Source organism: Paenibacillus sp. SJS-P3, from assembly GCF_056711585.1.
Genome location: NZ_CM160043.1, coordinates 2,696,179 through 2,811,521 on the forward strand (window position 1 = coordinate 2,696,179; position 115,343 = coordinate 2,811,521).

At 58.0% G+C, this 115,343-nt stretch carries 109 protein-coding genes and 2 pseudogenes (2 of these 111 only partly in view); 3 read left to right on the forward strand and 108 right to left on the reverse strand.

What is annotated here, in order from left to right; all coding sequences use genetic code 11:
• Positions 1–135, forward strand: the 3' portion of a protein-coding gene (locus AC06G8_RS12405; protein WP_480283021.1) for an MASE4 domain-containing protein. It extends 1,299 nt beyond the left edge of the window; only the last 135 of its 1,434 coding nucleotides appear in the window; the start codon falls outside the window, past its left edge; it ends in the stop codon at positions 133–135.
• A 56-nt stretch (positions 136–191) separates the two neighbouring features.
• Here AC06G8_RS12405 and AC06G8_RS12410 read toward each other — a convergent pair whose 3' ends face one another.
• The 11 genes from AC06G8_RS12410 to AC06G8_RS12460 all read right to left on the reverse strand — a co-directional run bounded on the left by AC06G8_RS12410 (position 192) and on the right by AC06G8_RS12460 (position 13,255).
• Positions 192–500, reverse strand: coding sequence for a rhodanese-like domain-containing protein (locus AC06G8_RS12410; RefSeq protein ID WP_480283022.1), 309 nt, complete (start codon positions 498–500; stop codon positions 192–194).
• Positions 490–882 carry a DnaJ family domain-containing protein gene (locus AC06G8_RS12415; RefSeq protein ID WP_480283023.1) on the reverse strand — a complete coding sequence of 131 codons (393 nt, stop codon included), beginning with the start codon at positions 880–882 and terminating at the stop codon, positions 490–492. The genes AC06G8_RS12410 and AC06G8_RS12415 overlap by 11 nt, the downstream gene beginning before the upstream one ends.
• The gene (locus AC06G8_RS12420; protein WP_447661094.1) at positions 879–1,193 is read right to left on the reverse strand and encodes a YbjQ family protein; all 315 of its coding nucleotides are present in this window, start codon (positions 1,191–1,193) and stop codon (positions 879–881) included. Before AC06G8_RS12420 ends, AC06G8_RS12415 begins: the two co-directional genes overlap by 4 nt.
• A 39-nt stretch (positions 1,194–1,232) precedes the next feature.
• On the reverse strand, positions 1,233–1,463 hold the full coding sequence (locus AC06G8_RS12425) for a hypothetical protein (RefSeq protein ID WP_480283024.1): 231 nt from the start codon (positions 1,461–1,463) through the stop codon (positions 1,233–1,235).
• Positions 1,464–1,517: 54 nt separating this feature from the next.
• On the reverse strand, positions 1,518–4,712 hold the full coding sequence (locus AC06G8_RS12430) for an efflux RND transporter permease subunit (RefSeq protein ID WP_480283025.1): 3,195 nt from the start codon (positions 4,710–4,712) through the stop codon (positions 1,518–1,520).
• 62 nt (positions 4,713–4,774) lie between these two features.
• Positions 4,775–5,467 carry a response regulator transcription factor gene (locus tag AC06G8_RS12435; protein WP_480283026.1) on the reverse strand — a complete coding sequence of 231 codons (693 nt, stop codon included), beginning with the start codon at positions 5,465–5,467 and terminating at the stop codon, positions 4,775–4,777.
• Entirely contained in the window at positions 5,464–6,924 is a 1,461-nt protein-coding gene (locus AC06G8_RS12440) for a sensor histidine kinase (RefSeq protein WP_480283027.1), read from the reverse strand. Before AC06G8_RS12440 ends, AC06G8_RS12435 begins: the two co-directional genes overlap by 4 nt.
• 256 nt (positions 6,925–7,180) lie before the next feature.
• Positions 7,181–8,200 carry a DUF4184 family protein gene (locus AC06G8_RS12445; protein WP_480283028.1) on the reverse strand — a complete coding sequence of 340 codons (1,020 nt, stop codon included), beginning with the start codon at positions 8,198–8,200 and terminating at the stop codon, positions 7,181–7,183.
• A 42-nt stretch (positions 8,201–8,242) separates the two neighbouring features.
• Complete coding sequence (lepB, locus tag AC06G8_RS12450; RefSeq protein WP_447661100.1) at positions 8,243–8,800, reverse strand: signal peptidase I; 558 nt, start codon at positions 8,798–8,800, stop codon at positions 8,243–8,245.
• Between the two features lie 266 nt (positions 8,801–9,066).
• On the reverse strand, positions 9,067–10,281 hold the full coding sequence (locus AC06G8_RS12455; RefSeq protein WP_480283029.1) for an MFS transporter: 1,215 nt from the start codon (positions 10,279–10,281) through the stop codon (positions 9,067–9,069).
• Positions 10,282–10,435: 154 nt separating this feature from the next.
• Positions 10,436–13,255, reverse strand: a complete 2,820-nt coding sequence (locus AC06G8_RS12460) for an ATP-binding cassette domain-containing protein (RefSeq protein WP_480283030.1) — start codon at positions 13,253–13,255, stop codon at positions 10,436–10,438.
• A 133-nt stretch (positions 13,256–13,388) separates the two neighbouring features.
• On the opposite strand from AC06G8_RS12460, the gene AC06G8_RS12465 reads away from it, so the two are divergent.
• A complete protein-coding gene (locus tag AC06G8_RS12465) occupies positions 13,389–14,000 on the forward strand; it encodes a biotin transporter BioY (protein WP_480283031.1) in 612 nt (203 codons plus the stop codon).
• A gap of 88 nt (positions 14,001–14,088) precedes the next feature.
• Here AC06G8_RS12465 and AC06G8_RS12470 read toward each other — a convergent pair whose 3' ends face one another.
• From AC06G8_RS12470 to sucC, 97 genes and pseudogenes are all read right to left on the reverse strand, one after another.
• Positions 14,089–15,252: an iron-containing alcohol dehydrogenase gene (locus AC06G8_RS12470; protein WP_480283032.1), complete on the reverse strand. Its 1,164-nt coding sequence runs from the start codon at positions 15,250–15,252 to the stop codon at positions 14,089–14,091.
• A 17-nt stretch (positions 15,253–15,269) separates the two neighbouring features.
• Positions 15,270–15,770 (reverse strand): YlbF/YmcA family competence regulator, encoded by a 501-nt coding sequence (locus AC06G8_RS12475; protein WP_447661105.1) that lies wholly within the window; start codon positions 15,768–15,770, stop codon positions 15,270–15,272.
• A 135-nt stretch (positions 15,771–15,905) separates the two neighbouring features.
• Positions 15,906–16,478, reverse strand: coding sequence for a phosphate propanoyltransferase (gene pduL / locus AC06G8_RS12480; protein WP_480283033.1), 573 nt, complete (start codon positions 16,476–16,478; stop codon positions 15,906–15,908).
• Between the two features lie 338 nt (positions 16,479–16,816).
• Positions 16,817–17,689 (reverse strand): 2-oxoacid:ferredoxin oxidoreductase subunit beta, encoded by an 873-nt coding sequence (locus tag AC06G8_RS12485; protein ID WP_447661107.1) that lies wholly within the window; start codon positions 17,687–17,689, stop codon positions 16,817–16,819.
• Entirely contained in the window at positions 17,676–19,427 is a 1,752-nt protein-coding gene (locus AC06G8_RS12490) for a 2-oxoacid:acceptor oxidoreductase subunit alpha (protein ID WP_447661108.1), read from the reverse strand. The genes AC06G8_RS12485 and AC06G8_RS12490 overlap by 14 nt, the downstream gene beginning before the upstream one ends.
• Positions 19,428–19,580: 153 nt before the next feature.
• A complete protein-coding gene (locus tag AC06G8_RS12495) occupies positions 19,581–20,549 on the reverse strand; it encodes a dipeptidase (protein WP_480283034.1) in 969 nt (322 codons plus the stop codon).
• 111 nt (positions 20,550–20,660) lie between these two features.
• Positions 20,661–20,921, reverse strand: a complete 261-nt coding sequence (locus AC06G8_RS12500; RefSeq protein ID WP_447661110.1) for a stage V sporulation protein S — start codon at positions 20,919–20,921, stop codon at positions 20,661–20,663.
• A 126-nt stretch (positions 20,922–21,047) separates the two neighbouring features.
• On the reverse strand, positions 21,048–21,842 hold the full coding sequence (locus AC06G8_RS12505) for a TIGR00282 family metallophosphoesterase (protein WP_480285433.1): 795 nt from the start codon (positions 21,840–21,842) through the stop codon (positions 21,048–21,050).
• 64 nt (positions 21,843–21,906) lie between these two features.
• Positions 21,907–23,448: a ribonuclease Y gene (gene rny / locus AC06G8_RS12510; RefSeq protein WP_447661111.1), complete on the reverse strand. Its 1,542-nt coding sequence runs from the start codon at positions 23,446–23,448 to the stop codon at positions 21,907–21,909.
• Between the two features lie 187 nt (positions 23,449–23,635).
• Positions 23,636–24,316: a RecX family transcriptional regulator gene (locus AC06G8_RS12515; RefSeq protein WP_076355422.1), complete on the reverse strand. Its 681-nt coding sequence runs from the start codon at positions 24,314–24,316 to the stop codon at positions 23,636–23,638.
• 126 nt (positions 24,317–24,442) lie between these two features.
• Positions 24,443–25,507, reverse strand: coding sequence for a recombinase RecA (gene recA / locus AC06G8_RS12520; RefSeq protein ID WP_076355420.1), 1,065 nt, complete (start codon positions 25,505–25,507; stop codon positions 24,443–24,445).
• 289 nt (positions 25,508–25,796) lie between these two features.
• On the reverse strand, positions 25,797–27,047 hold the full coding sequence (locus AC06G8_RS12525) for a competence/damage-inducible protein A (RefSeq protein ID WP_447661112.1): 1,251 nt from the start codon (positions 27,045–27,047) through the stop codon (positions 25,797–25,799).
• Between the two features lie 199 nt (positions 27,048–27,246).
• Positions 27,247–27,822 (reverse strand): CDP-diacylglycerol--glycerol-3-phosphate 3-phosphatidyltransferase, encoded by a 576-nt coding sequence (pgsA, locus tag AC06G8_RS12530; protein ID WP_447661113.1) that lies wholly within the window; start codon positions 27,820–27,822, stop codon positions 27,247–27,249.
• Between the two features lie 134 nt (positions 27,823–27,956).
• On the reverse strand, positions 27,957–28,448 hold the full coding sequence (locus AC06G8_RS12535; protein WP_447661114.1) for a YajQ family cyclic di-GMP-binding protein: 492 nt from the start codon (positions 28,446–28,448) through the stop codon (positions 27,957–27,959).
• A gap of 252 nt (positions 28,449–28,700) precedes the next feature.
• Entirely contained in the window at positions 28,701–29,624 is a 924-nt protein-coding gene (locus AC06G8_RS12540; protein WP_480283035.1) for a helix-turn-helix domain-containing protein, read from the reverse strand.
• 23 nt (positions 29,625–29,647) lie between these two features.
• On the reverse strand, positions 29,648–30,412 hold the full coding sequence (locus AC06G8_RS12545) for a DUF3388 domain-containing protein (RefSeq protein WP_048750012.1): 765 nt from the start codon (positions 30,410–30,412) through the stop codon (positions 29,648–29,650).
• Between the two features lie 180 nt (positions 30,413–30,592).
• The gene (locus AC06G8_RS12550; RefSeq protein WP_447661116.1) at positions 30,593–30,844 is read right to left on the reverse strand and encodes a DUF3243 domain-containing protein; all 252 of its coding nucleotides are present in this window, start codon (positions 30,842–30,844) and stop codon (positions 30,593–30,595) included.
• Positions 30,845–30,959: 115 nt separating this feature from the next.
• Positions 30,960–31,691, reverse strand: coding sequence for an elongation factor P 5-aminopentanone reductase (gene ymfI, locus AC06G8_RS12555; RefSeq protein WP_480285434.1), 732 nt, complete (start codon positions 31,689–31,691; stop codon positions 30,960–30,962).
• Between the two features lie 14 nt (positions 31,692–31,705).
• Complete coding sequence (yfmH, locus tag AC06G8_RS12560; RefSeq protein WP_480283036.1) at positions 31,706–32,995, reverse strand: EF-P 5-aminopentanol modification-associated protein YfmH; 1,290 nt, start codon at positions 32,993–32,995, stop codon at positions 31,706–31,708.
• Between the two features lie 4 nt (positions 32,996–32,999).
• Positions 33,000–34,271 carry an EF-P 5-aminopentanol modification-associated protein YfmF gene (gene yfmF, locus AC06G8_RS12565; protein WP_447661118.1) on the reverse strand — a complete coding sequence of 424 codons (1,272 nt, stop codon included), beginning with the start codon at positions 34,269–34,271 and terminating at the stop codon, positions 33,000–33,002.
• A gap of 136 nt (positions 34,272–34,407) precedes the next feature.
• Positions 34,408–35,190: a spore cortex-lytic enzyme gene (gene sleB / locus AC06G8_RS12570; RefSeq protein ID WP_447661119.1), complete on the reverse strand. Its 783-nt coding sequence runs from the start codon at positions 35,188–35,190 to the stop codon at positions 34,408–34,410.
• 109 nt (positions 35,191–35,299) lie between these two features.
• Positions 35,300–37,954: an FtsK/SpoIIIE family DNA translocase gene (locus tag AC06G8_RS12575; RefSeq protein WP_480283037.1), complete on the reverse strand. Its 2,655-nt coding sequence runs from the start codon at positions 37,952–37,954 to the stop codon at positions 35,300–35,302.
• 111 nt (positions 37,955–38,065) lie between these two features.
• Entirely contained in the window at positions 38,066–38,290 is a 225-nt protein-coding gene (locus tag AC06G8_RS12580; protein ID WP_480283038.1) for a YlzJ-like family protein, read from the reverse strand.
• Positions 38,287–39,096 carry a ClpP family protease gene (locus AC06G8_RS12585; protein WP_480283039.1) on the reverse strand — a complete coding sequence of 270 codons (810 nt, stop codon included), beginning with the start codon at positions 39,094–39,096 and terminating at the stop codon, positions 38,287–38,289. The genes AC06G8_RS12580 and AC06G8_RS12585 overlap by 4 nt, the downstream gene beginning before the upstream one ends.
• 243 nt (positions 39,097–39,339) lie before the next feature.
• On the reverse strand, positions 39,340–41,019 hold the full coding sequence (locus tag AC06G8_RS12590; RefSeq protein ID WP_447661123.1) for a ribonuclease J: 1,680 nt from the start codon (positions 41,017–41,019) through the stop codon (positions 39,340–39,342).
• A 344-nt stretch (positions 41,020–41,363) separates the two neighbouring features.
• Positions 41,364–42,233: a 4-hydroxy-tetrahydrodipicolinate synthase gene (gene dapA, locus AC06G8_RS12595; RefSeq protein ID WP_480285435.1), complete on the reverse strand. Its 870-nt coding sequence runs from the start codon at positions 42,231–42,233 to the stop codon at positions 41,364–41,366.
• A 111-nt stretch (positions 42,234–42,344) separates the two neighbouring features.
• Positions 42,345–43,562, reverse strand: coding sequence for an aspartate kinase (gene dapG / locus AC06G8_RS12600; protein WP_480283040.1), 1,218 nt, complete (start codon positions 43,560–43,562; stop codon positions 42,345–42,347).
• 311 nt (positions 43,563–43,873) lie between these two features.
• Entirely contained in the window at positions 43,874–44,461 is a 588-nt protein-coding gene (locus tag AC06G8_RS12605; protein WP_447661655.1) for a dipicolinate synthase subunit B, read from the reverse strand.
• Positions 44,461–45,357 carry a dipicolinate synthase subunit DpsA gene (dpsA, locus tag AC06G8_RS12610; protein WP_447661125.1) on the reverse strand — a complete coding sequence of 299 codons (897 nt, stop codon included), beginning with the start codon at positions 45,355–45,357 and terminating at the stop codon, positions 44,461–44,463. The genes AC06G8_RS12605 and dpsA overlap by 1 nt, the downstream gene beginning before the upstream one ends.
• Before the next feature lie 346 nt (positions 45,358–45,703).
• Positions 45,704–46,147: a dUTP diphosphatase gene (gene dut, locus AC06G8_RS12615; protein ID WP_447661126.1), complete on the reverse strand. Its 444-nt coding sequence runs from the start codon at positions 46,145–46,147 to the stop codon at positions 45,704–45,706.
• Complete coding sequence (locus AC06G8_RS12620) at positions 46,128–47,393, reverse strand: M16 family metallopeptidase (RefSeq protein ID WP_480283041.1); 1,266 nt, start codon at positions 47,391–47,393, stop codon at positions 46,128–46,130. Before AC06G8_RS12620 ends, dut begins: the two co-directional genes overlap by 20 nt.
• 39 nt (positions 47,394–47,432) lie before the next feature.
• Positions 47,433–48,416, reverse strand: a complete 984-nt coding sequence (locus AC06G8_RS12625) for a polysaccharide deacetylase family protein (RefSeq protein ID WP_447661128.1) — start codon at positions 48,414–48,416, stop codon at positions 47,433–47,435.
• A 191-nt stretch (positions 48,417–48,607) separates the two neighbouring features.
• Entirely contained in the window at positions 48,608–50,707 is a 2,100-nt protein-coding gene (gene pnp / locus AC06G8_RS12630; RefSeq protein WP_447661129.1) for a polyribonucleotide nucleotidyltransferase, read from the reverse strand.
• Positions 50,708–50,905: 198 nt separating this feature from the next.
• Positions 50,906–51,175, reverse strand: coding sequence for a 30S ribosomal protein S15 (gene rpsO / locus AC06G8_RS12635; protein ID WP_021878678.1), 270 nt, complete (start codon positions 51,173–51,175; stop codon positions 50,906–50,908).
• Positions 51,176–51,365: 190 nt separating this feature from the next.
• A complete protein-coding gene (locus AC06G8_RS12640) occupies positions 51,366–52,337 on the reverse strand; it encodes a bifunctional riboflavin kinase/FAD synthetase (RefSeq protein WP_447661130.1) in 972 nt (323 codons plus the stop codon).
• 81 nt (positions 52,338–52,418) lie between these two features.
• The gene (gene truB / locus AC06G8_RS12645) at positions 52,419–53,336 is read right to left on the reverse strand and encodes a tRNA pseudouridine(55) synthase TruB (protein WP_447661131.1); all 918 of its coding nucleotides are present in this window, start codon (positions 53,334–53,336) and stop codon (positions 52,419–52,421) included.
• On the reverse strand, positions 53,336–54,322 hold the full coding sequence (locus AC06G8_RS12650) for a DHH family phosphoesterase (protein ID WP_447661132.1): 987 nt from the start codon (positions 54,320–54,322) through the stop codon (positions 53,336–53,338). The genes truB and AC06G8_RS12650 overlap by 1 nt, the downstream gene beginning before the upstream one ends.
• On the reverse strand, positions 54,319–54,675 hold the full coding sequence (rbfA, locus tag AC06G8_RS12655) for a 30S ribosome-binding factor RbfA (protein ID WP_447661133.1): 357 nt from the start codon (positions 54,673–54,675) through the stop codon (positions 54,319–54,321). The genes AC06G8_RS12650 and rbfA overlap by 4 nt, the downstream gene beginning before the upstream one ends.
• Positions 54,676–54,689: 14 nt before the next feature.
• On the reverse strand, positions 54,690–57,467 hold the full coding sequence (gene infB / locus AC06G8_RS12660; protein ID WP_447661134.1) for a translation initiation factor IF-2: 2,778 nt from the start codon (positions 57,465–57,467) through the stop codon (positions 54,690–54,692).
• Complete coding sequence (locus AC06G8_RS12665) at positions 57,460–57,786, reverse strand: YlxQ family RNA-binding protein (protein WP_021879640.1); 327 nt, start codon at positions 57,784–57,786, stop codon at positions 57,460–57,462. The genes infB and AC06G8_RS12665 overlap by 8 nt, the downstream gene beginning before the upstream one ends.
• Positions 57,776–58,093: an RNase P modulator RnpM gene (rnpM, locus tag AC06G8_RS12670; protein WP_076355374.1), complete on the reverse strand. Its 318-nt coding sequence runs from the start codon at positions 58,091–58,093 to the stop codon at positions 57,776–57,778. Before rnpM ends, AC06G8_RS12665 begins: the two co-directional genes overlap by 11 nt.
• A 65-nt stretch (positions 58,094–58,158) precedes the next feature.
• A pseudogene (gene nusA, locus AC06G8_RS12675) lies at positions 58,159–59,255 on the reverse strand (transcription termination factor NusA).
• A gap of 27 nt (positions 59,256–59,282) precedes the next feature.
• On the reverse strand, positions 59,283–59,744 hold the full coding sequence (gene rimP / locus AC06G8_RS12680; RefSeq protein ID WP_447661136.1) for a ribosome maturation factor RimP: 462 nt from the start codon (positions 59,742–59,744) through the stop codon (positions 59,283–59,285).
• 186 nt (positions 59,745–59,930) lie between these two features.
• Positions 59,931–64,232 carry a PolC-type DNA polymerase III gene (locus AC06G8_RS12685; protein ID WP_447661137.1) on the reverse strand — a complete coding sequence of 1,434 codons (4,302 nt, stop codon included), beginning with the start codon at positions 64,230–64,232 and terminating at the stop codon, positions 59,931–59,933.
• 357 nt (positions 64,233–64,589) lie between these two features.
• On the reverse strand, positions 64,590–66,038 hold the full coding sequence (proS, locus tag AC06G8_RS12690; RefSeq protein ID WP_447661138.1) for a proline--tRNA ligase: 1,449 nt from the start codon (positions 66,036–66,038) through the stop codon (positions 64,590–64,592).
• 12 nt (positions 66,039–66,050) lie between these two features.
• Positions 66,051–67,325: an RIP metalloprotease RseP gene (gene rseP / locus AC06G8_RS12695; protein WP_447661139.1), complete on the reverse strand. Its 1,275-nt coding sequence runs from the start codon at positions 67,323–67,325 to the stop codon at positions 66,051–66,053.
• A 195-nt stretch (positions 67,326–67,520) separates the two neighbouring features.
• Positions 67,521–68,663 (reverse strand): 1-deoxy-D-xylulose-5-phosphate reductoisomerase, encoded by a 1,143-nt coding sequence (locus AC06G8_RS12700; protein WP_447661140.1) that lies wholly within the window; start codon positions 68,661–68,663, stop codon positions 67,521–67,523.
• A 37-nt stretch (positions 68,664–68,700) separates the two neighbouring features.
• A complete protein-coding gene (locus AC06G8_RS12705; RefSeq protein ID WP_447661141.1) occupies positions 68,701–69,495 on the reverse strand; it encodes a phosphatidate cytidylyltransferase in 795 nt (264 codons plus the stop codon).
• A 29-nt stretch (positions 69,496–69,524) separates the two neighbouring features.
• On the reverse strand, positions 69,525–70,289 hold the full coding sequence (locus tag AC06G8_RS12710; protein WP_447661142.1) for an isoprenyl transferase: 765 nt from the start codon (positions 70,287–70,289) through the stop codon (positions 69,525–69,527).
• A gap of 118 nt (positions 70,290–70,407) precedes the next feature.
• Positions 70,408–70,962, reverse strand: a complete 555-nt coding sequence (frr, locus tag AC06G8_RS12715; protein WP_447661143.1) for a ribosome recycling factor — start codon at positions 70,960–70,962, stop codon at positions 70,408–70,410.
• 1 nt (position 70,963) lies between these two features.
• On the reverse strand, positions 70,964–71,692 hold the full coding sequence (pyrH, locus tag AC06G8_RS12720; protein ID WP_048747540.1) for a UMP kinase: 729 nt from the start codon (positions 71,690–71,692) through the stop codon (positions 70,964–70,966).
• Positions 71,693–71,838: 146 nt separating this feature from the next.
• Positions 71,839–72,489, reverse strand: a complete 651-nt coding sequence (gene tsf, locus AC06G8_RS12725; RefSeq protein ID WP_076355354.1) for a translation elongation factor Ts — start codon at positions 72,487–72,489, stop codon at positions 71,839–71,841.
• Between the two features lie 142 nt (positions 72,490–72,631).
• Positions 72,632–73,330 (reverse strand): 30S ribosomal protein S2, encoded by a 699-nt coding sequence (rpsB, locus tag AC06G8_RS12730; RefSeq protein WP_048747535.1) that lies wholly within the window; start codon positions 73,328–73,330, stop codon positions 72,632–72,634.
• 191 nt (positions 73,331–73,521) lie between these two features.
• Complete coding sequence (locus AC06G8_RS12735; protein ID WP_447661144.1) at positions 73,522–74,187, reverse strand: hypothetical protein; 666 nt, start codon at positions 74,185–74,187, stop codon at positions 73,522–73,524.
• A complete protein-coding gene (locus AC06G8_RS12740; RefSeq protein WP_447661145.1) occupies positions 74,177–74,716 on the reverse strand; it encodes a hypothetical protein in 540 nt (179 codons plus the stop codon). Before AC06G8_RS12740 ends, AC06G8_RS12735 begins: the two co-directional genes overlap by 11 nt.
• A gap of 33 nt (positions 74,717–74,749) precedes the next feature.
• Positions 74,750–75,067, reverse strand: a complete 318-nt coding sequence (locus AC06G8_RS12745) for a hypothetical protein (RefSeq protein ID WP_447661146.1) — start codon at positions 75,065–75,067, stop codon at positions 74,750–74,752.
• A gap of 9 nt (positions 75,068–75,076) precedes the next feature.
• Positions 75,077–76,480, reverse strand: a complete 1,404-nt coding sequence (locus AC06G8_RS12750) for a DUF342 domain-containing protein (RefSeq protein WP_447661147.1) — start codon at positions 76,478–76,480, stop codon at positions 75,077–75,079.
• A 13-nt stretch (positions 76,481–76,493) separates the two neighbouring features.
• Complete coding sequence (locus AC06G8_RS12755) at positions 76,494–77,282, reverse strand: FliA/WhiG family RNA polymerase sigma factor (RefSeq protein WP_447661148.1); 789 nt, start codon at positions 77,280–77,282, stop codon at positions 76,494–76,496.
• A 72-nt stretch (positions 77,283–77,354) separates the two neighbouring features.
• Positions 77,355–77,816 (reverse strand): hypothetical protein, encoded by a 462-nt coding sequence (locus AC06G8_RS12760; RefSeq protein ID WP_447661149.1) that lies wholly within the window; start codon positions 77,814–77,816, stop codon positions 77,355–77,357.
• A 2-nt stretch (positions 77,817–77,818) separates the two neighbouring features.
• On the reverse strand, positions 77,819–78,313 hold the full coding sequence (locus AC06G8_RS12765; RefSeq protein ID WP_447661150.1) for a chemotaxis protein CheD: 495 nt from the start codon (positions 78,311–78,313) through the stop codon (positions 77,819–77,821).
• On the reverse strand, positions 78,310–78,930 hold the full coding sequence (locus tag AC06G8_RS12770; protein ID WP_447661151.1) for a chemotaxis protein CheC: 621 nt from the start codon (positions 78,928–78,930) through the stop codon (positions 78,310–78,312). Before AC06G8_RS12770 ends, AC06G8_RS12765 begins: the two co-directional genes overlap by 4 nt.
• A 5-nt stretch (positions 78,931–78,935) precedes the next feature.
• Positions 78,936–79,397, reverse strand: a complete 462-nt coding sequence (locus AC06G8_RS12775) for a chemotaxis protein CheW (RefSeq protein WP_447661152.1) — start codon at positions 79,395–79,397, stop codon at positions 78,936–78,938.
• A gap of 23 nt (positions 79,398–79,420) precedes the next feature.
• A complete protein-coding gene (locus AC06G8_RS12780) occupies positions 79,421–81,475 on the reverse strand; it encodes a chemotaxis protein CheW (protein ID WP_480283042.1) in 2,055 nt (684 codons plus the stop codon).
• A gap of 38 nt (positions 81,476–81,513) precedes the next feature.
• Complete coding sequence (locus tag AC06G8_RS12785; protein ID WP_480283043.1) at positions 81,514–82,839, reverse strand: protein-glutamate methylesterase/protein-glutamine glutaminase; 1,326 nt, start codon at positions 82,837–82,839, stop codon at positions 81,514–81,516.
• 30 nt (positions 82,840–82,869) lie between these two features.
• On the reverse strand, positions 82,870–83,739 hold the full coding sequence (locus AC06G8_RS12790) for a MinD/ParA family protein (protein ID WP_480283044.1): 870 nt from the start codon (positions 83,737–83,739) through the stop codon (positions 82,870–82,872).
• Complete coding sequence (gene flhF, locus AC06G8_RS12795) at positions 83,732–85,099, reverse strand: flagellar biosynthesis GTPase FlhF (RefSeq protein ID WP_480283045.1); 1,368 nt, start codon at positions 85,097–85,099, stop codon at positions 83,732–83,734. The genes AC06G8_RS12790 and flhF overlap by 8 nt, the downstream gene beginning before the upstream one ends.
• Complete coding sequence (gene flhA, locus AC06G8_RS12800; protein WP_480283046.1) at positions 85,096–87,129, reverse strand: flagellar biosynthesis protein FlhA; 2,034 nt, start codon at positions 87,127–87,129, stop codon at positions 85,096–85,098. The genes flhF and flhA overlap by 4 nt, the downstream gene beginning before the upstream one ends.
• Before the next feature lie 23 nt (positions 87,130–87,152).
• Positions 87,153–88,247 carry a flagellar biosynthesis protein FlhB gene (gene flhB, locus AC06G8_RS12805; RefSeq protein WP_447661158.1) on the reverse strand — a complete coding sequence of 365 codons (1,095 nt, stop codon included), beginning with the start codon at positions 88,245–88,247 and terminating at the stop codon, positions 87,153–87,155.
• Positions 88,248–88,261: 14 nt separating this feature from the next.
• Positions 88,262–89,059 carry a flagellar biosynthetic protein FliR gene (fliR, locus tag AC06G8_RS12810; RefSeq protein ID WP_480283047.1) on the reverse strand — a complete coding sequence of 266 codons (798 nt, stop codon included), beginning with the start codon at positions 89,057–89,059 and terminating at the stop codon, positions 88,262–88,264.
• Between the two features lie 10 nt (positions 89,060–89,069).
• The gene (gene fliQ, locus AC06G8_RS12815; RefSeq protein WP_021879160.1) at positions 89,070–89,339 is read right to left on the reverse strand and encodes a flagellar biosynthesis protein FliQ; all 270 of its coding nucleotides are present in this window, start codon (positions 89,337–89,339) and stop codon (positions 89,070–89,072) included.
• A 24-nt stretch (positions 89,340–89,363) separates the two neighbouring features.
• Entirely contained in the window at positions 89,364–90,089 is a 726-nt protein-coding gene (gene fliP / locus AC06G8_RS12820) for a flagellar type III secretion system pore protein FliP (RefSeq protein WP_480285436.1), read from the reverse strand.
• A gap of 23 nt (positions 90,090–90,112) precedes the next feature.
• Positions 90,113–90,745 carry a FliO/MopB family protein gene (locus AC06G8_RS12825; protein ID WP_480283048.1) on the reverse strand — a complete coding sequence of 211 codons (633 nt, stop codon included), beginning with the start codon at positions 90,743–90,745 and terminating at the stop codon, positions 90,113–90,115.
• Positions 90,746–90,751: 6 nt separating this feature from the next.
• Positions 90,752–91,114, reverse strand: coding sequence for a response regulator (locus tag AC06G8_RS12830; RefSeq protein WP_447661161.1), 363 nt, complete (start codon positions 91,112–91,114; stop codon positions 90,752–90,754).
• Between the two features lie 24 nt (positions 91,115–91,138).
• A complete protein-coding gene (fliY, locus tag AC06G8_RS12835) occupies positions 91,139–92,404 on the reverse strand; it encodes a flagellar motor switch phosphatase FliY (protein ID WP_480283049.1) in 1,266 nt (421 codons plus the stop codon).
• A complete protein-coding gene (gene fliM, locus AC06G8_RS12840) occupies positions 92,394–93,395 on the reverse strand; it encodes a flagellar motor switch protein FliM (protein ID WP_447661163.1) in 1,002 nt (333 codons plus the stop codon). Before fliM ends, fliY begins: the two co-directional genes overlap by 11 nt.
• 36 nt (positions 93,396–93,431) lie before the next feature.
• Complete coding sequence (locus AC06G8_RS12845; RefSeq protein ID WP_480283050.1) at positions 93,432–93,914, reverse strand: flagellar basal body-associated FliL family protein; 483 nt, start codon at positions 93,912–93,914, stop codon at positions 93,432–93,434.
• Positions 93,915–93,919: 5 nt separating this feature from the next.
• Positions 93,920–94,138, reverse strand: coding sequence for a flagellar FlbD family protein (locus AC06G8_RS12850; RefSeq protein WP_021879168.1), 219 nt, complete (start codon positions 94,136–94,138; stop codon positions 93,920–93,922).
• Between the two features lie 89 nt (positions 94,139–94,227).
• Positions 94,228–95,043 carry a flagellar basal body rod protein FlgG gene (gene flgG / locus AC06G8_RS12855; protein ID WP_447661165.1) on the reverse strand — a complete coding sequence of 272 codons (816 nt, stop codon included), beginning with the start codon at positions 95,041–95,043 and terminating at the stop codon, positions 94,228–94,230.
• Between the two features lie 37 nt (positions 95,044–95,080).
• Positions 95,081–95,578, reverse strand: coding sequence for a flagellar hook capping FlgD N-terminal domain-containing protein (locus AC06G8_RS12860; RefSeq protein WP_447661166.1), 498 nt, complete (start codon positions 95,576–95,578; stop codon positions 95,081–95,083).
• Positions 95,579–95,601: 23 nt separating this feature from the next.
• Positions 95,602–97,185, reverse strand: a complete 1,584-nt coding sequence (locus AC06G8_RS12865; RefSeq protein WP_480283051.1) for a flagellar hook-length control protein FliK — start codon at positions 97,183–97,185, stop codon at positions 95,602–95,604.
• 15 nt (positions 97,186–97,200) lie between these two features.
• The gene (locus AC06G8_RS12870; protein WP_447661168.1) at positions 97,201–98,100 is read right to left on the reverse strand and encodes a MotE family protein; all 900 of its coding nucleotides are present in this window, start codon (positions 98,098–98,100) and stop codon (positions 97,201–97,203) included.
• 53 nt (positions 98,101–98,153) lie between these two features.
• On the reverse strand, positions 98,154–98,600 hold the full coding sequence (fliJ, locus tag AC06G8_RS12875; RefSeq protein WP_447661169.1) for a flagellar export protein FliJ: 447 nt from the start codon (positions 98,598–98,600) through the stop codon (positions 98,154–98,156).
• 8 nt (positions 98,601–98,608) lie between these two features.
• Complete coding sequence (gene fliI, locus AC06G8_RS12880; protein WP_447661170.1) at positions 98,609–99,934, reverse strand: flagellar protein export ATPase FliI; 1,326 nt, start codon at positions 99,932–99,934, stop codon at positions 98,609–98,611.
• The gene (locus AC06G8_RS12885) at positions 99,931–100,767 is read right to left on the reverse strand and encodes a FliH/SctL family protein (protein ID WP_447661171.1); all 837 of its coding nucleotides are present in this window, start codon (positions 100,765–100,767) and stop codon (positions 99,931–99,933) included. The genes fliI and AC06G8_RS12885 overlap by 4 nt, the downstream gene beginning before the upstream one ends.
• Positions 100,760–101,773 (reverse strand): flagellar motor switch protein FliG, encoded by a 1,014-nt coding sequence (fliG, locus tag AC06G8_RS12890; RefSeq protein ID WP_447661172.1) that lies wholly within the window; start codon positions 101,771–101,773, stop codon positions 100,760–100,762. The genes AC06G8_RS12885 and fliG overlap by 8 nt, the downstream gene beginning before the upstream one ends.
• A gap of 12 nt (positions 101,774–101,785) precedes the next feature.
• A complete protein-coding gene (fliF, locus tag AC06G8_RS12895; protein ID WP_480283052.1) occupies positions 101,786–103,351 on the reverse strand; it encodes a flagellar basal-body MS-ring/collar protein FliF in 1,566 nt (521 codons plus the stop codon).
• A gap of 39 nt (positions 103,352–103,390) precedes the next feature.
• Entirely contained in the window at positions 103,391–103,699 is a 309-nt protein-coding gene (gene fliE, locus AC06G8_RS12900; protein WP_021881387.1) for a flagellar hook-basal body complex protein FliE, read from the reverse strand.
• 21 nt (positions 103,700–103,720) lie between these two features.
• Complete coding sequence (flgC, locus tag AC06G8_RS12905) at positions 103,721–104,167, reverse strand: flagellar basal body rod protein FlgC (RefSeq protein WP_021881388.1); 447 nt, start codon at positions 104,165–104,167, stop codon at positions 103,721–103,723.
• Between the two features lie 3 nt (positions 104,168–104,170).
• Positions 104,171–104,539, reverse strand: coding sequence for a flagellar basal body rod protein FlgB (flgB, locus tag AC06G8_RS12910; RefSeq protein WP_447661657.1), 369 nt, complete (start codon positions 104,537–104,539; stop codon positions 104,171–104,173).
• 262 nt (positions 104,540–104,801) lie between these two features.
• A complete protein-coding gene (codY, locus tag AC06G8_RS12915; RefSeq protein WP_447661174.1) occupies positions 104,802–105,575 on the reverse strand; it encodes a GTP-sensing pleiotropic transcriptional regulator CodY in 774 nt (257 codons plus the stop codon).
• A gap of 25 nt (positions 105,576–105,600) precedes the next feature.
• A complete protein-coding gene (hslU, locus tag AC06G8_RS12920) occupies positions 105,601–106,995 on the reverse strand; it encodes an ATP-dependent protease ATPase subunit HslU (protein WP_447661175.1) in 1,395 nt (464 codons plus the stop codon).
• 54 nt (positions 106,996–107,049) lie between these two features.
• Complete coding sequence (hslV, locus tag AC06G8_RS12925; protein WP_447661176.1) at positions 107,050–107,592, reverse strand: ATP-dependent protease subunit HslV; 543 nt, start codon at positions 107,590–107,592, stop codon at positions 107,050–107,052.
• 27 nt (positions 107,593–107,619) lie between these two features.
• Positions 107,620–108,954: an FADH(2)-oxidizing methylenetetrahydrofolate--tRNA-(uracil(54)-C(5))-methyltransferase TrmFO gene (gene trmFO, locus AC06G8_RS12930; RefSeq protein WP_447661177.1), complete on the reverse strand. Its 1,335-nt coding sequence runs from the start codon at positions 108,952–108,954 to the stop codon at positions 107,620–107,622.
• A gap of 96 nt (positions 108,955–109,050) precedes the next feature.
• Positions 109,051–111,150 carry a type I DNA topoisomerase gene (gene topA / locus AC06G8_RS12935; RefSeq protein WP_447661178.1) on the reverse strand — a complete coding sequence of 700 codons (2,100 nt, stop codon included), beginning with the start codon at positions 111,148–111,150 and terminating at the stop codon, positions 109,051–109,053.
• 27 nt (positions 111,151–111,177) lie between these two features.
• The gene (dprA, locus tag AC06G8_RS12940; RefSeq protein WP_447661179.1) at positions 111,178–112,287 is read right to left on the reverse strand and encodes a DNA-processing protein DprA; all 1,110 of its coding nucleotides are present in this window, start codon (positions 112,285–112,287) and stop codon (positions 111,178–111,180) included.
• A gap of 171 nt (positions 112,288–112,458) precedes the next feature.
• Positions 112,459–113,389: pseudogene (sucD, locus tag AC06G8_RS12945) on the reverse strand (succinate--CoA ligase subunit alpha).
• Between the two features lie 49 nt (positions 113,390–113,438).
• Positions 113,439–114,599, reverse strand: coding sequence for an ADP-forming succinate--CoA ligase subunit beta (gene sucC / locus AC06G8_RS12950; protein ID WP_021879141.1), 1,161 nt, complete (start codon positions 114,597–114,599; stop codon positions 113,439–113,441).
• Between the two features lie 269 nt (positions 114,600–114,868).
• Here sucC and AC06G8_RS12955 point away from each other — a divergent pair, with 269 nt between their 5' ends.
• Positions 114,869–115,343, forward strand: partial view of a YifB family Mg chelatase-like AAA ATPase gene (locus AC06G8_RS12955; RefSeq protein ID WP_447661180.1) — the beginning only. 1,076 nt of this gene lie beyond the right edge of the window; only the first 475 of its 1,551 coding nucleotides appear in the window; its start codon is at positions 114,869–114,871; its stop codon lies beyond the right edge, outside the window.

A 115,343-nucleotide genomic window follows, 5' to 3' on the forward strand; every position in this document is an offset into this window, starting at 1 on the left:
GCAAGCATCGGATGCTGCACGAGCAATCGCGGAGAAGCTTGGAGCCGCGAGGAAATGATCTCGCGTGCGGACAGCGCCCTCTACAAGTCCAAGGCCGAAGGCCGCAATCGGGCAACCGCTGCGGAAGAGGAATAATATCATGAAATAAGGCCTTTCCCGATCGCCCAGGAAAGGCCTTTTCCGATTGACTCCTATTCGCCTTCGACGATGCTTCCGTTCCAGGCCAGCATCCCGCCCTGCACGTTGACGACATCGTAGCCGAGCGCCTGCAAGTATTCGCATGCCCGGCTGCTGCGGCCGCCGCTGCGGCAAATCAGCAGCAGCGGGCCTTCGCCGTCAAGCTCCCCGAGGCTCTCCGGCAGACGGGAGAGCGCGACATGCCGCGCTTGCGGAATATGTCCCGCTTCCCATTCGTCATCCTCGCGCACATCGAACAGGCGCGGGGTTTCTCCCGTCTCCAATAAATGCTGCAGTTCCTCCGTCGTGATCTCAGCGCTCATGCCGCTGTTCCCCTTCCAGTCTCGCTTGAATTTTGTCCTTGTAGTCGGCATATGCCTGCAGATGGTCCCATCCCCTCGACCCCGTGAGCGATTGCAGCCGCAGCCTCTTGGCGGACAGCTCCTTCTGCAGGCTCGTCCGCTCCTCGTCGCTGCCGCACATCGCAAGCAGGCTGCCGAGTGTCGCGATATCCTTGTTCAGCTGCACCTCTTCGGGCACGATTCCGGCATTTTTCAATACCCGATATGCGGCTCTGAGCTCTTCCGGAATGTGGGAGAGGTCATCCAGATCGAGAGGCTTGCCAAGCCCCTTGAGGTCGTCGAATTCGCCGTCCTTGATGGCTAGCTTGATCTTCTCGTCGGCCAGCCAGTGCAGGAAGCTCAAGGGATCCTTACGGCAGTTCCGCTGCAGGTGACCATCAGCATGCCGTCGCGGACGACTTCATAGTCGAGATCGACTCCGACGATGGCATTGGCTCCGAGTCTGGCCGCCTGCTGCCGCATCTCCTCGATGGCGATGTCGCGGGCCTGCTTCAGCTTGCCCTCGTAAGCGCCGGAGCGCCCTCCTACCACATCCGTGATGGATGCGAGAAAATCACGGACGACGTTCGCTCCCATGATCGCTTCTCCATTCACGATTCCGGAATACTCCTGAATCGGCCTTCCTTCAATCGTCGGTGTCGTCGTGATCAGCATATCGGCATCCCCTTTTCGGATTATTTGCTGCAAGCTGGCTCATAAGCCGGTCTCTTCCCATTTTACCCCTGCGAGGCGATCGCCGGCAACCGTTACCGACACCCGGACGGCTGCAGGCAAGCCGGGACGAGGCTGCAGGACAAGCTTGAAGCGGTAATCCTCCAGCTCCCCTTCCAGCTCGTAATGGCCTTCATTGATTTCCCTTGCATGGATTTCCTCCTTGTGCGTCCGATGGAAAGTCCCTCCCCGTAGTGTCGCCGCCGCCTGCACGCGATATCCAACAAAAAGAATCCTGCCCTCGAGAGGCAGGATTCGGGAGAAGCTTTATTCGGCCGCCGTCTCCAGCGAGCCGCTGCGCTGGCGCTTGGCGCGCCTGCGGTTCAGGAACTCGTAGACGACCGGAACGATGATCAGCGTCAGCAGCGTGGAGCTTGTCAAGCCGCCGATGACGGTGACGCCAAGCCCTTTGGAGATCAGCGCGCCGGATTCGAAGCCGAACGCCAGCGGGAGCAAAGCCCCGACCGTAGCGATAGCGGTCATCAGAATCGGACGCAGCCTTGTTCCGCCTGCTTCAAGCAGCGCGTCGCGGACGCTCATTCCTTCGCGTTCCATGTGGATGACGCGGTCGATCAGCACGATCGCGTTGGTGACGACGATGCCGATCAGCATGAGCATGCCGATAAGCGCGGTGACGCTGATCGTTTCCTTGGCGATGAGCAGGCCCACCAAGGCGCCGATGACGGTGAACGGAAGCGAGAACAGAATCGTCAGCGGCGTCAGCGCGCCGCCGAATGTAATGACGAGGACGAGGTAGACGACGGCGATCGCAACGGCGATCGCGAGTCCGAGCTGCTTGAAGGATTCTCCGATATCCTCGGTCACTCCGCCCATCTCGACGTCGACATTGGAAGGAAGCTTGAGCTCGTCAATGACCTTTTGCACGTCCTTGGAAGCTTTGCTGATGTCGGAAGAGGTGACATCGGCCGTCACGCTGGCATAAATGCGGTCGCCTTTGCGGGTGACCGTATTCGGCGTGGTGCCTTCCTCGATCGTCGCGACGTCGCTGAGCTTGACGGTGCCGCCGAGCGGAGTCGGAATCAAGGCGTTTTCAAGGGCTGCTTTGTCCGCGTAGGTTTTGACCTCGGTTTTGACATGCACGTTCAGCTTCTCGCCATCCTTCTCGATGGTCGTCAAGACGGGCTGCTCGCGCACCGGACTAAGCGCCATCGCAAGCTGGCCGGCGGACAGGCCGTGCTGGCTCAGCTTCTTGGTATCGGCGGCAATGCGGTACTGCTCATACGTTTTCGATAGGCTCGTGTCCACGTTCGACAGGTTGGCGACCGACTTCAGCTTGCCGCTGATCTCGGACACGACCGGCTCCAGCTCCTTCATGTCCGGTCCGTAGGCCGTGACAGTCAGGCTGCTGCCGCCGAGGCCGCCGCCTCCGAAGTCCTGCTGCTTCCACTCGCCTTTGCTCGTGTTTTTCTGCAGCAGCTCGACGACGGCTTTCTTCTCGTCCTCAAAATGCTTGAAGTCGCTGTTGTAGCGGATATTGAACAGCGCTTGCTTGGAAGCGCCCGGACTGAACGGGTTGCTGCCGCCGATAGAATATTGGACGATCTCGACGCCTTCGCGGCCCATGATCTCCTTCTCCGCAGTCGTCGCATACCCTTCCACATCTTCGGCCGTCTCTCCCGGAGCCGGATTGTAGGTAATGATCATGGAGTTGTCTCCGCCGCTCGAGATGAAGCTGACTCCGATTAGCGGCGTCAGGAACAAGCTGCCTACGAGAAGCAATACGGCAGCGCCGAACGACAGTCCTTTATGGTCGAGGCACCAGCGCAGGACACGCTTGTATCCGTTGGCCAGACGGCTCGGCTTGTCCTCATGCTTCGTACCCTTGAGACCATTGCGGAACATCATATGGGCCAGCATCGGAACGACCGTCACCGCGACGACCAGGGAAGCGAGCAGGGAGAATACCATCGTAAGGGCGAACGGCAGGAAAATCTCGCCGATCATGCCCGATACGAATCCTAGCGGGAGGAATACGGCGATCGTAACGATCGTGGACGCCGCGATCGGGACGAACATTTCCCTGGTCGCAGAGATGATCAGCTCCCGGCCGGTCAGCTTCTCGCTGGACATCGCCATCCGCCGGTATATATTTTCGATGACGACGATGGAATCGTCCACGACCCGCCCGATCGCCACCGTCATGGCGCCGAGAGTCATGATGTTCAGCGTGATGTCGAACTCCTGCAGCACGAGCACGGCGATCAGCAGTGACAGCGGAATCGAGACGACCGAGATGATCGTCGAACGGATGTCGCGCAGGAAGAGCAGGATGATGAGGATCGCGAATGCCGCGCCGAGAATGGCTTTCGTGAGCATCGTCTCCACCGAGTCCTTGATCGGCTTGCCCTGGTCGAGCGTTATCGTGGAAGTAATTCCGTCGTATTTGGCCGTCAGTTCATCCATCTTGGATTTGACGGCATCCGTGACGTCGACCGTATTGGCGTCGGCCGCTTTGACGATGGACACGCCGATGCTGTCCTTGCCGTTCGTCCGGGAAATGGAGTCGGCCTTGCCCGTAACGGCAACGTCGGCCACCTGGCTCAGCTTGACGGTCGGCAGCGTGATGCCGCCCGGCGCAGCCGCTCCGCCTTGGGAAGCTGCAGCTCCTTGGCCCTGCGCTGCTTGGCCCTGCGCAGCTTGGCCAGCGCCGCCGGCTCCGGCACCTGCTCCGGCGCCCGCACCTGCGCCTGCTGCCGAAGGAATCAACGGAATTTCGATGTTCAGGAGATCGTCCGCCGTCATGATCTGGCCGTCGACGACGATCGATTTCTCCGAGCTGCCGAAGGTGAAGATGCCGAGCGGAACGTTCACGGCAGCCGCTTTGACCGCATTCTGGACCGATTCCGGCGTCAGGCCGTATTTGGCCAGCTCATCCGCTTTATAGCTGAGCTCCGCGTCTTCGACATGCTGGCCGGAGATTTGGATCGATGCGACGCCTTCCAAGCCTTTGAGCTCCGGAACAATATCGTTCTCGACCGTTTTGGTCAGCGCGGCCAGATTCTCTTTGCTGCTCGAGATGCTGAGGGATGTCACCGGGAATGCATTGAGGCTCAGCCTCGATACGGATGGATCTTGGACGCCATCCTTGAGCTTCAGGCTGCTCAGAGCCTCGCTCACTTCCTGCTGCGCCTTCTCCATGTCTTTGCCGAAGCCGTACTCGATGACGATGGAAGAAGCGTTCTCGTAGGAAGTGGAGCTGACCTCCTTCACTCCATCCAGATTGCGGGTCGCCTGCTCGACCGGTTTCGTGACGGATTCAAGCACTTCCTCCGGCGAGGCGCCCGGATAGACCGTCGTGACGGTGACGATCGGCACCGTAATGTCGGGCAGCGTCTCCATCTTCATGTTGGTCCCGGCGTAGACCCCGCCGAACACCACGATCAGCGTCATCAGCCACAACGCGAATTTGTTGTTGATCGAAAATCGGATTATGCTCTTCAACCTGGCTTCACTCCTCTATTCGTATGATTTCTCTCTATGCGGTGCAGCGGCAGCCAGCCGCGTTACGCCCTCAGCCTGTACCCGATGCCCCACACCGTCTCGATGAATTTGGGCTCGGAGGGGACTTCCTCGATCTTCTCCCGCAGCCTGCGGACATGCACCGTTACGGTGGCGATGTCCCCGATGGAGTCAAGTCCCCACACTCTCTCGAACAGCTCCTCCTTGCCGAATACCCGGCCCGGATGGGAGGCGAGCAGCAGGAGCAGCTCGTACTCCTTGTTCGTCAGAGCGGCCTCGTCCCCATTGACGAACACCTGGCGGGCGGACTTGTCGATGAGCAGCCCGCGGATGCGCAGCCTCTCTCCTTCGGCGGCCGTCGCCTTGCCGGTCAGCCGGTCGTAGCGGGACAGATGGGCTTGCACCCTCGCCACCATTTCGCCGGGGCTGAACGGCTTGGTCATATAATCGTCCGCTCCGAGCCCGAGGCCGCGGATTTTATCGATATCCTCTTTTTTGGCGGAAATCATGAGGATCGGGACATCCTTTTCCTTTCGCAGCTTGCGGCAAATCTCGAATCCGTCCGCGAAAGGCAGCATCAGATCCAAGATGACGAGATCGTAGGGATGCTGGAGCGCGCGTGCGAGACCGGTGTCTCCCCGCTGCTCGATATCCGCCTCGAATCCGTGGCTCTCCAGATAATCGCGCTGCAATTCCGCTATGGAGCTTTCGTCTTCGATGATCAACACGCGTTTCATGGTTTCGCCTCCTTGGAACCGGCCGTTTCCAGAGGCAGCCGCATCATGAACGCCGCGCCCCCCTCCGCCCTGTTGCGCGCCGTGACGGCGCCTCCGTGTCCTTCCGCGATCTGCCTGACGATAGCGAGCCCGAGGCCGCTGCCGCCGGTTTCCGGATTGCGGGACATCTCCGCCCGGTAAAAGCGGTCGAACACGAAGGGCAGCGCCTCCTCGTCGATGCCTGGCCCGGTGTCCTCGATGATGATATCGGCAGCCTCTGCTGCCGCTTCAAGTCTCAAGACGACCTTCCGTTCATCCGAGCTGGCGAGCGACATGTACTTGGCGCTGTTGTCCAGCATGTTGTCCAGCGCTCTCCCGAGCTTTTCCGGATCGGCCATGACATGCATCGGACTGTGCTCATCGCCGATATGCGCCGAGAGCAGGATGCCCGATTTCTCGAGCTCGAAGCTTTTCTCCTCCAGGTAATGCCGCAGGAAAGCCTTGAGATCGATTCGCCGGAACAGGAATTCCTCTTTGTGCAGATCCAGCTTGGAATAGAGGAACAGCTCGTCGATCAGCCTGTCCATATCCTTCGCTTTGCGGAATACGGTCCGGAGATATCTCTCCTGCTTCTCCGGCGTGTCGGCGACTCCGTCCAGCAAGCCCTCCACATAGCCTCGGACTGCCGTAATCGGAGTCTTGAGATCATGGGAGATGTGGGACAGCAGCATCTTGCGGTTCTCCTCGTACTGCTGCATCTGCTGAATCGTCAGCTTCAGGCGGCTGCGCATCTCCTCGAAAGCCGTTCCTACCTGGCCGATCTCGTTGTTGCCTGCCGGAAGCGGAACGGGCTCCAGATTGCCCTCCTTGAGGGAGAGAGCCGCATTTTTGAGGCGCGAAAGAGGCCGGGTGATGGAACGGGAGACGATCAGCGCCATGAGAGCGCTCATCAGGCCGACGGCCAGCAGCAGCAGCATCGTGATCAGCGGCCGCCAAAATACCGGTATGGCCTCGCTCAGCCTGAACATCGCCGCCTTGCCCGGAGTTCCGTCCGGATAAGTGAATCCTGCATGGAACACCTCGTAGCTGTACGAGCCGATCGTCAACGGATCATGCTTATCCCCGTTCTGACGGAGAAGCTTCTCCGGCTGTCCGCTCTCCAAGGCCAGCGACGAGGAATAGGCGATCGCTCCGTCCTTCTGCAAAACGAAGCCGCTCAGGACCTCGTTCATCCGGCCGTCGAGCTGCTTGAGATAGCCATCGTCCAGCAGCTTGCCGGAATCATGCTGAAGCACGTACCACAGCTCGCCGAACTGGACGGCTTGCCCGTACTCCTTGTCCCTGTTTTTTTCAAAGAAATCGCGCAAATCCTGATAACCCATCATATAAAGCATGAACGACATGACCGCAGTCATCAGCACGAGAGGAACGGCAGCCATGGCAATGTAGGACAGCATCAGCTTGAAACGGATCGACATGGAGATCCTCCTTCCCGGCGCCGGCTGCGGCAGCTTCAATGTTCATTCTAACGGATAGATCTAAACCATTAGGGTGCCATTTCTTACAAAATTATTAACTCTCGCTTGAATACATCCCGTTATGGAGTTTTCCGAGCTGAATTTCCTGCGGGCTTTGAAAGAATGGATGGATGGCGAGAGCCTTTTCAAAACGAGCACAATAGAAAATGGAAGCGGCAAAAAGCCGGGAGCAGCTCCCGGCGAATACATTCATGGACTATCGGGACATGCGGATGCCGCCTCTGTGTTCGGCGCGGACCATGCCGCTCCCTCCGATTCGGGACAGCAGCCATACCCCCAGGGAGAACAGCCATATGTACAGCAGCCAAGCGGCCGTGCCTTGCCCTTGGATGCCCGGATTCAGATCCGCGGCCATCCGATAGCCCTTGAAGGCGGCAATCACGACAGCGAGCAGCAGCAGCCCCATCATGGCGGCAGGCAGGCGCTTGCTCTCCGCTCCGGAAGACAGCACTCCCGCGACGAACAAGCCGAATAGCGCCGAGGAACAGCCGGCTACGAGCCACAGGACGATATTGTCCGCCCTCGGCTCGAAGAGGATCTTGCCTGCCATCAGCAGGAATCCGGCGGCTGCGGCCGCCGCTGTCGCCCCCCATTTCGGAGCCGGCTTGCTTCTCTTGAGGGGGCGGCCTACCTTCATGTACCAGCGGATGTAATCCACGAGCACCCAAAGGCCGGGCAGCAGCAAGCCGAGGAATGAAAGCCCGTACTGCAGCCATTTATACAATGGGAGTCCCGCTTCGATCCGGTAAAGCGAGTGCTGCCTCGTAACCAGCCATCCGCTCGTATGCGTCATCCCGTCGACGAAGAGATGCGACCAGAAGCCGATGAACAGGGACAGAAGAAAGAGTGCCCAGCCCGCGGCGCTTCCCGGCGTGCCATTCCGGCGTCCAAGCAGCGTTTCGGCATATCGGTCGACGCCGCCCAAGGACGGCAGAAGCTTCGGCAGGACAGGCTTCAGGATGTTCTGCCAAGCCGATAAGAAAGCTAGGCTCAATGGTATGCCCATCAATACAAATCCTGTCAGCGAATGTCCGATGCTCCGATAGGAGTTCATCGCGATGAAATATTCCATGTCCGGGATCATGCTGCCAAGAACGAGCCCGCTCAAGCTCAAGGCGGGTACAAGCCGGCGCAGCGGCGCGGCGTAGAGCGGATGGGAAAAAGTGAACGGCATGAGCGCCTCCCTTCGGTGATAGCGAATGAACAGGATTTCCATTGCTCCTCTTTCCTTTCGACAAGAGCCTTCTCGGCTCAGGCTTCAGTCCAAAGGTCCAGCCTTGCCGAGCGGCCACAGCCGGAATACGATCTTGCCCTCCAGGCTGCTCCTGCGGATCGGCCCCAGATCCCTGCTGTCCTCGCTATGCTCGCGATTGTCTCCCATGACGAATACCGTCCCTTCCGGCACCGTGTACGGAAGCCTCAATCCTTCCGGGAAAGTCGCCCCCTTGGCGTAAGGCTCCGTCAGCACGGCCTCGTTGAGATACACGGATCCATCCCGGAAATCCAGACGGTCGCCGGGCAGTCCGATCACCCTCTTCACCAGCCTGAGCGGGCTTTCCGGTCCATGGATGATGACGATATCCCCTCGCTGGGGATTCCCGAAGCGATAGGCCAGCTTGTTCTCGACCAGCCTCTCGCCTTCCGTAAGAGTCGTCTGCATGCTGATGTTGCGCACTTCCGTCTGCGCGAAAGCGAACTGCTGAAGCAGCAGCGAGGCAAGAGCTGCGACCAGGAGCGTAAGGAACATCTCTGCCAAGCGCCGGCGCTTGCCGGGCGGCTGCAGATCGCCCTGAGGGATGGACGGAACGTCAGGCATATCAGTTCTCCTTCCGGGCTTGCCGTCATGCCCATAGGTCGACGGCAAGCGATAGGATCTGATTCATTGACGACAGGGCGGCTCCGAAAGTTTCTTGGATCAGGACGGCCGTCCTCCCCGGCCTCTGGATGATTAAGGTCATTGATCGAGAAAAAGATGGCCGTCTGAGGAAATCGGGCCGTTATCCCGGATAAAAAAAAGCCGCGTCAGCGCGCGGCGGAACAATCCGGATGAAGCGGTCAAGCGCCCTTGAAGCCGTCCGCAACTCAACCGCGGAGGCTTGCGGATAGCGGCAAATCCGGCCCGGCCTTGTCGCGGCTGCCGGCAAAGAAGAGCAGCGTGCCGATCCATCCGCAGGCGGATGCGATCAGCAGCATGAGCGTGAGCTGGCCCGAGAAAGCAGTGCCGAGCAGCGGTCCGATCGACCCCCGGATGCCGAACAGCATGAGATGGAGGCCGAATACGGTTCCTTCGCGACCGGGAGCCAGACGAAACACGAAAGCGAGAATGCCGATATCCCATATCGCTTCCCCGACTCCTTGCACGGCGTTGCCGACGATGACGGCCTCGTATGTACCCCATAAGCCGTAAAGCATCGGGACGACCGCGTAAGCGCATATGCCGCATAACAGCGTATGGCGGATATCGAATCGGTCCAGCACCCTGCCGGCGATCAAATACGTGAGCAGCAGCGCTGCAAAATAGGCGACCCGCGCATAGCCCGCTTCCGTGCTCGTCAGATTCAGCACCTGCACCTGCACGATCTGGTACAGCGGATTGGCCAGCATGTTGCCGAAGCCGGCAAAAGTCGTCGCGAGGAGGAACACGGCCAGCGGACGGTTCGAGCGCACGAGCTCCCACTGGGACCGGAAGCTGAAGCGCGCCGGCGGCACCGCTCGCGGCGGCTGCTTGCGGAGCTTCATCTTATTGAAGAGCAGAATGGACGATATGCCCATGACGGAAGCGGCCATAAGCGGGCCGGATGGCCCTGACGCATCCGCCCAGATGCCGACGAGATAGGCCAGCGGGATGGTGACCGCCCCTGCAGCCATCCTGACGTACCCCATCAGCCGGCCTCTCAGCTCGGAAGGATAGACCTGCGAGATGAGGGAGGCGTAGGCCGGCGCCTGGATGCCCATGAGCAGTTGGAAGATCACAGCTGCCGCGACGTATACGCCCGGCTCCGGGAACAAGGCAGGAAGAAACAGCAGCAGCCTGCCGATCAGGTTGGGCAGCACGACGAAAGGCATCGGCCGGCCGCTCCTCTCGACGAGGGAGGCCCATAACGGGGATAACACAAGGCCGATCGCCGGAGCGGCAGCCAGCAAGCCGGCTTGAAGATCGGATGCTCCCTGCTTGAGGGCGAACAGCAGGTAAAACTGGTTCATGACGACATTGAACAGGCTGAACAGGCAGGCTGCGGCAAGGTCGATCCTGGCATTCAGCCAGACGCGCGGACTCATGACCATGCCGAACTTCAATAGGCGGGCTCTTGAACTTCGCCCTCTTTCTTCCACTATGAACACCTTCGCTTCTCTCTCGGATGCCGGACGGAGGCCTTGATGGGCCTCTGCCATTATGCTCCATTATCCGCGATCTCAGGTCGGGTGTATACCCCTTTTAAACGCGTTTTTCCTATATCCGGGCGAGTATATGGAGTCCTCCCCACAGGATGGCGCCAGCCGCCATCACCAGTCCGTCCCGCATCGACAGCCGCAGCTTGAATGCGGATTTTTTGACGCCGTCTCCCGCCCCGAACCCTTTGGCTTCAAGCGCATCAGCAGCCCTGTCCCCAAGCCTGAGGATCGACAGCATGTACGGCACAGCTGCCCGGTACAGCATGGAAGGAGGCACGCGGCCGGGACGGCTCGCGAACTTCCCTCTGGCAGCCCCGATCATCGCATAACGCTGCCATTCCTCGGCCAGCATGGGAATGAAACGGAACAGCAGGCTGATCGGAAGGGTGATGCGGGTAACAGGCAACCCGGCTTTGGCCAGCGGAGCCAGCAGCTGGTCCGCTGCCTTTTGCAGCCGGAACGGCTGCAGCAGGGCGAGCAGCGGCAAGCCGATCAGCATGACCAGCATGAGCCGCAGCATCCTCAGCAGCATGTCTGCCGCAGGCTCCCATTGGAATTGAAGCGGCGCGAGGCTGAGGCCCGCAACGGCTGCCAGCGTCAGCACGAATACGCCGTAGCCCTTCACGGCTCCTGCGTAGATTTGGAGAGAGGAACGCAGCGGAACGAGGATGGCCAGCGCCAATGCCAAGGAAACCCCGATTCCAAGCCAGCTTTTCTGGGAAAGGACGCCTGCGGCGACCATCAGATACGCGGCGATAAGAGCGCGCGGATCGATCGTACTCCCTTTGTCTTTACTTTCCCTCTCTTTCCGATCCGCTTCTCGAATCTCTGTTCGAGCCTTTTTCCCGGACTGTTCCAGAGTGTTAGTTCGAGCCCCTTGCCCGGACTGTTCCACATCGTCGGTACGTCTCGCTGCCTGATCTTCGGCTTGATCTTCCCGAGTGTCTGCAAAATCTGTTCCTTGCATGTTCTCTCTCTTCCCCTTGGAAGCTCTCTCCGGAGAAACTGCCGGGTTCTGGAAAGCAAGCCGTCCAGCCAGCTCTGACGGGCTGAGCCACGGGATGGAGTCGGCTTCCAGCAGCCCGAAACAGGCGGCAGCCTGCAAAGCCTGCGGAGCTCCTGCTTCCCAGGCGATCGACCGGGCATAGCGGGATGCCGCCATGACCTCGCGGACAACGCCGCCTTCCATGATGGCGACCTCGTCCGCGATCGGCAGCAGCGCGTCGAGGCTGTGGGCGGCAACGACGGCGCCGCCCCCCGCAGCGCGGTGCGCCTGCAGAATGGAGCATAGCCGCTCCGTGCCTTCGGCATCCAGCCCGGCCGAAGGCTCGTCCAGCAGCAGCCACTCCGGCCTCCCCATAACGATGCATGCGAGCGCCAGCCTCCGCTGCTGCCCGCCGCTGAGAGTCCAAGGATCCCTTTCCAGCAGCTCCGCGTCCAGACCGGCAGCTTCCATCGCTTCGCCGATCCTCCGGCTCCTCTCCTCTCCGGCGAGCCTGTAAGGCTTCGCGGAATAATAAAGCTCCTCCTTCACGCTTTTGGAGAACCACTGCGTCTCGGCTTGCTGCAGAGCAATACCCAGCGACAGCAGGACGTCGCGGTTCGGACGCCGGCCGCTCCAGAGCGGCTCTTCTCCGAGCCGAATCAACCCTGACGCCAGCGGCCGGACACCTCCGGCAGTTTCCAGCAGCGTCGATTTTCCCGATCCGTTGCTTCCGACGAGCAGCGTCAGCCTGCCCCCGCGAAAGCATGCGGAGAAGCTGCGGCTTCCGTCCGCTCCGGAAATTTTCGGAACGGCTTCGCTGAGAATCAAGTCCCGGGGAACGGACCGCGGCTTCAGCATTTCCAATAATGGCAAACTCCCCGGGACGACGGCAGAGGGAGCAGCCCGGAAGGCATGGGAAGCCGAAGCCGTTCCATGCGCGCTCCATGCTTCCGCGAGCTCGTCTGCGTTCAACGGCATGGCGATCATGCCGAAGCCGAGCGCGTTCAATTCCATGGCCGTCCGCGCGGCGAAAGGGGCTTCCAGACCCGCAAGACGACAAGGCGATTTTCCGGAAGCCAGCGGGCTGAAAAAGCATTCCGAGCTCCCTTTCCATACCATTCTTCCGTCTTTGAGTGCAAAAACCCGGTCTCCGGCTTCAAGCTCGTCCATATTCTGCGTCACCCATACGATCGCGATGCCTCGTCTCTGCATGGCGCGGGCATGCCTCATCAGCAGGCGGGCCGAATCGTTGTCCAGCATCGACGCCGCTTCGTCGAACAGCATGGCCGGAGAGCCGGCTGCAAGCGCTCCGGCTGCCGCGAGCAGCTGCTTCTGCCCTCCCGAGAGGGTGGATACGGGAGCGTGCATCAAGGCGGACAGGCCAAGCTCGGCCAGCGCCTCCTCCGCCTTCGGAATGATATCCGCTCCGTTCATCCCTGCATATTCCAAAGCCATGACGAGGTCTTCCCAAGGCGTTGACCCCGTTATGGCGGCCTCAGGCTGCTGGAGGACGACTGGCAGCGGCCTGACATCAAAAGGCGAAGGCAGCATGCGGGTAATGCTCATCTCCGCTTGCGGGTTTCTGCCGAGGCCGGCCAGGCTCCGCAGCAGGGTTGATTTTCCGCTTCCGTTGGCCCCTACGATATGAACCCATTCCCCCTGCCTGATCTGCATCGTAATGCCTTGAAGAAGCGGTTCCAACTGCTCAGGATCCTCGGGGTAGACGACGAGGCCGGCGACAGACAGGAGCGTACTTCCTTCTGCGCCCTGGAACGTTCCGCTCCGTTCATCGCCTTGTCCCGGCGATCCGGCTGTTTCCTCTCGATGAACCCGCTTTGGATCCCATTTGCCAGCCTCTGCCGTCTCGGCTTTTTCTTCGGATGCCTTGCTCATATCTTCCCGCCTTCCCAAATTTCCCTTCCCAACGAAGGCAAGCTGTGCTAAAATCCGTTTTGTTAACCAAACATCATTCATTATCGGTTAACATTATAACTTGATTCCACTGATTTGAGGAGTGAAATTTATCATGTCGTCATCCCAATCGCTGCGCAGGGCCGTGTTCATTGCCTTGTTCGGAGCCCTGTTCGTCGTGTTCAATTCCATCACCATCAGCACCGGGCTGTCCTCGCTCGTTCCGTTCACCCTGCAGACGATGGCCGTCGCCCTTATCGGCGCGTTCCTCGGAGGCAAGGACGGATTTCTGAGCATCCTGCTCGTCAACCTGCTCGCCCTGGCCGGCTTGCCTCTGTACCGGGGAGGAGGACTGGCGCATATGACCGGACCTACCGGCGGCTTCATCTGGTTCTTTCCGATCTCGGCGCTTATTATCGGCCTGCTCGTGACGGCCATTCTTCGCAGCAAGGCGGGGCGCCATCCTGTCGCAGCGTTCGCGCTCATTCTCGTCGTCATGGAAACGTTCGGCTCGCTGTTCGTCTATGTAGGCGGCATCCCATGGATGATGCATGTCACGGGCTTGTCGTTCGACAAGGCGATGGCGGTCGGCTGCTACCCTTTCCTGCTGCCCGATCTGCTTAAAAATGTCGCCGCGGCCGCCATCACCGTCGCGCTGCGCTCCTATTTGCCCGTCATGCGGCTGAAGTCCCGCTCTCGCGCCTTTCCAGCCGGCAAAGCGGCCTGACGCCTGGCCTGACACATCCCGCAGCACGATCCGGACCTGAACAACAGCAAAGAGCCGCGCATCCAGCGCGGCTCTTTGCTTTGTCTGCTTAAAGGGACATACGGTAAATATTCAGGACATCCTGACTGTCCAGCTTGCGGAAGTTGCCGATCTGGCGGCCTGGCGCCGCCTTGGCCGCCATCTCCTCCAGACGCTCTTCTCCGATGCCGTAATCGGCCAGCCTGGACGGGGCTCCGAGGGAAGTCCAGAACTCCCGCAGCCTGCGGATGCCTTCTTCCGCAATCTCTTTGTCGCTCTTGCCATCCGGCTCGACGCCGAATACATGAACGGCGAACTGACGGAATCTGCCGACATTGTCGTCCAGCACATAGGTCATCCAGTTCGGGAACAAAATCGCAAGCCCGCCGCCATGAGGAATGTCATATACCGCGGACAGCGCATGCTCCATGTCATGGTTCGCCCAGTCTCCCAGCGTTCCCATGCCGAGCACGCCGTTCAGGGCCATCGTGCCGCTGTATAGAATCGTAGCCCGATGCTCCAGGTTGCCGAGATCTCCGACCAGCTTGGGAGCCGTTCCCACGACGGCGCGCAGCACCGATTCGCAGAAGCCGTCCTGGACTGGCGTGAGCGGATCGTGATGGAAATACTGCTCGAACACATGGGACATCATGTCTACGATGCCGTATACGGTGTGGTCCTTGGGAGCCGTCGCCGTGTAGGCCGGATCCAGCACGGAGAAGCGAGGGAACACATGCGGGCTGCCCCAGCCATGCTTCTCCTCGGTTTCCTCGTTCGTAATGACGGACCCGCTGTTCATTTCCGAGCCGGTAGCGGCAAGCGTCAGAACCGTGCCGAGCGGCAGCGCGTCCTGCACTTGAGCCTTGCGGCTGACGATATCCCAGAAGCTGCCGTCGTATTTGGCCGCGGCCGCGATGGCCTTGCCGCAATCCAGCGTGCTGCCTCCGCCGGCCGCAAGCACCCAGTCGATGCCGTTCGCCCGGCATAGCTCGGCACCGCGGTGGACGGTCGACAGCCTCGGGTTCGGCTCGACGCCGGCAAGCTCGGTGACCTTGCAGCCGGCATCGCCGAGCACGGTCATGATCTCGTCGTACAGGCCGTTTTTCTTGATGCTGCCGCCGCCGTACACGAGAAGCACGTTGGAGCCCAATTGAGCCGCTTCCTTGGACAGCTGCTGGAGCTGCCCTTCCCCGAAGTACAGTCTGGTGGGGTTATGATAGACAAAATTCCTCATCTAAATCGTCTCCTTTTCTACTCGTCGCAGCTTTCGGGATCCTCGGGCTTCGCGCCGTCGAGGGCAATCTTGTCGGCAACCGTATCCTGAATGATCGATACGACCATCTGAAGCAAGTAGTTGATATCGGCCTGGCTTTGCTGGAATTCGCCGACAATCGGAATTCCGTCCAGCTCATCCTGCAACTGATCCATTTCGGTTTCGATCTTCTGCACCATCGTCGAGTTTTTGAACGTCTGCTCGAAGGCGACGAGCTCCTTCTGCTTCTTCTTGAGGCCGGCCATCAGAGACTGGACGCGGTCGTTGCCCTGAATCTGCTTCTCCGCGCGGCGGAACACCTGGACTTCCTCCGAGGAATAAATCAATCCCGCCAGCTCGCGGGCTTTGGTCATGATATCGTCCCGTACGAGCAAATCCCGGGTATTGTACACTTCAACCGGACAATTCGGCCCGTGATCGTGAATGCTGGAATGCTTGAGTCCCGCCATCGAAGGCGAGGTGCTGCTCTGCTCTGCCATTGCCAATCGCTCCTGTCTCATCCGCCTTGCGGCCAGAGAATTATGGTCCCCCGTGCAGGTTATTCCAAGGTTTCATTATACCAAAGTCGGAAACAAAAAACGACTGCCCTCATGGGCAGCCGCAGCTTCTTCCTTCTAGCCGATGATTTCGGCTGTGTCTCCGGTCTGGGCGCCGCTTGCGTTCGCTTCATCCGTATCGATATGCATGTCCAGCGCGAAACTCGGAGATACACGGGCGATCACGTTTTCGAACACGAGTCCGCGCTCTCCTCCTACCCGCACCTTCAGCTGCTGCTGGTCCTGAATGCCCCATTTCTCGGCGTCGTCGGTATGGAAGTGAATGTGGCGCGCCGCCACGATGACGCCTTCCTCGATCGTCACTTCCCCGGCAGGACCGGTGATCGTAACGCCGGCGGAGCCGCTGATGTTGCCGGACTCGCGCACGGGAGCCTTGATTCCCGTCGCGAAAGCATCCGTGCGGGAAATTTCCAGCTGGGTCGCCTTGCGGGCAGGTCCCAGAATGCGGACTTTGGGAAAGGAGCCTTTGGGACCGCTCACCGCGACCGTTTCATTCGCGGCAAATTGGCCGGGCTGCGACAGCGGCTTGAATTCGGTGAGCTGGTAGCCTTGGCCGAACAAGGCCTCGACATGCTCCTGGGATAAGTGGATATGGCGCGCGGAGACGCCTACAGGTACGGTTTTGTTCATGATCGTCTCATCCTTTCCGGCGGTTCTCTATATAGGGCGTTACCTCTCATGGGGCAAGCTCAAGCGAAAAAGCATACGGCTCATGGAGGAGCGTATGCCTGGCGTCGCTGATTCCATTATACTAACCGGCGGAAGTCATGTCGAATCGCCATTGTTGACGTTTTTCGGTCTATTTGGGTTGAATGGCCAGGATGTCATGCGTCCATGCGAATACAGGAGTATGACGTCAAATATGGAGATTGTACAGAGGCTCCGCTCCGGATCACAATCAAGGGACCGGAAAAGCCGAAAAAAGCCCGGCTGCTCCCATAAGGAAGGCGGCCGGGCCGGCGAAGCTTCTAGACAAAATCCTTCAATAGTTTGTCGAACTCGTCGCGGGAAAGCTTGAGATCCTGGTTCGCAAGACCCTGCTCCGCAAATCCATTGACGAGATTTTCGTACGAGCGGCGCTTCGTATCCTGGTAGACGAGGCCGGTAACCAGTCCGTTCGTCTCCATGATCTTCGTCATGGCGGCGAGGCGGTTCGACGGATCGTAGCCTTCTCCGGCTTCGCCGTCGAGGTTGACGATGTTCTCCTTGAACCAGTCGTAGGTATTGACCTTGTTGAAGGTTACACACGGGCTGAATACGTTGATTAGCGAGAAGCCTTCATGCTTGATGCCGGCTTCGATCAGCGCGGTCAGCTGCTTGAGATCGCTGGAGAACGATTGGGCGACGAACGTCGCGCCTGCCGACAGAGCGATTTCGAGCGGCGACAGCACGGATTCGATGGAGCCTTCCGGCGTCGACTTCGTCTTGAAGCCTTCGGCGCTGCGGGGCGACGTCTGCCCCTTCGTCAAGCCGTAGATCTGGTTGTCCATGACGATATACGTCATATTGACATTGCGGCGGATCGCATGGACCGTATGGCCCATGCCGATCGCGAAGCCGTCGCCGTCGCCGCCCGAGGCGATGACGGTCAGCTCGCGGTTGGCCAGCTTGACGCCTTGCGCGATCGGGAGCGCCCGGCCATGGATACCGTGCAGGCCATAGGCGTTGATGTAGCCCGAGATCCGGCCGGAGCAGCCGATCCCGGAAATGACGGCAAGCTGCTCCGGCTCCAGGCCGACGTTGGCGGCAGCGCGCTGGATCGCCGCCTGGATGGAGAAGTCGCCGCAGCCCGGGCACCAGTTCGGCTTGACGTTGTTGCGGAACTCTTTAAATGTTGCCAACGGGGGTCAACTCCTTTTTGGATGCTTCGTACACTTCGGATGGAAGGAACGGATTGCCGTCGTATTTGAGCACGCTGCGGATTTTGTCCGCGTATCCGCAGTGCAGCTTGATTTGCGAAGCCAGCTGGGCCGTTGCGTTGTTCTCCAGGACGATGACCTGCGCAGCCTGGTCCAGATAAGGAGCCAGCTGCTCCGTCGGGAACGGATGGATCTGGCGCACCTGCACATGGTTGGACGTGATGCCGTCCTTCTCCAGGCGCGAGCGGGCCTCATCGATCGTTCCGCCCGTGGACCCCATGCCGATGATCAGCAGGCTCGGCTTCTCATGAGGGGCGTCGACGCGGATCGCCTCCGGAATCTGCAGGGAGGCCAGCTTGCCCAGACGTTTGTCCATCATGCTCTTGCGGTTCGCGGCGCTCTCCGACGGCCTTCCCGTCTCGTCATGCTCGACGCCGGTCACATGATGCAGGCCGCCCTTGTCGCCAGGCAGCGAGCGCGGGGAAACCCCGTCCCCGGTAAGCTCGTAACGCTTGAACAGCTGATGCTGCTCCAGCTCCGGCAGCTCGCGCTGCAGCTTGCCGCGGCGGATCTCGATGCGGTCGTAATCGATCGGCTCGCAGCTTTGCTTGCCGAGGGACAGCTGCAGATCCGTCATGACGATGACCGGCACCTGGTATTCCTCCGAGATGTTGAATGCCTCCACCATGTCGTAGAAGCAGTCCTCGATGGATGCCGGCGCGATGACGACCTTCGGAATCTCGCCATGCGTGCCGTAGACCATCGCGTTGAGGTCGGATTGCTCCTGCTTCGTCGGCAGTCCGGTCGAAGGGCCTCCGCGCTGCGTATCCACGATGACGAGCGGCTGCTCGGTCATTCCGGCGAGACCGATCGCCTCCATCATGAGGGACAAGCCAGGCCCGGCGGATGCCGTCATCGTGCGCACGCCGGCATAATTCGCGCCGATCGCCATCGTCACAGCCGCGATCTCGTCTTCCGTCTGGACAACCGTGCCGCCGAACTTAGGCAGCTTCTTGATCAAGTATTCCATGATCTCGGATGCAGGCGTGATCGGATATGCGCTCATGAGCCTGCAGCCCGCCGCGACCGAGCCGAGGCCGATCGCTTCATTGCCGATCATGAACAGCTTCTGCTTGCCGTCGGCCGGTTCGAGGGCGAACTCCTCGAGCGGACCTCCCGCCTGCTCCAGCACGAATTCGGCGCCGCGCTTCACGGCTTCGACGTTCTTCTCGACGATTGCCGGGCCTTTGCGGCCGAATTCCTCTTCGACCGCTTTGTTGAACACTTCGAGCGGAAGGCCGAGCAGCGCCCAGGATGCGCCGGAAGCGACCATGTTTTTCATGAGCGATGTGCCGAGATCCTCGGCGATCGACGTGATCGGCACAGCGAACAGCCGCGCATCGCTTCCTTCCGGCAAGGCAGGATTGAATTTCGCGTCCGCTACGACAACGCCGCCGGGGCGAAGCTCGGGCGCGTTGAGATCGATGCTTTCCTGGTCGAACGCGACAAGAATATCGAGATCATCCGAGATGGCCCGGATGGGAGATGTGCTGATGCGAATTTTGTTATTGGTATGTCCGCCCTTGATCCTCGAGGAGAAATGACGGTACCCGTATAAATAATAGCCGAGGCGGTTGAGAGCGGTGGAGAAAATCCGGTCGGTGCTCTCCACGCCTTCGCCCTGCTGGCCTCCTATTTTCCAAGACAGCTGACTGATCACTTGCGTCCAACTCCTCATCTGCGTATGAGACCTTTTTCACAATCTCCATAAATTTTATGCCCCAACCTTTAAAAATGCAAGGCATTATCGAGAAAAGCTCTCATACAGGAATCCGATGGAACCTATAACAGATACTGATAGTTGCCTGATGTCTCATTCCGCCGGCAGCTCGCTCAGAAGGAAGGAAACCGCGTTTCCGTTCAAAAAAGCTGCGGCTTGCCGCGCTCCGAACTCGCTTACGAGAGCGGAGCGCAGCGAGCGGACGTCGCCGGGATGCCGAAGGCCTTCCACATACTGCTCGATGCCGTCGAAGTCGGACCCGAGCATGATGTGCTTCTCTCCTCCCAAGGCGCATATATGCTCGATATGGCGAAGGATGTCGCTGATATGCACCTGCTCCGCGCTGCTGACGAAATAAGGCACGTAGGTCATGCCGATCCTTCCCCCCAGCGCAATGAGAGCCCGAATCTGATCGTCGGTCAGATTTCTCGGATGGGCACAGACTGACTTCGCGTTGGAATGCGATGCGATGAACGGCCTCTCTGTCCGATCCGCCAGTTCCCAGAACCCTTTTTCCGTCAAATGCGACACATCCAAAATGATGCCGAGCTCGTTGCAATGCCGGACCAGCTGCCGACCCTTCTCCGTGAGTCCGCCTTGACGTTCTTCCATGACCCCGTCGGCTGCCCAGTTCCCATAGTTCCAGGTCAGGCCAAGCATCCGGACTCCCAGCCTGCGCGCAATGCGCAGCATCGCGAAGTCGCCTTCCAGCCCGTCCGCTCCTTCCAGCGTCAAGAGGGCGGCGATCCGGCGATCGGCAAGGCTGCGCTCAAGATCCCGCCTGTTTCCCACGAACCGGTAGGCATCATTGGAGACGATCTTTTCGTAGAAAAGGTCGATGCTTCTGAGAACGGCGTCGAATGTCTTCGGCCTGCTCTCCGTCAAATAAATCGCGTAGGCCTGAAGCATATAACCTGCTGCCAGCTGACGGTCAAGCGTCACGTCGAGCTGCCGGCTGTCGGAGCCGCCAGCGGCTTGGCAGACGTCGAGCTCCGGATTTCTCAGCAGCTTGCTGAGCACGTCGCAATGCAGATCCGCGACTCCGAGTACAGGGTGTTTCATGGCCTGCAGCCTCCTGTTCCGTTTTGCATGATATGAATCCATAGCCTCAAATGGACGCAAAAAAACCTGCTTACACCGTAAACAGGTCGAATGGGATAAATTGTCCGGTCGTCAGCGCGGCTCTACGATCAGCTTGATGGCTGTGCGGTCTTCGCCGTCGATGACGATATCGGTGAAGGCGGGGATGCAGATGAGGTCTACCCCGCTCGGAGCGACGAAACCTCGGGCGATGGCTACAGCCTTGATCGCCTGATTGATGGCTCCAGCCCCGATGGCTTGCAGCTCAGCAGCTCCACGTTCCCTTAGAACTCCAGCCAGTGCCCCTGCGACGGAATTTGGATTGGACTTAGCGGAAACTTTTAATACTTCCATGGAAAGTACCTCCTCGGGAATGATGGGTAGCTGCGGCTCTACACTACTTTCATACCTATTCTAGAGAGGACAAAAAATTCCTTCTTCCATTCCGATACCCGTCTCCAGGGCTCGCCAAAGTTCTTATCAGTACATCGCTAGAGAGGTCTCGGTCAATCGTATTTTCTCGAGCTTCGCAGACTGTCCAGTCGTTTCGTCCATATGGACGAGGAGTCCGTGCAGATGCCAGTCGCCTTCATCCACGACAAATCTCGACGGAAGGCCGGTCAGGAACTTGTGCAGCACGGCGTTCCGCTCCATTCCGAGGATGCCGTCCATCGGCCCGGTCATGCCTACATCCGTCAGATAGGCGGTCCCGCCCGGAAGGATCCGGTCGTCGTTCGTCTGCACATGGGTATGCGTGCCGACGACAAGACTCGCCCTGCCGTCAAGATACCAGCCCATCGCGATCTTCTCGGATGTCGCTTCCGCATGGAAGTCGACCATGATGCAGCGGGTTTCTTCTTGCAGCAGCTCCAGCTGCTCATCCGCCACGCGGAACGGATCGTCATTCGGCGGCAGGAATGTCCTGCCCTGCAGGTTCAGGATGCCGAGCTTCTTGCCGTTCACCTTGATGACCGCAGCTCCGCGGCCTGGCGATTGAGACGAGAAGTTGGCCGGGCGGACGATCCTCTCCTCATCGTCGATCCACTCGAAGATGTCCCGGTTGTCCCAGGTGTGGTTGCCCATTGTAATGCCGTTGACTCCCCAGTCAAAAAACTCTTTGGCGATCGCGGCCGTAATTCCCCTGCCCGCCGCTGCATTCTCGCCGTTCACGATGATGATGTCGGGATTATATTTGGACCGGAGAGCGGGCAGCGCCTTGCGCAGCGCCGTGCGGCCGACGTTGCCGACGATATCTCCGATGAACATGACTTTCAACATGACTTGCCTCCTTCGGATTGCAAAGAAAATCCCGCTCCGGAGAGCGGGATGATCCACGGTATTACTTGGCGTATTCGACCGCGCGGGTTTCTCGAATGACCGTGACCTTGATATGTCCCGGATAATCGAGCTCGCCTTCGATCTTTTTCGTGATGTCTCTGGCAAGGCGGAAAGCCTCGGTATCGTCGACTTTCTCCGGCTGCACCATGACGCGAACTTCGCGTCCGGCCTGGATAGCGTACGATTTCTCGACGCCGTCGAACGATTCGGAGATGGCCTCCAGCTTCTCCAGACGCTTGATGTACGTCTCCAGCGTCTCGCGGCGTGCGCCTGGGCGCGCTGCAGACAAGGCGTCTGCCGCTCCGACCAGCATCGCGATGACGGAAGTGGCTTCGCAGTCGCCATGATGGGACGCGATGCTGTTGATGACGACCGGATGCTCCTTGTACTTGCGGGCCAGCTCGACGCCGATCTCGACGTGTGAGCCTTCCACTTCATGGTCAAGAGCCTTGCCGATGTCATGCAGCAGTCCGGCGCGCTTGGCCAGCGTAATGTCCTCGCCAAGCTCGGCGGCCATCAGCCCGGTCAGATAAGCGACTTCCATGGAGTGCTTGAGCACGTTCTGGCCGTAGCTCGTCCGGTACTTCAGGCGGCCGAGAATCTTGATGAGATCCGGATGGATGGCGTGCACGCCGACTTCGAAAGTTGCCTGCTCCCCATACTCGCGGATACGCTCGTCCACCTCGCGGCGGGATTTCTCCACCATCTCTTCAATTCGAGCCGGGTGAATCCGTCCGTCCGCAACGAGCTTCTCAAGTGCGGTGCGGGCGATTTCACGCCGAATAGGATCGAAGCCGGACAAGATGACCGCTTCCGGCGTATCGTCGATGATAAGATCGATACCCGTCAAAGTTTCCAGCGCGCGGATGTTGCGGCCTTCGCGGCCGATGATTCTGCCCTTCATTTCTTCGTTCGGCAGCGTGACGACCGATACGGTCGTCTCCGCCACATGGTCGGCGGCGCAACGCTGGATAGCCAGCGATATGATGTCGCGCGCCTTCTTGTCCGCCTCTTCCTTTGCCTGCTGCTCGATTTCCTTGATCATCTGGGCAGTTTCGTGGCGGACTTCCTGTTCCACATTGGTGAAGATGATGCTCTTCGCATCCTCTGTGGTCAGGCCGGAGATCCGTTCGAGCTCGCTCTGTTGCTGCCTGTAGATGGAGTCGATCTGATCTTGTGTTTCTTCGATTCGTTTCTCCTTGTTGGCTACCAATTCTTCTTTGCGTTCGAGTGCTTCTAGTTTTTTATCCAGTGACTCCTCTTTTTGCAGCAGCCGTCTTTCGAGACGCTGATTCTCGTTGCGTCTCTCCCGAATGTCTTTATCCGCTTCAGAACGGAGTTTATGGATTTCGTCTTTCGCTTCCAGCACGGTTTCCTTCTTCAGGGCATCCGCTTCCTTCTTCGCCTGCTCGACGATCTGGACGGCAGCCTGCTCTGCACTGGAAATCTTAGCCTCGGCGATCGACTTTCGGACGAAGTAACCAATCCCAAAGGTAATCGCGCCAACAACGAGAACGATCAAGACCACCCAAATGGCGTTCATCTTGTTCACCTCCTCGTTGCATTCACCAAGGCTGAAAAAAAGCCGGGAATGATATTCAGTTGTTGCGATTCGGTTCCAAACCGTGTCTAAGACTGTAGAATGGAGACTAATAATCTTGAACCCATTTACGAAAGGAAATACATCCCTTTCACTCGCGGATGCACTATTATTGTAGCTTTACGCAATTTCAATTGTCAAGCCAGAGCCCTTCGGTCTCCAGTTCCTCCCCTTCCGACACATGCCGCACGGCCTCCCGGACCAGATCGCCCTGGAAACCGCGGCGCAGCAAAAATCCTGTCAGCTTCAGCCGCTTATCGCGATCCTCGCCTTTGAGGCTCCGCCATTTCTTGGCCGCGGCCTTGAATGCCGCATCCCGTTCGGCCCCGACATCGAGCGCTTCGATCGTCTCGCCGGCGGTCAGCTTCGACACCCCGCGCTGTTCCAGCTCCTGACGGATCAGCCGGCGCCCCTTCTGGCTGCTCTTCACCTTCTGGGCGGCGTACATTCTCGCGTAATCGCGGTCATCGATGACCTTCTCCTGCTGCAGCCGTTCGACCGCATAGCGGATATCTGGCTCCGTATATTCCTTGCGCTTCAGATAGTCCGCCATTTCCTTGGCCGTCCTCATTTTGAATCCGGCATAATACAGAGCTGAGGCATAAGCCTTATACCGGTCTCCCTCCGATTGGATTCCCTCCAGCTCCTCGCTGCTGAGAACGCTCCCTTTGAGCAGCCTATACTTGACGAGTATATCCTCATGGACGGAAAACTCCGGCTCCTCATTCCCGTCCAGGCAGATCCAGTAATAGGAACGTTTGCGGGAGTCAGGCTCTACCTTGGTCACGACTTTCTCGCTGCTGTCCTGCATAGTGCCTCCTTCCTGATCCACGATCGGATAGCTTGAGCAAAAAAGCACCTCTGAACGATTCAGAGGTGCTTCCCTGTCAGGCCGGTCTATTCCGTGCAAGAACTCCTGGAATGCTTGCAGGACGGCTTAAACGTCCAGCTCCAGCTCGTCCAGCTCGTCTTCCTCTACAGGAGGATTGATACCCGCGGCTGCCCGCTCGGCGGCAGCGTTGAGGTTATGCGCCTCGCGAATTTTGGTATCGATCGTATCCGCTACGGCAGGGTTGTCCTTGAGGAACTGCTTGGCATTCTCGCGGCCTTGACCAAGACGGTCGCCGTTGTAGCTGAACCAAGCGCCGCTCTTGTTGACGATGTCCATCTCGACGCCGATGTCGATGATGCTGCCTTGACGGGAAATGCCTTCTCCGTACATGATGTCGATCTCCGCCTGCTTGAACGGAGGCGCCACCTTGTTCTTCACGACTTTGATCCGTGTGCGGTTGCCCACGACGTCGTTGCCTTGCTTGATGCTCTCGATGCGGCGCACGTCGAGACGAACGCTGGAGTAGAACTTCAGGGCGCGGCCGCCGGGAGTCGTCTCCGGATTGCCGAACATGACGCCGACCTTCTCCCGAAGCTGGTTGATGAAGATCGCGATCGTCTTCGACTTGCTGATGGCGCCGGACAGCTTGCGCAGCGCCTGCGACATGAGGCGCGCCTGAAGGCCGACGTGGGAATCGCCCATCTCGCCTTCGATCTCGGCCTTCGGCACGAGAGCGGCGACAGAGTCGATGACGATGACGTCTACCGCGCCGCTGCGCACGAGCGCCTCGGCGATCTCGAGAGCCTGCTCGCCGGTATCCGGCTGCGACAGCAGCAGCTCGTCGATGTTGACGCCGAGCTTGCTCGCATAAAGCGGATCAAGCGCATGCTCCGCATCGATGAAGGCGGCTTGTCCGCCCGTGCGCTGCACTTCCGCGATCGCGTGGAGAGCGACCGTCGTCTTGCCGGAGGATTCCGGACCGTATACTTCGATGACGCGGCCTCGCGGGAATCCGCCGATGCCGAGTGCGATATCTAATGCGAGGGAACCGCTGGAAACCGTCTCAACGGTCATATGCGTGGACTCGCCTAGTTTCATAATGGAGCCTTTTCCGAATTGTTTCTCAATCTGGCGGAGAGCCATATCTAAAGCTGCGCGGCGATCTGACAAGAGATCCACATCCTTCATTCATCATTTTATAGTTCTATCATAGCCTGTTTGCATTACTTTGCCAAGCTTTTTTTCGAACATACATTCGCTTTTCTTGTCCGCGGCGCCACCTCCGTATCCGCTGCGGCATCTCGACAAAAAAAAGAACCGCAGCTGCGCATGCAAGCTACGGTTCTTCCGTTAACTGTCTCCATTGTAGCCCATTCCCGATGTCCATACAAGAGAACCCGGAACATAGCCGGAGCCGGGCCGACTGCCGCCGCCGGCGCATTCCTCCGGAATCGGCGGCTCAGGATTCCTTCAGCAACGTCCACAGCCGGTACAAGGCGTGCTTGGCTGCGCGCATCCGCACCATGTCCCGGCTGCCGCCGGCTTGCAGCGTGTATACGGAAGCCTCCATGCCCTTGCGCGAGATGCCGATGTAGACAAGTCCGACCGGCTTGCCCTCGGACTCTCCCGGACCCGCTACGCCCGTTATGGATACGCCCCAGTCGCTGCCGGTCGTCTCGGACACCCGCTGGGCCATCAAGGCTGCCGTCGCCTCGCTTACCGCCCCCGGCGCTCCCGCGCCCTCCAGCATCTCCATCGGAATGCCGAGCAGCCGATGCTTGAGCACATTGGTGTACGTGACGACGCCTCCCAGGAACTCTCCGCTGCTGCCAGGCCTCGAGGTGATCAGCTCGGCGAGCAGCCCGCCGGTGCAGCTCTCGGCGCTGCTGAGCCTGTGCCGGCGGTCGCGCAGAAGCCGCAGGACCGCTTCCTCCAGCGGGATGTCCTCCTGCGCATACAGGTAGCTGCCGACCCTCGACTGGATCGTCGCGGCCATATCGTCGATCCGCTTCAGAGCTTCCGCTTCATTCGGCGATTTGGACGACAGGCGGATCGTCACCTCTCCCTCCTTGGCGTAAGGAGCGATCGTCGGATCGGTCTGGGCTTCGATAAGATCGATCAGCTCATGCTCCAGCTTGGATTCGCCGATGCCGGCAAATCTGAGAATGCGGGAGTGAAGCGCCGCTCCACGGCCGTATTCCTGAAGGATCCAGCTTGTCGCGGGACCTTCGAACATCGGCTTCATCTCCATCGGCGGTCCGGGCAGCAGAATATATCGGATGCCGTCTTGTTCAAGGGCATTGCCGACGGCGAGTCCCGCTTCGTTGTCCAGTGCGGCGCTTCCTTCGATCGAGTTCGCCTGCCTGATGTTGCTCTCCACCATATGGGCGCCGCGGCTCGCGAAGAAGGCTTCCATTCTCGCCAGGGAAGGCTCGTGGACAACCAGCTTGCGACCGAGCATGTCGGCAAGCACGTCCTTGGTCAAATCGTCCATCGTCGGCCCCAGGCCTCCCGTGAAGACGAGCAGATCAGCCCGGGAAGAAGCGATTGAGATCGCTTCTTTCAGCCGGGAGGCATTGTCTCCGACGACCGTCTGAAAATACACGTCGATGCCCAGGCCTGCCAGCTCTTGTGACAAGTAACGCGCGTTGGTGTTGACGATTTGGCCAAGCAGCAGTTCGGTTCCGACCGCAATGATTTCGGCTTTCATGATGGCATTTCTCCTCCAGGATTGGGTTTGTTGCGATGATTAATGACTAGACCATCGGCGGAACGCCATCCGTGCACAGGTTCCTCGATGCCAGCCAAGCGTTCCCAAACAAAATGAAGGATGCAGCCGGCGGCGCCATCCTCAAGCGTACAAGAAAGGCCCCCGATCCCGGCGGGGATCGATGGCCTTTTCCAGCCGGTTATTCAACCGGGATAAGATTGCGGTTTTTGATGAAGTAGTCGATGCCCGACCATACCGTAATCAATGCGGCAGCCCAGCTCAGGATCAGATCCAGAGGCAGGTCCAGGAATGCTCCCGGGAAATTGTTGAGCAGCAGCACGATGATCATGGCGATCTGGACGCCGGTCTTCCACTTGCCCCAAGTGCTTGCAGCGAGTACGGAGCCTTCCAGCAGAGCGATCTGCCGGAGGCCGGTCACTGCGAATTCGCGGCTGATGATGACGATAGCGAACAAAGCGCTCAGCTTATCCATCTCGACCAGAGAAATAAGCACGGCCGCGACGAGAAGCTTGTCGGCGAGCGGATCGAGCAGCTTGCCGAGATTGGTCACCATCTTGTTCTTGCGGGCCAAATATCCGTCCAGGCCATCCGTGCTGGCCGCGATAATGAATATCAGCGTGGCGATCATCTGCGTGTACGTAATTTGATAGTCCCCGAACTTTATGGATCCCAGATCAAGACGGATCAGCAAAAAGAACATGATTACAGGCACGAGAAAAATACGCGCAAGCGTGATCTTGTTGGCCAAATTCACGCGGGTTCCCCTCCCTGACAAAACTCTAACCTAAAGTATGTACGCAACCCGGGAGGCCATTCTCAAAAGAACAGACATAGCCGGTCCCTATACGATAAAAGTATAAACGAACCGAAAACCCGCTGTCAAAATTGTTACCGGTAATTCGTATACTGCAGGTCCAACTCCAGATTTGCGCCGCGGAGCAAAGCCATGACAGCCTGCAGATCGTCGCGGCTCTTGCCGGTTACGCGCAGCTGGTCTCCCTGGATCTGGCTTTTCACTTTCAGCTTGGAGTCGCGGATAAGGATATTGATTTTCCTGGCGTCGTCCTGGCCGATCCCCTGCTTCAGCTTGATGCGCTGGCGCACGGTCCCGAGCGAGGCGGCTTCAATCTTGCCGAAGTCCATGTTCTTGATCGGGACGTTCCTCTTGATCATCTTGGTCTGGAGAATGTCGATGACGCTCTTGAGCTTGTACTCGTCGTCCGACAGGACGACCAGCTCTTCCTTCTCCAGCTTGATGCTGCTCTTGCTTCCTTTAAAATCAAAGCGGTTCTCGATTTCCTTCTCCGCTTGGACAATTGCGTTGTTCAGCTCCTGCAGATCGACCTTCGATACGATATCAAACGAATTTTCGGAACTCATGGCAAATCCTCCTTACTTGGCGTTCCTCTTATTATAAAACATCCGGCTGCGAAAGTATAACCGGCGGGGACGCCTTTGCATTTCCGAGGAATATGACTTGCAGTTCTGCCGCATCCTTCCCCTTTGGACCGAAGACGTACAGGATGCCGCGCTCCATCGGCTTCCTTACAGCTCTTTATCTTTCCGTTCCAGCCTCATTTTCAATCGCGAAATACAAAAAGACATCCCGCGCAGGGATGCCTTGTCATGTCGTTACTGGCTGTTTTCGGCATCTGAGCCGCTCGTGCCATCGGTTGTTCCGGCCGAATCGGCATCGCCGCCGGATGCCGGCTCGAACTGGATCTTCTTCGAGCTTGGACGGTCTCCGTCGTCGATCAGCTGGCCCCCGACCGTAATCTCGGTATTGTCCGCGCGTCCGGTATTGAGGTAAATGATGTCATCCACCGGTACGGACAGGGTGTCGCCAGCTTCAGCAGCCTTGTTGTACAGGAATTCGCCTTTGGGACCGCCTTTGCGGACCTCGATCCATGCGGTGCCGGTAAAGCTCAGTTCAATGGTGACGGCGCCGTTGGTCTTATAATAATCAATCTTGCCCGACTTGCGGTCGAACGTCACGGCCCCATCCGGGGTTGGCGTCGGGGTCGGCGTCGGCGTCGGCGTCAGGCTGGGCGACGGGCTGGCTCCTCCAGCAGCAACTCCCGGAGACGGCGATTGTCCAGGTCCGGGCGTATTCGTCGTGATCGGCGTTTCGTCTGCCGTCGGCGTTTGCCGATCCGGCTTGATGACGAAAATCCAGATCAAGACGACGATAAGCGCCAGAAAAGCCCACATCAGCACGGAAAATCCCAGCTTGCCGACCCGTTCGGAGGTCGCCCTCGAAGTCGATGCCTTACGCGGCGGCTGCGGGACAGTCGCCGGTTCTACAGCCGAGGCCGCCGGAGCCGCTGGAAGCTCGTTCTTGTAGTAGTTCAGAAGCTCGTCGGCATTGAGACCGACCGCCTCTGCGTAGTTCTTGACGAATGCACGGGCATAAAAGCTGCCTGGAAGCGCGGCGTAATTGCCTTCTTCGATCGCGGTCAGGTAATGCTTGCGGATCTTGGTCATCTCCTGCACCTGGTCCAGGGACAGTCCCATTTCTTCCCTTGCCGTGCGCAGGGTTTGGCCCAATTCAGACATGGTTGGCCATGCCTCCTCTCAAATTAAAAATCGTTATAATTGACGGTGAAGGAATCATAGGAGATTTCTTCGTCAGGCGTATTGCGAAGCTCGATAATAGTCGTAAAAGTGCTGTAATCATAATTGGATTCACGGATAAAGATGTCCGGATGCTCGATGACCTTGGTCGAAGGCATCTCCATGATTTCCTGGAGAAGGGCGTGATGGCGCTCATTGGAGCGGATCGTGCTGACGATGCCGTCGATGATGAAGATGTTGTCCGGATTCATTTCCTCGCTCGACAGCTGGCTGCGGACCGTCTGGCGGAGCAGCGTGGAGGAAACGAACGTCCAGCGCTTGTTGGAGCAGACGCTTCCGGCGATGATGGATTCCGTCTTGCCGACCCTCGGCATGCCGCGCAGTCCGATGACCTGATTGCCGTCCCGCTTGAAGATTTCGCCGAGGAAATCGACCAGCAGTCCGAGCTCGTCCCGCGTGAAGCGGAAGGTTTTGCGATCATCCGAATCCCGTTCGATATAACGTCCGTGACGCACCGCGAGCCGATCCACCAGGCTCGGGGGACGCAGCTTATTGACGGTTATGTTCTCGACCTTGGCAAGCATCTTGCCGAGAATCTCGATTTTCTCGTCGTCATTGGTCTGAAGCAGCATGCCGCGGGTGCGGTCCTCCACCCCGTTGATCGTAATGATGTTGACGTTGAGCATGCCGAGCAGGGATGCGATATCCCCAAGCAGGCCAGGTCGGTTCTTATGTATTTTGTACTCCATATACCACTGTTTGGATTCCATTAATCACACCGTCCTGAGGGAATGAGCTGTCTTTATGCCCTTCATTATAAGCCTACATTCTACATGATTCGGCAAGAATCCGCAATGATCATTCCGACGGTTTTTCGATATCGGAATCTTGATGTCCAGAGCCAAGTAGAAAAGCCCCCGAATGGGAGCTCTCCGCCGAAAGTCGATGATTCAACCGTGATTGACCAGCTTCACCATGAGGCGGGCAATCGTCTTGCGCTCTTCCTCGTCTCCGACGTCCCAGATCTCCTTCAGCACACGCTGCTCTTCGTTTTTCGGATCGACCTTCTCATCGAGAAAAGACCCGATCTCATAAGCGAGGTTTCCGAGAGTCTCCTCGGTAAGCCCCATCTTTTTGCCCTGCTCAACGCGGTTGGACAGGAATTCCTTCCATCCTTCAAAGCTCGAAAGTACAGTAGACATGCTTCGTCGCCTCCTTGGTCGAATTGAGAAAGAAATCATCAACGACCCTATTGTGTGCGGAGGCCATCTTCCCTATACGACGACCAGGGATGAAAAAAAGTTGCAGCCGGACCACTCATGTGATCCAGCCGCCGTTCGGACTGATGACTTGTCCGGTTATGTAGGATGATTCCGGCAAGGAAAGGAAATAGACCAGCGAAGCGATTTCATCCGGATGGGCCAGCCTTCCGGCCGGAATTTCCTCTTCCAGCGCCTGAAGCTCGCCTTGATCCAGATGACTGTTCATTTCCGTGTCGACCGCTCCGGGAGCGACTGCGTTGACCGTTACTCCAGACGGCGCGAGCTCCTTGGCCAGCGATTTCGTGAAGGCGTTGACCCCGCCTTTGGTCGCGGAATACAGCACCTCGCAGGATGCGCCGGAGATGCCCCACACGGAGGATACATTGATGATCCTTCCCCAGCGCGCGCTGACCATCCGAGGCATGAACAGCTGCGTGCAGAGAAACAATCCCTTGAGATTGACCGCGGTCACGTCGTCCCATTCCTGCTCGGTGAGGTCCGCCAGCATCCCGTAATGCGAAATGCCCGCGTTGTTGACGAGAATATCCGGAAGCAGCCCTGCCGCTTCCAGCTTCTCCTTCATTCTGGCCAAGCTCTCCCGAGATCGAACGTCGGCGGAGACCGTCATGACCCTGCCGCCGCCGAGAGCGAGGCATTCCCGGGCCGTTTCATTGGCGCGTTCATGCGAATTCAAATAATGGATGACCACATTCATCCCTTCCGCGGAAAAGCGCCGCGCGATGGCGGCGCCTATGCCCCGGCTTCCCCCGGTGATGAGGACGGTCATCTCCTGCAAGCTTTTCAAGCTTCCGCCGAAGGCAGCACGACGGACACGGCCAGCTGGCCGAAGTCGAAATGCTCTCTCAGCCGGGCATTGGCTTCGTCGAGCGTGATGCTCTCATAAGCCGGCAGCAGCTCGAACAGATCCTGTCCGCGGAATTTGTAGCGGGTGAATTCGCCTGCGATCGACTCGGGGGAATTGAGCATCCTCAGGTAGCTCCCGATGCGTTTGCGCTTCGTTCTCTCAAAAGCTTCGGCATCAAGCCCGCTCTGCTGCATGGACGTTACCGCTTCCTTGACTCGCGCGACGAGAGCATCCGGGTCCTTGGTATCGCCTCCGATGATAGAGAAGCCGTAATCGGTGCTGCAGTTGTATTCATATCCGAACGAATCGGAGATCAGATTATCGTCGTACAGCTGCTGATAGGTCGGGGAGCTGGATCCAAGGAGGGTTTCCAGCATCAGCTTGGTCGTAACGTCCCGGCGCAGCAGCGCAGCGCTGTCCAAGCCGTTGGCTTTTTCCTTGAAGCCGAACAGGCACTTCGGCAGCGAGACCTGCAGCTGGATCGCTTTGCGCGGCGTATTCACGCCTTGCGGCTCGGGCTCGAAGAAACGCTTTATCTCGCCGAGAGGCTCATACGTTTTGGCGGCCTGGTTGGACCGCACCAGCTCGAATACCTTCTCCGCGTCGACGCCGCCGACGATGAAGAGCAGCATGTTGGAGGGGTGGTAGAAGGTCTCGTAGCAGCGGTACAGCATTTCCTTGTCGATCTTGTAGATCGATTCCACCGTTCCGGCAATGTCGATATGGACCGGATGCACTTGATACAGCGCCTCGATCAAGCCATAGTAGACGCGCCAGTCCGGATTGTCGCTGTACATATTGATTTCCTGCGCGATGATCCCTTTTTCCTTGTCGACGTTCTGGTCCGTGAAGTACGGATTCTGGACAAAGTTGATGAGCGTTGTCAGATTAGCCTCGATCTGCTCCGTCGCCGAGAACAGGTAGACCGTCCGGTCGAAGCTCGTAAAGGCATTGGCGGAAGCGCCTTGCGAGGCAAATATGGCGAAAATGTCCCCGGTCGGCTCCTCGAACATTTTGTGCTCGAGAAAATGGGCGATTCCGTCCGGCACGCGGGCGAGCGGTCCGTCGCCGATGCCGAAATGATTGTCTACCGAGCCGTAGCGGGTGGAAAAGGTCGCATACGTTTTCTGGAATCCTTCCTTGGGCAGCACATAGACCTGCAGCCCGTTCGGCAGCTGTTCGTGATAAAGCGTTTCTTCGACGCCCGGATAACTGAGCTTCTGCATGTTGTCAGGCCTCCTTCTTGTCGCGCAGGAAATAGATCGTATCCAGCTTGACGCCTTCCGCAACCCGCACGATGTCTTCAGGTGTCACGGCGCGCACGTCCTCCAGCAGCTCGCCCGCCGTCCTCTCCTTGCCGGACAGAACGCTGTTGAAATCGTAAGCGATCATCTCGTAGGCGGAGTCCTGGAGCTCCCGCAAGGAATTCGTCAGCATGGCTTTGGTCTGGCTGATCTCCAGCTCCGACAGCTCGCCGCGCTTCATGCTCTCCAGCTGCTCCTGGATGATGGCGACCGCTTTGTCGTAATTGGCGATTTCAATGCCGGACTGGATCGTGCACAGCCCTTTATGGCCGTCCAGCCTCGAGGACGCATAGTAAGCCAGGCTTTCTTTTTCCCTTACGTTCATGAACAGCTTGGAATGCGGATAGCCGCCTAGAATGCCGTTGTACATCAATGCGGCGGCATAGTCGTCATCGCCGTAGGCGACTCCCGTGCGGAGGCCAAGATTCAGCTTTCCTTGGGCCACTTCAAGCCGTTCGACGACATTCTTCACTCCGTCTTGCGGGAAACGGATATCCGGGCTTCCATACTTCGAGGGAGCCGTATCCGGAAGCTTGAACGAAGCCGCTGCGAGTTCCTTCACTTCCTCAAGCGTCGTGTCGCCGACGACATAAAGGTCGAAAACGGCCGTCTCCAGCCAGCGACGGTAAGAATCGTACAGCGATCGCGGAGTGATGGCACCCACATCGGCGATGCGGCCGAGAGCATGCAGCCGGTAGGGCTCGTCGGCGCACATGATTTCCATGCAGCGTTCCGCCGCATAGCGGATTTTATCGTTGATGATGCTCTCCAGCTTTTTGGTGAGCGTAACCTTTTCGCTGTCGACATACTTGCTCCGGAAGGCTCCATTGTCCAGGGCCGGCTGAGTGACGGCTTCTCCAAGCAGCTTCATGGAAGCGGCGAGCAGCGACTGCTCCGCGGCGACGAAGCGGTCGTTGATGACATCCATCCGGAACTGCACGATCTGGGAATTGCCCCGCTTGTAAATATCGAAGCCGAAGCCGGCTCCGTACAAGTTGTCCAGCTGCTCCCGGAACTGGATCGTCTCCGGATGCGAGGCCGTGCCGCGCCGCAGCACGAACGGAGCGAGCGCGGTCGCCGTGACGGTGGATTCTTGCAGCGGAATGCCCGCGAATAAAGAGACGGCGAAGGTTTTGAACCTTTTGGTCGGCAGCACATGCAGCCGGATGCGGCCGTGGCTTCCTTGCTGAAACGCCATATCCGAACCCCTTTCCGCGCCATGTTGGCGATAGGTAATCTATTCCATAATATATGCCATTCCATTCTATCTCAGCCTAAACAGAAGAAGCAACCGGGGTCAGGCTTGCCCTGGCCGGCTGCTTCCAAGCTTTCGCTTACATGCAGAAAATATGCTTGCCGATCGTCTTCACTTGTTGACGCGACCAGATCCATTTGGAGGTGGCGGTTTCCGGATTGAAGTAATACAGGCAGCCGTCCGAAGGATCCCATCCGTTGATGGCGTCCTCAACGGCCTGCTTGGCCCGTTCGTTCGGCGTCAGCCAGATCTGGCCGTCCGCGACAGCGGTGAAAGCGAGGCTCTGGAAGATGACGCCGGATATCGAGTTCGGGAATTCGGGCGACTTGAGACGGTTCAGGATAACCGCGGCTACAGCGACCTGGCCTTCATAAGGTTCGCCTCGGGATTCCCCGTATACGGCATTGGCCATGATTTTGATGTCGTTGGCCGACAGGTTGAGCTTGTTCGACTTGCCGATGCCTGCGTTTTCGGTTTTCCCAGCGCGGCCGCCAGCGGCAGCGCCGGATTCTCCGCCCGGAAAATCGGCGGCCGTCGGCTTCCAGTTTTTCGTCGCTTCCCAAAGCTTGAGCTTTGTCTTCGCTCCGACGACTCCGTCGGACTTCATGCCGAACTTCCATTGGAACCAGGTGACGGAGTTTTTCGTCTTCGGTCCGAAGCTTCCGTCGATCTTGCCCTCGTAATAGCCTAGATATCGGAGACGTCCTTGAAGCTCCACGACATCCTTGCCCGATGAGCCCTGACGGATGGTGGCGCTGCTGAACGTTTCGCTTGACCTGCCGGGCAGCTCGTCCTTGAGCGTATAAAGGCTGAGCACCAGCAGCATGGCCGCGATCGTCATGACGATCAAACGTATCTTCATAGTCGGGATCTGCCTTTCTCTAGCGGGATGCGCCTTACGCGATGCACGGCTTTGCGGCCGCTTCGCCAAAGCGTTTGACATTCCCTAGTATGAGAAAGCAGGTCTCCTTCTATGCATGTTTCTGGCTCGCCTGGAACTGGTCCGCGGTCATCAGCACCTCGCGCGGCTTGCTGCCCTCGTATGGGCCGACGACACCCTTGGCTTCAAGCTGGTCCACAAGCCTGGCGGCCCGTGTATAGCCCACCCGCATGCGCCTCTGCAGGAGCGATACGGAAGCTTGCTGGGCATCGACGACGATCTGCATCGCCTGGTCGAACAGCTCGTCCAGCATTTCTCCGTCTCCCGCAGCGCCGCTGTCGTCCAGCTCCGGCACAAGGTCTTCCTTGTATTCCGCCGTGGCCTGGGATCTCGCGTAATCGACGACGGCTTCAACTTCGGAATCGGACAGGAACGCCCCTTGAACCCGGATCGGCTTGGACATGCCGACAGGCAGGAAGAGCATGTCCCCGCGTCCCAGCAGCTTCTCCGCTCCGACCATGTCGAGAATCGTCCGGGAATCGACCTGCGACGAGACGCCGAAAGCGATCCGGGAAGGAATATTGGCCTTGATCACGCCTGTGATGACGTCCACGGACGGACGCTGGGTAGCGATGATGAGATGGATGCCGGCTGCCCTCGCCATCTGCGCCAGGCGAGTGATCGAATCCTCGACATCCTTGGCTGCGACCATCATCAGATCCGCAAGCTCGTCGACGATGACTACGATGTAAGGCAGCACGGCAGCAGGGTTGTCCTTCATCAGTCCGTTGTAGCCTTCTATGTTGCGGGTGCCCGACTTCGAGAACAGCTCGTATCGCTTCTCCATCTCCACGACGATCTTCTTGAGCGCCAGCGAAGCGCGCCTCGGATCGGTGACGACGGGAGCGAGCAGATGCGGAATGCCGTTGTACATGTTCAGCTCGACCATTTTGGGATCGATCATCATGAATTTCACTTCGTCCGGAGCGGCTTTGTACAAGATGCTCGTGATGATGCCGTTGATGCAGACCGATTTGCCCGATCCGGTAGCTCCGGCGACAAGCAGATGGGGCATCTTGGCCAGATTGCCGACGATGGACTGACCGGCGATGTCCCGTCCGAAAGCGATCGACAGCTTGGACGCCGCGCTGGAGAACGTCGGCGTCTCCATGACTTCGCGCATGGTCACGATCGCGACTTCGGCATTCGGAACCTCGATTCCAATGGCGGATTTGCCCGGAATCGGCGCTTCCATGCGGATATCCTTGGCAGCCAGCGCGAGCGCGATGTCATCGGTAAGGCTGACAATCCGGCTTACCTTGACCCCTGTCGCCGGCTGGACCTCGTATCTCGTGACCGCCGGTCCAGGCACGACATCAAGCACCTTGGCCCGGACCCCGAAGCTCTCCAGCGTCGCCTCGAGCTTGCGGCGCGAGTCGTTCAGATCGCCGGTATCGGCGCCTCTGCCCGAGTTGGCGGGCTTAGCCAGCAAGGAAAGCGACGGCAGACGGTAAGGCTTGGCTTCGCGTACAGCAGCAGAGGCAGCAGCCGAGGGCTCCCCATCCCCCTCCGGACCTGCCAATGCCTCCGATATCTCGGCAGGATGGCGGGAAGGCGCCGGAGCGGGGAAGTCGTCTTCTGCCAGCCATTCGCCGGAGTCCGTTCCATCGGCTTCTGCATCCAGACTAGCGGTCTGACCGCCTCGAACCGGATCGGCAGGAACGGCATTCCCCTGGAAGGATGCATCCTCCCAATCCTCTCCTTCTTCGTCCTGATCGTCCCATGGAGCCGGGTCTGCTGCAGGCAGCATCCGTTCTTTCGTTTCCCTGGCTTTGAGAGAGACGGACGGAGCGCCGGAAGGCTTGCCGGCCGGCTCTTCGTCGATCATCCATTCCCCTTCCGCATCAGCCTCTTGCTTGTCCTGGTTTTGACCGCCCCAGCTGAAGAAGAGAGAGCGTCCTTTGCGAGGCGACGGAGACACGGTCGTGCTTCCATAGTCATCGTCATCGCCGCCGTTCAGCCCGTAAGCGAGATGATCGGCAGCCGCAGTCCTGCCGCTCGTTGAGGCCGAAGGCTGCGCAGCCGCGGCAGGAGGCCTCGGCTTGCGCGGCCTCGCCGATGCTTTGGCCTGCAGCAGCTTGATCATATGAACAGCCCTGATGCGGATAATGCGGCCGATATCCACATAGGAGCGTCCCGTTATGAGCATCAAGGATATCGCGAACATGACGATGAGGAGCAGCTTGGCTCCAAAGTAGCCGAACAGCGTATAAAGCAAGGAATATTGAATCGCTCCGAGGTAGCCGCCGCTTATCGATCCCGCAGCGGGAGCCGCCGCTGATCCGCTCGTACTTAGCACGCCCTCCCTAATATCCTGGCCGAGCTGCTGCATGATGGCCGATCCGCTGATGAGGTCCCCTGGACCGAGCTTGCGGTCGATCTCCGACATCGAGCTCATGAGCGTAAACGCGAACACGAGCAGAAGTATCCCCGTCCTGCGGTAAGTCCAGCCGGTCGGCCAGGAACGGGTCACCATCACGTACAGTCCGACTGCTATCCCGACAAGCGCAAGCACAAAATAAAACTTGCCCAACAACAGCTCGAACAGCTTGGACAGCGATCTGCCGACCGTAGCTTCGCCGGATAAGGCGATTACCGAAACCGTGATGAGCAATATTCCATAAACTTCATATTTTAAATTTTCGCCGAAAGTGCGTCTTTTGCGCCGACGTTTCTTGGCCAACATCCCTCACCTCTGGTTCACTATTATACCATAGGAGGTGAAATGTTCCTATCGCGCGAGACGCTTGGGATGATATCGACAGGCAATTGTTCTCTATGGAAATGGAAGCCTTTTTTATTTGCTCCCGGAGCCGTAATAAATCAGAGTGCCTGGACTGTAACCCGGATCCAGATAACGTTCCAGATCCGCCTGAACGATCCGGATCAGCTTTCCTGCGCCCGGAGCGATCGGCTCGACTTGCAGCAGCATGCCTTCATGCTGGATTTCAAGCGATGGAGCCCGCTCCTCCTGCATACCTTCCAGCACTTGCTCCAGCGGCATGATCGTATACAAGGTCATTGGGGCAATCCTCCCCCTGCTCCGATATCCGCTGCTCGGGAAGCTTCCATGATGGCGCTGTCTGCCGCCGCGATCGGCAACGGAAATGCCGCAGCCGGTTTCGCTTCTTGAATCAAGCGGTTCAGCTCTCGCAGAGCTTGCCCAAGACCTCCGACTTCGTCGATCAGGCCATGCTTGACGGCATCTTCTCCGATAACGGTCGTGCCGATGTCGCGAGTCAATTCGCCTGTCTTGAACATCAGCTGCTTGAACGTCTCCTCCTTCACGTTGGAATGGGAAGTGACGAAGCGGACGACCCGCTCCTGCATTTTTTCCAAATACTCGAACGTTTGCGGAACGCCGATGACGAGCCCGTTCATCCGGATGGGATGAATCGTCATCGTAGCCGTCTCCGCGATGAAGCTGCGGTTGCCGGCGACAGCGATCGGCACGCCGATGGAATGCCCGCCGCCAAGCACGAGCGTAACCGACGGCTTGCTGAGGGAACTGATCATTTCCGCGATGGCCAGCCCCGCTTCGACGTCGCCGCCGACGGTATTGAGGACGATGAGGATTCCCTCGATTTTGTTGCTTTGCTCAGCGGCCACGAGCTGAGGAATCAGATGCTCGTATTTCGTCGTTTTGTTCTGGGGGGGCAGAACCATATGCCCCTCGACCTGGCCGATGATCGTCATGCAGAATATGTTGGATGGATCGGCGGCAGGAACAGACATCTGCCCCAGCTGCTGGATCGCCTCCAGCTTGGCTTTGTCCGCCGCGCTCGGCTCCGCCTGCTCCGAGGCGACCGCTTCCTGGTACTCGTTCAAATTAACCCCTCCTGATTGCCGGAATAGCTGCCATCGTAGTATGGGGTGCAGCCCTTTATCCCATTCAACTTAAGGGAAATACGGATATTCAGCCGACTTCAAGCGGGACTAAGAAGAGGACTCGGGGAGGATTACGGAAAGGGGGTGCGGAGAGATTGCAGTTAGAGTTGCGGAAAAACAGACAGCACTGTGGACAAAAGAAAAAACCTGCCTCCGTTATCGGAGGCAGGTTGATGAGTTGGATCAGACTTCCATGATGATCGGAAGGATCATCGGACGACGGCGCGTCTGCTCGTAGAGGAAACGACCAAGAGCATCCTTGACGTTCGTCTTGAGCGAGGCCCATTCGTTGACCTTGTCGTTCATCAGCTTGTTGAGGGTCGTCGTTACGATCCGGTTCGCCTCGTCCAGCAATCCTTCGGATTCACGGACATAGACGAAACCGCGGGAAATGATGTCCGGGCCAGCCTTGATCGTGCCGTCCTGCTTGCTCAGCGTGACGACGACAACGAGTATGCCGTCTTGGGACAGCAGCTTGCGGTCGCGCAGAACGATGTTGCCTACGTCGCCCACTCCCAGGCCGTCGATGAGCACGTTGCCGGACGGAACTTTGGAGCCCTTGCGGCCTTCGCCGTTCTGGAACTCGATCGTGTCGCCGATATCGATCAGGAAGATGTTGTCCGGTTCGACGCCGACAGCTTCGCCAAGCTTGGCATGCTGGCGCAGCATCCGGTACTCGCCGTGGATCGGAATGAAGTACTTCGGCTTGATCAGGTTGAGCATCAGCTTCAGCTCTTCCTGGCTGCCGTGGCCGGATACGTGGACGCCGGATACCGAGCCCGGTCCATAGATGACGTTGGCGCCCAGACGGAACAGCTCGTCCACCGTGCGGCCTACATCCTTCTCGTTGCCCGGAATCGGAGTAGCTGCGATGATGACCGTGTCGCCCGGCAAGATGTCGATCTTGCGATGCGTCGAGCGCGCCATGCGGGTCAGAGCCGACATTGGCTCGCCTTGGCTGCCTGTGCAGAGGACGACAACGCGGTCTGCAGCCATCTTGTTCACTTCTTCGGGCTCGATGATCATGCCTTCAGGCACGATCAGGTACCCGAGCTCAACGGCAATCGTGACGACATTGACCATGCTGCGGCCGACGATGGCGACCTTGCGCTTCGTAGCCATCGCGGCGTTGAACACCTGCTGGATCCGGTGCACGTTGGATGCGAAGGTAGCGACGACGACGCGCTGTTGGGACTTGCGGAAAATTTCCGTCAGCTCCACGCCGACGTTGCTCTCCGAAGGCGTCATGCCCGGACGCTCAGCGTTCGTGCTGTCCGACAGCAGGGCAAGCACGCCGCGCTTGCCGATCTCGGCGATGCGCTGCAGGTCGGCGAACTGGTCGTTGACCGGCGTGAAGTCGAACTTGAAGTCGCCCGTATGGACGACAGTGCCTTCCGGCGTCTCGAGGCATACGCCGACCGAATCCGGAATGCTGTGGTTCGTCTTGAAGAACGTCGTGCGGATCTCGCCGAGCTCTAGCTCCGAGTCGGCATTGATGAGGATCCGCTTCGTCTCTCCGAGCAGGCCCGCTTCCTTCAGCTTGCTCTCGATCAGGCCGAGCGTCAGCTTCGTTCCATATACCGGAACGTTCAGATGGCGGAGCACGTACGGAAGGCCGCCGATGTGGTCTTCGTGTCCGTGGGTGATGACGATGCCGCGGACTTTGTCGCGGTTATCGGTCAGATACGTGATGTCCGGGATGACGATGTCAATTCCGAGCATGTCCTCTTCCGGGAACTTGAGGCCTGAGTCAACGACTACGATGTCATTGCCGTATTGGATGACATACATATTCTTGCCGATCTCGCCGACGCCGCCGAGGGCGAAGATGAGCAGCTTGTCCTGGGTATTCTTTTTTGACAAGGGATTTCTTACCTCCTATGTGATGTGAAGATAGAATGAGATCTATGGTTAAGAAAAAACTCTTCCATGAGATGCACGGACTCCACCCGCAATGCCGCCACGCGGCCGGGCTTGACTCGATATTCACTTTGCCGCACCATTCACTTAGGAATATTATACATGATGCAAAAGATGGAACACAAGCCGATTGGAAATTCCAGCCGCAATAATTGTCTATGCCGCAAAATCTTCGTCCAAAGCTGAGAGCGCAAGCTCACATGAGAAGGGAGACATGGATGCGCCCGATCAATCGGACAAAAAAAACCGATGCGCATCTACGCGCATCGGTTGCAGAGAATGTTCTTCTAAAGGCCTAGCAGCTGGATCAAGGCGGAAGTTTCGGCTTCGTCCGCTTCAACTAGCGGCAGCCGGACGCCGCCGACAGGCAGTCCCTTCAGCTCCAGCGCCTTCTTCACGAGAACGGGATTCGGGGCCTTGAACAATCCGTTGAACACGGGAAGCAGCTTCCGGTGCGACGCGGCAGCTTCGGCCGTCCGGCCGGCCAAATAAGCTTCGATCATCGCCTTCATCTCGGATCCGACGATATGGCTGGCCACGCTGACGACTCCGTAGGCGCCGACCGCCATCGCCGGCAGCGTAGCGCTGTCATCGCCCGTATAGACACGGAATTCGGCAGGAGCTCCGGATATGATCTCCGATACATGATCCAGCGAATGGCATTCCTTGGTCGCGACGATATTGGCCGCATCGCGAGCGAGCCTGACCGTCGTCCGCGCATCCATGCTCGCCACGGTCCGACCCGGCACATTGTACAGCATGACCGGAAGCGAGGTCGCTTCGGCGATCGTCATGAAGTGGCGGTACATGCCCTCCTGGCTTGGCCGGTTGTAATAAGGAACGACCAGCAGAATGCCGTCCACTCCCGCTTGCTCGGCCAGCTTGGTCATGTGGACGGAATGGGCCGTATCATTGCTGCCGGTGCCGGCTATGATGCGGGCGCGGCCGGCCGCATGCTTGACTGCGAAGCGGAACAGCTCCAGCTTTTCCGCTTCGGCAAGCGTCGGAGACTCGCCCGTCGTGCCGCTGACGACGACGGAATCGCTTCCCTGCGCTTCGATAAGATGGTCGATGAGCAGCCCCGTCGTCTTCCAGTCGATGCTGCCGTCATTGTCGAACGGAGTTACCATTGCCGTAATCAATCTGCCATAATCCATCTCTGTTCCTCCCCTGTTCCAGCGGACAACCATGACGGCCAGACCCGCTGCATCTGTCTCGCTCTCATAAGCGGCCGGCAGGCGGATGCCGCCTGCCCGCATAATTCCATCCTATAAATGAAGCTCGAACTTCGCATGCAGGGCGCGCAAGGCGTTGCCCATATGCTCCTCCCGGACGAGCACCCAGATCGTCGTATTGGAATCCGCCGACTGGAGAATCGGTATGCCTTGCTCCGTCAGCGCCTCGACGATGCGCGCCATGACGCCGGGAACGCCGTTCATTCCGCCGCCGATGACGGATACTTTGGCGCAGCCGTTCACCGTCTCCGGCTCGAATCCGAGCTCTTGCAGAACTTGAACCGCCTTATCCGCGTCACGGTCGAATACCGTATAGAGAGCTCCCGCAGGCGTCACGTTGATGAAGTCGACGCTGATCCCGCTGCGGGCCATCGATTGGAACACCTGGAGCTGCATATCCGCTATGCCTTCAACCGTCCGGACGGATATCTGCGTGACGCCCTGGACATGCGCGATTCCCGTCACATGGCGGTCGCGCAGCGGCGATGCGATGCTCAGAGCAGTCGGCATATCCGTCACGAGCGTCCCCTCGTCATCCGAAAATGTAGAGCGGACACGGAGCGGTATTCTTGCCTGCTGGGCTATCTCGACCGCCCGGGGATGAATGACCTTGGCCCCTTGACGCGCCATATTGCATATCTCTGCATAGCCGACTACGGTAAGCGGCTTGGCGTCTTTTACAATTCTTGGATCCGCTGTAAGAATCCCGTTCACGTCGGTATAGATATCGACGATCTCGGCATTCAGCGCCGCCCCTAGCGCCGTAGCAGACGTATCGCTGCCTCCGCGGCCAAGCGTCGTCAGGTCACCCTGTCCGTTCTGTCCCTGGAAGCCTGTCACAATGACCACTTCTCCCCGGTCCAGATGACCGATAATGCGGTCGGTGCGGATCTCCTCGATGCGGGCTTCGCCGAACTGGCTGCCTGTCACCACTCCGGCTTGGCCCCCAGTCAAGGCGACGCAGGGAATTTCCCTGGATGCCAGAGCCGTGCTCAGAACGACTGCCGAGATGATTTCTCCGCAGCCCATGAGCAGATCGCGTTCGCGCGCCGGAATTTCTCCGCCCTCTTCACTGGCAATAGACAGCAGCGTATCCGTCGCATACGGATCCCCGCTGCGCCCCATTGCCGATACGACTACGACAAGACGATGGCCTTCGCCCAGCTCGCGCTGGATATGACGGACGACCAGCTCCCTGGTCTGCTTGGTCGCCACCGAAGTACCGCCGAATTTTAAAACCCGTACCCCCATGGATGACATCCCTTCGCTGAAGCGGCTTCTTCATTGAGGCCGCTCCTCTCCCTGATAGCATGCAGCTGAAAGCCTTTATGGCTGAATCATAGAAAAGCCGCCAGCGGCAGCATGCTGCCGGCTGGCGTTCTCTTGTTCCGAGCCGCAGAGCGGCTGGAGGATTCCCCGACAGCTATTGAAAGCCGGTTCTCCGTAACTGTCTTTGTTGAAACCGGCTCCTGTGTGGAGGAGCCGGCATGATGATGATTATTAACAACCTTATGCATTCGCCGCAGCCGCGATGTCTCAATCGGCCGGCAGAGGCGCCATGCCTATCTTCTCTCGATCAGGACGGGCTGCATCTGCTTGCCTTGCAAGGCATGCTCGCATGCCTCCATGGCAAGGTCCATCTGGGCGACGAGCGAATTCGGCTTGTTCACCGGATCATCCTGGCCGAACGGCACGAAGTAGATGCTCTTCGACGCCATCAGCTTCGCGATGTTCGCCATGTTCAGCCCAAGTCCGTCATTGGTCGAGATCCCGATGACGACCGGCCTGCCGTTGCGCATCTGCGCCTTGGCCGCCATCAGCACGGCGCTGTCGGTCAGAGCGTTCGCAAGCTTGCTCGTCGTATTGCCCGTGCATGGCGCGATCAGCAGCACGTCGATCAGCTTGGAAGGCCCGAGCGGCTCGGCCTGGACGATCGTCGAGATGATCTCTTTGCCGGTAATCTCATACAGCTTGGTCTTCCAATCCTGGGCTGTACCGAAGCGGGTATCCGTCGTCATCAGGCTCTGCGTGACGATCGGCACGACGTTGGCGCCGGCATCGACGAAACGTTGAATCTGAGGCATGACCTCCGCGAACGTGCAGTGAGAGCCCGACAGGGCGTAACCGACCGTAAGTCCGTTCCAGTTCATCATTCATTCCCCCGCGCGCTGATGTCTTCCATAATCAGCTGAGTGACACAATCAGCTATGATTCGGCCGGCAGTCACAGGGGCAACGATTCCCGGCAATCCGGGAGCCAGAATCGCCTTCAGTCCGCGCTTCTCCGCAAAGCGGAAATCCGTACCGCCAGGCTTGGAAGCCAGGTCGATAATGACGGCGCGGGAGGGCATTCTAGCAATCGTTTGCGCTGTGACTATCATAGTTGGAATTGTGTTAAAAAGCAAGTCGATATTGGCTGCGTAATCGAGCAAATCCCTTGTGTAGAAAGGCTTTGCGCCCATTTCCTGCGCTCTTGCGAAATGCTCGGGACGATGCACTCCGGCAAGCACCCGGGCACCCAGGCCCTGAAGGGTACGGATAAGCGTAAGTCCCGTCCGCCCGAGGCCGAGCACCATGCACGAGGAGCCATGGATGGTGATGTCCGTATTCTCAATAGCCATTTTGACGGCGCCTTCCGCCGTCGGAATCGAATTCGATATCGCCACGTCGTCCCGCTCGAACAGCTCTACAAGCTCGATTCCGCGGCTGGCGCACAACGACTTCAAATAAGGCCTCGCCATGCCGGCATAGACCTTGCAATGGTTGGGGACACGCGCAAGCTGCGCACCCGTCAGGCGCAGTTCGGAATTGCTGAAAGCTGCGGGTATAATGCCGTTGTCGTCCGTCCCTACCGCAGGCAGAAGAATGGCGTCTGCCTTGTCGAACAGCTCGTCGCGGAGCTCATTGTCCACGGTTCCGTCCGGAAGGGTGCGGAGTCCGTCAAATCCGGACACCGTAACGGCTGCATCCAGTTCCGACAGCCTACGGATGACCTCTAGTTGCCTTGCGTCGCCGCCGATCAGCAGCACCTGAACGCCGGTCAGCATGCTGGCGTCACTTCCTCTCACCTTGATCGCCCTTAAGCGGCACATGGCCGGCTGCACCGGCCCATGCCGCTGCACTCACTCAAGCTTGGGAAAGGCTCCCCCGCCTCCGCCGCAGTCGCTCTCGTGCGTCTAGATCATGGTATGCCGCGGCCCATACGAGGGTTACTGCGGAATCGGGCTTTCCTTCCCGGTGCCCGGCCGCCATGCCGAGCGGACGTATGCGCAAGGACGCCTAGTCGGATTGCCCGTGAAAATGAAGTCCGACTCACACAAAAGGCTGTCCGGCTCCACCTCTATGGGTGGCGCCGGACAGCCTTATAGTCATGAGAAATCTAGGACAACGGCTTCATACACCCGTATGTCCAAATCCCCCGGCCCCGCGAACCGTCTCGCTCAGCTCTTCGACCTCGGAGACGGATATGGCCGGAACGCTCTGGAATACCATCTGGGCGATCCGTTCTCCTCTGTTGATCGTGAATGGCTGCTGGCCCAGGTTGACCAGAAGCACCTTCACCTCTCCACGGTAGTCGGCATCGATCGTTCCCGGGGAATTCAGGCAAGTAATGCCATGCTTGTACGCAAGCCCGCTGCGAGGACGGATCTGTGCTTCAAGCGATTCCGGCATCGCCATGGCGAAGCCGGTCGGAATAAGCGCGCGCTCTCCAGGCTGAAGCACGAAGGGATCCGCTACCGAGGCATGCAGGTCGAAGCCTGCCGCCGCTTCCGACATCCGCAGCGGCAGAGGCACATCCTCGTTGCCGGGAAGACGCTTAAACTGTACCGGATACAAATTGGTCCCTCCTCAGCTTGGCGGCGGGCCCTTCTTCGGAGCCGACCATCGCCACGGCGAACGGAACCTTCAGCATCGAGTCCGTTACGGCGCGGATGTCTTCCATTTTGACCGCTTCGATCCGCTCGATCATCTCGTCGAGCGTGTAGTGGCGGCCGAGCATCAGCTCGTTTTTGCCATTGCGGTTCATCCGGCTGCTCGTGCTTTCAAGGCTGAGGATCAGACTGCCCTTCAGCTGCTCCTTGCCCCTTGTCAGCTCCGCGTCGGTGAGTCCCTTGGCCGAGACGTCGCCGAGCAGCTCCATCGTCAGGTCTAGCACATCCGCCGTCTGGCGCGGAGCCGTTCCGGCGTAGACGGTGAACAGACCCGAATCGGCATAGGAGGTATGGTAGGAATAGACCGAATAGGCAAGTCCCCGCTTCTCGCGGATTTCCTGGAACAGCCGGGAGCTCATGCCGCCACCGAGAGCGTTGTTGAGCAGGATCATCGCGTACAGGTTGTCGTCGGAAATGGAGCAGCCCGGGAACGTGAGGCAGATATGGTTCTGCTCCGTTTTTTTCGGGTGGAACAAGTACTCTCCCTTGAACTCGGGAGCATCCAGGCTCCGTCCAAGCCCGCTGTCGGAGAAGCCGCCGAATTTGGCTTCCAGAAGCTCCAGCAGCCCCTTCTCCTCGATGTTGCCCGCGACGCTGATGACCGTGTTCTCCAGCGTATACTGCTCCTTCATATAACCGCGCAGGTCAGCCGGCCCCATGGAAGTCAGCCGCTCCTCGGAACCCAAGATCGAATAAGCGAGCGGATGGTCGCCGTAGGAAGCCCGGGAAGCCTCATCGTGGACCTTGTCGTCCGGCGTGTCCTCGTACATGGCGATCTCTTCAAAAATGACGTTCTTTTCCTTCGCCAATTCTTCCTCGTCGAATCTGGAGTTGAAGAACATATCCGAGAGAGCATCGACCGCAAGCGGCAGATGCTGGTCGAGCACCTTGGCGAAATAGCAAGTATATTCCTTCGCCGTGAAGGCATTCACATTGCCCCCGATGCCGTCGAACAGGTCGGCGATATCCTTGGCGCTGCGTGTATCCGTGCCTTTGAAGAGCATATGCTCGATGAAATGGGAGATACCGTTGTTGGACGGCGTTTCGCTGCGGGATCCCGTCTTGACCCAAATGCCGAACGATACGGAACGGCAGGTGGGAATCGGTTCCGCGACAACGCGCAGACCGTTGCTGAGTCTATATATATTCACCGGATCTCCTCCTTGAGTTTGATTATCATCATAACAAAATTAAGGTTTGGCCTCAACCGGAGCCTCGATCCGCTCCTCCGAGATCGTCTCGCTGACGGGCACAAGCAGCAGTCCTTTGCGTTTTGCCGCCTTGATCATGCCTTCGAGCGCATCTCTCGAGCTTGCGGTCGGATGCATCAGAATGAGCGATCCCGGCCCGATGCCGCGTGCGATCTTGTCGACGACCGAGTCCGGCGAAGGCTTGCGCCAGTCCACCGTATCCAGCGTCCACATGACGGTCCTCAGTCCTTGCGCGCGCGCGGCTTTGACCGTCGAGGCGTTGTAGCTTCCCGATGGCGGGGCGAACAGCCGGTTGCTTGCGCCCAGCGTTTCCTTGAGCAGCTGCTCGGTGCGCGTGATCTGCGACGTCTGCTGTTCCATTCCGAGCTTGCTCATATCGGGATGAGAGTAGGCATGATTGGAAATCTCATGGCCGGCCGCCTGGATTTTACGCGCTTCTTCCGGGTATTTCTTCAGCCAGGAGCCATCCAGGAAGAAGGTCGCCTTCACTCCGTACCGGTCGAGAGTCGCCAGCATCGGCTCCAAATATTCATTGCCCCACGCGACATTGATCATGAACGAGGCCGTCGGCTTCGAGGGATTGCCCCGATAGACCGGCTCCAGCGGAAAATCCTCCACGCTCACCTTCGGCTTGACCGCCTTGTACACATATTGAACAGGATCATCGGGACGAAGCTGCGCTTGCCGGTAGGTAGCCTCGATATCGACTTCGCGTCCGTCATAGCCCGGTATCGCCCGGAACCAACGGTCGACCTTCGCATCCACCGGCGGAATGTAACGCTTTTCCGCCTCCTGCTTGATTTCCGTCCGCAGCGCCTCTTCGTTGTCTGTCAGCAGCATGGCGGACCGGATTTCCCCGCTTTTGATAGCCTCAACGTACCCTCCGGCGCCGCCATAACTGACTGCAAGCAGGACGACGGCTGCGCCGAAGGCGGCGGACAAGCCCCATTGCCGCAGTTTCATCGCTACATCCCTCCACTCTTCTCCATGATTCCTATGAATAAGAGGGACAATTTATGCGGCTTGGACTCTGCGGGACCGGGGATGTTCCTTATAGCGAAAGAGCGCCTGGCTATGGCCGCGCAGGCAAATAAAAAAGAACCAGAGAATGTCTCTGGCTCTGAATTTTTGACGGGCTGGAATGGCGACCGGAATCAGGCTTGGGAAGGAGCTTCGGCGGTCAGCACCGCTTTGCGGGACAGATTGATGCGTCCCTGCTGGTCGATCTCCGTGACTTTGACGGTGATGACGTCGCCGATGTTGACGGCGTCTTCCGTCTTGGCTACCCTCTCCGTCGACAGCTGGGAAATGTGGACCAATCCGTCCTTGTTCGGGAGGATTTCCACGAACGCCCCGAATTTCTCGACGCGCTTGACCGTGCCGGTGTAGATCTCGCCGACGACGACTTCCTTGACGATGCCTTCGATGATGGCGCGGGCGCGCTTGTTCATCTCTTCGTTGGAAGAAGCGATGTAGACCATGCCGTCCTGCTCGATATCGATTTTGACTCCCGTCTCCTCGATGATCTTGTTGATGATCTTGCCGCCTGCGCCGATGACATCGCGGATCTTGTCCGGATTGATGCGCAGCGTCATGATCTTAGGCGCATATGCCGACAGGCTCGCACGCGGCTTGCTCATGGTGGCGTTCATCTTGTCCAGGATATGCAGGCGGCCTACGCGGGCTTGCTCCAGCGCTTGGGTCAGAATCGCGCGGTCGATGCCGTCGATCTTGATGTCCATCTGGATGGCCGTTACGCCTTCAGCGGTGCCGGCGACCTTGAAGTCCATGTCCCCGAGATGATCTTCCATGCCTTGAATGTCCGTCAGGATGGAGAAATGCTCTCCGTCCTTGATCAGCCCCATCGCCACGCCGGCTACCGGCGCCTTGATCGGTACGCCTGCGTCCATCATCGCCAGGGAGCTGGCGCAGATGCTCGCTTGCGAAGTGGAGCCGTTGGATTCCAGCACCTCGGATACGAGACGGATCGTGTACGGGAAGTCGGCTTCCGAAGGAAGAACCTTGGAAAGGGCGCGCTCGCCGAGGGCTCCGTGCCCGATCTCGCGGCGGCCAGGCGCGCGCAGAGGGCGTGCTTCGCCGACGCTGAACGGAGGGAAATTGTAATGATGCATGAAGCGCTTGGTCGTCTCCGGGCTGATGCCGTCCAGAATCTGGACATCGCCGAGCGCTCCCAGGGTGCAAACGCTGAGCGCCTGCGTCTGGCCGCGCGTGAACAGGCCTGTGCCGTGCGTGCGAGGCAGCACCGATACGTCGCAGTCGATCGGACGGATCTCGTCCAGTCCGCGTCCGTCCGGACGAACCTTGTCATGCGTAATGAGGCGGCGCACTTCTTCCTTGACGATGTCGTAGAGCGTTTCCTTCACGTCGCCCATGAGCTCCGGAGTTTCCGCATAGACTTCCTGGAAGTGGGCGACCGCTTCGCTGTTCGCAAGATCGATCGCTTCCTGGCGGGCATGCTTTTCCTCGATGCGGATCGCTTCGACCAGACGTGCCGAAGCGAATGCCCGGACAGCGTCATTGACTTCGGAATCGACGGCATGGAGAACAACCTCCATCTTTTCCTTGCCGCATTGAGCCGTCAGCTCTTCAATCGTAGCCACGATGTTCTTGATCTCGTCATGGCCGAACATGATCGCTTCGAGCATGACTTCCTCGGACAGCTCGTTGGCTTCTGCTTCCACCATCATGATGGCGTCTTTCGTGCCGGAAACAACGAGTTTGAGATCGCTGGCTTCTTCCTGCTCCACCGTCGGGTTGATGATGAACTTGCCGTCCACCCGGCCTACGATGACGCCTCCGATCGGTCCGTTGAACGGAACGTCGGAAATGCTCAGCGCAGCGCCTGTGCCGATCATTGCGGCTATCTCAGGCGGGCAATCCTGGTCCACGCTCATGACGAGGTTCAGCACCTGAACATCGTTGCGGAACCCTTCCGGGAATAGCGGACGGATCGGACGGTCGGTCAGGCGGCTCGAAAGGATAGCCTTCTCGCTCGGGCGTCCTTCGCGCTTGATGAAGCCTCCGGGAATCTTGCCCACGGCATAGAGGCGCTCCTCATAGTTGACCGTAAGCGGGAAGAAGTCCAGATCCTTCGGACCCGAAGAAGCGGTAACGGTACAGAGGACGACGGTATCGCCATATCGTACCGTAACGGCAGCATTGGCCTGCTTGGCCAGGCGGCCGCTTTCGAGGGTCAGCTGGCGACCCCCCAGTGTCATTTGAACCTGGTGCATGATATCCCTCCTAATCTAGAAAAATATTCGGCGCAGCCTCGGGTTATCCTGCCCGGCGCGGACGCCCGACCTTCTCCTGAAGCCTTGTCCGGATATGTAAAAATTGACTTGTCGAATTGATTATAAAAAGCAACCGGGCTGCAGCCCTTCCGGGAATCCCGGACAGCTGGACAACCAGGTTGCTTCTTCAACAGCTTCTTAGCGGCGAAGGCCGAGCTTCTCGATCAGAGCGCTGTAACGTCTAACATCCTTGTTTTTCAGGTATGCCAGCAGCTTGCGGCGCTGACCGACCATTTTCAGAAGGCCGCGGCGCGAGTGATGATCTTTCTTGTGCGTCCGCAGGTGATCCGTAAGGTTCACGATGTTCTGAGTAAGGATTGCGACCTGAACTTCAGGAGAGCCAGTGTCGCTTGCATGCGTCTTGTGCTCTTCGATGAGCTCTTGCTTGCGTTCTTGCGTAAGTGCCATCCTAGTTCACCTCCAATTACGTAATAGGTTGCTTGAGTAGCCGCCGTCAGCCTCGCCGCCGCCGGTGAGAGCGGACAGGCCAAGCCAAGGCCGGGATGACCGGAGCAACTCCGGACAACATTAGACAGTATAGCATCTACGGGAAACAAAGTAAACGCCTGCCGCTATGAAGCTTCTTCCGCAGCGCCGCTCAGTCCTGCAGCAATTCCCTGGCGCGAGCCTTGTCGCGGCCAAGCTGGGAGACGAGCTCGTCGATTCCGGAGAACTTCTGTTCCGTGCGCAGGAAATGAACGAAATCGATCTCCAGCCTGTATCCGTACAGATCCCCCTCGAAATCAAGCAGATGGGCTTCAAGAACGGGAACGATCTTGTCCTTGTTGAACGTCGGCTTCATCCCATGGTTCAGCACCGCATCATGGACAGAAGGCTCTCCTCCCACGGGTGAAGGAATCCTGACCTTGACCGCATAGACGCCAAGCCGGGGCAGGACGTAAGGACGGTCCGGACTCAGGTTGGCCGTGGGGAAGCCGAGCAGCCTCCCCCGAGCGTCGCCGTGAACGACGATGCCGCTGACCCGGTAAGGCCTGCCCAGCAGTTCGGCCGCGAGCTCGACGCGGCCTTCCTCCAACGCTTCCCGCACATAGGTGCTGCTGACCTTGAGACCGTCCCTCTGGGCGGCTGGAACGATGTCGACCGTGAAGCTTCCGCTTCCAAGCTCAGCCAGCATCTGCGGGGTTCCCGCTCCGCGGCTTCCGAACGTGAAGTCGAAGCCGACGACGGCATGGCTGACGCCGAGCGGGACCAGCACCTCCCTAGCGAACATTTCCGGGCTGATGGCCGCAAAAGCAGGGTCGAATTGCATGATGAAGACGGCATCCGCCCCTGCTTCCCGGAACAGCTCCAGCTTCGCGTCGAGCGGTGTGAGGCATTCGGCGAAACCGCTGCCGATGCCGAGCACTTCGCGGGGATGCGGGTGGAACGTCATCACCGCGGCGCGGGTTCCCGATTGGCGGGCCTCTGCGACGGCACGGTCGATCACATGGCGGTGCCCGAGATGGACGCCGTCAAAATGCCCGATAGCCAGACAGCACGGCGCCGGGGAAAACGCCGGTTCATTGCTGCCGTTGATCGGGTAGCTCAGTTCGTAAATCTCCACTTCCATTCACCCGCATTCCTTTTATTCTGGATGCCTGCAGCCCCGGTTCCAGACTAATCCCGGCGCTGCGGCCCGCATGGCGATCCGCTATTCCGAATCGGGCCGGGCGAACACCTTCACCGGCTTCACCATGCTTCCGTCTTCCGTAATTTCAAACAGGCCGGCAAAAGAGCCGTCCTGGCCATAAAGCCGGAATTGGCTTCCTTCCGCAGGACGTTCGTCCAGCCACTCGACCGGAATCCGGCGTCCTTGCAAAGCTTGGCGCATAGCGGGCGGCGCGGCGCTGGAGCGCGGCATGTGGGCAAGCGCCGCTTCCGCGGGAAGCAGGCGCTGCTCCAGCGTCCCCTGCTCCATCAACAGCTGGGCTTGTTCAAGGGTCAGGCAATCCTCTTCCGAAAAGCCCGCCGACAGCGTGCGCTTGAGCTCCGCCATGGCGGCGGGCACCCCGAGCTTGCTGCCGATATCCTCGCACAGCGTCCGAATGTACGTCCCCTTGGAACAGACGACCCGGAACCGCACAAGCGGATGCGGCCTGTCCAGATCCATCGACAGCACATCCAGAGAATGGATCGTCGCTTGACGGGGCTTGCGCTCCGCTGTCTTGCCTTCCCGCGCCAATTCATAGAGCCGCTTGCCGTCGACCTTCACGGCCGAATACATCGGCGGCAGCTGCATGATTTCGCCCAGGAAGGACATAAGGGCTTGCCTTATATCTTGCTCGCTCAATGCGACTGAATCCACTTGCTCCAGAATCTCGCCGGTCAAGTCAAGCGTATCCGTAGAAATACCAAGCTGCAGGACAGCCTCGTATGCCTTGGGCAGCTCCTGCATGTATTCAACCACGCGTGTCGCCTGGCCGACGCATAAAGGAAGCACGCCGGTCACCATAGGATCCAGCGTGCCTGCGTGGCCGATGCGTTTGGTCCGGAGCAGCCTGCGGCATTTGGCCACCACGTCGTGGGACGTCCAGCCTGCAGGCTTCCAGATTGCCAAAATTCCATCCATCAGTCTTTCAGTTCCTCCCTTATAACGGCTATCAGGGAGCTCATCGCTTCCTCTATCGGGCCGTCAAGGCGGCAGCCGGCCGCCCGGATATGGCCGCCTCCGCCGAAGCGGGAAGCGATCGCCGCCACATCAAGCGTGCCCCCGGAGCGCAGGCTTGCCTTGACGCCGCCGTCACGCAAGCCTTTGAACAGGATGCCTGCCTCCACGCCTTCGACATTGCGGGCATAATTGACAAGACCTTCCAGATCCTCTGGAGCTGCCCCTGTCTCCTGCATGTCTTCGGGCGTGATATGCATCGTGCAGACGCGGTCCCCAAAATGGAATTCCATCCGGTTCAGCCCGAGTCGAAGCAGCCTCAGCTGAGGCAGCGACATGCGCTCAAGAAGCCGATCGGCGATGGCATGACCGCCCGCTCCGGCTTCAAGCAGCTCCGATGCTGCCTGCATGACCCGAGTATCTGTATTGGAATAACGGAAGCCTCCCGTATCCGTGAGCAATCCGGTGTAGAGCATTTCCGCCGCCGGCTGCTCCAGAGGCATGCAAGCGGTCCGGATGAGCCCGTACAGAATCTGCGCCGTAGCCGCGGCGTCGGAAACGACGAGATTGACGGCTCCGTATCCATTATTAGTAGGATGATGATCGATGTTGAGCAGCTCGTACCCGTCTTCGAACCATTCCGCGATCCGTCCGATCCGTTTGAAATCGGCGCAGTCGACAGCGATGATCCGCTTGAACTTCCGTCCTTGATTTTCTCCGTAACGGAGAATTCCTTCCGAGCCTGCCATGAAGCGCAACCTGTCAGGGACAAGGTCTTCATTGGCCAAGACAGCCTTCTTGCCCAGCTTGCCCAGCAGCCAAGCCGCAGCAAGCGTGGAACTCACCGCATCCCCGTCAGGCTGAACATGGGAGACAACCAAGTAGTCGTCTCCCTCGTTCATGAACTGCAGAGCAGCTTCGTATAGATTATCCTGCCCCGCCCCGGTCATTGGCCTCCGTTGTCACGGTTGATGTCCGTGAGCAGGGATTCAATGCGGCTGCCGTACTCGATGCTGCTATCGAATTTGAAGAGCAGCTCCGGCGTATGGCGCAGACGGATTCGCTTGCCGAGCTCCGAACGGATGAATCCGGTGCCGCGCGCGAGCGCCTTCAATGTTTCTTCCTTTTGCTCGTCGCTTCCGAGCACGCTCAGGTACACTCTCGCCTGGGACATGTCGTTCGTGACTTCAACGCCGGTCACCGTGATGAAACCGATGCGGGGATCCTTGAGCTCAGCCTGGATGATCTGGCTGAGCTCCTTCTTGATCTGTTCCCCCACCCGGCCTACGCGGATCTTAGCCATGGTGAATCACCTCTTTAACGTTCTACCTTTTCCTGCACGAAGGCTTCGATAACGTCGCCCTCTTGAAGATCATTGAAGCGCTCGACTGTAATGCCGCATTCGTAGCCTTGAGCGACATCCTTCACATCATCCTTGAAGCGCTTGAGCGTGTCGATTTTGCCTTGGTATACGACGATGCCGCTGCGGACGATGCGGGCTTCCGCCGAACGGGAAATCTTGCCGTCGATGACCATGCAGCCTGCGATCGTGCCGACCTTGCTCACTTTGAACAGGTTGCGCACTTCGGCGTGGCCGATGACGACTTCCTTGAAGATCGGATCCAGCATGCCCTTCATGGCCTGCTCGATTTCTTCAATGACGTTGTAGATGATGTTGTGCAGACGGACGTCGACCTTCTCCTGCTCGGCCGCCACGGCGGCCTGAGTCTCAGGACGGACGTTGAAGCCGATGACGATGGCGTTGGAGGCCGATGCCAGCGTGATGTCGGATTCCGTAATCGCTCCGACGCCGTTGTGGATGCTCTTCACGCGGACGCCTTCCACTTCGATCTTCTCGAGCGAGCCGCGGAGGGCTTCCAGGGAACCTTGAACGTCGGCTTTGATGATGACGTTGAGGTCCTTGATCTCGCCTTCCGAGATGTGCTTGTAAAGATCTTCCAGCGTAACGCGGGAATTCGCTCCCATCTCCGACTGGCGCTGCTTGATCGAACGGCGTTCCGCGATGTCGCGGGCTTTGCGCTCGTCCTCGAACACCATGAACGGATCGCCGGCTTGCGGAACTTCCGTCAGGCCCGTGATCTCGACCGGAGTCGAAGGATCGGCTTCCTTGAGGCGGCGTCCCTTGTCGTTGATCATGGCGCGCACGCGTCCGAACGTATTGCCGGCTACGAATGCATCGCCGATCTTCAGCGTGCCGTGCTGCACGAGCACGCGGGCTACAGGGCCTTTGCCTTTGTCGAGCTCGGCCTCAAGCACGGTGCCGCGGGCGCGTTTGTTCGGGTTGGCCTTGTAGTCGTTGACCTCGGCCACGAGCAGGATCATTTCCAGCAGCTCTTCGAGATTGATGCGCTGCTTGGCTGAAATGTTGACGAAGATCGTGTCTCCGCCCCACTCTTCCGGAACGAGCTCGTATTTGGTCAGTTCCTGCTTGATCGTATCCGGATTGGCATCCGGCTTGTCGATCTTGTTGACCGCCACGATGATCGGCACCTTCGCCGCTTTGGCGTGGTTGATCGCTTCGACCGTCTGCGGCATGACGCCGTCATCGGCTGCCACGACGATGATCGTGATGTCCGTCACTTCGGCTCCGCGGGCGCGCATCATCGTGAACGCGGCGTGGCCCGGAGTATCGAGGAACGTAATTTTCTTATTGTTGATTTCGACCTGGTAAGCGCCGATATGCTGCGTGATGCCGCCTGCTTCGCCGCCGGTCACGTTCGTGGAGCGGATCGCGTCCAGAAGAGTCGTTTTGCCGTGGTCGACGTGGCCCATGATGGTCACGACCGGCGCGCGGGCGATGAGAGTCTCTTCCTCGTCCTTCTCTTCGACCGTCTCGAAATCGTCTTCCTCAACCGGAATCTTGATTTCGACTTCCTCGACTTTGAACTCGGATGCGACGAGCTGGATCGTCTCGATATCCAGTTCCTGATTGATCGTAGCCATGACGCCGAGGAAAATGAGCTTCTTGATGACTTCGGAAGCATCCTTGTGGAGCAGCTTGGCGAGGTCGCCGACTGTCATGCTGCCGCGGACGATGATTTTCTTCGGCGTATTGTCGATTTTCTCGCGCTGAGGCTGCTGGCCGCCGCGGCCGCCCTTGCCGCCTCTTCCACGGCTCTTGTAGCTGCCGCCGCGATCGTCGAAGCGTCCGCCCGTGCCTTGGCCTGGCTTGCCGCCGCCTCTGCGGTTGTTGTTGTTGCCGCCGGGACCGCCTGTGCGTCCGGCTCCGCCTGCGCTGCCGCCGCGGGAGAAGTCGCGTGTTCCGCCTGCGGGCTTATTGTCCGTGAATGTACGGGGAGCTGCAGCCGTGCTGCGGCTTTCGCCGCGCGGGCCGGTCGCTGCTGCTGCTTGCCCGGCGCCCTGCGGCCTGCTGCCGCCGTAACCGCCACCTTGACCCGGAGGCCGTCCTTGGCCGCCGCCCTGTCCTTGCGGACGTCCTTGGCCGCCGCCTTGGCCCGGAGGCCGTCCCTGGCCGCCGCCCTGTCCTTGCGGACGTCCTTGGCCGCCGCCTTGGCCTGGAGGCCGTCCCTGGCCGCCGCCCTGTCCTTGCGGACGTCCTTGGCCGCCGCCTTGACCTGGAGGCCGTCCCTGGCCGCCGCCCTGTCCTTGCGGACGTCCTTGGCCCGGTCCGCGCCCTTGGCCGCCGCCTTGTCCTTGAGAAGCCGGACGCTGCTGAGATCCAGCGGACGAGCCGCTGCCTTGGGTATTCGAAGTCGTATTCATAGTCACCTGTCGTTCCTGCTGATTTTGGTTTGTAGACTGCTCTTGACGTGGAATAGTATGCACTCCTTGTTGCTCCGGCCGCTTGTCTGCGGGGCGCTTGGAAGGGGCCGAGGCGGTTGCCTGCGGGTTTCCCTGCGCGCGCTTGGCTGCGGCGTTCGCTTTGATGTCGCGGAAGAATCCTTCCACTTTGTTGACCATGTCGTTTTCCATCACGCTCATGTGATTGTTGACCGGCGTGTCCAGACGCTTAAGAATCGTTATGATTTCCTTGCTGCTCATGTTAAGGGACTTCGCGTATTCATATACGCGCAGCTTCTCTTTGGTGTCTTTGCCATCCTGTGGTTTAGTCAATATACTCCACCTCCGTATTCTGGCTCAGTTGCCCCCGAATCATGTTCGCGAACCCGGAATCGGTTATGGCCACGATGACCCGCTCTTCCTTGCCAAGAGCCTGCCCGAGGCTGTCCCGGGTGAATGCTTCGGCCAACGGCACGCCGTAGGACGAGCATTTATCGCGATATTTCTTCTTCGTATTATCGGAAGCGTCGGCAGCGACTAGCACAAGCCGGGCTTTGCCTTGGCGTACGGCTTTGAGAACCGTCTCGTCGCCGGTTATGACTTTGCCGGCACGCATCGCCATGCCCAGGTTGGAAAGAGCTTTATTCGTCATCCTCATCCGCCTCCTGCTCTTTGGCGGCAAGGAACTGTTCTTCGACGGAGATGAATTCCCGCTCGAGCTGATCGTAAATCTCCGGCGGAACCGCCTGCTTGAGCGCGCGATCGAGAGCGCGGCTCTTCTTGGCGAGGCGGAAGCATTCCGCTGTCCCCCGCAAGTAGGCGCCTCTTCCGGATTTTTTGCCCGTCAGATCGATGACGATATCCCCTTCCGGAGTCCGGACGACCCGGATCAGCTCCTTCTTGGGCAGCATTTCCTGGCTTGCCACGCATTTGCGCATCGGTATCTTTCTAGGTTTCAAGCGTAGTCCCCCCTTGCGGCAGACAGCCGTGCTTCAAGCGACTCCAGTCGTCCAGCGGCTGGGAATCAGTCGATCGTTATGGAGTCCTGGTGCATCGCGACGCCCTGTGTCCGTTCACGGCCGTATTCCTGCTCCGCTTGCGTCTCGCTCTTGATATCGATCTTCCAGCCGGTAAGCTTGGCGGCAAGACGGGCGTTCTGGCCTTTGATGCCGATCGCCAGCGACAGCTGGTAATCCGGCACGATGACCCGAGCCATCTTCTCCTGCTCGAATACGATGACTTCCAGCACCTTCGAAGGGCTGAGAGCATTCGCTACGTATTCCTCCACGCTGTCGGACCAGCGGACGATATCGATCTTCTCGCCCTTCAGCTCCGTCACGATCGTCTGCACGCGCATGCCCTTCTGGCCTACGCAGGAGCCGACGGGATCCACTTCCGCATTGCGGGAATGGACGGCGATCTTGGAGCGGAAGCCGGCTTCCCTCGCAACCGAACGGATCTCGACCACGCCGTCGTAGATTTCCGGAACTTCCAGCTCGAACAACCGCTTCAGCAGCCCGGGATGGGTGCGGGAGAGGATGATCTGCGGCCCTTTGGTCGTATTCTCCACCTTGGTGATGAACGACTTCACGCGATCGCCATGCCTGAACTTGTCCGTCGGCATCAGCTCGGTCAGCGGCAGCACCGCTTCGACTTTGCCGAGATCGATGAACAAGTGGCGCGTATCCTGGCGCTGGACGATGCCGTTGACAATATCCTCTTCCTTGTCGATGTACGCATTATAAATGAGGCCGCGCTCCGCTTCGCGGATCCGCTGCGTAACGACCTGCTTGGCCGTCTGGGCGGCGATCCGTCCAAAGTCGCGAGGCGTGACTTCGATATCGGCGACATCGTCGAGCTGATAGTGAGGATTGATTTCCCGTGATGCCTCTACCGATATCTCAAGGCGCGGATCAAGCACTTCCTCCACCACGTTCTTGCGCGCGTATACCTTGATGACGCCGGTATGGCGGTTGATGTCCACGCGCACGTTCTGAGCGGTGTTGAAGTTGCGCTTGTAGCTGGAGATGAGAGCGGCTTCGATCGCTTCAAGGAGGATATCCTTGGCGATCCCCTCTCTCTCTCTATCTCGTTTAAGGCTTCAATAAAATCCATGCTCATTGGAACCACGGATCCCCCTTTCAATGTTTAGAAAACGATAGCCAGCCTGGCGCTGGCCACCTTCGCATATGGGATGGCATGACTCTTGCGCCCGGTGCTGACGACGACGGTCTCCCCGTCGAACGAGACCAGCGGCCCTTCGAACTCCTTGAGTCCGTCGATCGGCTCGTACGTCGTGACGAATACCTGCTTGCCGACCGCCTTGCTTACATCTTCCGGCTTCTTCAGCGGGCGCTCGGCGCCCGGCGACGAAACTTCCAGGAAGTAAGCGTCCGATACCGGATCGTTCTGATCCAGCTGTTCGCTCAGATACTCGCTGATGCGTCCGCACTCGTCGATGTCAATACCGCCTTCTTTATCAACAAATACGCGAAGGAACCAGTTGCTGCCTTCCTTCACGTATTCGATGTCCACAAGCTCGAATCCGTTGTCGCTGAGAAATGGGCCGACCATCTCTTCCACGACGGCTTTGATTCTGGATGTGCTCAAATCCAATTGACCTCCCGATCAGTCCGAAAAAGTAGTGGACAAAACGTGAAGAGTGGGTTTCCCCACTCTTCAGAAGTACCTCTATCCCCATGATTACCAAAAAAATTATATCATAACCCGTGTACACTGACAAGATTTGTTTTCCTTAGAAGACTTTCCATGGATGGCTGCAAACCCTTGCGGGGCTTAGAAAAGCGAGAGCTGGTTGGACTCCGGCAGACCGCGGAAGCAGCCCATTCCGGTCAACACTTCGATAATCGTCTTGGTCGCCTTCGACCGCTGCTGGAAATCCTCGATCGAGAGAAACTCGCTGCCGTCCCTCGAAGCTCCGATGTTGCGAGCCGCGTTTTCGCCGATGCCGGCTATCGCCGCGAACGGAGGAATCAGGCTGTCGCCGTCGATCGTCCATTTCGTCGCGTCGGAGCGGTACAGGTCGATCGGCTTGAACGAGAAGCCGCGCGCAGTCATTTCCAGCGCCATCTCGAACATCGATACCGAGGCCTTCTCCTTCGGCGTCGCCGCGAAGCCCTTTTGCTCGATCTCCACCAGCTTCTTGAGAATCGGCTCGTAGCCTTGGCACAGCAGCTCCAGATCGAAGTCTTCCGCACGGACCGTGAAGTAGGTGGCATAGAATTCGATAGGGTGATAGAGCTTGAAAAAGGCCGTGCGCACAGCGGAAATAACATAAGCCGCGGCATGCGCTTTCGGGAACATGTACTCGATGCGCAGGCAGGAATCGATATACCACTGAGGCACCTTGCAGCGCTTCATCTCCTCGATCCATTCCGGCGTCAGCCCTTTGCCTTTCCGGACGCTCTCGGTAATCTTGAAGGCAAGGCCGGCATCCATGCCCGCCTTGTAGATCAGATAGAGCATGATCTCGTCGCGGCAGCCGATAACGGTCTTGATCGAGCAGGTTCCATTCTTGATCAGCTCCTGGGCATTGCCCAGCCATACCCCCGTGCCGTGCGACAAGCCGGATATCTGAAGCAGATCGGCAAATGAAGTCGGCTGCGTCTCTTCGAGCATTTGCCGGACGAACTTGGTCCCCATCTCCGGAACGCCATAGGTGGCGACGCTGGAGCGGATCTTCTCCGGAGCCACTCCGAGCGCTGTCGTGGAGTTGAACATGCTCATCACCTTGGGATCGTTCATCGGAATCGTCGTCGGATCGACGCCCGTCAGATCCTGGAGCATCCGCATCATCGTCGGATCGTCATGGCCGAGGATATCAAGCTTGAGCAGGTTCATTTCGAAGGCGTGATAATCGAAATGGGTCGTTTTCCATTCTGCTCCCGTATCATCGGCAGGATACTGGACCGGCGTGATGTCCTCGACGTCGATGTAGTCCGGCACGACGACAATGCCGCCCGGATGCTGGCCGGTGCTCCGCTTGACTCCGGTGCAGCCTGACGCCAGCCGGCTGAGCTCCGCTCCGCGCCATTTCCGGCCTTTTTCCTCTTCGTATTTCTTGGCGAAGCCGTATGCCGTCTTCTCAGCCACCGTTCCGATTGTGCCGGCGCGGAACACGCATTTCTCGCCGAAGATCTCCTTCGTGAAATTATGCGCGATCGGCTGGTACTCGCCGGAAAAGTTGAGATCGATATCGGGAACCTTGTCGCCTTTGAAGCCGAGGAACGTCTCGAACGGAATGTCCTGGCCTTCGCCCTTCATTTTCTTGCCGCAATGCGGGCAATCCTTGTCCGCCAGATTGAAGCCGGAGGATACGCTTCCGTCCAGAATCCACTCGCTATGCCGGCAGTCCGCATTCAGGCACAGATAATGAGGAGGCAGCGGGTTGACCTCGGATATGCCCAGGAAGGTCGCGACGACAGAAGAGCCTACCGATCCCCGCGATCCGACCAGATAGCCGTCCGCATTGGATTTCTTCACCAGACGCTCGGAGATGAGATAGTTGGCCGAGAAGCCGAACTTGATGATCGGCACGAGCTCTTTTTCCAGGCGGTCGATGACGACCTGCGGCAGCTCTTCTCCGTACATGCTGCGGGCAGTCGAATAGCAGGTATCGCGGATCTCCTCATCCGCCCCTTCCATGATCGGCGTGAACAGCTTGTCCGGAAACATCTCGAACGGCTCGAACCTTCCCGCAAGCTCCACCGTGTTGGCGACGACGACCTGATAGGCAAGCTCTTCGCCGAGGAAGCGGAATTCCTGCAGCATCTCGTCGGTCGTACGCAGATGGGCATCGGGGAGACGCTGGCTCTTCAGCGGGCTGAAGCCCGTAATGCCCATGATCGTGATGTCGCGGTACATTTTGTCGCGGGGGTTCAAATAATGAACGTTGCCCGTGGCAATGACGGGCTTGCCTAGCTTCTCGCCGATCCGGCAAACCTTGCGCATCGCGTCCTCGATCTCGGCACGGCTGCCTACAAGCCCTTTGTCCACCAGATGCATGTAGAAGTCGACGGGCTGAATCTCCAGCGCATCGTAGAATTCGGCGACATCCTCCGCTTCCTCCACCGTCTTGTTCAGGACGGATTCGAAAAACTCGCCCTTCTCGCACCCGGAAATGATGAGCAGGCCGTCCCTCATGTCCTTGAGCTTGCTCTTCGGAATGCAGGCGACACGCTTGAAATGCTCGGTATGCGAGAGCGAAATGAGCTTGAACAGGTTTTTTTTGCCCGCTGCGTTGAGGGCATAGATCATGCAGTGGAACGGACGGCTGTTGGAGAGGTCCATGCCCACATAATCGTTGAGCTGATGAAGCCCGGTCACGCTGCGCTGGGCGGCATCGCCGATCAGGCCGTACAGCACGCCGGCTAGCGCTACGGAGTCGTCCACAGCGCGGTGATGGCTCTCGAGTCCGACCTTGTATTTGTCGGCCAGCGTGTTGAGCCGATGGTTCTTCATGGCCGGATGCAGGAAGCGGGCCAGCTCCAGCGTATCGAGAACCGGATTTTTCAGCTCCGGAATGCCGATCATCTTGCATGACGCTTGAATGAAGCCCATATCGAAACGCGCGTTGTGGGCGACGAGGACGCAGTCGCCTACGAAATCCACGAACTCGCGAAGCTTGGGCTCCAGCTCGGGAGCACCGCGGACCATATCATCCGTAATGTTGGTCAGCTGCTCGATATGGTATGGAATGCGCTCATGAGGATTGATGAAGGTGGCGAACCGGTCGATCTCCTGCCCATTCTTGTATTTGACCCCGGCAAGCTCGATGATTTTGCAATTCGTAATGGAGAGGCCGGTGGTCTCGATGTCGAAGACGACATATTCGGCATCCTTCAGCGTCTCCTGACGCGGATTCAATACCATCGGAACGGCGTCGTTCACGACGTTGGCCTCTACGCCGAACAGCACCTTGATTCCGTTTTTCTTCCCGTGCTTGAACGCTTCGGGATAACATTGCACGTTGCCGTGATCGGTGACCGCAATCGCCTCATGCCCCCATTTGGCGGCCGTCTTGATGTACGTATCCACCGAGGTGACAGCGTCCATCGTGCTCATCGTCGTATGGAGATGGAATTCGACCCGCTTTACTTCAGCGGTATCGGTCCGATCCTTGGGCGCAACGACTTCATGCAGATCGTTGGGCATCATGACGAGCTCAGGCTCCTGCATGAAGCGGTCGTACTCGACGCGCCCCCGGGCCTTGATCCATTTGCCGTTCGACAGCTTGGAGAGCACCTTCACGTCTTCCTTGGTCTTCGCGAACATCTTCATGGCGATCGAATCGGTAAAATCCGTCACGTTGAACGTAAACAGGGTGCTGCCGTTGCGAAGCTCTTTGACCTCGAGCCCGAATACCGTACCCTGTACGGCGATCTTCTTCTCTTCCTCCACGATGTTCATCATCGGCACGGCTTCTTCGCGGATATCGTAGCCGACAGCCAGGCGGACATCGCCTTCCTCCGGCTCCGGAACTTCGCTCGCCGCGCTCGTCATGATCTGCATGACGGTCTCGTTGTTCTCCTGAACGACGCGCTGGGCGAACTCCTCATAGAGCTCGCGGGCCGCTTCGCCTGCCGCCAGCTTGACGCGCAGCGTGCGCGAGAAGCGTTCCTCATAGAAGCGGACGATCGCCTCGTCCAGCTTCTTGCGCTTCGCCAGCTCCAGCCCTGCCTTGTCCATGAGCTGAAGCAGCAGCACGCCGTTCTCGGCCGATGCTTGTCCTTTGGCGAGCCAGCCGTTCACTGAAGCCATCTCCTGCTGCGCCCACTCCACGAACAGCGGCCAATACTCCAAGCACAGGCTTTCGCTCGGAATATGGTCCTCATACGTAAAGCAAAACGATACTTCGGCGATATGCCGGAACTTCTCCCGGACCGTCTTGCAAAAAATACTATAGTAATCGCGCTGGACGAGCGAGCGGACGGAGATGCAGAACGTCCACTCCCGGTTGCTTTCGCTTACCAGCACCTTCTCGATGATCGCGTCCTGGAAATGGGTTCCGATCAGCTCCGGCGGAAGCTCAGCCTGCTTCGTCAGCAGCTCGAAGCGTTGTCTTTTGTCGGCGCTCATGTAGTCCCTCCTGGAAATGCAGCTTTGAACCGTCAATGGAATCTATTATACCGTCGAATAAAGGGGAAGAACATAGAAAGTTGGCAGCAATGCGCGCCAAAGAAACGAAAGCAGCGCCGCTCGCCGGCGGAAACCCCTTTCGATCGCTGTTGAATACGGATTCTTTTTTTATTTAGAACATTCAAGGTTGGAATCCGTCTTCAAAGGCGACCACTACGTTTCTGCAGGGGTTTTCCGCATGCTCCGGCCTCTTTCTTCTGCCCCCGACTTTCCATGAGCAGAGAGAAAAGAGAGAAAAAAACAAAGCCCCATGCCGGGGCTTTGTTGATGGCTGCGGAAAACCACGCAGCGAAAAGATCAGTAGGCTCTGGCGAAGACGACCGTATGCTCTGCCTTCCCGCCGCAGACGAGGCAAGCTTCCTTGCGCTCGGCCGGCTCGAACGGAATGTTGCGGCTCGTCGCGCCGGTCTCTTCCTTGACCTGCTTCTCGCAGGCGGCCGAACCGCACCAGCCTGCCGTCACGAAGCCGCGCTTCTGATCGAGCAGCGCCTTCATTTCATCCAGCGTATCGACCGCATGCGTATTCTCTTCGCGGAAGCTCTTCGCCTTCTCGAACATGTCGCGGTGGATTTCTTCCAGCATGCGCTGGATTTCGTCCTTCAGATCGCTCTGGTTCACGACGCGCTTCTCGCCGCTGACGCGGGATACGAGCACGCAGACGCCGTTCTCCATGTCGCGAGGTCCGAGCTCGAGGCGAATCGGCACGCCGCGCATCTCGTACTCGTTGAATTTCCAGCCCGGGCTCATGTCGGAGCGGTCGTCCACTCTTACGCGGACGCCGGCTTTCTTGAGCTCGCCGTACAGCTCGTCCACTCTCGCGATGACGGCATCGCGCGTTTTGGGAGGGCCGATCGGGATCATGATGACCTGGGTCGGGGCTACCTTCGGCGGCAGCACGAGCCCGCGGTCGTCGCCATGAACCATGATCAGAGATCCGATCAGGCGGGTGCTGACGCCCCACGAAGTCGTATGCGCGAACTGCAGCTGGTTGTCGCGGTCAAGGAACTTGATGTCGAAGGCCACGGCGAACTTGTTGCCGAGGTAATGGGAGGTGCCTGCCTGCACGGCACGGCCGTCCTTCATCATCGCTTCGATGGAATACGTGTCGACCGCGCCGGCGAAGCGCTCGCTAGGCGTCTTCTCGCCGCTGATGACCGGAATCGCGAGATAGTCCTCGACGAACGAACGGTACGTTTCCAGCATGGACATCGTTTCCTCGCGCGCTTCCACCTCGTTCTCATGCGCCGTATGCCCTTCCTGCCATAGGAATTCGCTCGTGCGGAGGAACGGCAGCGTGCGCTTCTCCCAGCGGACGACGTTCGCCCACTGGTTGATGAGCACAGGCAGATCGCGGTAGGAATGGATCCATTTGCTGTACATATGGCCGATCATCGTCTCTGAAGTCGGACGGATCGCCAGCCTCTCCTCGAGAATCTCGCCTCCGGCTTCGGTTACCCATGGAAGCTCCGGATTGAAGCCCTCGACATGCTCTTTTTCCTTCTGGAAGAAGCTCTCGGGAATGAAAAGAGGGAAGTAGGCGTTGCGATGTCCGGTCTCCTTGAAGCGGCGATCCAGCTCATCCTTGATATGCTCCCAGATCTCATAGCCGTCCGGACGGAACACGATGCAGCCGCGCACAGGCGAGTAATCCATCAGCTCCGCTTTTTTGATGACGTCTATATACCAGCGGGAAAAGTCTTCCCCCTGAGGTGTGATTTCCGATACGAATTGCTTATCCTTCGACATAAAGGCTCCCCTCTACCCTCGTACTAAACGTAAAATATCATTGTAAGTCACGGCAAGCATGAGCAGCATCAGCATCATGAAGCCGATGACATGGACCATGCTCTCCCTCGCGGGATCGACCGGACGTCCCCGCAGTCCCTCCAGCCCGATGAATACGAGCCGGCTGCCGTCCAGCGCCGGAATCGGAAGCAGATTGAAGATGCCGAGATAGAGACTGAGCACGGCCGCCCAATTCGTCAGCGACGGGAGGCCTTGCCGGGCGATCTGTCCGGTAACCTCAGCGGTCCGTACAGGACCTCCAAGATCGTCGAACTTGAAGTTGCCCGTAATGAGCTGGCCGAAGCTTTTGAAAATCTGCACGGTCACTTCCTTCATCGTGACGGCCGATTGCGTGACCGTCTCTCCGAACGTCGCGGACCGCATCGGATATCCGGCCGTGATGCCGACCTTGCCGGCCTTGCTCTCCTTATCGGGAACCGGAGTCAGCGTGAGCGAGAGAGGCTCTCCGCTACGGATGATTTTCAATTCAAGAGGCTTGTTCGCCGACTTGCCGATGATCTCGATCATCTTGGCATAATCGGTCCCGACGTCGGTGCCTCCCACCGTATCGATGACATCGCCCTTCTGCAAGCCCGCCTTCTCGGCCGGCATGCCTGCGACGACGCTGTTGATCAGCAGATGTTTGGGATTGTCTTGAACGACGCCTGCCATCTGGATGTAGACAGCGAACAGGACAAACGCCAGGATGAAGTTCATGAAAGGACCGGCTGCAATGGCCAGTGCCCTCTGTCCGACCGTCTTGCTGCCGAACTGCCGGTCGATGGGCGCAATCTGGGTTTCCCTGCTCTTCGCAATCATAAGCGCCTGCGGATGGACGTCGTAACGTTCCGTATCGCCTTCCACATGCAGCTGAATGAACAATCTGCGCTCAAGGTCGATCTGTTCCACTTCGCCTCGGATGACTCCGCTGCGCTCGTCCAGCCGATCGAGATATATGCGTGTCACGCGTCCATCCTTCACACGGACCGCGACCGTCTGCCCAGGCTGGACTTCCGAGATTTCCGGATCTTCGCCTGCCATGCGGACGAATCCGCCTGCGGGAATTAGACGGAGCGTGTAGCGGGTTTCCCCTCGCTTGATGGAAAACAGCTTGGGTCCGAATCCGATCGCGAATTCACGGACCAGAATGCCTGCGCGCTTGGCAAAAAAATAATGTCCCCATTCATGGATGGTGACAATGACGAAAAACACGAGAACGGTCATGAAGATGACCTGAATTGTACCCATAGCTGTCAGTGCCTCCAGTCGGTTAACGGCCTGTACCTAGATTATCATTATTCTCCCGGCAGACACAAGAGAACCGCCCTTCGCCGGCAAACCTCCGCCGTCCCGATATGGACCTCGGCAGTTGACGAGGAAAAACAGCTTTCAGCGGAAGGAAGCGTGGCTGAAGCTAACGATTATGGGGGCAATAGAGGGATTCTAAACCGCTGAGGAAGCTTCCCGCCGAGCCCAGGCATCCGCCTCGGCGATCTCTTCCAACCCCGGGACAGCAATGACGTCATGCCTTTCAAGGACGCTCTCGAGAATGCTCTCGATGTGGAGGAATTCGATCTCGCCCTTCAGGAAACGGTCGACCGCCACCTCGTTCGCCGCATTGAACACCGTCGTCGCCGTGCCGCCCGCACGTCCGCATTGAAACGCCATGCGCAGGCAGCGGAAGCGGTCGTAGTCCATCTCCCGGAAGGTGAGGCTGCCGGCCTGCACCAGATCCAGCCTCTTCGACGGGCTAGACAGCCGCGCCGGGTAGGAGAGGGCATACTGGATCGGCACCCTCATGTCCGGCATGCCAAGCTGCGCGATAATGCTATGATCCTTGAACTCGACATACGAATGGATGATGCTCTCCGGATGGATCACCACGGAAATATCGTCGTAGGACAGGTCGAACAGCCAGCGGGCTTCAATGACTTCAAAGCCTTTGTTGACCATCGTAGCGGAATCGATCGTGATCTTGGCGCCCATCGACCAGTTGGGATGGTTCAGAGCTTCCGCGACCGTGACCCCGCCGAGCTGCTGCCGCGTGCGGTCCCGGAAAGAGCCGCCGGATGCGGTCAGCGTGATGCCGAGAACATCCTCTCTCCGCTCCCCGTTCAAGCATTGGAACAATGCCGAATGCTCGCTGTCCACGGGAAGGATGCTCACTCCGCGCCGCTTCGCGGCGTCCATGACCAAATGCCCCGCCGTAACGAGCGTCTCCTTGTTCGCCAGCGCGATCGTGCGCCCCGCTTCGATGGCCGCAAGCGTAGCCGGGAGGCCGCGGCTTCCCATAATGGCCGTCACGACGACATCGGAGCTGCCTCCGCCCGCCATTTCCACCAAGCCCTCTTCGCCATGCAGCACCTCTACGCTTGGAGGCAAAGCCTCCCTGGCGTAGCGTGCTCCTTCCTCCGTGGCGAGACAGACCCGCTTGGGCTTGAATTTCAATGCCTGCTGGACAAGCAGCCGGGCATTGGAACCGGCCGCCAATCCCTCCAGCTCGTATTCATCCGGATGGGCTGCCATCACATCGAGCGTCTGGGTGCCGATCGAGCCGGTCGATCCGAGAAGCGTAACTTTTTTCACCGAACCATCTCTTTCTTCTTATGTATTGGCGCCGCTGTCAGACGGGAACGAGGCCCGTCAGCACAAGAAGCGGAAACACGATAATCCAGCTGTCGCAGCGGTCGAGCACCCCGCCGTGACCCGGCAGCAAGCGCCCGCTGTCCTTCACGCCGCGAAGACGCTTGTATGCCGACTGGATCAGATCTCCGAACTGCCCGGCTACTGCCGCCACAACACCGATCATGACCGCATGGCCGAGCCCGATCCATTCCGGAGCGGCGAAGTGGAACGCCGCTGCGACGACGATGGAGGCCAGCACGCCGCCAAGCGAGCCTTCGATCGTTTTGTTGGGGCTGATTGCCGGCCACAGCTTCGTCCTACCGATCGCTTTGCCGATGAAGTAGGCTCCGATGTCGGAAGCCCAGATGCAGCCGAAACAGAGGAAAGAAAAGAAAAGCCCGTGTTCATGGAAGGCTCGGACCTGAAGCATGGAACCGAAACCATATCCGACATAGAGAGCTCCGAGCAGCAGCAAGGCGGCTCCGTCTAGCGTCGTCTCGTTCTTGCTCACGACGGTCACCGCGAGCAGCAGCAGCATCAGAATCCATACGGCATAACCGTCCATCGGCATCTCGAGTCCCATCTTCTCCCAAGGAAGCAGAAAAAAAAGCATCCCGGCATAGCCGATCAGCCCGGCCGGGTGCAGGGGACGAAATCCGTTCAATCGAACATATTCGTAAAAGCCGATGAGGGCAAGAAGCAGCAGCAGCACGTTGTAACTTGGGCCCCCAACGACAAGCAGAAGCAGGAACAAGGCTCCCGCCAAAGCTCCGGTAACGATGCGTTGTTTCATGGGTAAGGTCCTCTTTCAAAAGCGGATCGTTAAATGCCGCCGAATCGCCTTGCTCGCCGCTGATATTCCGCGATGGCTTCCTGGAACAATTCTTCCGTGAACGCCGGCCAGTAAACATCGGTGAACCACAGTTCGCTATAAGCCATCTGCCAGAGCATGAAGTTGCTTAGACGAAGCTCTCCGCTCGTTCGGATGAGCAGATCAGGATCCGGCAAGCCGCTGCTGAGAAGGCGCTTCGCCATCATCTCTTCCGTGATGTCGCCTGGCTCCAGACCGCCGTTCCTCACATCCATTGCCAAGGATTTGACCGCATCCAGCATTTCGGACCGGCTTCCGTAATTCAAGGCAAAGTTAAGAACCAACCCGGTATTGGCTTTTGTTTTTTCAATCGCTTCGTCGAGCGCTGCCAAAGTGAAGTCCGGCAAATTGCCCCGGTAGCCCATCATCCTGACCTGGACATTGTTCTCGATGAGCTCTTCGAGCTCAAGCGCAAGAAACTCCTGCGGAAGCCGCATCAAAAAATCGACCTCTGTCTTGGGCCTTTTCCAGTTCTCGGTCGAAAAAGCATACAAAGTCAAAAATTTGACTCCGACCCGGTCGGCTGCCATCGTCACCTTCTTGACCGCTTTCATGCCCGAGTGATGGCCGGCTATCCGCGGCAATCCCCGGTTTTGGGCCCATCTTCCGTTGCCGTCCATAATGATGGCCACATGTTCCGGAATATTGTCCAGGCTTGTGGGGTCCGCCACCTGCGGAGATGCCTTGCCGCGCTTCGACCATAACCGCTCAATCATCCTGATTCCTCCCCGCCGGCAATGACTTTAGGCTGGCAGGCTCCTCATAGGAGCCATGATGCAGGCAAACCCCACCTGTCGGAGGGGCTTGGATCTGACCTGTGCCGGCATTCCCGGCCTAAACTTCCATGATGTCTTTTTCTTTGACAGCAAGCACCTTATCGACTTCAGCGACAAACTTGTCCGTCGTTTTCTGAATGTCGTCCTGATGGCGCTTGGACTCGTCTTCGGAAATATCCGTTTTCTCCAGCTTCTTGATTGCATCGTTGGCATCGCGGCGGATGTTGCGGATCGCGATTTTCGCTTCCTCGCCGAATTTTTTCGTCATTTTGACGAGCTCCGTACGGCGCTCTTCGGTCAGCATCGGCACGACGATCCGGATCGACGTCCCGTCATTGGACGGAGTCATGCCGATATCCGATTTCATGATCGCTCTCTCGATATCGCTGAGCGAAGATTTGTCCCAAGGCTGGATGAACAGCGTGCGGGAATCGGGCGTATTGATGTTCGCCAATTGGTTGAGGGGAGTCAAGGCCCCGTAATACTCGACTTGAATGCGGTCCAGCAGAGCCGGATTCGCACGGCCTGCACGAAGCGTGCCCAGATCGCGTTTCAAGGCTCCGATGGCCTTTTCCATTCTTTCGGATGCGTCTGCTTTGATTCCTTGCGGCATCTTATTGTGCACTTCCTTTCACGATCGTTCCGATTTTCTCTCCCAGGATGACCCGCTTAATATTGCCTGGAATCGTTATGGCGAATACGACGAGCGGAATATTGTTGTCCATGCAGAGCGAAGTGGATGTGGAATCCATGACGCCAAGATTGCGGTTGAGCACATCGAGGTAAGACAGCTGGTCGAACTTCTCCGCGGTTTCGTCCTTGAACGGATCGGCGGAATAAACCCCGTCCACTTTGTTCTTGGCCATCAGAATGACCTCGGCTTCGATTTCAGCCGCGCGCAGCGCAGCCGTCGTATCCGTAGAGAAGAACGGATTGCCCGTTCCGGCCGCGAAGATGACGACGCGCCCTTTCTCGAGATGGCGAATCGCGCGGCGGCGAATATACGGCTCCGCGATTTGCTGCATGGCAATCGAGGTCTGGACACGGGTCGGCACATCGATGGATTCAAGCGCATCTTGCAGAGCCAGCGAATTCATCACCGTAGCCAGCATGCCCATGTAATCGGCTGTCGCACGGTCGATTCCTTTGGCTGTTCCCGCGATACCGCGCCAGATATTCCCTCCTCCGACTACGATAGCCACTTCGACGCCAAGCTCCACGACTTCCTTGATTTGCTGCGCGATGGACGAAATGATCTCTGCCTCGATGCCATAGCCAGCCTGCCCCGACAGCGATTCACCGCTGACTTTCAGGACGATCCGTTTGTAGACGGGATTCTCCAACGTCAATACCCCCATGTAATACCCAGATTTGCTTTACTTCAGCCTTGTCCGTGGACAAAGCAAGAGGCGGGGCGGACGCCCCGCCCCGCCTGCTGCGTTCGGTTGATCAAAGCGTTCCGTGCGGACACGGAACGCCTGGAGACGACTTACAGTTTGGCTTGCGCCATGACTTCTTCAACGAAGTTGTCGACTTTTTTCTCCAGACCTTCGCCGAGCTCGAAACGAGCGAAGCGACGGATGGAGATGTTCTCGCCGATCGTGCTGATCTTTTCGTTCAGCAGCGTGGTGATCGTCTTGTCCGGATCTTTGATGAAAGCTTGCTCCATGAGGCAGAACTCCTCATAGTACTTGCTCAGGCGGCCTTCAACCATTTTCTCGACGATATGGGCAGGCTTGCCTTCGTTGAGGGCTTGGGCTTTAAGAATTTCGCGCTCTTTTTCAAGTTCAGCCGGATCGACTTCTTCACGGCGAACGTATTTGGCGCCTACAGCTGCGATTTGCATAGCGATGTCTTTGCAGAATTCGCGGAATTGATCCGTTTTGGCAACAAAGTCCGTCTCGCAGTTGATTTCAACGAGAACGCCGATGCGGCCGCCGGCGTGGATGTAGGATTCAACGACGCCTTCCGTAGCTACGCGGCCGGCTTTGTTGGCAGCGGCTGCGAGGCCTTTTTCACGAAGCAGCTCGGCTGCTTTCGTCAGATCGCCGTTTGCTTCTTCCAATGCTTTTTTGCAATCGAGCATTCCTGCACCCGTTTTTTCACGGAGTTCTTTGACTGCGCTTGCGTTGACTGCCATGATTTATTCCTCCTGATTGCCTTTGCCAGGCGTTATGTTCGTGTATTCTCTCAAAAAAAGGGCGGCGAGGAGGCTTTCACCTTCTAACCACCCTTTGTTGTCTTCATCGTGTTAACCTGTTCAGAACAGCTAAAGCCGTTCCTTACGCGGTTGTTTGCTCGCCTTGGTTGGCTTCTACGATCGCATCGGCCATTTTGCCCGTAAGCAGCTTGACAGCGCGGATAGCGTCGTCGTTGCCCGGAATGACATAGTCGATCTCGTCCGGATCGCAGTTGGTGTCTACGATGCCGACGATTGGAATGCCCAGCTTGCGGGCTTCAGCCACGGCGATGCGTTCTTTGCGCGGATCGATGATGAACAGCGCGCTAGGCAGCTTGCGCATGCCTTTGATGCCGCCGAGGAACTTCTGGAGACGGTCTTTTTCTTTGCGAAGAATGATGACTTCTTTTTTAGGCAGGACTTCGAACGTGCCGTCCTCTTCCCATTTCTCCAGTTGACGGAGACGGTCGATCCGTTTTTGGATCGTGGAGAAGTTGGTCAGCGTGCCGCCGAGCCAGCGTTGGTTGATGTAGTAGTTGCCGCAACGCTCTGCTTCTTCTTTAACAGAGTCCTGGGCTTGTTTCTTGGTACCTACGAACAGAATCGTACCGCCGTCTTCAGCCACGGAGCGGACGAAGTTATAAGCCTCTTCCACTTTCTTGACTGTTTTTTGCAGGTCGATAATGTAGATTCCGTTACGTTCCGTGAAGATATAGCGATCCATTTTAGGGTTCCAGCGGCGAGTTTGGTGACCGAAGTGCACACCAGCCTCGAGCAGCTGTTTCATGGAGATCACTGCCATCCTCAACACCTCCTGATTGGTTTTTATTTGTGTCCTCCGCCGATGTCATCTTCCGGCAAGACTCCCCATAAGGAAGCACCCTTGTCGAAATTAACCGGCGTGTGTTTTTAACACCGTCAATTACTATAGCATACTGCCTGCCCGCTTGCAACCTTCAAGGCTTGCTTTGACAGGCGGGCCATCAAAGCCTCCTAGCCGCCTGAGCCGATTCTCTTTTTCGCCTCGTCAGGGTCCATAGGCTGGCCCGTCACGATTTTTTTCACGGCGGCAAGATCCTGCGATCCTTTGAAGGAAAAATAGCCGGCCCGGACCGTGCCCGGAGAGCCGCCCTTCTGCATGTAAGCCACGAAGTCTTCTCCCTGTTCGACGACTCCGCTGCTTTCCAGCAGCTTTCCGACCGAGGTCAAATTCGAATTCGGCGGAATTCTCACGATGATCGTTTTCCCGTTCGCGCTGCTTTTCTCCGCCTTCTTGGACGAGGAGTCCTGCTTTGCGGGAGAAGGCTTAGCCGCCGGACTCGGAGACGGGCTTGGACTCGAAAAAGCGCCGGCAGCACCCGATTCAGTCTTGAGCGGGGACGCGGCCGGCTGATTGCCGCTTTCCGGAGAAGCGCCGTCGGGGCTGCTCTCTGCTTCCCGTTCCCGCAGCGCTTTCTCGATTGCGGCTTGTACAAGCAGATCGGCTTCCTCTTGCGTATAGACAGCGCTCTCCTCGCCGCTGCCCGACTCCGATGAGCCGGATTCGACGCCTGCCCAAGACGCTGACTGCGCTTGGCCGGCATTCATTAATTGAAGCAAAAGAGCACCGGCCATCATGCCGACGCCCAGTCCGATCCAAAACGACCTCTTACCTCGCATTCGCCGATTCCTCCTGCCTTGCAAGCTGCTGGATGAGCAGCACCTCTCCCTTATGGATGCCGAGCTCCTTGGCGATCTGGTCCACGGATCTCCCCTGCTGCTCCAAGTCGAACAGCTGCCGGAAGCGAGCGCGGATGGATTCCGGCGCTTGCAGCGGCTGGGCTGCTTCCTCTCGCTGCATTGGAGCAGCTCCGGCAGCTTCCGCCTGTCCTGCAGCCAGAGCAGAGCCGGAGTTGGCGGCAATAGCATCCTGAAGCAGCCTGCACTGCTTCTCCAGCTCCTCGATGCGCTGCTCCCTCAGCCTTGCTTCGGCCTGTTCCTGCTCTCTGGAGGACTTGACCAGCTCGCCGAGACTCCGATTGCTTTCTTCCATATTTTCCATGAACTGCTCCAGTGCGTTCTCCATCTGCTCAAGCCCTCTGTCGCGGGATACGCTCTCCTCTGAAGGCTTCTTTCCTCGGCGGGGCGCCGCAAACGCCCATACCAGGACGACCGCCCCCAGCAAAACGATATACTGCCATGGCTGCATGTACGATCTGTCCTCCTTGCTGCCGGGCTTCAGCTACAAGCTGAAGTCCACATGCTTTCCCTTGAACGGATGGACCCCTTCCGCCTGCGCTCCATCCTCTTTGCCGCCAGACGGATTCCCTGCCGCCTTGTCACGGCCCGCTCCGTTCCCGGAGCTGTCCTTGCCCGTTCGCAGATTCCCCTTAGAGTCCACTTCTGTCGGACTGTTGCGGTTCTTTTCGCTCCGCTTGGCCGTGTCCTGCTCCTGAGCGCGGGCCTCTGCGGCAAGACGGCTCTGATAATAGCCTTGCTGGGTTCCTGCCTCATGAACTTTCGGAACGGAAACTTGCAGGTCGACCGGTCGATAGGTCATCAGCGCCTCCTACACGATGGAGCCCATCGTGATTTCCCCGTCGATGTAGCGGAAGCTGACACGCGAGGCGGGATCCTTGATGAATCGGGTATACCTTCCGATCACGATCCGCGTCCCTCCATATACGGTTCCGGACACCTCGACCCGTGCCGTGCTGGAATCCTCCAGCGAACGCTCGATCTCCAGCATTCGGTCGCGGACTTCGTCCAGTTCGGCAGATGTCTGCTTTTTGGTCGCTCCGAGCTTGATTCGCAGCGCGAGCTTATCCGGAGAAATCTGGCCGGAAGCAGCCAGCTGGTCGAGCAGAGCGAGAGCCTTCTCCGTTTTGTCGAGCGCTTCGCCATGCGTTTTCATTATTTTGCGGAGATTCAGCAGTTCCTGCCGCAGTTCCGGCCTGACGCCGACTTCAATGGAAGTCGCCGTCGACATCCCGTTGCCGATCGTCCGCGCCTTGACTGCTTCGCCCGCTTGAACGGATCCGCCGACGATCAGCCCCTTCGCTCCAAGGCAAAGGACATTCTCACCCGCCTTGACCTGGGAGTGCATGATGCTCTGGCTGACCTGTACATCCTCGCCCGCCGATACGGTCCCATCCTGAACAAATGAGCAGCGAAGCGATTTGCCGGACTTGATGCTTCCTTTGTTGCCGGCCATGATGCCGCCCGTAATCTCGATCGATCCGTCCGATTCAAGCTCTGCGCCTTCCACGCCCCCGACGACCCGGATATCGCCCGCTGCCCTTACTTTGAAGCCGGTCAGCACGTTGCCGCGAATAACGACGGTGCCGACGAAGTCGATATTGCCCGTTCGATAATCCACGTCTCCATTGACCTCATATACCGGGAACACATTGATCGTTTCGCTCTCTGTCAGCGTGAATACGCCGTCGAGCGCGGCATACACCATCGTGCGCTCCGGATTGCACACCACATTCTTGCCGACCTTAAGGCGCATATCGCGGCCCCGCTTGCCCGCAACCGGCTCGCCGGCAACATTAATGCCGGCTTCTCCGTCGCCCGGCTCCAGTTTGCGCGCGACCAGCTGCCCGCGCTGCACGTTGCGGATGCGGTTGATTTCCTTGAAATCCACCTTGCCGCTGTCATTCTCCTCCGGCTTGAAGCCGTCGCTCAAGTCGATTGTGAACATGACGCGGGAATCTGTGCCCTGTCTGGCAGGCAATCCCTTGGCCACGACCGTTTCCTTGATGCTGCATGCCGCAGGATCGCTGGCGATCGCTTGCAGGGCTTCCGGCAGGATGCCGTATGAAATCCCTGCCTGCCGGACAAACCGCTCCAGTTCTTGAGCCGTAACGGAAAAGTCGTCGTCGCAGCGTTGAAAATGAATGTACCCGGTCATTCGGTCAGGCGACAGGCTAACTTTGAGATAAGATTCCAAATCAAGCTGCTGGTTCATCGCTTTTCCTCCTTCAGGAGTTCTGCATCAGTTGATCTTTCTGCTTGGAAAGCGCACCTCTCAGGCGCAGGATCGCTTTGGAATGAAGCTGGGAGATGCGAGACGGGGACAGGGACATGACTTCTGCGATCTCGCTCAAGGAAAGCTCTTCATAATAGAAGAGAGAGACGACGATCCGTTCTTTTTCCGTCAATCGCTCGATTCCTTTCACAAGGGATTCCTTGAGGAAAAATTCATGCACTTTATGGTCCGGATTTTTCGCTTTCTCATCCACCAGCAAGGACATTCTTGTCTCGCTCTCCTCCTCGCGGATCGGATCTTCAAGGGAACAGACCGTCGTGACGGCAATTTCCTGCAGCATCGTCGTGAACTCCCTCTCCGTTACTTGAAGATAGGAGCTGATTTCAACATCGGACACGGACCGCAAATACTGCTGCTCCAGATGCTGATAGGCTTCCTCTATTCGCTTGGCCTTTTCGCGGACCGAACGGGGGACCCAGTCGCCTTGCCGGAGGCCGTCGATGATGGCCCCCCTGATGCGCCAGGAAGCGTAGGTTTCGAATTGAAGGCCTCGTTTATAATCGAATTTATCGATCGCGTCAATCAGCCCCATCGCGCCGTTGCTCGCAAGATCGTCTTTGGATACATTTTTGGGCAGGCCGATCGCCATTCGGTTCGTCACGTAATCGACCAGCGGCAAATACTGCTCAATCAGAGCCTTCTTCGCGTCTATATCCTGCTCTTCCTTCCATTTCTCCCACATCGCCATGTTGGACAAATGAGGCGCTTTCGGCTCTGTCATGGCTTCCAAGCCTCCTTCAGGATTCACCTCGCGGTTATTCCAGCCGTTAGGATGCATGCCTGCAGCCTAATGCTACTCTTCTTCTCTGCTTATATGACGGACTGCCTGTGCAAGCTCGTCCGGCTCCATGCCGGAAGGAACCGATTTCAGCCGGGCAGGCTGCAGCGGCTGGAAGCCGCTGTTCTGCTGCTCCGGAGCCAAGGAGGCGTCCATGCCTCCGGATCCGTCCGGCTGACTCGACCCGCCGGCAGGCGGCCGCAGGCCTTGAAGCAGCAGCTCGTTCAAATCCTCTCCGTTTGCGGAAAGGTCCAGATGCTGCCCGGCTGCCGGTTCCTCCCCGACTTCCCGGTCGGGCTGAGGGACGGTCTGCTTCAGCAGAACCCGCAAAGCGTAACCGATCGCCCAGAAGGCTGCGGCAGCTGCCAGAGCCCGCGTCGCCGCGGCGTCGATCGGATTGCGTCCCAGGTTGATCGCCGCCGTAAGGACCGCTCCCAGAACCGCCGACCATGCATTGATGCGCCATGTACCTATCACGCCTACAACTCCTTTGTGCCCCGCTGGACGGAGCGGACATGCAGGATGCCCGTGCCTGTATCCAGCTCGATCGTTCTGCCGTAGCTGCCGCCTGTATCCTCGGCGAGGATGGGAATGCCGTAGCTGGCAAGGACGGCCGTGCAGCTTTCCACATTGCGGGGACCGATCCGCAGCGAATCATTGGCCGACAAGGCCGCGAACATTTGGGCGCCGCCGGCCATCTTGGCGGACAGCCGTCCAAGTCGGGCTCCCGCCTTCTGCAATTCTTCGATCAATAAGGGAAGAGCGGTGTCGGCATATTTGGCCCGGTTGAAATCCGCTTCTCTGGCTATGGATGAATTCGGGAGCATGACATGGGCCATTCCGCCGATCCTCTTCTCTGAATCGTACAAGGTCAGCCCGACGCAGGAGCCGAGTCCCGTCGTACGGATGGCGCTGCCGTCGAGAGCGATATTGAGGTCGGCCATTCCGACTTTCACGACTTGCTGCTGGATCATTCGAGCGGCACTCCTAGCGAGCGGAAGATAGTGGAGAACGATTCCGGATCCGGAATCAGGAAGAACTGGCCTTCCAGAACTTCCCCTCCGTCATGAAATTTGGTCTCGATCAGCAGCGCTGTGTCTCCCATTTCTCCGTATTGCATAAGCCCGTATACGAGCACGGCTCCCGCCATGTCCATCGCGACGGCAGGAACGCTGGGGGCGAGGCTCAGCTTGGTGAGATCGGCCAGCGAAGATAAATAGGAGCCGGCGAGAATATTGCCGATTTCTCCAATGGCGGATAATTCCATCTCCGAGTATTCGAGATCCTCTTCGACTTCCATCGCCGCAAGCTTGCGGAGCATCTTCTTGGCCGCGACCGGGTTCATCAAATAGAACAGATTGCCGGGAGCCTCGCCTTCCACGCGGAGAAACACGGCCATGACCAGTTCCTCGGCGCCTCCGGCCCGTTCCGCGACTTCCTCGAAAGGCACCAGGCTCACCTTCGGCACGGCCATGTCGACCGGCTTGTTCAGCAAAGTGGACAGAGCCGTTGCCGCGTTGCCGGAGCCGATGTTGCCGACTTCCTTCAGGACATCCAATTCGAAGTCGGCCAGCTTGTCGAGTGTGCTCAATTCGGTCAAGCCTCCATTTGCTCCAGCTGCACGATTTCGTTCTTGTTCAGCACTTCCGACAGGTTGAGCATGACGAGAAGCCTGCCCTGCGGCGTCTTGGCGATACCGCGCAAATACTTGGCCTGGATGCCGCCGACGACTTCAGGCGGCAGGTCGATGTTGTCGGTATTGATGTCCGTCACGTCGTTGGCGCGATCGACGATGAATCCGACCTCCAGCTCTCCGGAGCGCACGATGATGATGCGGGTCTGGTCCGTCGATTCCGTCTCCTCCAGCCCGAAGCGGCCGCGGAGATCGATGACCGGCACGACGATGCCGCGCAGGTTGACGACTCCCTTCACGAATGCAGGCGTTTTGGGCACGCGAGTCACCGGCATGAGTCTTTCCACCGTCTTCACTTTATCGACTTCGATGCCGTATTCTTCTTCTCCCAGCGCAAACACGATTACTTTCAGTTCTTCTCCCATATCCGTTTGCCTCCTCCGATAATTTATTTGAACAGTGCGTTCGGATCGATGATGAGGGCGACCTGGCCATCGCCAAGAATGGTCGCTCCGGATACGGCCGGAATCTGGCCGAGATAACCGCCCATCGACTTCAGCACGATCTCGCTCTGGCCGATGAAGTCGTCCACGATGACTGCCGCCCATTTATCGCCTTTGCGGATGACAAGGTACTCGCTCTCCAACTCTTCTTCTTCATTGAAGTCGGCTGTTTCGAGTACATTGCCCAGTGATACGAGCGGAATGACCGCATTGCGGTATGCAATCATCCGGTTGCCATGCACGTTCAGGATGCTGTCCCTGCTGAGAATGCCGGTTTCCACGATGGAAGAAAGCGGAATGGCGTATTTCTCCGAGCCGAGCTTGATCAGCATCGCGGTGATGATCGACAGCGTGAGCGGAAGCTGGATGCTGAACTTGGAGCCGATGCCGGCCTTGGATTCGACCGATACATTGCCGCCCAAGGAAAGAATCTTCGAGCGGACGACGTCGAGTCCGACCCCGCGGCCCGAAATGTCCGAGATCGTATCCGCCGTGCTGAAGCCGGGCGCGAAGATCAGGTTGTTGATTTCGTCCTGGGTCATCCGCGCCGCTTCCTGCGCGCTGAGCACCCCGTTCTCGACAGCCTTGGCCTTGACCTTCTCGGAGTTGATGCCCCTTCCGTCTTCCTCCACCTCGATAAAGACATGGTTGCCGCTATGATAAGCCCGCAGGAATATCGTGCCGGTTTCCGGCTTGCCTGCCTCCAGGCGGCCATCCGTCGTTTCCAGGCCATGGTCGAGGGAATTGCGGAGCAGATGGACGAGAGGATCGCCGATTTCGTCGATGACCGTCCGGTCCAGCTCGGTGTCGGCGCCTACGATGACGAGATCGACCTTTTTATTCAGATTTTTGGCCAGATCCCGCACCATGCGAGGGAAGCGGTTGAAGACGGAATCGATCGGAACCATGCGGAGCTTGAGCACGATGTTCTGCAGATCGCCGCTGATGCGGGATAGGTGCTCGACCGTTTCGCTCAGCTCCGTGCGGCCGATCTCGGAAGAGAGCTGCTCCAGCCGGACCCGGTCGATCAGCAGCTCGCTGAACAGATTCATCAGCGAATCCAGCCGGTCTATGTCCACCCGTATCGTCCGCGATGCGGCCTGAGCTGCGGGAGCCGACGCTGCCGCCGTCTGCCGCTTGGCTTCCGCGGTCGCGGAAGACGCGGCTTGAACGTCCGCTATCCTTGCATCCGCCGCTTTCACGGCTTCAGGGATTTCTGGATGGGCCAGCGCTTCCAGAGCGGCTTCGTCCAGAAGGCTGGCAGCCGCTGAGGCAATTTCGGAAATGCTGCCGGCTCCTTCCGCAATGGCCTGCTCGTCGGAGCCTGTTACGAGAATGACGGTGAAGGACTTGTCGAACTTCTCCTGCTCGAGATCCGTCACCGACGGAATCGATTTGATGACTTCTCCGTGCTGTTCCAGGAAATTGAATACCATATACGAACGCGCTGCTTTCAGCACGCAGGAATCCTCCAGCTCGACATCGAGCCGCACGGCTTTAAGCCCGCTTTCGACCGACTGCTTGAGCACCGACAGCTGGAACTCGTCCAGATCGGCTGAGGCTCCGTTCTCTTTCTTGGAAGCGGCTTGAGTTCCCGCTGCCGCGTCCTTGGCCAAATAACTGCCGTCCACGATGGATTTCAGGGAGGACAGCAGATCGGCGACATCGGCTTTGCCGGCCCCGCCGGCCGTAATGTCGGCCACCATCGTCTCCAGAGCATCCAACCCTTTGAAGAGCACATCGAAGATGAAAGCGTCCATCGTCAGCTTGCCGTTGCGGACAAGATCAAGGACATTCTCCATCTCATGGGTAAGGGAAGCAAGATCCTCGAATCCCATCGTAGCCGACATTCCTTTCAGCGTATGGGCCGAGCGGAAGATGATCTGGACAATGCCGATGTCGGCCGGATCGCTTTCGAGCTTCAGGAGATTTTCATTGAGTGCTTGAAGATGATCATTGGATTCATCGATAAACATAGACAGATAAGCGTTCATATCCATTACAGGTCCACCTCCTGAACTAAGTTTGCTGCCCTGCCCTACGTGCAGCGCCGGGCAAGCTCTCCTGCAATTTGGAAAAGCGGCAGAGCCGTCTGCGAGCCTCCGAGCTCAACCGCGCTGCGAGGCATTCCGTACACCACGCAGGTTTCCTCCGACTCTGTGATCGTGCTGGCCGCGCCGCTTTCCCGAAGTTCCAGCATGCCTCGCGCGCCGTCGCTTCCCATGCCGGTAAGCAGAACGCAATGGCGCTCCAGCTCCGCATAGGGAACGATGGAGCGGAACAGTACATCAACCGAAGGGCGGTGCCCGCTGACTGCCGGCGATTGGGTCAGCCGGATCCGGTAGCCGGCTCCGTCCTTCTCGAGCTCCATGTGGCTTCCGCCGGGAGCGATATAGACACGGCCGGCAAGCACGCGTTCGCCGTGCTCCGCCTCCTTCACCTCGATCATGCTGCCTGCTTCAAGCCGCTTGGCCAGCGATGCCGTGAATCGGGGGGGCATATGCTGGACGACCAGCACCGGGGCCGGCAAGTCTGCCGGCAGCGAGCCGATCACTTCGCTGAGCGCTCGCGGTCCGCCAGTCGATGTGCCGATGGCGACAACCTGCGTCCACTTTTCCCTGGAAGCCAGAGATTTGGGGACCGATTCCTCAGCTGACGCATGCGGATTGGAAGGCATCCCCGTCCTCGCAGGCCGCGAGGCGCCTGAAGCCGGCCGTGCTGCCCGCTCCTTGGAAAGGGGGGCTTCACTTGCGCTTGCTTGCCTGCGCTTGGCATCCGCAACAGGAGGAATCCGCGTCTTGCGTGTCTCGTCCGGTGTCCCACGGGCTGCGCTGCGCGGGCCTGGAGCGGATGAAGGCTTCGCATGGCTGGCGGCATCCTTTGCTGCCTGTTTGCGTGCATGCAGCTCCTTCTTCCCTCCCGCCTCCCGCGCCGGAAGGCGAGGATGGATCAGTCGGCCTCGGAATTGAAGAGCGGTATGCAGCTTCTCCCTCAGCAAGCGTCCGATCGTTTCAATCTCCCCTGGGGGCGAAGCGGGTGAAGGCTTGCGGATGAAGTCGAATGCTCCCTGCTGCAGTGCGGCAATCGTGAGCGAGGTATGTTCCTCGCTGATGCCGGAGAACATGATCACCGGAAGCGGGCGGCTCTCCATGACTGCCACGAGAGCTTCGAGCCCGTTCATTTCGGGCATCTCCAGATCCATAGTCATGGCATCGGGTGCGAGAAGCCTTGCGGCCTCCAGCGCTTCCCTGCCTGTCGCCGCCGTCCCGGCAACCTCAAAATCCGGGTCTTGCAGGATTAAATCCCGAATAATGGCACGCATGAAGGCGGAATCGTCCACGATCAAAATACGGAACTTCTCCATCTCCCTATCTCTCCCATCTGAAGCCAAAGGTTAACGTTTCCGACTGAACCACTGCTGTAGAATACCTTTGACGCTGCGATGAGGAAGACTGTCTGCCGGCAAATCGAGGTATTGCCGGGCAATCTGCATGATGTTCCTTGCCGCGTCCGAATCCGGATAAGCGATGAGGAAAGGCTTCTGCGTCCGGACCGCTTTGCCCACCTTGCTGTCATCCGCAACGTAACCGCCGTAAGGAAGGCGGATACCGAGAAAGCGGTCTGCCGCCATGTCCATCTTGGCCGCCGCATGGCGTCCTTCCTGTTCATCGAAGGCACGATTGACGACTACCCGGAACCGCGTATCCGGCATGCTTCCCGAAACCATCTTGACGAGCGCGTAAGCATCCGTGATGGATGTCGGCTCGGGAGTCGTCACGACGAAGGTTTCGTGGGCCGCCTGGATGAATCGTTCCGACTCCCGCGTCAGTCCCGCGCCGGTATCGAACAGGATGAAATCATATTCCCCCTGGAGCATGCCGAGCTGCTCGTCCGCTTCCTGAAGCTGCCGATCCGTAAGATGAAGCAGCTCCCGGAATCCGGACCCGCCAGCTACGAAATGCAGCCCGGATGGTCCCAATTGGATGATGTCACGGATGCTTTTGTCACCGGTGAACAGATGATAGAGAGAGTATGGCGCCGGAATGCCCATCAGCACGTCCAGATTGGCCATGCCGATATCCGCGTCGATGATGAGCACTTTTCGGCCCAGAGACTGCAGCGCGAGTCCGAAATTCAGACTGAAGTTGGACTTGCCGACTCCGCCCTTCCCGCTCGTCACCGTAAGCAGCCGCGCGTTCTTTTCCATCCGCCCGCCCGCCCGCTCCTTGATCAGATTGCGAAGCGCCTGGGCTTGGTCACTCATTCGGATGGTTTCCCAGAAGCAGCTTCACATAACGCTCTGACCGGAACGGCTCGAGATCATCCGGAACGGTCTGGCCGAAGGCCAGATAAGCCGGCTTCAGTCCGTGATCCATGATCAGATTGAAGGCCGCGCCGTACACCGTCGTTTCATCCAGCTTGGTGAAGATGACCTTGTCCACCCCATGCCGGATGAAAGGCTGCGCTACCGCCTCCATATCCGGCGTGCGGGCGGTCAGGCTGAGCACCAGCAGCGTATCCGCATCCTCGCTGTTTCTCAGCAAGCTGTTGACCTCGTGGATCTGCAGCTCGCTGCGGTAATTCCTGCCGGCCGTATCCATGAGCACGGCATCCTTCTGGTCCAGCTGCTGAAATGCCCTTGCCGCTTCCGCGGGGGAGAATACGACTTCCAGCGGGATTCCCAAAATATCCGCATAGGTCCGAAGCTGATCGACAGCGGCGATGCGATAGGTATCCGCCGTGATCAAGCCGACTGCTTTGCGACGGCGCAAAGTAAGATCCGCCGCCAGCTTCGCGATAGTCGTCGTCTTGCCGACGCCTGTCGGACCGACGAAATGCAGGACCCGGCTATGTTCTGCCGGTTTCTCTCCCATATAAGGCTCCAGCCACATCTGCAATTGCTCTGCGGCTGCCGCCCATAGAGCTTGCGGATCTTCGCTCAGAACGCTGTATTCAGGCTTGGCCTGCAAGTCGGCCAGAAGCCTTTCCCGCCAAGCAGTCTTGACCTCCTGGGCTTCCAGCCTATCCATCAGGCTGGACACATGGACCGGTACCGTTTCGGCGGCCTGGGCGCCGGATAGCTGACGGATCCAGGTTCTAAGGTCGCGAACTTCCCGGAGCAGATCCTGCTCCATTCCTTGAGCGGCCGGCTCGCGGAAGCCGCTTGCCTGGGCGGCGGCAGCGAAGCCGTTTGAAGCGGCCGCTTCCCCAGCGGATACAGCAGGTTCAGGAGCGGTTTCGCTTGCAAATGCAGGCGGGCTGGCCGCAGGCTTCGCGACCGCCTTGTACTTGGCCGCTGCCAGCGAGGCCGGAGCAGACGGGGCTGCCGCAGAAGCCAAAGGAGCCGGCTGCCTGGGCGTTGCCCCTGAATCGGTCGAAACCGGCTGCCTTGTCGCCGCTGCTGCCAGCGATTGAAGGGTATCGGCCAATGCGGCGGAGGGCGGCGGAGGGCTGACGGTTTCCGCAGCCGCAACGACCTCTATGCCTTTTTTGCCGAACATGCCGAGGAACCCTCCGGTCTTGATTTCCTTCGTGCTCAAAATGACGGCATCCTTGCCCAAATCTCCTCGGATAAGCGCCATAGCCTCCGGCATGGACGACACGACGTAACGCTTTACTCTCACAAGCTCACCGTCCCTATGCTCTGAACTTCAATGGAAGGCTCCAGCTCGCTGTAAGACAGGACCGGAATGTCTCCCATCACCCGTTCGATCATCTGCCGCAGATACATGCGGATCGTCGGCGAAGCAAGCACGACCGGCTGGTGTCCGGACTGGATCTGCCGATTGACTTGCTCGCTGACTTTATTGCAGATCTGCTGGGTAGCGATCGGGTCCATGGCCAGGTAGCTGCCATGCTCCGACTGCTGAACGGCTTCGGCGATCTTCTTCTCCAGCGCCGGGCTGACCGTAATGACCCGCATCGAGGTGCCGCCTGTGCTGTACTGCTGCGTAATCTGACGGGAGAGAGCCTGGCGGGCGTATTCCGTCAGAATGTCGGTATCCTTCGAGTACAGCCCGTGATCGGCCAGAGTCTCGAAGATGCTGACAAGGTCCCGGATCGAGATTTTCTCCTTGAGCAGCTTGGCCAGCACTTTCTGCACATCCCCGATCGTCATGACGGAAGGAATGAGTTCTTCCACGAGCGCCGGGTACGCTTCCCGCATGTTGTCGATGAGCGCCTTCGTCTCCTGTCTGCCGAGCAGCTCATGGGCGTGGCGCTTGATGATCTCGGTCAGATGGGTGGCGACGACCGACGGCGGATCGACGACGGTGTAGCCGGACATCTCGGCCCTCTCCTTGGTCGCCTCGTCGATCCATAATGCCGGAAGTCCGAAGGCCGGCTCCATCGTTTCGATGCCGATGATGGACTCGTCCTCGAAACCCGGGCTCATCGCCAGATAATGATTCAGGAGCAGGTCGCCGCGGGCGACCGTATTGCCTTTGATTTTAATGATGTATTCGTTCGGACGAAGCTGAATGTTGTCCCGGATGCGAATCACGGGAACGACAAGCCCGAGCTCGAGCGCGCACTGGCGGCGGATCATGATGATCCGGTCCAGAAGATCGCCCCCCTGCTGCGTATCCGCGAGCGGGATGAGGCCGTAGCCGAATTCGAATTCGATCGGATCCACATGCAGCAGGTTCACGACGCTTTCCGGGCTCCGCACTTCCTCGATCTCCTTCTCCTCCACCATCTGCTCCTGCTCTGCGATCGCGCGGCTTTGCTCGCCCTGCATCTTCCACCCCAGGTAAACAAGCAGTCCCGCGATCGGGAACGTGCGGATGATTCCGATCGGAGTGAACAGTCCCAGCAGAGCGATGGTGCCGGCCACGACGAACAGCAGCTGTGGATACCGCAGAATCTGGCTGGTCAGGTCATGGGCCAGATTGCCTTCCGATGCCGATCTTGTCACGATCAGGCCGGCAGCCGTAGAGATAAGCAGCGCCGGTACTTGACTGACGAGTCCGTCGCCGATCGTCAGGATCGAATACGTGTTGAGCGCCTCGGAGAAGCCCATCCCGTGCACCGCCATCCCGATGATGAAACCTCCGAGAAGGTTGATGATGAGGATGATGATCGACGCGATCGCATCACCCTTGACGAATTTGCTCGCGCCGTCCATCGAGCCGTAGAAGTCGGCTTCCCGCTCGATCTTTGAGCGGCGGGTCCGAGCCTGCTGCTCGTTGATCATGCCTGCATTGAGATCCGCATCGATGCTCATCTGCTTGCCCGGCATGGCATCGAGCGTGAACCTTGCCGCAACCTCTGCGACCCTCTCGGAGCCTTTGGTGATGACGATGAACTGCACGACAACCAAGATCAGGAACACGACAAAGCCGATGGCGACCTGGCCTCCGGCAACCCAGTTTCCGAATGTCTGGACCACCTCGCCTGCGTGGGCATGGACAAGAATGTTGCGGGTTGTCGATACGTTGAGGGCGAGCCTGAACAAAGTCGTAATCAACAGGAGGGCCGGAAAGATGGAAAAATCCAGCGCTTCTTTTGTATTCATCGCTATTAAGAGAATGATAAGAGCGACCGATATGTTGATTACGAGCAGGAAGTCCATCAGAAAAGTAGGGATGGGGATGACCATCATTAGGACAATGCCGATAATCCCTACCAAGATTGCCAGGTCCCTCGGTTTCATGACGAATGCCTCCGCTTACTGAATTAAGATGATTTGCTGCGGCCTTTCAGCTTGTATACATAGGCCAGTACTTCCGCGACCGCTTGGAACAGATCCGGCGGGATGCTGTCCCCGATCTCCGTCCTGTCGTACAAGGCTCTTGCCAGCGGACGGTTCTCCATGGTGACGACTCCGTTCTCCTTCGCAACTTCCTTGATCCTCAAGGCGACGTAATCCATTCCCTTCGCCAGAATGACGGGAGCCTGCATGCGCGTGCCGTCGTAACGGATGGCGATGGCGAAGTGGGTCGGGTTCGTAATGACGACATCGGCCTTGGGCACTTCCTGCATCATGCGCTGAAGCGCCATTTTCCGCTGCCGCTCCTTGATCTTCCCCTTGATGAGCGGATTGCCTTCGCTCTTGATGTACTCATCCTTGATGTCCTGCTTCGACATTCGCAGATTCTTCTCGTACTCGTATTTCTGATAGAAATAGTCCGCAGCCGCGATGACGATCATCAGCGAGGCGAATTCGAGGCCGAGCTTCAAGGTCAGGCCGGCTGTGAACGTGAAGATGTGTTCGACGGGAGAATGTCCCAGCATGAGAATGCGTCCCCATTCTCCCCAGATCGTGTAGAACACGACCACTCCGACAACGATCAGCTTGATGATGCTCTTGAAGAATTCCGCGACCGACCGCATCGAGAAGATATTCTTGAATCCGCTGATCGGATTCAGTTTCTTGAAGTCGGGCTTGAGCGGCGTTCCCGTGAGCAGGAAGCCTACCTGCACGTAGTTGAATGCCGCCGCCGCCACGAATGCGAGCAGCAGAATCGGAGCCAGCAGCATGAGCAGCTCCATCATGACGTGATAGAACAGCGACATGACGTTGCCCGAGGTCAGATCCAGAGTGAGCCAGTCGTTGAAAAGACTGCCGAAAATACGGTAGATCCGTTCCTTGTAATACCCTCCGAGGACGAGGAAGCTTCCAATGACGAACAAGATGATGAAAGCGCCGGGAAGCTCGTGGGTTTTGGCGATCTGGCCCTTGTCGCGAGCCTCGCTGCGCTTCTTCGGCGTCGCTTTTTCGGTCTTCTCGCCGTTGAACAGCTGCAGGTCGACTTTGAACCGGAGCCTCATGGCCGTGTCCCTCCTCAAGAGCCTGTCCCGCCTTTGCTGCCGACCGCGTTGAACAGCTCGCCGAGCTTCTCGAACATCAGGCTGAACAAATGCCCGAACAAAACGCCGAGAGACGGCATCAGCAGCATCAGCAGCAGGATGCCGAGCATAATTTTGAGCGGAGCGCCGATGACGAATACGTTGTATTGAGGCGCTGTCCGCGCCAGGAAGCCAAGACCGACATCCGTCAGGAACATGGCCACGACTATCGGCGCCGCGATCTGCAGGGCGAGCAGGAAAGACTGGGAGAACGCCCTGACGAGGAAGTCCGAGATCAAGCCGCTGGAGATATGCTCCATCAGCCCCAGCTTGAGAGGCATCCAGCTGTAGCTGTTCATCAGCGCTTGAAGCATGTACAGATGGCCGTTCATCGTCAGAAACAGCAGCGTCAGCACCATATACTTGAGATTGCCGGTAATCGGCGCCGACGTTCCGCTCAGCGGATCGATGATGTTCGACATGGCGAGGCCCATCTGCAGATCGATGAACGCGCCGGCCGTCTGGACGACCGTGAAGAACAGGTAGACGATGAATCCAAGCAGGAGCCCGATCAGGATTTCCTGGAGGATCAGCAGGATGAAGCCCGCGTCGGCAGCAGCCGTCTGCTTGATTCCGTACGAGAAGTACACAAGAAGCGAAACGGCGAAACCGATGCCGATCTTGAGCCTCGCCGGCACGGTTCGAGCGGAAAAGACAGGCGCGACTACAAAAAAAGAGGTCATTCGACAAAAAATCAGCAAAAAAATAGGAAATCCGTTAAGAAATTGTTCCATCAGCCTCTGCCTACCCGATATAGTTGTGCAGGTTGTTCAGCAGGTTGTAGGTGAAATCCACCAGCGTGTTCAATATCCATGGACCGAACAGCAGAACCGCGGCCAATACGGCGACGATCTTCGGGACGAACGCAAGCGTCTGTTCCTGGATCTGAGTCGTGGCTTGAAAAATGCTGACGGCTAGTCCGACGACAAGCCCGAGAATAAGCATGGGCGCGCTCGCCTTCAGCATGACGAACATCGCCTGACCCGCCAAGCCGATGATGAAATTGGAACTCATCGCATTCCCCTCCTTCTTCTGCGGTCATGACGGATTAAAGCTGAGCAGCAGCGACTTGATGACCAAATACCACCCGTCTACGAGAACAAACAGCAGAATTTTGAAAGGAAGCGAGATCATGACCGGCGGCAGCATCATCATCCCCATCGCCATCAGCGTACTGGAAACAACCATGTCGATAATCAAAAAGGGAATGAAGATCATGAATCCCATCTGGAACGCTGTCTTCAGTTCGCTGATCGCGTATGCAGGCACCAGCACCGTGATCGGAATATCCTGATAGGTTTTGGGCTTTTCCGCTTTGGTGTAGTTCAGAAACAGCAGCAGGTCTTTTTCCCTCGTATGCTGGAACATGAACTTCTTCATCGGCACGGCCGCTTTTTCAAGCGCCTCGGTCTGAGTCAGCTCACCCTTCATATAAGGCTGCAGGGCCGTATCATTCACTTGCGAAAGCGTAGGAGACATGATGAAAAGCGTCAAAAACAATGCCAGACCGATCAGAACCTGATTCGGAGGCATCTGCTGGGTTCCGAGCGAAGTGCGCACGAAACCAAGCACGATGACAATCCGGGTAAAGCTGGTCATAAGAATAAGGAAGGAAGGAGCAACCGTCAGAACGGTCACCATCAATAGGATGGATAAAGCGCTCGTTCCTCCGGCGCTATCACCGCCAATGTTGATATCGATGCCCGGCAGAGGCTCGGCATAAGCGGCGCTCTGCCAGGCAAGCGACATGGCCAGGACAGTCATTAGAGAAAGCATACGTTTTCTTGTCATTCGTCCCTCAACCGATCCCTGTCTCTAGATTCCTGGAACAGCTGTTCAAGCTCTTCCTGCTGTCTGGATTGCTGCTCGAGCTTTTGATGCAGCAGCTTCTGGAACCGCTTCGCCTCTTCCTTGTCGTCATCGGCTGAAGCTTGAACAGACCGGTTCCCTTCTCCTGTCTTGCCTTGGATTCTGCGCACCCATTCCCCCAGCGGCACGCCGGATGCGGCATTGCGCTTCTCCAGCAGCTGGCTGCGGAGGCTATCCGCTTCTTCCCCTGCCGGGAACCGGTCCAGAAGCGTCACATTCTCGCCGACGCCGACAACATAGATTCTGCCAGCCGCTTCGATGACCTGGATCGACTTGTTCGGTCCGAGCGTCAATCCTCCAAGCTGTTCAAGAGCTCTTGCGCCTCCCATCAGCTGGCTTCGCTTGGAGAGCCAGCGTATAAGGAGGGTGATCAATCCGATGACAAGAGCAAGCGAGACCAGCACCCAGACCACGCTGCCCGTCATGCCCCCGCTCGCGAAGTGCGGCACCTCGCTCCCGCCGGAAGGAAGGGGATAATCAAGCGTTCCATCAGGCTTTGGTGAAGCGGAAGGAGCGGCCGCCTGAGCCGCCAATCCGGCTAACAATGGCATTTTCCGTTACCCAAGCGTCTTCTTGATGGCCTCGATGACCCGGTCTGCCTGGAACGGCTTCACGATGAAATCTTTCGCGCCTGCTTGAATGGCGTCGATGACCATCGCTTGCTGGCCCATGGCCGAGCACATGATGACTTTCACGTTCGGGTCGATTTTCCTGATTTCCTTCAATGCGGCGATGCCGTCCATCTCCGGCATCGTGATGTCCATCGTAATCAGATCCGGCTTGACTTCTTTGTATTTTTCGATTGCCTGCGATCCGTCTTGAGCCTCGCCTACGACCTCGTAGCCATTTTTAGTCAGGATATCGCGAATCATCATTCGCATGAATGCAGCGTCATCAACGATCAGAATACGGTTTGCCATTTGTCATTTCCTCCCAGGATGCACTTATTGAATTTTGGTCATGCGGTCCCACTGGCTCACGATATCCGTGACCCGGACCCCGAAATTCTCATCAATGACGACAACTTCGCCTTTTGCAATCAGCTTGTTGTTCACCAGAATGTCTACGGGCTCGCCTGCCAGCTTGTCGAGCTCGATGATGGAGCCTTGCGACAGCTCAAGAATATCCTTGATCTGTTTTTGCGTGCGTCCAAGCTCTACGGTTACTTTCAGCGGGATATCGAGGAGCAGGCCGAGATTGCTCTCGTCTCCTTGAGGATATCCCGGCTGGAAACCGGAAAATTGAACCGGCTGGACATTGACGTTGCGGCCTACCGGAGCGCCGAAAGTCTGCGGGCCTTGGTTGTTGACAGCGGGTGCGGCGTGCATATAGGCCGTTGGCTGCTGATAGGCCGGCTGTTCATAAACAGGCTGCTGTTGGACGGGCTGTTGATGCACCGGTAGTTCATGAACAGGCTGCTGTTGGACGGGCTGCTGCACCGATGGTTCCGAGTATGGAGCTGTTGAAGCCGTTTCGATTGATGGAGCCGCAGATGATGCGGCGGCCTCATCCCCGCTTCCGCCCATCAGCGTGTCGACCATCTGCTTGGCGAAGTTGACCGGCAGCAGCTGCATGATCGTCGAATCGATCAGGTCTCCGATCATCAGCCGGAAGCTGACTTTGATGAAGACGTCATCCGGCGGCAGCTGGGCGAGTCCTCCGCCTTGCTCCACATCGAGGATATCGATGCCGGGAGGCGAGATGTTGACCATCCGGTTGAAGATCGTCGACATCGATGTCGCCGAAGAACCCATCATTTGGTTCATCGCTTCCTGCACGGCGCTGATATGGATGTCATTGAGCTCCGTCTGGCCGACGTCGCCTTCGCCGCCAAGCATCAGATCGGCGATAACGCCGGCATCCTTTGACCTGATGACCAGCGAATTGATGCCTTGAAAGCCTTCTACATAGCTGACCGACACCGCGACATGAGGCCGGGGGAATTCGTCGGCGAGATCTTCCCGCTTGATCAGGGCGACCTGCGGAGTCGTGATGTCCACTTTTCTTCCCAGCAGGGTAGACAGCGCGGTAGCCGCGCTTCCGAACGTGATGTTGCCGATCTCGCCCAGAGCATCCTGCTCGATTGAGCTCAGGTATTGGGATATCTGCGCCTCGCCTGCCGTGTCGGAAGGAGCGGCGGAATAACCGTCCGAGCTCTGCCGGAGCAGGGCATCGATCTCCTCCTGGGACAAATAATCCTTACTCGTCATAATCTTCGTCTGCTCCTTCGCTTACGATCTCGTCCACCTGGACAGCAAGGCGGTCGCGGACCGATCCCGGGCTGCCGATGAACTTCAGCTTTTCTCCAACCTTGATATGCAAGCCTTCACCGACCGGCTTCTTCAAGGAAATGACATCTCCTGAGGCAAGGCTCATGAACTCTCTCACCGTAATGGAGGATTCTCCGAGCTCGGCGATGATCGGCAGCTTCGCTTTATGTACGCGCTGCTCCAGGATCTCCACTTCTTCAGGGGCACGCGACTTCTTCTGGGATACGAACCAGTGATGCACAGACAGTCTCGGCATGATCGGCTCGATGACCACATGCGGAATGCACAAGTTGATCATGCCGGTCGTATCCCCGATTTTCGTGCTCAATGAAATCAAAGCGATCGTTTCGTTGGGAGAAACGATCTGCATGAACTGCGGGTTCGTTTCAAGCGAGTCCAGCCTCGGCGATATATCGTACACCGTTTTCCAGGCTTCCTGCAGGCTTTCGAAGGCACGGCTGAAGATTTTCTCCATGATCATGGTTTCGATCTCCGTGAGCGCCCCGATCTTGGCGGGAGCGGTTCCTGTGCCTCCAAGCAGCCTGTCGACCATGGCATATGCCACGTTGGGATGGACTTCAAGCACCATCCTTCCCTCCAGCGGCTCCGCCTCAAAGATGTTCAGAATGGTCATTTTGGGAATCGAGCGGATGAATTCGTCGTACGGAAGCTGTTCTACCTGCACGACGCTGATCTGCACGAACGTTCGCAGCTGCGCCGAGAAATAAGTCGTCAAGTATCGGGCGAAGTTTTCATGAATCCGGGTCAAGCTTCGTATATGGTCCTTGGAAAACCGGACCGCCCGCTTGAAATCGTACGCGCGGATCTTCTTCTGGCTTTCTTCCTTCTTCAGTTCCTCCGCATCCATCTCCCCGGACGACAAGGCGGCAAGCAGAGCGTCGATCTCATTCTGGGAAAGCACATCCACCATTACTCTCACCTCCTTCGCTTATCTCACTTGGCCGTCCTAGATTTCCGTCAAGGTATAGTCCGTGATGGAAACCTTGATCAGCTTGCCTTTGGGAAGAACTTCATTGATTTGGTTGAGCAGCTTGGCCTCGAGCGCATCCTGCCCGGCGGAGCCTTGCAGCGACTGGGCTTCCGTATCTGCAAGCGTACGGTTGATGATCGGCTTCACGACGATATCCTTGATCTTGTCGAAGTCTTCCTTCGTCGCCTTTTTGTCCAGCTGGAAAGCGAAGCTCACGAGCAGGAATTTGTTGTCGTCCTTCAGATTCCGCTTGATATCCTTGAGCTCGGACGTTACCTCGACACGTTCGTCAGCCGTAAGCGGCTTGACCTTGGCGGCTGCCGCCGTCGTCTTGGCTGTATCCCCTCCTGAAGCCGTTGCAGGCTCCTTCAGGAGCGAGTTGTACAGAATGACCGCCACCACAGCGATGAGCGAAATTGCCAGCAGCGTGGTGATCAGCCAGGGAAGCATTTTTTTCATAGCGCTTATTCCTCCGTATATCCACTCTTATGAGATGATGCCGCGAGGCCGATGGAGCGGTAGAAATCGGTCATCCGCCCGGCCAGAACGGCAGCCGACTCCACAACGACCATTTTTTTGCCGGTGGTCATCGTCACGAGCGTATCCGGCGTTTCTTCCAGGAGCTCGATTAACAGGGCATTGATCATCAGCTTGCTGCCGTTGAGCCTTGTTACTTCAATCATGTGAACCCTCCCGCGGCTGCGCCCTTGGCCGAACCGATGACGCCGAGTAGAGCTCGGCCTGCGGATTCAAACCGACAGGGCTAGATCAATTATCTCTTCAGATTGACGAGCTCCTGAAGAATTTCATCCGATGTCGTAATGATTCGGGAGTTGGCTTGGAAACCGCGCTGCGCAACGATCATTTCCGTGAACTCGCTCGTAAGGTCGACGTTGGACATCTCCAGCTGGCCGGCTACGATGTTGCCCGTTCCGGTCTCCGGATCTCCGGGAGCTCCGATAGCCAGCTCCTCGGCATTGGAATTCACCGTAGAGCGGTAAAGGTTGCCGCCGACTTTTTCCAGGCCGTTCGGATTGGTCACTTTCACGACGCCGATGGTGGCGATGACATCTCCTGTCGTTCCGTCCGCATTGACGCCTGTCACCGAGCCGTCCTTGCCGATCGTGAAGGCGCTGACTCCGGCCAGCGAAATCGGTTCGCCGTCGGAGCTGAGCACGAGCGCGCCGTCGGCGTTGACCAGCTGTCCCGCGGCATCGACCGAGAAGTTGCCGGCACGCGTCAGATAGAAGCCGTCTTCCATTCCCGCAGGACGGACGGCGAAAAATCCGTCTCCGTCAATGCGCAGATCCGTCGGCACGTTGGTCGTCATGGCGCTGCCCGCCGTATGCAGGGTGTCGATCGAGGCCACCGTCACGCCAAGGCCGATCTGCTGCGCGTTTTTGCCGCCGCGCGCTCCATCTTCAGGCTGCGTCGCTCCTGCGACAGTCTGGCTCAGAATATCCTGGAACATGACCCGTCCCGCTTTGAAGCCGACGGTGTTCACGTTCGCAATATTGTTGCCGATGACATCAAGCTTGGTTTGGAAGCCCCGCATGCCGGAAACGCCCGAATACATAGATCTCAACATAATCTATCAACCTCCTAAATGGATGGATACTGCTCTTTCAGGCTCCTGCCGGCTGTTCTCCGGAAGACTCTTCCGGCGCCTGTTCCGGAGCCTCTTCCGCCGCATCGGATCGGATGGACTTCAGCGCGTCGATCGGAACATAATTCCCGCTGGAGACGATATACTGGATGCCGTCCTTGAGCACGACCGAATCGACGAGGCCGCTTGCGGTCGTCAGCTTGCCGGCAGCATCAAAGATGTCCCATTCCGCTTGCTTCCCGATGAGATCGGATGTAAGTCCCAGATTCTGTCCCTGCACGTTGAGCTGTCCGGAAATGTTCGACAGCTGCTCGACAGAAGAGAACTGAGCGAGCTGAGCGATGTAAGTCGTGTTGTCGGACGGATTCATCGGGTCCTGATATTTCAGCTGTGCGACCAGAAGCTGCAGGAAGGCATCCTTGCCGAGCGTGGAGTTGTCCATGCTTGTCGACGACGCCTTGGAATTCTTTTGGCTCACGAACGGATAAATGGAATTGGCGTTCACGGATGCTGCCATCGTTGATCCCCCTCGAAACCGGCTTATGCCGTTTCGTTAATTGCCCTGCCGTATCCCAGCTCGCGAATGGCGGTCTGGATGACTTCAGCTTCCTGCATGCCCTGTTCTTCAGGGCGGTCGGAACCATTTCGTGCAAACTGGCCGCCCTGTTCGCCTCCGCCCCGGCTCTGCTGGCCGAATGAAAGCGAGGTCTGAAGCTGGCTTGAGGCCGAAACATCAAGCCGTTCAACCTGGAAGCCTTGGTTTTGCAAGGACATCCTGAGCTGGCCCAGCTGGTTCTCGATCGCTTCCCTCGCCGCCGGCGAATCCGCTGCGAACAGCGCCGTCAATTGGCCGTTGTGGATTTGAAGCTTGACGTCCACCTGCCCCAAGTTCTCCGGGGTCAGCGTCAATCTTGCTTCTGTCATGCCGGATGAAGACGAGACATCAAGCTTCTTCAAGACGAGCCCGGCCACCTCCTGGGCAAACCGATGGACAGGCACTTTTACAGTCGCTTCAGGGCTGTCCGGAACCGCAGCTCCCGGCTGGACATTTCCTGTTGCATAGGTCGCGGCTGACGACGGCTGTTCATTCGTTTCCGATATGAGCATGGCTGGCTGCACGGCATCATCTCCCTGAGCGCCTCCCGCCGCGGCGTTGACCGCCGCACGGATATGGGCTGAAGATGCTTCGAGCTTCGCCAGAAGCGTTGTGCCGGAAGCCGGAATACCCGCAAAAGGAGTCCCTTCAGGCTGACCGTCCGGAATCGTTCCGCCTGGAGCGGATTTGGCTGTTTGCGGCGCTTCGAGCTTCGCCAGAAGCGTTGTGCCGGAAGCCGGAATACCCGCAAAAGGAGTCTCTTCAGGCTGACCCTCCGGAATCGTTCCGCCTGGAGCGGATTTGGCTGTTTGCGGCGCTTCGAGCAGGCTCTGCAGCTTGGTCAGCTGCGCCTGGGTCAACGCCTGGGAATCGACCTTACCGGGTGGCTTGGCGAGAACGTCGGGCAATTGCTGCCTCAGAGCCAACAGCAGCTCTCCGACTTCCCCCTTGGCGGCTGCCGTTGCGGAAGCAGCTGCAGGCTCATCCTGCCCCTGCTGGCCATCGCCAGCAAGCTTCACTGCAGGAGGCGGCTGAATGCCGAGCAGCGCAAGCAGGGCTCCGAGCTCGGAAGCGGCTTGCTGCCAATCCTCGAGCGGAATGGAGCCATCCTCTTCCTTGCCTTCGTAAAGCTGATCAAGCAGCTCCTCCAATTTGGCAAGCAGCGGCTCGGCTGCCTGCTCCTCGGAGGAAGCTGCGGCTGGACTGGCTTCTCCGGGCTGCAGAGCTTCCTGCAGCGCTCCGTCTGCTGGAGCCGGGGCGCTCGGCTCCATGCCGTCAGGCAGCACGGGAGCTGAGTTCAGCACAGGAGCTGCGTTCAGTACAAGCGAGGCTGCCAATGCCGCAGCAGCCGCAATGGCGTCCTGCGGAGCCGTTCCCGCATTCGGAGTGGCTTGACCCTGAACGCCCGTCTGCAATGCTCCTGCCATTGCTTGGCTGAAAGGGGCAGCTCCGGCCGCCTTGCCTCCGGCCGCTTGCGCTGATGTTCCCGGGCCGGTTGCTGCAGCCGGTTGAGACGTCGTGATCTCCATTGTTCACCTCCTATTCTATTTTCCCGCCATGAGCTTGCTCACGAGCTGAGAAGTCAGCTTTTTGTCTAGTCCCGACATCTCCTGAACGATTGACGAGCGTTTGGAATCGCTGACCGAGCCAAGAATTCGAAGCACTTTGCTCGCGCTCACATCCGACATCGCCATCAGCAGCTGCGCCGCCTTCGCCGGATCCATCGATTCGAACGTTTTGCTGAGCTGATCTTCGCTGAGCAGCGCTGAGCCGGATGCAGGAGCTGCGCTGGAAGCCTGCCGGATTCTCGATTGCAAGGCAGCAATCTGTTGATCCTGGACCGGAACGGAATCCTTCAGCCTCGCTGCCGTCTCGGCTGCCAGCTTTGGATCCATTTTGGCCAGAATCGCTCCTTGGGATCGGCTGTCCATCGAGTTCAGCACGAGCACAGCTTCTTCCAAGGTCATATTCTGAATAATTGGAGCCGCTTTGCTCGGCGTCATCGAGGAGAACATTCCTGCGAGCTCCGTTATTTTGGCTTGATACTCGCTGCTGCTCAACTTTTTCTGCTCGTCGCTTTTGATCAGCTGGTCGAGCTTGTCCTGCAGATCGTTGATTTCCTTCTCGAGGGAAGCCTTCTCCGCCTCAGCGGCCTGAAGTTTCCCTTTCGCTGCTTGCAAATCTCCCTGCAGACCGGCGATCTGCTTGCGCTGAGCATCGCCGTTGTCCTGAACAGGGGCGCCGGATGCGCTCTGGCTTTCCGGAATGAGCGATCCGACTACCGGAATGCTGCGTCCGGTATCCATCAGCCTCGAGCGGAGCGACGGGTTGAACACCACTAGAAGCACCAGCACCAGCACCAGCGTGAACAGCAACGGCGTGACAAAAAACAGGAAGCGTTCCATTCCGCTGTAGCTTTGTTTCTCATGTTCTTCTGCCAACATTTCATCCCTCCCGGGGGCATGAGTCGTCCCCGACTGCCTCATCTTGCATTCTGCTAAAGCGCGGCGCGCGAATGGCGTTGGACCGCGATTTCATCGAGCTCCGCCTGCTCTCCGGCAAGCTGCGCAGCCTTGAATCGGTTCAAGGCTTTTTCTTTGGATTTCAGCCAGATCTTCTCCTGGATCTTACGCTCTGCCAGACGATGCCTGGAGGATTCGACTTCGTTCTCTGCCGCCTGCACGACTTGCTGCTTGCTTCCAATGCAGGCATCCAGATGGGAGAGGAACCGCTGGATCGCTTGCAGCTCCATGAGCGGGCTTCCTTGCATGCCGAGCTCTTCAAGCTTCCCTTCCCAGCGCATACGCTCCGCATGCAGCTCGGACAGGGACATCTCCTCCGCATGCAGCAGATCGAGCGCGGCCGTGAGTCCCCATTTGGCTTGCGTCGTCTCGCTTTGCTTCAAGTTGACAATGCTTTGATATGCATAGCGGAATGCCGTCACGTCTCTGTTCAGCTCCCGTTGAATTGCCGGATCAGATGGTCCAGCGTCTCGTCAAAATGGGCTTTTTCATTCGTTCGTTGCTGCGTGAAATCCAGGATTCCGTCCATCTGGCTGATCGCCTGGTCGATCTCCTTGTTCGATCCGGGCTGGTACGCCCCGATATTGATCAAGTCCTCCGAATCTTTATAGACAGCGAGCATCTTTTTGAGAGCGGAAGCCGCCTCCTGATGCTCGGGATCTATGATCTCCTTCATGACCCGGCTTACCGAGGCGAGCACGTCGATCGCCGGAAAATGGCCTTTCTGAGCCAAGTCGCGGCTTAAGACGATGTGTCCGTCGAGAATGCCTCTCACGGCATCCGCTACCGGCTCATTCATGTCGTCCCCATCCACGAGAACGGTATAAAAAGCCGTTATGGACCCCGTCGGCCCTGTGCCCGCTCTTTCAAGCAGCTTGGGAAGGCCGGCGAAGACCGACGGCGTGTACCCTCTCGTCGCCGGAGGCTCTCCGACCGCCAGCCCGACTTCCCGCTGCGCCATCGCATACCGGGTGACCGAATCCATCATCAGCATGACGTTCATGCCGCGGTCCCGGAAGTACTCCGCAATCGTCGTCGCGATTACCGCGCCCTTGATGCGGATCAACGCCGGCTGATCGGATGTGGCCACGATCACGACGGAACGGGCCAGCCCTTCCGGTCCCAGATCCTTCTCGATGAACTCGAGCACCTCTCGTCCGCGTTCGCCGATGAGAGCAATCACATTGACGTCGGCAGCAGTATTGCGGGCGATCATCCCCAGCAGCGTGCTCTTTCCAACCCCCGAGCCTGCAAAAATCCCGACGCGCTGGCCTTGGCCTACGGTAAGCAGGCCGTCGATCGCGCGAACCCCGATGCCCAGCGGCTGCTGGACGCGCGGTCTGAAGAGCGGATTGCTTGGAGGCGCGGTCGTCGGATAGCGGATCATGCGGCTGGGAATGAAGCTGCCGTCAAGAGGCCGCCCGAGGCCGTCAAGCACTTTGCCGAGCAGCTCCGCCCCGACCTGGACCGTAAGCGGCTTGCCTGTGCCTACGACGTCGCATCCAGGGGCGATCGCATTGAGATCTCCGAGCGGCATGAGAATCAGCCTATTGTCCCGGAAACCGACGACTTCGGCAAGGAGCGGGAGCGCCCCTCTTCCGGGATAGATCTGGCAGACATCCCCGATGCCGGCATCGGGTCCTTCGCTTTCGACGGTAAGCCCGATGACCTGGGTTACTTTGCCGTTGATGCGCACAGGATCGATGCCCTCGAGCTGCTCCGTATATCTCGAAGCCTTGGGAATCCGGTAATTCATGAAGCAGGCGCCTCCTGACCTTCACGCTGGGAAGCGATTCCCATCAGCTCACGTTTGATTTCGGACAGCTGCGTGTCGATGCGGGCATCGATGCTGCCGAATGCGGTCCGGATCACGCAGCCGTGATCCTTGACCGATGCGTCGGGCAGGATCTGCAGCTCGGCCTGAGAATCGATCGACAGCTCCAGCTCGTCCCTGGCGGCCAGAACCGATGAGAGCTGCGCGGGACTGACGCACAGAACGATGCTGCCATTCTCTCTTCGCCGGGAAAGCATGCTGCGGATGAGCTCGATGGCGATTTCGGGCTCAAGATCCAGCTGCTTGCCGACCAGCTTCTCTGCAATGGCGCAACTCAGCTCGACGAGGAACGGCTCCGCCTCCTGGATGATCTGTTCCTTCATTCGGAAGGAGGATTCAAGAATGGAGGAGGATTCCTCGATTCTCTGCTCCCATTCCTTCCGCAGCGCTGCCTCGGCATCCTGGCTGCCTTGGCTGAAGCCATCGCCATATCCGGCCAGGCGGGCTTCTTCGGCGATCCGTTCATCGTCCGCCCGTCTGGCATGCCACCAATCCTCGGCTTCCTGACGGGCCTGTTCAAGCAGCTCCTGGGCTTGCCTGGCCGCATCCGCCAGCGTCTCCTCGGCGACGCTCTGGGCGTCGCCGAGGATCTGGCTGCGCAGAGACTCCGTGGCTGCATCCGGGCGGATCTCGACGCGATTGTGCTGCTCGCTGAATCCGTCCGATTCGCTGGCGGCAGGTTTCCGGTAAAATCTCTCCAGCCGCTGAAGCTGTTCCTGGGGGACAACCTGCGAGGATTTGAACAGATTAGACAATGATGTCATCTCCTCCGCCGCGGGCGATGATGATGTCACCGGATTCCTCCAGCCTGCGGATCGTTCCTACGATGCGCGTCTGGGCTTCCTCGACGTCACGCAGCCGCACGGGACCCATGAATTCCATTTCTTCCTTGAACGTCTCTGCCATCCGCTTGGACATGTTCCGGAAGATCGCTTCGCGCACTTCCTCGCTTGCCACCTTGAGCGCAAGCTGAAGGTCGGCGCTCTCGATATCGCGGATGATGCGCTGGATGGAACGGTTGTCGATGCTGACGATGTCTTCGAAGACGAACATCCGCTTCTTGATCTCTTCCGCCAGCTCCGGGTCTTGAATTTCCAGGGAATCCAGAATCGTCCGCTCGGTGCCGCGATCGACGCCGTTCAGAATCTGAACGATGGAGTCGATGCCGCCCGCGTTCGTGTAGTCTTGGGTCACGGTCGCGCTCAGCTTCTGTTCCAGCACCCTCTCCACCTGAGAGATGACCTCAGGAGAGGTGCTGTCCATCAGCGCGACCCTGCGGGCGACTTCCGCCTGCTTCTCTTGAGGAAGCGAAGAAAGAATATGAGAAGCCTGCTCCGGCTGAAGGTACGACAGCACGAGAGCAATCGTCTGGGTATTTTCGTTCTGGATGAAGTTCAGGATCTGGGCCGGCTCCGCCTTGCGGGCAAAGTCGAAAGGCCTTACTTGCAGCGTCGCCGTAAGCCTGCTGATGACCTCCAAAGCCTTTTGCGAGCCGAGCGCCTTCTCGAGGATATCCTTCGCGTACGCGATGCCGCCTTGGGAGATATACTCCTGAGCTAGGCAGATCTGATAGAACTCGCTCATGATCGTGTCCCGCTCCGAGCTGTCGACCTTCCTCACGTTGGCGATTTCCAGAGTCAGCTGCTCGATTTCCTCTTCCCTCAGATGCTTGAAGATCTGGGCCGATACATCCGGGCCGAGCGTGATCAGCAAAATGGCAGCCTTTTGGCGCCCGCTCAAGCTTTGCAGCGCTTTAACCATGAGTTGCCACCTCTATTCCTCTACTAGCCAGGTGCGAAGAAGGTTGACGAAATCATCCGGCTTCCGCTTGGCGAGTGTTTCCAAATTCTTGCGCACTTGATTCTCATTCGTGACGCTCTCCAGGTTGATCGAAGGATATTCGACTCTCGGCGCCATTTCTTCGATGATTTCTTCTTCCTTGGCGCGGCGGCGGCGAACGGCGAGCACGATTCCGCCGATTAGCGCGGCAGCGGCGACAGCGATGGCGGCGATCCATCCGGCTGTAAGGCCATTGCCGGAAGCGGAAGCTCCTGCTGCGGCAAAATTTTGACCGATGACAGAAACCTTTTTGGCTATGATCGCGTCATTGCTGACATCCTGTCCGGAATCCACCAGCTGGGAACGGACAAAAGAATTTAGATATTGGGTGATTTGATCTTTTGTTTCTTGGGTTAATAAAGAAGTAGGAATCCCGACGCTGATGCTGAGATCTTTGACGGAGTAAGGGCCGCCAATGATCGTATTCTTGTAGCGGTTAGGCTCGTAATTGGTCGTGCTGGAGGTTTTCTCTCCCGTGCTGCTGCCTCCGCCCGATGTCGAGGAATATCCGGGAACATCGGTTTCTCCGGTGCCGGCCACCCCGCCGGCATTCCCTTCCGTTCCTTCCGAGCTTTCGCTTGATTGCTGCTGGCTGATCACGAGACCGTTGTTGTTGTTGTTGTCCAGCGGCTTGACCAGGCTTTCCTCGCGGCTGACCTGATCGAAGTTCAGGCTGCTCAGCACGCTGACGGCAAGATTATCGCTGCCTACCATCGTTCCGAGGAACTGTTCGATATTCCGCTTCAAGTCGCTCTCATATTTCTTTTGGATCTGGAATTGAGAGTTCGCGCTCCCCGAGTTGTTCAGCGTCCCGCCGATTTTGGAGGAAGCTGTCAGCTCGCCTTGCGGGCTCGTAATCGTGATATCCGCGATTTTAAGATTCGGCACCGATGTTTTGACGAGATTGAAGTAGCCGTCGATCTCATCCTGGCTGGGCCGGAATCCCGGCTTGAATTTCATGACGATGGAAGCCGACGCGCCGCTGGCTTCTTCCGTTTGGGCAAATACGCTTTCCTTCGGAAGATTGACGACGACCTTGCTGGATGCGACTCCCTGCATGCCGTTGAGCAGCTGCTGGATCTCACCGTTCAAGGCGCTGCGGTATTTGACATCGAATTCATTGTCGGTCATGCCGAACTGAGAGGAACCTGTATTGAACGCTGCGAATCCGATCGATCCATTCTGGACCATGCCTTGCGATCCCGCAGCAACCCGCACACGATCTGCTTCGCTGCTCGGAACGGAGATTGAATTGCCGCCGTCGCCAAGCCGATAAGAAATGCTGCTGCTGTCCAGATAATTCATGATTGCCTGGGCATCGGTTGTGTCCAGATCCTTGAACACCGTTTCGTATTGTGTTTTGGTCAGGATCGAAGTAAGCAGAATGATCGTCAGCAACAATATCCCGATCGTCGCTCCCAGCCAAATCTTTTGCTTCTTGCCCATCGCTCCCCAGTAATTTTTGGCGGAATCGCGCAGGCGGGCCATCTTTTCGTTCACATCTTCACCCCGCAGAATGCTATTGCAATGCAGTCAGCTTTAAATTTGCATGCGCATGATGTCCTGATAGGCCTCTACGGCCTTGTTCCGGACCTGCGTCACCAGCTGAAGGCTGAGCTCAGCCTGCTGCGAGACAATCATGACTTGTGAAATATCCGCTTGGCCAACCAGATATTGGTTGTTGACTTGATGCACGGTTTTTTCTTGCGCGCTGACACTGTCCAGGGCGTTTTTGAGCATCGTCCCGAAGCTTTCGGTCACTTCGCTCGGCGACGCGGCTTGCGTCTTGGCCGTGATGGCTGGTGTATTCAGAGGAGAGACCTGCGCAAGCGTTATAGGCTGGATCATTATGGACTATCCTTTCGGCTTTTATTTTCCGATTTCAAGCGCTTTGACGAACATCGTCTTCGTTGCATTCAATGCGGTCACGTTCGCCTCGTAGGAACGGGACGCCGAGATCATATCCACCATTTCCTTCGTTACGTCCACGTTCGGCATCTTCACGTAGCCGTTCTTGTCCGCATCGGGATGAGACGGATTGTAGACCAGCTTGTCCGGAGTGCGATCCTCCTGGATCCGGCTAACTTTAACCCCTTTGGACGCCTCTCCCATCTCATTCTGAAGCATCGATGCGAAGCTGCCTTCCTTCATGGGCTCCAATACGACCATTTTGCGCTTATAGGGCTGGAACTCGCCATTCACATAGGAGGCTCGAGTCGTCTCGGCATTCGCGATATTGGAGGAGATCACATCCATTCGGAGCCGCTGGGCGGTCAATGCGGAGGCACTGATGTCGAATCCGTTGGTCAGCTTCATTTCTTACCCTCTCCCGTCGATAGCAGTCCGCATCATCTTGATCTCGTGATTGATCTGTTGAATGTAGGAGTTGTAGCGGAGCTGGTTTTTCGCAAGCAATGCCATCTCGCGATCAGGATCCACGTTGTTTCCATTATTATTCATGACAGATTTTTCATCCGTGACTAGCTGCATGGTTGGAATTCGGCCAATCTGACCTATGTCCATATGCATTTTCTGGGTCTTTATACCTGCTAAATCGTGGTTTTTCTGGCCGTCCAGCTGGTCATTCAGCAGCTCCTCGAATACCAGTTCCGAACGTTTGAAGTGCGGCGTGTCAGCATTGGAAATATTATCCGAGATTACCTGCTGCCTTGCTTCAGCGGCTCTCATTGCCCCTACAAGTCTGCTGAAATCCGCGCCGTTCAAGACATTCAATGATATTTCACCACTTTCTTCCTTAATGGTTTATCACTTATTCAACAAATCTTCAAGCATTCCTGCATCTTCGACATAAAATAATTAAAAATATGAGAGATCTGTGTCGAGATTTGCCGAGTACGATAATCTTCCTAAAATTTCATATTTATTACAATGAGAAAAAAGCCCTATCTTTATATAAAGATAGGGCTTTCATGGGCATAAAGAACCTCTTTTACTTCTTCATCTTACCTAATTCTTCCAAAAGCTGATGATTCAGAATGCGGATGTAGGTGCCTTTCATTCCTAAAGATCGCGTTTCGATAACTCCAGCGCTCTCGAGTTTGCGAAGCGCGTTCACGATAACGGATCTAGTTATACCGACCCGATCGGCGATCTTCGAAGCAACCAGCAAACCTTCCTTGCCTTCGAGTTCCTCGAATATATGCTCGACAGCTTCCATCTCGCTGAAGGAAAGCGATCCGATCGCGACGGCGACGACAGCTCTGCTGCGCGCCTCAAGCGCGATTTCTTCCGCCCTCTCCCGCAGGATTTCCATGCCTACGATCGTCGACCCGTACTCGGCGAGGATGAGATCCTCATCATCGAACACTCCGTTCAGACGCGTCAGGACAACGGTTCCGAGCCGGTCTCCGCCGCCTGTGATCGGAACGACGCACATCATCTCCTGGGCGTTCATGAAGCGGAATACATCCGCGATGCCGGGATCGGGAACGACATTGGTCTCTGGCTCTCTCATCTGCAGGAACCGGTTGTTTGTCTCCTGAGGAAAGCGCAGCTCGGCTTCCGCAGCCAGACTCCGGAACTGATCATGGTCGAAACGGTCTACTGCGGCGCAGCCCAAAATCTTGCCTCTGCGGCTGACGACGAAAATATTGGCTTGAATGACGGAGCTGAGAACTTCCGCCATCTCCCTGAAGCTTAGTGCCTTGCCGGCTGCTTTTTGCAGCAGCCGGTTAAGCGATCTTGTTTTGGTCAATAATGTCATCTTCCTGCTTGCCCCCCGAACTACCCTACAATATATATTGGCTCAAATCCCGGTCTTGCGCGATGGAGGAAAGCTTTTCCTTCACATACTCCGGCGTGATGAGCAGACTTTCCAGCGTCAGGTCCGGCGCTTCGAACGACAAGTCCTCGAGCAGCTTCTCCAGTATCGTATGAAGCCTGCGCGCGCCTATGTTTTCTGTATTGCGGTTGACGTCGGCCGCGATGGACGCAAGCTCCGCAATCGCATCATCCGAAAATTCGATTGCGATTCCTTCCGTGGCCAACAGCGCGGTGTACTGTTTGGTCAGAGCGTTTTTGGGCTCCTTGAGAATCTGTACGAAGTCCTCCAGCGTCAGCGACGTCAATTCCACCCGAATCGGAAATCTTCCCTGGAGCTCAGGAATGAGATCGGACGGTTTGGAAACGTGGAACGCTCCTGCGGCAATGAACAGGATGTAGTCGGTTTTGACCGCTCCATATTTCGTCATGACGGTAGATCCTTCGACGATCGGCAGAATATCGCGCTGCACGCCTTCACGAGACACGTCAGGACCCGACCCCTTGGAAGGACTCGCGATCTTGTCGATCTCGTCCAGGAAGACGATCCCGGACTGCTCCGCCCTTCTCACCGATTCGCCGATGACCTCGTCCATATCAATCAGCTTGGCCGCTTCTTCCTGAGTCAATACCTTGCGGGCTTCCTTGACTGTAAGCTTGCGGCGCTTGGTCCGCTTCGGCATGAACTGTCCCAGCATCTCTTGCATGTTCATGCCCATCATTTCATTGCCTTGCCCCGACATCATATCCATCATCGTTGGCGAAGTATCCTCTACATCAAGCTCCAGCAGATCGTTCTCCAGCTCGCCGGCTTTGAGCTTTGCGCGGACAGCCTGCCTTTTGCCCAGAATGTCGGGATCGTTCACCTTCTCTTCCTCATCGTCCTTGGACCCTTGATTGCCGAAGAGCATTTCGAGAGGATTTTTGCCGCCCTTGGACTTGACGGGAGACGGAACAAGAAGCTCGACGAGCCGTTCGTTGGCCTGCTCTTCCGCTCTATCCTTCACCCGTTCGGTCCGTTCCGCCTTGACCATGCGGATCGACACTTCCACTAGATCGCGGATCATCGATTCCACGTCGCGGCCGACATAACCGACCTCCGTGAATTTCGTCGCCTCGATCTTGACGAACGGCGCTCCAACAAGCTTGGCTAAACGCCTTGCAATTTCCGTTTTGCCGACGCCGGTCGGACCAATCATCAGCATGTTCTTTGGAACGATCTCGTCCCTCAAGGCTTCGTCGAGCTTGCTGCGGCGGTAACGGTTGCGCAAGGCGACCGCTACCGAGCGCTTGGCCTGCTTCTGGCCTACGATATATTTGTCCAGCTCAGCAACGATTTGCCTTGGCGTCAAATCTTCCTTCACAGGCTCACTCCCTCTGCATACTAATAATCGCTTTTGCGTTAAGGGCAGGAATCTTCAGACTTCTTCCACGATTATGCTGTGATTGGTGAATACGCATATTTCCGCCGCCGTCTCAAGCGCTGCTTGGGCCATGTCCCTAGCGCTGAGATCAGGCGCATGCCGCTTCAATGCCCTCGCGGCCGCAAGGGCGAAGCTGCCCCCTGAGCCAATCGCCAAAATGCCGTCATCCGGCTCAATGACTTCCCCGTTGCCCGAAATCAGGAGCAGTCCGGTGGTATCCATGACGAGCAGCATCGCCTCGAGCCGGCGCAGCACCCGGTCCGATCTCCATTCCTTGGCGAGCTCTACGGCAGCACGCTGCAAGTTCCCGTGATGCTCCTCGAGCTTGCTTTCGAACTTTTCGAACAAGGTGATCGCATCCGCAACCGAGCCGGCAAAGCCCGCGGCTACTTGGCCGCGGTACAAGCGCCGGACTTTTTTGGCGGAGCCTTTCATGATCATGCTGTTGCCGAAGGTCACTTGACCGTCACCCGCTATGGCGCCTTTTCCATTATGGCGGACGGCGCATATCGTCGTCGCGTGGAACTGCATTTCCATGAACATGTCCCCCTTCGTGTCTGGCTCCTAAACGGACGGAACCGCTCCTAGAACATCGCGCTTGAAGGTTTCAACAGCTTCGATCGCCCTAGCGGCGATCATTTCGTTCTTTTCCTTCTTGTTGCGGATCCGCTTCTCCAGCGGAGGGAATAGGCCGAAGTTGGCGTTCATCGGCTGGAAGTGGCGGAAGTCAGCCGTCGTGATGTAACCCGCCATGCTGCCGAGAGCCGTCTCTGCAGGCAAGACGAGCGGTTCCAGCCCTTTGGCCAGCCGTCCGGCGTTGAGGCCTGCCAGCAGGCCGGAGGCTGCCGATTCCACGTAACCCTCGACCCCGGTCATCTGGCCCGCGAAGAAGAGATTCTCGCGGCCCTTGAATTGGTACGTCGACTCCAGCAGCTTCGGCGAGTTGATGAACGTATTGCGGTGCATGACTCCGTATCGGACGAATTCCGCATTTTCAAGCCCCGGGATGAGAGAGAACACTCGCTTCTGCTCGCCCCATTTCAGGTGGGTCTGGAAGCCGACCAGATTGTAGAGCGTGCCGGCGGCGTTGTCCTGGCGCAGCTGGATGACTGCATGCGGCAGCTTGCCCGTACGAGGATCGATGAGCCCGACCGGCTTCATCGGGCCGAACAGCACCGTCTGCTTGCCGCGCTGGGCCATGACCTCGATCGGCATGCAGCCTTCGAAATAGACTTCCTTCTCGAATTCCTTCAAGGCGGCCGTCTCGGCGGTAATCAACGCTTCATGGAAGATCTCGAACTCCTCTTCCGTCATCGGGCAATTCAGATAGGCCGCTTCGCCCTTGTCATAGCGGGAAGCCAGATAGACCTTATCCATGTCGATGGAGTCCTTCTCCACGATAGGAGCGGCGGCGTCGTAGAAGTAGAAATACTCCTCGCCCATCAGGTCCTTGATCGCTCCGGAGAGCGCAGGCGCTGTCAGAGGCCCGGTAGCGATGACCGTGATTCCGTCCTCCGGAATCGATGTGATCTCTTCATTGCTTACCGTGATCAAAGGATGATTGCGCAGCGTTTGCGTAATATCTCCCGAAAATCCGTCACGGTCAACGGCGAGCGCGCCGCCGGCGGGCACCGCATTGCGGTCGGCCGATCCGAGAACGAGGGATCCGAGCCTTCTCATTTCTTCCTTCAAGACGCCGACCGCATTGGCGAGGCCGTTGGCGCGCAAGCTGTTGCTGCATACAAGCTCGGCGAATTTGTCGGTATGATGGGCAGGAGTGCGGGTAACCGGACGCATTTCGTACAGATGGACCGGCACTCCCTGTGATGCGATCTGCCAGGCGGCTTCGCTGCCGGCCAGGCCGGCTCCAATAACGGTAACGTGCTGTGGTGTGGACACTTGCAATTCCTCGCTTTCTTTGCTTCAAAGGACTTCATAACCGCAGGGAAGCGGAAAGCATGTCGAGACGGCTTTCCGCTTCTACGTGGATATAGGTTACAGCTGATCGAGATCCTGGTCTTCGGGAAGCTCTTCCGTATAATCGCAGGAAGGGCATTGGAGGCGGGCTCCGGTCTTGTTCCGCTTTACGACGAGCATGCTGTCGCACTGAGGACATGGCTTGCCGGATGGCCGGTCCCAGGAGACATAGTCACATTCAGGATATTGATCGCAGCCGAAAAAGATTCTTCCTTTTTTGCTGCGGCGTTCAATGATGTGGCCTTTCTCGCATTTCGGGCACACGACTCCGATGCTTTTGACGATCGGCTTCGTATTCCGGCAGTCCGGGAATCCCGAGCAGGCCAGGAACTTGCCGAAGCGGCCCATCTTGTAGACCATCGGCATGCCGCATTTCTCGCAGGTTTCATCCGAAACCTCGTCTTGAAGCTCGACTTCCTTCATCTCTTCCTCGGCTACTTCAAGACGCTTCTCGAAGGAATCGTAAAACTGGGCGAGCACCTTGACCCAGTCCTCCTTGCCCTCCTCGACATGGTCAAGGTCGCCTTCCATATGGGCGGTGAACTCCGCATCCAGAATTTCGGGGAAGAACTCTTCCATGAGCTGGATGACGAGGTCGCCAAGCTCGGTGGGCATGAATTTCTTCTCTTCGATCGCGACATAACCGCGCTTCTGGATCGTCTCCAGCGTCGGAGCGTAGGTGGACGGACGGCCGATGCCGAGCTCTTCCAGCGTTTTTACAAGACGCGCTTCCGTGTAGCGAGGAGGAGGCTGCGTGAAATGCTGCTTGGGAACCATGGATTCCGTCTTCACCGCGTCTCCGACCGACAGTGCAGGGAGGAATTTGTCCTCTTCGGTCGTACCGTCGTCATTGCCTTCGACGTACACCTTCATGAATCCCGGGAATTTCACCTTGGAGCCCGCCGCCCGGAAGACGACTTCTCCTGCAGCGAGATCCACCGTCATCGTATCAAGCACGGCCGAGCTCATCTGGCTCGCAACGAAGCGCTCCCAGACAAGCTTGTACAAGCGATACTGATCCCGGCTCAAAAACTCTTTGACCGCATCCGGCTCCCAGTCCATTGAAGTCGGGCGAATCGCTTCATGCGCATCCTGGGCATTGCTGTTCTTCTTCAGATAAACCCTTGGCTGCTCGGGATAATAATCCGCGCCGTACTTCGACGTGATATATTCCTTGGTTTCCTCTTGAGCTATCGGGGAAATCCGAGTTGAATCGGTCCTCATGTACGTAATAAGACCCGCTGTGCCTTCCTTGCCGAGATCGACGCCCTCATACAGTTGCTGGGCGACGCTCATCGTCTTGGAGGCGCGGAAGTTCAGCTTGCGCGCGGCTTCCTGCTGGAGCGAGCTTGTAATGAACGGCGGAGCCGGATTGCGCTGGCGCTCCTTCTCTTTCACTTCGGCTACCGTAAAGGACTGGCTGCCGATGGCATCCAGAACGCGCTGCATCTCGGCTTCGCTCCGCAGCTCTCCCTTTTCGCCGGCAAGGCTGTGGAACTTCGCTTCGAATTCGGATTTGCCCTTGACGAGGCCCGCTGTAATCGACCAGTACTCTTCGGGAATGAAGGCATCGATCTCATGCTCGCGGTCGATGATCAGCTTCACCGCTACCGATTGGACACGGCCGGCCGAAAGGCCTTTTTTGACTTTCTTCCATAATAGAGGGCTGATCTTGTAGCCGACGAGGCGGTCGAGAATGCGGCGCGCCTGCTGCGCGTTGACCAGATCCATATCGATCTTGCGCGGAGTCTTGAAGGCGTCCTTGACGGCCTGCTTCGTAATCTCATTGAAGACGACGCGGCAGGTGTCCGTCTCGCTGATGTCCAGATAATGCGCCAAATGCCAGGCTATCGCTTCCCCTTCGCGATCGGGGTCAGCCGCCAGATAAACTTTTTTGACTTTTTTGCTCGCGTCCTTAAGTTCCTTGAGGATGGAGCCTTTGCCGCGAATCGTAATATATTTGGGGTTGAAATCGTTCTCGACTTCGACGCCGATCTGGCTTTTCGGCAAATCGCGGATGTGGCCCATGGAGGCTTTCACAATGAATTTGCTTCCTAAATATTTGCCAATCGTCTTTGCTTTTGCCGGTGATTCGACAATGACAAGTGAATCGGCCATTCTGGCGTCCTCCTTCCACAGCTGTAATTACAATGCCATATATATGGAACCGCTTTGCTGTTCAATCTTATGTTTTAAAGATAAATTTATCAGAACTGCCTGCAAAAGTCCAAAAGGCATGTTCAAAGCCTCCAGCAATCCATCTGCAGATCGCGGTCCATCCTGCAGAAGGCGGAGAACCGCCTCCTCTTCAGCCGTCAACGCATTATCTTCCCGCTCTGGTTCGGGCATGCGTCGGCGGCTGTCCGGATATTCCTCGCCGATCTGGCGCGCATCGCTGAGCAGACGCGCATAACCGCAGCGAATGAGCTCATTGCAGCCCTCGCTGCGGGTCGAGCCGAGCGGGCCTGGCACCGCGAATACATCCCGGTTCATCTCGAGAGCCTGCTCCGCCGTAATGAGGGAGCCGCTCCTCGAAGCGGCCTCCACAACGACGGTTCCGAGACTGAGTCCGGCAATGATGCGGTTGCGCTGCGGGAACATGCCGGGATGAACCGGGGTCCCGATCGGATATTCCGAGAGCAGCAGGCCGTCGCGGGCGATCCGTCTGTACAGCGGCCGGTTCTCCGGCGGGTATGCCGTATCGACCGGCGTCCCCAAGACGGCGATCGTACCGCAGCCGGCATCAAGGGCAGCCTGATGAACGATGCCGTCAATGCCCTTGGCCATGCCGCTGACGACGGTAAAGCCCTGCCGGGCGATTCCTCCGGCAAGCGCTGAAGCGGCCTGCCTGCCGTAGACGCTCGGGTTGCGGGTGCCTACAACGGATAGGCAAGGGGTGCTCATCAGGCGCCGATCTCCGATTCCGTACAGTACCCACGGCGGCTGAGGAATCTGCCTCAGCAGCTCCGGATAATCCGAATCGAGCGGTGTCAGCCTCCAGCCTCCTTGGTCGGCTAGGGCGGCTTCCCATGCCGGCTCGATATCTCCGGTCCAGCGTCGGCAGAATTCCTCGGCAGGCTGCGCCCTGATGCCAAGGCGCATCAGCTTGTCAGCAGCCATCGTCTCCTTCAAGCTCAGGCGGGACATCAGAACCTTGTTGACCGATGCCCAGCCGATGCCTGGAGTCTCGCTCAGCGTCACGATGAATTTTCGGATAAGCGGTTCGTTGTCATGATTAGGGAGCCAAGTCACCATCTGGCGGATTCGTCCTCTCGCAATAAGGATCGGCCGGCTCCGCGCTCCTTCCTATTGTGGGGCACAAGAATGGAGATTGCAAGCGCAGGCGGACCGGCAAAACAAAAGGCAGCCTTCCCCAACCCCTAACGGGTCGAAGAAGGCTGCCTGCCTTCAGCTAACTGATTTGATTCAGTGGGTTTTGCATTTCTCCAGAAGGCCTTGCTCTTCCAGAACGCCGACGAGAGTCGAACCCATGTCGGACGGAGTCGGAGCAACCTTGATGCCGCAAGCTTCCAGCGTCGCGATTTTTTCCGCTGCCGTTCCTTTGCCGCCGGAGATAATGGCGCCTGCATGGCCCATGCGTTTTCCCGGAGGAGCCGTCGCGCCGCCGATGAAGCCTACTACCGGCTTCTTCATGTTGGCTTTGACCCACTCGGCCGCTTCTTCCTCGAGCCGTGCCGCCGATCTCCCCGATCATGATGACCGCATAGGTGTCGGGATCTTCATTGAACAGGTTCAGGATGTCGATGAACTCGGATCCTTTGACCGGGTCGCCGCCGATGCCTACAGCCGTCGATTGGCCGATGCCGCGGGTCGTCAGCTGATGGACCGCTTCGTAAGTCAGCGTTCCCGAGCGGGAAACGACGCCTACATGGCCTTTTCTGTGGATGTATCCCGGCATGATGCCGATCTTGATCTCGTCCGGCGTAATGACGCCTGGGCAGTTAGGTCCGATCAGGCGGGTTTTCTTGCCTTCCATGTAACGCTTCACGCGCACCATGTCCAGAACCGGAATGCCTTCCGTAATGCAGATGACGAGGTCAAGCTCCGCCTCTACCGCTTCCAGGATGGAGTCGGCCGCGAATGCCGGCGGCACGTAGATGACGGATACCGTCGCGCCCGTGTCGGCAACCGCTTCGCGAACGGAATTGTAGACCGGCAGCGATTTCGTCTCGCCGTTTTCAAGCGTGATGTCGACGGACGTGCCGCCTTTGCCAGGAGTTACGCCGCCAACCATCTGGGTGCCGTATTCAAGAGCGCCCTTCGTGTGGAACAGACCGGTTTGGCCGGTAATGCCCTGGGTGATCACTTTGGTGTCTTTGTTGATCAAAATGCTCATCGCAAATTCACATCCCCTAACAGAATTCGTATCTGCAGCCCCAAGGGCATTATTTTACGAGCGCAACGATTTTTTGGGCGCCGTCGGACATGCTGTCCGCCGCGACCAGATTCAGGCCCGATTCGTTCAGAATCTTCTTGCCGAGCTCTACGTTCGTGCCTTCCAGGCGGACGACAAGCGGACGCTCCAGACCAAGCTCGCGCGCAGCCGCGACAACGCCTTCGGCGATGACGTCGCAGCGCATGATGCCGCCGAAAATATTGACGAAGATGCCTTTGACGTTGGCGTCGGAAAGCAGGATTTTGAAGGCTTCCGTTACTTTCTCCTTCGTCGCGCCGCCGCCTACGTCCAGGAAGTTCGCAGGGTCGCCGCCGTAGTGCTTGATGATGTCCATCGTCGCCATGGCAAGGCCTGCGCCGTTGACCATGCAGCCGATGTTGCCGTCCAGAGCGATGTAGCTCAGGTCGTATTTGGAAGCTTCGATTTCTTTCGCGTCTTCCTCTTCGAGGTCGCGCAGCGCCAGGATGTCCTTGTGGCGGAACAGGGCGTTGGAATCGAAGTTCAGCTTGGCGTCGAGGGCCATGACGTTGCCGTCACCCGTAACGACGAGCGGATTGATCTCGGCGATGGAGCAGTCCTTGTCCACAAAAGCGGTATAAAGCGCTGTCATGAACTGAACCGCCTTCCGGACCAATTCCTTCGGGATATTGATCGCATAAGCGAGGCGTTGCGCCTGGAATGGCAGCAGGCCTACAGCCGGATCGATGACTTCCTTGATGATTTTCTCCGGGGAATGCTCGGCGACTTCTTCAATCTCCGTGCCGCCCTCTTCGGATGCCATCATGACGACGCGGCCCGTAGCGCGGTCGACAACGACGCCGACATAGTATTCTTTCTTGATGTCGCAGCCTTGCTCGATCAAGAGGCGCTTGACTTCCTTGCCTTCCGGACCCGTCTGGTGGGTAACGAGCGTCTTGCCGAGAATCTCGGACGCGTATGCGCGGACCTCGTCCAGGTTTTTCGCAACCTTGACGCCGCCTGCCTTGCCGCGGCCGCCCGCATGGATCTGTGCCTTGACAACTACGACGGAAGTGCCAAGTTCCTTGGCGGCTTCGACAGCCTCGTCTACCGTGAAGGCGACTTTGCCTTCAGGTACGGCTACCCCGTATTGTTTCAAGACTTCTTTGCCTTGATACTCATGAATATTCATTCACGACATCCTCCAATCCTCTGACTCAGGTGGAACAGCTGGGAAACTATCAAACAAACATCTGTCATTATAACACAATCGAAGCAAGCCTTCCTGCAAAATAATCTTTATCATGTAAATTATTTTTTGATTTTGCCGCGCATGGCAACGATCGATCCAAATGTTGACAAATTTCGTCGGCATGCCTATCCTGTAGCTAACAAGTTTGTTTACAGATGGAATGTGAGGAAGCACCTTCGCCGTCTTATTTCGGGAGGTGTTTTTTTGTCATGCCTTACAGCAAATGCATAAGCGCGAGCGTGCTCGGCGTCGACGGCAAAAGCATTACCGTGGAGGTCGATCTGTCCAGCGGACTGCCTCAAGTGAATCTGGTCGGCCTTCCCGATCCATCCGTCCGCGAATCGGTGGAGCGAGTCCGCGCCGCCATGCGGAATTCCGGCTTCAAATTCCCGCTGGAAAGAGTGACGGTGAACCTCGCGCCCGCCGATCTGCGCAAGGAAGGGACGGCTTTCGATCTGGCTATCGCGGCTGCGATCCTTACGGCCAGCGGACAGATGGAGGCCGATGCCTTCGACGGCATGCTCGTCATCGGCGAGCTCGCCCTCAACGGCGGGCTTCGTCCCGTGCCCGGCGTGCTGCCCATGGTCGAGGAAGCGCGGACACGCGGCCTGCGGCGCGTGCTCCTGCCTCCCGACAACGCCTGCGAAGCCGCGCTCGTAGGCGGCATGGACATCTATGCGGCGG

Bases quoted from the DNA above. Each gene is read 5' to 3' on its own strand.
- AC06G8_RS12410 (WP_480283022.1), bottom strand. From the start codon at position 500: ATGAGCGCTGAGATCACGACGGAGGAACTGCAGCATTTATTGGAGACG.
- AC06G8_RS12420 (WP_447661094.1), bottom strand. From the start codon at position 1,193: ATGCTGATCACGACGACACCGACGATTGAAGGAAGGCCGATTCAGGAG.
- AC06G8_RS12435 (WP_480283026.1), bottom strand. From the start codon at position 5,467: ATGAAACGCGTGTTGATCATCGAAGACGAAAGCTCCATAGCGGAATTG.
- AC06G8_RS12440 (WP_480283027.1), bottom strand. From the start codon at position 6,924: ATGTCGATCCGTTTCAAGCTGATGCTGTCCTACATTGCCATGGCTGCC.
- AC06G8_RS12445 (WP_480283028.1), bottom strand. From the start codon at position 8,200: ATGGAAATCCTGTTCATTCGCTATCACCGAAGGGAGGCGCTCATGCCG.
- lepB (WP_447661100.1), bottom strand. From the start codon at position 8,800: ATGCCTGACGTTCCGTCCATCCCTCAGGGCGATCTGCAGCCGCCCGGC.
- AC06G8_RS12460 (WP_480283030.1), bottom strand. From the start codon at position 13,255: ATGAGCAAGGCATCCGAAGAAAAAGCCGAGACGGCAGAGGCTGGCAAA.
- AC06G8_RS12465 (WP_480283031.1), top strand. From the start codon at position 13,389: ATGTCGTCATCCCAATCGCTGCGCAGGGCCGTGTTCATTGCCTTGTTC.
- AC06G8_RS12470 (WP_480283032.1), bottom strand. From the start codon at position 15,252: ATGAGGAATTTTGTCTATCATAACCCCACCAGACTGTACTTCGGGGAA.
- AC06G8_RS12475 (WP_447661105.1), bottom strand. From the start codon at position 15,770: ATGGCAGAGCAGAGCAGCACCTCGCCTTCGATGGCGGGACTCAAGCAT.
- pduL (WP_480283033.1), bottom strand. From the start codon at position 16,478: ATGAACAAAACCGTACCTGTAGGCGTCTCCGCGCGCCATATCCACTTA.
- AC06G8_RS12495 (WP_480283034.1), bottom strand. From the start codon at position 20,549: ATGAAACACCCTGTACTCGGAGTCGCGGATCTGCATTGCGACGTGCTC.
- AC06G8_RS12500 (WP_447661110.1), bottom strand. From the start codon at position 20,921: ATGGAAGTATTAAAAGTTTCCGCTAAGTCCAATCCAAATTCCGTCGCA.
- rny (WP_447661111.1), bottom strand. From the start codon at position 23,448: ATGAACGCCATTTGGGTGGTCTTGATCGTTCTCGTTGTTGGCGCGATT.
- AC06G8_RS12515 (WP_076355422.1), bottom strand. From the start codon at position 24,316: ATGCAGGACAGCAGCGAGAAAGTCGTGACCAAGGTAGAGCCTGACTCC.
- AC06G8_RS12525 (WP_447661112.1), bottom strand. From the start codon at position 27,047: ATGAAAGCCGAAATCATTGCGGTCGGAACCGAACTGCTGCTTGGCCAA.
- AC06G8_RS12535 (WP_447661114.1), bottom strand. From the start codon at position 28,448: ATGAGTTCCGAAAATTCGTTTGATATCGTATCGAAGGTCGATCTGCAG.
- AC06G8_RS12540 (WP_480283035.1), bottom strand. From the start codon at position 29,624: ATGTCTGAATTGGGCCAAACCCTGCGCACGGCAAGGGAAGAAATGGGA.
- AC06G8_RS12545 (WP_048750012.1), bottom strand. From the start codon at position 30,412: ATGGAATCCAAACAGTGGTATATGGAGTACAAAATACATAAGAACCGA.
- AC06G8_RS12550 (WP_447661116.1), bottom strand. From the start codon at position 30,844: ATGTCTACTGTACTTTCGAGCTTTGAAGGATGGAAGGAATTCCTGTCC.
- ymfI (WP_480285434.1), bottom strand. From the start codon at position 31,691: ATGACCGTCCTCATCACCGGGGGAAGCCGGGGCATAGGCGCCGCCATC.
- yfmH (WP_480283036.1), bottom strand. From the start codon at position 32,995: ATGCAGAAGCTCAGTTATCCGGGCGTCGAAGAAACGCTTTATCACGAA.
- yfmF (WP_447661118.1), bottom strand. From the start codon at position 34,271: ATGGCGTTTCAGCAAGGAAGCCACGGCCGCATCCGGCTGCATGTGCTG.
- sleB (WP_447661119.1), bottom strand. From the start codon at position 35,190: ATGAAGATACGTTTGATCGTCATGACGATCGCGGCCATGCTGCTGGTG.
- AC06G8_RS12575 (WP_480283037.1), bottom strand. From the start codon at position 37,954: ATGTTGGCCAAGAAACGTCGGCGCAAAAGACGCACTTTCGGCGAAAAT.
- AC06G8_RS12580 (WP_480283038.1), bottom strand. From the start codon at position 38,290: ATGACCTTGTATACGATCATGCCGCTGGAGCAAGTGCTGGAAGGTATG.
- dapA (WP_480285435.1), bottom strand. From the start codon at position 42,233: ATGGATTATGGCAGATTGATTACGGCAATGGTAACTCCGTTCGACAAT.
- dapG (WP_480283040.1), bottom strand. From the start codon at position 43,562: ATGGGGGTACGGGTTTTAAAATTCGGCGGTACTTCGGTGGCGACCAAG.
- AC06G8_RS12605 (WP_447661655.1), bottom strand. From the start codon at position 44,461: ATGAACTGGAACGGACTTACGGTCGGTTACGCCCTGTCGGGCTCTCAC.
- dpsA (WP_447661125.1), bottom strand. From the start codon at position 45,357: ATGCTGACCGGCGTTCAGGTGCTGCTGATCGGCGGCGACGCAAGGCAA.
- AC06G8_RS12625 (WP_447661128.1), bottom strand. From the start codon at position 48,416: ATGAAACTGCGGCAATGGGGCTTGTCCGCCGCCTTCGGCGCAGCCGTC.
- pnp (WP_447661129.1), bottom strand. From the start codon at position 50,707: ATGCACCAGGTTCAAATGACACTGGGGGGTCGCCAGCTGACCCTCGAA.
- rpsO (WP_021878678.1), bottom strand. From the start codon at position 51,175: ATGGCACTTACGCAAGAACGCAAGCAAGAGCTCATCGAAGAGCACAAG.
- AC06G8_RS12640 (WP_447661130.1), bottom strand. From the start codon at position 52,337: ATGGAAGTGGAGATTTACGAACTGAGCTACCCGATCAACGGCAGCAAT.
- truB (WP_447661131.1), bottom strand. From the start codon at position 53,336: ATGGATGGAATTTTGGCAATCTGGAAGCCTGCAGGCTGGACGTCCCAC.
- AC06G8_RS12650 (WP_447661132.1), bottom strand. From the start codon at position 54,322: ATGACCGGGGCGGGGCAGGATAATCTATACGAAGCTGCTCTGCAGTTC.
- rbfA (WP_447661133.1), bottom strand. From the start codon at position 54,675: ATGGCTAAGATCCGCGTAGGCCGGGTGGGGGAACAGATCAAGAAGGAG.
- AC06G8_RS12665 (WP_021879640.1), bottom strand. From the start codon at position 57,786: ATGACGAATAAAGCTCTTTCCAACCTGGGCATGGCGATGCGTGCCGGC.
- AC06G8_RS12685 (WP_447661137.1), bottom strand. From the start codon at position 64,232: ATGAGCGCCGACAAAAGACAACGCTTCGAGCTGCTGACGAAGCAGGCT.
- proS (WP_447661138.1), bottom strand. From the start codon at position 66,038: ATGTCGAAGGATAAGCAATTCGTATCGGAAATCACACCTCAGGGGGAA.
- rseP (WP_447661139.1), bottom strand. From the start codon at position 67,325: ATGGGTACAATTCAGGTCATCTTCATGACCGTTCTCGTGTTTTTCGTC.
- AC06G8_RS12705 (WP_447661141.1), bottom strand. From the start codon at position 69,495: ATGAAACAACGCATCGTTACCGGAGCTTTGGCGGGAGCCTTGTTCCTG.
- AC06G8_RS12710 (WP_447661142.1), bottom strand. From the start codon at position 70,289: ATGATTGAGCGGTTATGGTCGAAGCGCGGCAAGGCATCTCCGCAGGTG.
- frr (WP_447661143.1), bottom strand. From the start codon at position 70,962: ATGCCGCAAGGAATCAAAGCAGACGCATCCGAAAGAATGGAAAAGGCC.
- tsf (WP_076355354.1), bottom strand. From the start codon at position 72,489: ATGGCAGTCAACGCAAGCGCAGTCAAAGAACTCCGTGAAAAAACGGGT.
- rpsB (WP_048747535.1), bottom strand. From the start codon at position 73,330: ATGGCAGTGATCTCCATGAAACAGCTGCTCGAGGCTGGTGTGCACTTC.
- AC06G8_RS12735 (WP_447661144.1), bottom strand. From the start codon at position 74,187: ATGCGAGGTAAGAGGTCGTTTTGGATCGGACTGGGCGTCGGCATGATG.
- AC06G8_RS12740 (WP_447661145.1), bottom strand. From the start codon at position 74,716: ATGCAGCCATGGCAGTATATCGTTTTGCTGGGGGCGGTCGTCCTGGTA.
- AC06G8_RS12745 (WP_447661146.1), bottom strand. From the start codon at position 75,067: ATGACCTATCGACCGGTCGACCTGCAAGTTTCCGTTCCGAAAGTTCAT.
- AC06G8_RS12750 (WP_447661147.1), bottom strand. From the start codon at position 76,480: ATGAACCAGCAGCTTGATTTGGAATCTTATCTCAAAGTTAGCCTGTCG.
- AC06G8_RS12755 (WP_447661148.1), bottom strand. From the start codon at position 77,282: ATGACAGAGCCGAAAGCGCCTCATTTGTCCAACATGGCGATGTGGGAG.
- AC06G8_RS12765 (WP_447661150.1), bottom strand. From the start codon at position 78,313: ATGATCCAGCAGCAAGTCGTGAAAGTCGGAATGGCCGACCTCAATATC.
- AC06G8_RS12775 (WP_447661152.1), bottom strand. From the start codon at position 79,397: ATGGGAGAAGAACTGAAAGTAATCGTGTTTGCGCTGGGAGAAGAAGAA.
- AC06G8_RS12780 (WP_480283042.1), bottom strand. From the start codon at position 81,475: ATGGATATGAACGCTTATCTGTCTATGTTTATCGATGAATCCAATGAT.
- AC06G8_RS12785 (WP_480283043.1), bottom strand. From the start codon at position 82,839: ATGGAGAAGTTCCGTATTTTGATCGTGGACGATTCCGCCTTCATGCGT.
- AC06G8_RS12790 (WP_480283044.1), bottom strand. From the start codon at position 83,739: ATGAGTGACCAAGCCCAGGCGCTTCGCAATCTGATCAAGGAGCGGGCG.
- flhA (WP_480283046.1), bottom strand. From the start codon at position 87,129: ATGAAACCGAGGGACCTGGCAATCTTGGTAGGGATTATCGGCATTGTC.
- flhB (WP_447661158.1), bottom strand. From the start codon at position 88,247: ATGAGGCTCCGGTTCAAAGTCGACCTGCAGCTGTTCAACGGCGAGAAG.
- fliR (WP_480283047.1), bottom strand. From the start codon at position 89,059: ATGGAACAATTTCTTAACGGATTTCCTATTTTTTTGCTGATTTTTTGT.
- fliQ (WP_021879160.1), bottom strand. From the start codon at position 89,339: ATGAGTTCCAATTTCATCATCGGCTTGGCGGGTCAGGCGATGTTCGTC.
- fliP (WP_480285436.1), bottom strand. From the start codon at position 90,089: ATGACTGTCCTGGCCATGTCGCTTGCCTGGCAGAGCGCCGCTTATGCC.
- AC06G8_RS12825 (WP_480283048.1), bottom strand. From the start codon at position 90,745: ATGCCATTGTTAGCCGGATTGGCGGCTCAGGCGGCCGCTCCTTCCGCT.
- AC06G8_RS12830 (WP_447661161.1), bottom strand. From the start codon at position 91,114: ATGGCAAACCGTATTCTGATCGTTGATGACGCTGCATTCATGCGAATG.
- fliY (WP_480283049.1), bottom strand. From the start codon at position 92,404: ATGACGAGTAAGGATTATTTGTCCCAGGAGGAGATCGATGCCCTGCTC.
- fliM (WP_447661163.1), bottom strand. From the start codon at position 93,395: ATGGTGGATGTGCTTTCCCAGAATGAGATCGACGCTCTGCTTGCCGCC.
- AC06G8_RS12845 (WP_480283050.1), bottom strand. From the start codon at position 93,914: ATGAAAAAAATGCTTCCCTGGCTGATCACCACGCTGCTGGCAATTTCG.
- AC06G8_RS12850 (WP_021879168.1), bottom strand. From the start codon at position 94,138: ATGATTGAAGTAACAAGGCTCAACGGCAGCAAGCTGATGATCAATGCC.
- flgG (WP_447661165.1), bottom strand. From the start codon at position 95,043: ATGTTGAGATCTATGTATTCGGGCGTTTCCGGCATGCGGGGCTTCCAA.
- AC06G8_RS12860 (WP_447661166.1), bottom strand. From the start codon at position 95,578: ATGGCAGCATCCGTGAACGCCAATTCCATTTATCCGTTCGTGAGCCAA.
- AC06G8_RS12865 (WP_480283051.1), bottom strand. From the start codon at position 97,185: ATGGAGATCACGACGTCTCAACCGGCTGCAGCAACCGGCCCGGGAACA.
- AC06G8_RS12870 (WP_447661168.1), bottom strand. From the start codon at position 98,100: ATGTTGGCAGAAGAACATGAGAAACAAAGCTACAGCGGAATGGAACGC.
- fliI (WP_447661170.1), bottom strand. From the start codon at position 99,934: ATGAATTACCGGATTCCCAAGGCTTCGAGATATACGGAGCAGCTCGAG.
- fliG (WP_447661172.1), bottom strand. From the start codon at position 101,773: ATGGTTAAAGCGCTGCAAAGCTTGAGCGGGCGCCAAAAGGCTGCCATT.
- fliE (WP_021881387.1), bottom strand. From the start codon at position 103,699: ATGATCCAGCCTATAACGCTTGCGCAGGTCTCTCCTCTGAATACACCA.
- flgC (WP_021881388.1), bottom strand. From the start codon at position 104,167: ATGAAGCTGACCAACGGATTCGACATCAGTGCCTCCGCATTGACCGCC.
- flgB (WP_447661657.1), bottom strand. From the start codon at position 104,539: ATGAGAGCCGCTGAAGCAAGGCAGCAGGTAATCTCGGATAATATTTCC.
- codY (WP_447661174.1), bottom strand. From the start codon at position 105,575: ATGACATTATTGACCAAAACAAGATCGCTTAACCGGCTGCTGCAAAAA.
- hslV (WP_447661176.1), bottom strand. From the start codon at position 107,592: ATGGAAATGCAGTTCCACGCGACGACGATATGCGCCGTCCGCCATAAT.
- topA (WP_447661178.1), bottom strand. From the start codon at position 111,150: ATGGCCGATTCACTTGTCATTGTCGAATCACCGGCAAAAGCAAAGACG.
- dprA (WP_447661179.1), bottom strand. From the start codon at position 112,287: ATGGTGACTTGGCTCCCTAATCATGACAACGAACCGCTTATCCGAAAA.
- sucC (WP_021879141.1), bottom strand. From the start codon at position 114,599: ATGAATATTCATGAGTATCAAGGCAAAGAAGTCTTGAAACAATACGGG.